The sequence below is a fragment of the Robbsia sp. KACC 23696 genome, assembly GCF_039852015.1.
Taxonomy (GTDB): domain Bacteria; phylum Pseudomonadota; class Gammaproteobacteria; order Burkholderiales; family Burkholderiaceae; genus Robbsia.
The window spans coordinates 631825-747167 of sequence record NZ_CP156627.1 but is presented as its reverse complement, the minus strand read 5'-3'; the positions used below and the strand labels follow the sequence as shown (position 1 = coordinate 747167).

The 115343-nt window shown below is 61.1% G+C and carries 93 protein-coding genes and 1 riboswitch (2 of these 94 only partly in view); of the genes, 36 read left to right on the top strand and 57 right to left on the bottom strand.

All coding sequences use genetic code 11. The features are described 5' to 3' along the window. Positions 1 to 10, top strand: partial view of a zinc-binding dehydrogenase gene (locus ABEG21_RS18080; RefSeq protein WP_347558009.1) — the 3' portion only. The gene continues 320 nt to the left of window position 1, outside the view; the window shows 10 of its 330 coding nt (coding positions 321–330); its start codon lies off the left edge, out of view; it ends in the stop codon at positions 8 to 10. 111 nt (positions 11 to 121) lie between these two features. Here the strand turns inward: ABEG21_RS18080 and ABEG21_RS18075 are convergent, their stop codons facing one another. Continuing rightward, positions 122 to 1018 carry a LysR substrate-binding domain-containing protein gene (locus tag ABEG21_RS18075; RefSeq protein ID WP_347558008.1) on the bottom strand — a complete coding sequence of 299 codons (897 nt, stop codon included), beginning with the start codon at positions 1016 to 1018 and terminating at the stop codon, positions 122 to 124. A gap of 148 nt (positions 1019 to 1166) precedes the next feature. On the opposite strand from ABEG21_RS18075, the gene ABEG21_RS18070 reads away from it, so the two are divergent. Beyond that, the gene (locus ABEG21_RS18070; RefSeq protein ID WP_347558079.1) at positions 1167 to 2621 is read left to right on the top strand and encodes an amidase; all 1455 of its coding nucleotides are present in this window, start codon (positions 1167 to 1169) and stop codon (positions 2619 to 2621) included. A gap of 358 nt (positions 2622 to 2979) precedes the next feature. After that, a complete protein-coding gene (hpnH, locus tag ABEG21_RS18065) occupies positions 2980 to 4587 on the top strand; it encodes an adenosyl-hopene transferase HpnH (RefSeq protein ID WP_347558007.1) in 1608 nt (535 codons plus the stop codon). A gap of 174 nt (positions 4588 to 4761) precedes the next feature. Here hpnH and ABEG21_RS18060 read toward each other — a convergent pair whose 3' ends face one another. Further along, positions 4762 to 5643 carry a LysR substrate-binding domain-containing protein gene (locus tag ABEG21_RS18060; RefSeq protein ID WP_347558006.1) on the bottom strand — a complete coding sequence of 294 codons (882 nt, stop codon included), beginning with the start codon at positions 5641 to 5643 and terminating at the stop codon, positions 4762 to 4764. Between the two features lie 106 nt (positions 5644 to 5749). On the opposite strand from ABEG21_RS18060, the gene ABEG21_RS18055 reads away from it, so the two are divergent. Beyond that, on the top strand, positions 5750 to 6505 hold the full coding sequence (locus tag ABEG21_RS18055; protein WP_347558005.1) for a sulfite exporter TauE/SafE family protein: 756 nt from the start codon (positions 5750 to 5752) through the stop codon (positions 6503 to 6505). Positions 6506 to 6656: 151 nt separating this feature from the next. Continuing rightward, a complete protein-coding gene (locus tag ABEG21_RS18050; protein WP_347558004.1) occupies positions 6657 to 7181 on the top strand; it encodes a hypothetical protein in 525 nt (174 codons plus the stop codon). Between the two features lie 64 nt (positions 7182 to 7245). Here the strand turns inward: ABEG21_RS18050 and ABEG21_RS18045 are convergent, their stop codons facing one another. Continuing rightward, positions 7246 to 8217, bottom strand: coding sequence for a DJ-1/PfpI family protein (locus tag ABEG21_RS18045; RefSeq protein ID WP_347558003.1), 972 nt, complete (start codon positions 8215 to 8217; stop codon positions 7246 to 7248). A 120-nt stretch (positions 8218 to 8337) separates the two neighbouring features. Between ABEG21_RS18045 and ABEG21_RS18040 the strand changes: the two genes are divergently transcribed. From ABEG21_RS18040 to ABEG21_RS18030, 3 genes are all read left to right on the top strand, one after another. Beyond that, a complete protein-coding gene (locus tag ABEG21_RS18040; RefSeq protein ID WP_347558002.1) occupies positions 8338 to 9018 on the top strand; it encodes an alpha/beta hydrolase in 681 nt (226 codons plus the stop codon). 18 nt (positions 9019 to 9036) lie between these two features. Continuing rightward, positions 9037 to 9849 carry an alpha/beta hydrolase gene (locus ABEG21_RS18035; RefSeq protein ID WP_347558001.1) on the top strand — a complete coding sequence of 271 codons (813 nt, stop codon included), beginning with the start codon at positions 9037 to 9039 and terminating at the stop codon, positions 9847 to 9849. Between the two features lie 87 nt (positions 9850 to 9936). Then, a complete protein-coding gene (locus tag ABEG21_RS18030; RefSeq protein ID WP_347558000.1) occupies positions 9937 to 10236 on the top strand; it encodes a putative quinol monooxygenase in 300 nt (99 codons plus the stop codon). A gap of 90 nt (positions 10237 to 10326) precedes the next feature. Here ABEG21_RS18030 and ABEG21_RS18025 read toward each other — a convergent pair whose 3' ends face one another. The 4 genes from ABEG21_RS18025 to ABEG21_RS18010 all read right to left on the bottom strand — a co-directional run bounded on the left by ABEG21_RS18025 (position 10327) and on the right by ABEG21_RS18010 (position 15864). Further along, entirely contained in the window at positions 10327 to 11031 is a 705-nt protein-coding gene (locus ABEG21_RS18025) for a fumarylacetoacetate hydrolase family protein (protein WP_347557999.1), read from the bottom strand. 125 nt (positions 11032 to 11156) lie between these two features. Then, positions 11157 to 13859, bottom strand: a complete 2703-nt coding sequence (locus ABEG21_RS18020; protein ID WP_347557998.1) for an excinuclease ABC subunit UvrA — start codon at positions 13857 to 13859, stop codon at positions 11157 to 11159. Between the two features lie 319 nt (positions 13860 to 14178). Further along, positions 14179 to 14763, bottom strand: a complete 585-nt coding sequence (locus ABEG21_RS18015; RefSeq protein WP_347557997.1) for a hypothetical protein — start codon at positions 14761 to 14763, stop codon at positions 14179 to 14181. 210 nt (positions 14764 to 14973) lie between these two features. Beyond that, on the bottom strand, positions 14974 to 15864 hold the full coding sequence (locus tag ABEG21_RS18010) for a LysR family transcriptional regulator (RefSeq protein WP_347557996.1): 891 nt from the start codon (positions 15862 to 15864) through the stop codon (positions 14974 to 14976). A gap of 151 nt (positions 15865 to 16015) precedes the next feature. On the opposite strand from ABEG21_RS18010, the gene ABEG21_RS18005 reads away from it, so the two are divergent. The 4 genes from ABEG21_RS18005 (at position 16016) to ABEG21_RS17990 (ending at position 20567) form a co-directional block, all read left to right on the top strand. Beyond that, complete coding sequence (locus ABEG21_RS18005) at positions 16016 to 17212, top strand: M20 aminoacylase family protein (RefSeq protein WP_347557995.1); 1197 nt, start codon at positions 16016 to 16018, stop codon at positions 17210 to 17212. 89 nt (positions 17213 to 17301) lie between these two features. Next, positions 17302 to 18486, top strand: a complete 1185-nt coding sequence (locus ABEG21_RS18000) for a porin (protein WP_347557994.1) — start codon at positions 17302 to 17304, stop codon at positions 18484 to 18486. A gap of 15 nt (positions 18487 to 18501) precedes the next feature. Continuing rightward, complete coding sequence (locus tag ABEG21_RS17995; RefSeq protein WP_347557993.1) at positions 18502 to 19881, top strand: MFS transporter; 1380 nt, start codon at positions 18502 to 18504, stop codon at positions 19879 to 19881. 158 nt (positions 19882 to 20039) lie between these two features. After that, positions 20040 to 20567 (top strand): GNAT family N-acetyltransferase, encoded by a 528-nt coding sequence (locus tag ABEG21_RS17990; RefSeq protein ID WP_347557992.1) that lies wholly within the window; start codon positions 20040 to 20042, stop codon positions 20565 to 20567. Positions 20568 to 20592: 25 nt separating this feature from the next. On the opposite strand, the gene ABEG21_RS17985 is transcribed toward ABEG21_RS17990, so the two are convergent. From ABEG21_RS17985 to ABEG21_RS17950, 8 genes are all read right to left on the bottom strand, one after another. Then, entirely contained in the window at positions 20593 to 22128 is a 1536-nt protein-coding gene (locus ABEG21_RS17985) for a methyl-accepting chemotaxis protein (RefSeq protein ID WP_347557991.1), read from the bottom strand. A gap of 137 nt (positions 22129 to 22265) precedes the next feature. Further along, a complete protein-coding gene (locus tag ABEG21_RS17980; protein WP_347557990.1) occupies positions 22266 to 23894 on the bottom strand; it encodes a methyl-accepting chemotaxis protein in 1629 nt (542 codons plus the stop codon). A gap of 503 nt (positions 23895 to 24397) precedes the next feature. After that, entirely contained in the window at positions 24398 to 25834 is a 1437-nt protein-coding gene (locus ABEG21_RS17975) for a heavy metal sensor histidine kinase (RefSeq protein ID WP_347557989.1), read from the bottom strand. A gap of 12 nt (positions 25835 to 25846) precedes the next feature. Continuing rightward, positions 25847 to 26536, bottom strand: a complete 690-nt coding sequence (locus ABEG21_RS17970; RefSeq protein WP_347557988.1) for a heavy metal response regulator transcription factor — start codon at positions 26534 to 26536, stop codon at positions 25847 to 25849. A 60-nt stretch (positions 26537 to 26596) separates the two neighbouring features. Further along, positions 26597 to 28108 carry an efflux transporter outer membrane subunit gene (locus tag ABEG21_RS17965; protein WP_347558078.1) on the bottom strand — a complete coding sequence of 504 codons (1512 nt, stop codon included), beginning with the start codon at positions 28106 to 28108 and terminating at the stop codon, positions 26597 to 26599. Positions 28109 to 28152: 44 nt separating this feature from the next. Then, positions 28153 to 29472, bottom strand: a complete 1320-nt coding sequence (locus tag ABEG21_RS17960) for an efflux RND transporter periplasmic adaptor subunit (protein ID WP_347558077.1) — start codon at positions 29470 to 29472, stop codon at positions 28153 to 28155. 18 nt (positions 29473 to 29490) lie between these two features. Continuing rightward, positions 29491 to 32844: an efflux RND transporter permease subunit gene (locus ABEG21_RS17955; RefSeq protein WP_347557987.1), complete on the bottom strand. Its 3354-nt coding sequence runs from the start codon at positions 32842 to 32844 to the stop codon at positions 29491 to 29493. A gap of 328 nt (positions 32845 to 33172) precedes the next feature. Further along, complete coding sequence (locus ABEG21_RS17950; protein ID WP_347557986.1) at positions 33173 to 34699, bottom strand: nicotinate phosphoribosyltransferase; 1527 nt, start codon at positions 34697 to 34699, stop codon at positions 33173 to 33175. Between the two features lie 241 nt (positions 34700 to 34940). Between ABEG21_RS17950 and ABEG21_RS17945 the strand changes: the two genes are divergently transcribed. Both ABEG21_RS17945 and cynR read left to right on the top strand, forming a co-directional pair. Then, positions 34941 to 35477: a hypothetical protein gene (locus ABEG21_RS17945; protein WP_347557985.1), complete on the top strand. Its 537-nt coding sequence runs from the start codon at positions 34941 to 34943 to the stop codon at positions 35475 to 35477. 5 nt (positions 35478 to 35482) lie between these two features. Next, positions 35483 to 36475: a transcriptional regulator CynR gene (gene cynR, locus ABEG21_RS17940; protein ID WP_347557984.1), complete on the top strand. Its 993-nt coding sequence runs from the start codon at positions 35483 to 35485 to the stop codon at positions 36473 to 36475. On the opposite strand, the gene ABEG21_RS17935 is transcribed toward cynR, so the two are convergent. The 9 genes from ABEG21_RS17935 to ABEG21_RS17895 form a co-directional block, all read right to left on the bottom strand. After that, positions 36456 to 36956: a nuclear transport factor 2 family protein gene (locus ABEG21_RS17935; protein ID WP_347557983.1), complete on the bottom strand. Its 501-nt coding sequence runs from the start codon at positions 36954 to 36956 to the stop codon at positions 36456 to 36458. The genes cynR and ABEG21_RS17935 overlap by 20 nt on opposite strands. Positions 36957 to 37016: 60 nt before the next feature. Beyond that, positions 37017 to 37484 (bottom strand): cyanase, encoded by a 468-nt coding sequence (gene cynS, locus ABEG21_RS17930; protein ID WP_347557982.1) that lies wholly within the window; start codon positions 37482 to 37484, stop codon positions 37017 to 37019. Positions 37485 to 37625: 141 nt separating this feature from the next. Further along, a complete protein-coding gene (locus ABEG21_RS17925) occupies positions 37626 to 38828 on the bottom strand; it encodes a DUF1501 domain-containing protein (protein ID WP_347557981.1) in 1203 nt (400 codons plus the stop codon). Next, a complete protein-coding gene (locus ABEG21_RS17920) occupies positions 38825 to 40441 on the bottom strand; it encodes a DUF1800 domain-containing protein (protein ID WP_347558076.1) in 1617 nt (538 codons plus the stop codon). The genes ABEG21_RS17925 and ABEG21_RS17920 overlap by 4 nt, the downstream gene beginning before the upstream one ends. Before the next feature lie 225 nt (positions 40442 to 40666). Then, positions 40667 to 42217 (bottom strand): methyl-accepting chemotaxis protein, encoded by a 1551-nt coding sequence (locus ABEG21_RS17915; protein WP_347557980.1) that lies wholly within the window; start codon positions 42215 to 42217, stop codon positions 40667 to 40669. A gap of 123 nt (positions 42218 to 42340) precedes the next feature. Next, positions 42341 to 43177 carry a carbohydrate ABC transporter permease gene (locus ABEG21_RS17910; protein ID WP_347558075.1) on the bottom strand — a complete coding sequence of 279 codons (837 nt, stop codon included), beginning with the start codon at positions 43175 to 43177 and terminating at the stop codon, positions 42341 to 42343. 20 nt (positions 43178 to 43197) lie between these two features. Then, positions 43198 to 44118, bottom strand: a complete 921-nt coding sequence (locus ABEG21_RS17905) for a sugar ABC transporter permease (protein ID WP_347557979.1) — start codon at positions 44116 to 44118, stop codon at positions 43198 to 43200. 22 nt (positions 44119 to 44140) lie between these two features. Then, a complete protein-coding gene (locus ABEG21_RS17900; RefSeq protein WP_347557978.1) occupies positions 44141 to 45397 on the bottom strand; it encodes an ABC transporter substrate-binding protein in 1257 nt (418 codons plus the stop codon). Between the two features lie 152 nt (positions 45398 to 45549). After that, complete coding sequence (locus ABEG21_RS17895; RefSeq protein ID WP_347557977.1) at positions 45550 to 46824, bottom strand: ABC transporter ATP-binding protein; 1275 nt, start codon at positions 46822 to 46824, stop codon at positions 45550 to 45552. Positions 46825 to 47877: 1053 nt separating this feature from the next. Between ABEG21_RS17895 and ABEG21_RS17890 the strand changes: the two genes are divergently transcribed. Continuing rightward, complete coding sequence (locus tag ABEG21_RS17890; RefSeq protein WP_347557976.1) at positions 47878 to 48189, top strand: H-NS histone family protein; 312 nt, start codon at positions 47878 to 47880, stop codon at positions 48187 to 48189. A 1776-nt stretch (positions 48190 to 49965) separates the two neighbouring features. On the opposite strand, the gene trfA is transcribed toward ABEG21_RS17890, so the two are convergent. Next, a complete protein-coding gene (trfA, locus tag ABEG21_RS17885; protein ID WP_347557975.1) occupies positions 49966 to 50958 on the bottom strand; it encodes a plasmid replication initiator TrfA in 993 nt (330 codons plus the stop codon). 88 nt (positions 50959 to 51046) lie between these two features. Between trfA and ABEG21_RS17880 the strand changes: the two genes are divergently transcribed. From ABEG21_RS17880 to ABEG21_RS17870, 3 genes are all read left to right on the top strand, one after another. Further along, positions 51047 to 52234: an AAA family ATPase gene (locus tag ABEG21_RS17880; RefSeq protein WP_347557974.1), complete on the top strand. Its 1188-nt coding sequence runs from the start codon at positions 51047 to 51049 to the stop codon at positions 52232 to 52234. Then, complete coding sequence (locus ABEG21_RS17875; RefSeq protein WP_347557973.1) at positions 52231 to 53178, top strand: ParB/RepB/Spo0J family partition protein; 948 nt, start codon at positions 52231 to 52233, stop codon at positions 53176 to 53178. Before ABEG21_RS17880 ends, ABEG21_RS17875 begins: the two co-directional genes overlap by 4 nt. 1579 nt (positions 53179 to 54757) lie before the next feature. Beyond that, complete coding sequence (locus ABEG21_RS17870) at positions 54758 to 56242, top strand: sodium:alanine symporter family protein (RefSeq protein ID WP_347558074.1); 1485 nt, start codon at positions 54758 to 54760, stop codon at positions 56240 to 56242. Between the two features lie 243 nt (positions 56243 to 56485). On the opposite strand, the gene ABEG21_RS17865 is transcribed toward ABEG21_RS17870, so the two are convergent. After that, positions 56486 to 56809 carry a hypothetical protein gene (locus ABEG21_RS17865; RefSeq protein WP_347557972.1) on the bottom strand — a complete coding sequence of 108 codons (324 nt, stop codon included), beginning with the start codon at positions 56807 to 56809 and terminating at the stop codon, positions 56486 to 56488. Positions 56810 to 57005: 196 nt separating this feature from the next. On the opposite strand from ABEG21_RS17865, the gene ABEG21_RS17860 reads away from it, so the two are divergent. Continuing rightward, a complete protein-coding gene (locus tag ABEG21_RS17860; RefSeq protein WP_347557971.1) occupies positions 57006 to 59060 on the top strand; it encodes a phage integrase family protein in 2055 nt (684 codons plus the stop codon). Positions 59061 to 59560: 500 nt separating this feature from the next. On the opposite strand, the gene ABEG21_RS17855 is transcribed toward ABEG21_RS17860, so the two are convergent. Next, positions 59561 to 60388, bottom strand: a complete 828-nt coding sequence (locus tag ABEG21_RS17855; RefSeq protein ID WP_347557970.1) for a Sir2 family NAD-dependent protein deacetylase — start codon at positions 60386 to 60388, stop codon at positions 59561 to 59563. An 18-nt stretch (positions 60389 to 60406) separates the two neighbouring features. Here ABEG21_RS17855 and ABEG21_RS17850 point away from each other — a divergent pair, with 18 nt between their 5' ends. Both ABEG21_RS17850 and ABEG21_RS17845 read left to right on the top strand, forming a co-directional pair. After that, positions 60407 to 60661, top strand: a complete 255-nt coding sequence (locus ABEG21_RS17850) for a hypothetical protein (protein WP_347557969.1) — start codon at positions 60407 to 60409, stop codon at positions 60659 to 60661. Positions 60662 to 60719: 58 nt separating this feature from the next. Then, on the top strand, positions 60720 to 61199 hold the full coding sequence (locus ABEG21_RS17845; protein ID WP_347557968.1) for an Rrf2 family transcriptional regulator: 480 nt from the start codon (positions 60720 to 60722) through the stop codon (positions 61197 to 61199). A gap of 67 nt (positions 61200 to 61266) precedes the next feature. On the opposite strand, the gene ABEG21_RS17840 is transcribed toward ABEG21_RS17845, so the two are convergent. After that, positions 61267 to 62220: a LysR family transcriptional regulator gene (locus ABEG21_RS17840; protein WP_347557967.1), complete on the bottom strand. Its 954-nt coding sequence runs from the start codon at positions 62218 to 62220 to the stop codon at positions 61267 to 61269. A 187-nt stretch (positions 62221 to 62407) separates the two neighbouring features. On the opposite strand from ABEG21_RS17840, the gene ABEG21_RS17835 reads away from it, so the two are divergent. From ABEG21_RS17835 to ABEG21_RS17825, 3 genes are all read left to right on the top strand, one after another. Further along, positions 62408 to 63640, top strand: a complete 1233-nt coding sequence (locus tag ABEG21_RS17835; protein ID WP_347557966.1) for an efflux RND transporter periplasmic adaptor subunit — start codon at positions 62408 to 62410, stop codon at positions 63638 to 63640. 63 nt (positions 63641 to 63703) lie between these two features. Then, a complete protein-coding gene (locus ABEG21_RS17830) occupies positions 63704 to 66925 on the top strand; it encodes a multidrug efflux RND transporter permease subunit (RefSeq protein ID WP_347557965.1) in 3222 nt (1073 codons plus the stop codon). Between the two features lie 82 nt (positions 66926 to 67007). Beyond that, positions 67008 to 68615, top strand: coding sequence for an efflux transporter outer membrane subunit (locus tag ABEG21_RS17825; RefSeq protein WP_347558073.1), 1608 nt, complete (start codon positions 67008 to 67010; stop codon positions 68613 to 68615). Between the two features lie 72 nt (positions 68616 to 68687). Here the strand turns inward: ABEG21_RS17825 and ABEG21_RS17820 are convergent, their stop codons facing one another. Together ABEG21_RS17820 and ABEG21_RS17815 are read right to left on the bottom strand one after the other, a co-directional pair. Further along, positions 68688 to 69893 (bottom strand): sugar transporter, encoded by a 1206-nt coding sequence (locus ABEG21_RS17820; protein WP_347557964.1) that lies wholly within the window; start codon positions 69891 to 69893, stop codon positions 68688 to 68690. 346 nt (positions 69894 to 70239) lie between these two features. Then, positions 70240 to 70872 carry a histidine phosphatase family protein gene (locus ABEG21_RS17815; RefSeq protein ID WP_347557963.1) on the bottom strand — a complete coding sequence of 211 codons (633 nt, stop codon included), beginning with the start codon at positions 70870 to 70872 and terminating at the stop codon, positions 70240 to 70242. A gap of 117 nt (positions 70873 to 70989) precedes the next feature. After that, positions 70990 to 71145: riboswitch (cobalamin riboswitch) on the top strand. A gap of 55 nt (positions 71146 to 71200) precedes the next feature. On the opposite strand from ABEG21_RS17815, the gene ABEG21_RS17810 reads away from it, so the two are divergent. Both ABEG21_RS17810 and ABEG21_RS17805 read left to right on the top strand, forming a co-directional pair. Next, positions 71201 to 71422: a CbtB-domain containing protein gene (locus tag ABEG21_RS17810; RefSeq protein WP_347557962.1), complete on the top strand. Its 222-nt coding sequence runs from the start codon at positions 71201 to 71203 to the stop codon at positions 71420 to 71422. Between the two features lie 12 nt (positions 71423 to 71434). Continuing rightward, positions 71435 to 72172 (top strand): CbtA family protein, encoded by a 738-nt coding sequence (locus tag ABEG21_RS17805; RefSeq protein WP_347557961.1) that lies wholly within the window; start codon positions 71435 to 71437, stop codon positions 72170 to 72172. A 100-nt stretch (positions 72173 to 72272) separates the two neighbouring features. Here the strand turns inward: ABEG21_RS17805 and ABEG21_RS17800 are convergent, their stop codons facing one another. The 3 genes from ABEG21_RS17800 to ABEG21_RS17790 are packed head-to-tail and all read right to left on the bottom strand — an operon-like array spanning position 72273 to position 74331. After that, positions 72273 to 73496 carry an MFS transporter gene (locus ABEG21_RS17800; protein ID WP_347557960.1) on the bottom strand — a complete coding sequence of 408 codons (1224 nt, stop codon included), beginning with the start codon at positions 73494 to 73496 and terminating at the stop codon, positions 72273 to 72275. After that, a complete protein-coding gene (locus ABEG21_RS17795; RefSeq protein WP_347557959.1) occupies positions 73493 to 73861 on the bottom strand; it encodes a hypothetical protein in 369 nt (122 codons plus the stop codon). The genes ABEG21_RS17800 and ABEG21_RS17795 overlap by 4 nt, the downstream gene beginning before the upstream one ends. A gap of 17 nt (positions 73862 to 73878) precedes the next feature. Continuing rightward, positions 73879 to 74331 (bottom strand): MarR family transcriptional regulator, encoded by a 453-nt coding sequence (locus ABEG21_RS17790; RefSeq protein WP_347557958.1) that lies wholly within the window; start codon positions 74329 to 74331, stop codon positions 73879 to 73881. Positions 74332 to 74569: 238 nt separating this feature from the next. On the opposite strand from ABEG21_RS17790, the gene ABEG21_RS17785 reads away from it, so the two are divergent. Both ABEG21_RS17785 and ABEG21_RS17780 read left to right on the top strand, forming a co-directional pair. After that, on the top strand, positions 74570 to 75085 hold the full coding sequence (locus ABEG21_RS17785; RefSeq protein ID WP_347557957.1) for a hypothetical protein: 516 nt from the start codon (positions 74570 to 74572) through the stop codon (positions 75083 to 75085). Between the two features lie 29 nt (positions 75086 to 75114). Continuing rightward, on the top strand, positions 75115 to 75795 hold the full coding sequence (locus tag ABEG21_RS17780; RefSeq protein ID WP_347557956.1) for a DUF1028 domain-containing protein: 681 nt from the start codon (positions 75115 to 75117) through the stop codon (positions 75793 to 75795). 17 nt (positions 75796 to 75812) lie between these two features. On the opposite strand, the gene ABEG21_RS17775 is transcribed toward ABEG21_RS17780, so the two are convergent. The 20 genes from ABEG21_RS17775 to tssB all read right to left on the bottom strand — a co-directional run bounded on the left by ABEG21_RS17775 (position 75813) and on the right by tssB (position 102083). After that, the gene (locus ABEG21_RS17775; RefSeq protein WP_347557955.1) at positions 75813 to 77078 is read right to left on the bottom strand and encodes a hypothetical protein; all 1266 of its coding nucleotides are present in this window, start codon (positions 77076 to 77078) and stop codon (positions 75813 to 75815) included. A 34-nt stretch (positions 77079 to 77112) separates the two neighbouring features. Beyond that, on the bottom strand, positions 77113 to 78438 hold the full coding sequence (locus ABEG21_RS17770; RefSeq protein WP_347557954.1) for a type VI secretion system ImpA family N-terminal domain-containing protein: 1326 nt from the start codon (positions 78436 to 78438) through the stop codon (positions 77113 to 77115). Between the two features lie 92 nt (positions 78439 to 78530). Continuing rightward, entirely contained in the window at positions 78531 to 82826 is a 4296-nt protein-coding gene (locus ABEG21_RS17765) for a type VI secretion system protein (RefSeq protein WP_347557953.1), read from the bottom strand. A gap of 34 nt (positions 82827 to 82860) precedes the next feature. Then, the gene (locus tag ABEG21_RS17760; RefSeq protein ID WP_347557952.1) at positions 82861 to 83745 is read right to left on the bottom strand and encodes a DotU family type IV/VI secretion system protein; all 885 of its coding nucleotides are present in this window, start codon (positions 83743 to 83745) and stop codon (positions 82861 to 82863) included. A gap of 4 nt (positions 83746 to 83749) precedes the next feature. Continuing rightward, on the bottom strand, positions 83750 to 85081 hold the full coding sequence (tssK, locus tag ABEG21_RS17755) for a type VI secretion system baseplate subunit TssK (RefSeq protein ID WP_347557951.1): 1332 nt from the start codon (positions 85079 to 85081) through the stop codon (positions 83750 to 83752). Further along, positions 85078 to 85578 (bottom strand): hypothetical protein, encoded by a 501-nt coding sequence (locus tag ABEG21_RS17750; RefSeq protein ID WP_347557950.1) that lies wholly within the window; start codon positions 85576 to 85578, stop codon positions 85078 to 85080. The genes tssK and ABEG21_RS17750 overlap by 4 nt, the downstream gene beginning before the upstream one ends. Positions 85579 to 85607: 29 nt before the next feature. Next, on the bottom strand, positions 85608 to 87164 hold the full coding sequence (locus ABEG21_RS17745; protein ID WP_347557949.1) for a cation:dicarboxylase symporter family transporter: 1557 nt from the start codon (positions 87162 to 87164) through the stop codon (positions 85608 to 85610). 13 nt (positions 87165 to 87177) lie between these two features. After that, positions 87178 to 88452 carry a cation:dicarboxylase symporter family transporter gene (locus ABEG21_RS17740; protein ID WP_347557948.1) on the bottom strand — a complete coding sequence of 425 codons (1275 nt, stop codon included), beginning with the start codon at positions 88450 to 88452 and terminating at the stop codon, positions 87178 to 87180. A gap of 22 nt (positions 88453 to 88474) precedes the next feature. Next, on the bottom strand, positions 88475 to 89584 hold the full coding sequence (locus tag ABEG21_RS17735; RefSeq protein WP_347557947.1) for an ABC transporter substrate-binding protein: 1110 nt from the start codon (positions 89582 to 89584) through the stop codon (positions 88475 to 88477). After that, positions 89584 to 89820 (bottom strand): hypothetical protein, encoded by a 237-nt coding sequence (locus ABEG21_RS17730; RefSeq protein ID WP_347557946.1) that lies wholly within the window; start codon positions 89818 to 89820, stop codon positions 89584 to 89586. Before ABEG21_RS17730 ends, ABEG21_RS17735 begins: the two co-directional genes overlap by 1 nt. 142 nt (positions 89821 to 89962) lie before the next feature. Continuing rightward, positions 89963 to 90349 (bottom strand): DUF4280 domain-containing protein, encoded by a 387-nt coding sequence (locus ABEG21_RS17725; RefSeq protein ID WP_347557945.1) that lies wholly within the window; start codon positions 90347 to 90349, stop codon positions 89963 to 89965. 3 nt (positions 90350 to 90352) lie between these two features. Then, positions 90353 to 91045 (bottom strand): toxin-antitoxin system YwqK family antitoxin, encoded by a 693-nt coding sequence (locus ABEG21_RS17720; RefSeq protein ID WP_347557944.1) that lies wholly within the window; start codon positions 91043 to 91045, stop codon positions 90353 to 90355. Then, entirely contained in the window at positions 91045 to 93012 is a 1968-nt protein-coding gene (gene tssI, locus ABEG21_RS17715; RefSeq protein ID WP_347557943.1) for a type VI secretion system tip protein TssI/VgrG, read from the bottom strand. The genes ABEG21_RS17720 and tssI overlap by 1 nt, the downstream gene beginning before the upstream one ends. Continuing rightward, a complete protein-coding gene (gene tssH, locus ABEG21_RS17710) occupies positions 93009 to 95861 on the bottom strand; it encodes a type VI secretion system ATPase TssH (RefSeq protein WP_347557942.1) in 2853 nt (950 codons plus the stop codon). Before tssH ends, tssI begins: the two co-directional genes overlap by 4 nt. 11 nt (positions 95862 to 95872) lie before the next feature. After that, positions 95873 to 97045 (bottom strand): type VI secretion system baseplate subunit TssG, encoded by a 1173-nt coding sequence (gene tssG, locus ABEG21_RS17705; RefSeq protein WP_347557941.1) that lies wholly within the window; start codon positions 97043 to 97045, stop codon positions 95873 to 95875. A 14-nt stretch (positions 97046 to 97059) separates the two neighbouring features. Then, complete coding sequence (tssF, locus tag ABEG21_RS17700; RefSeq protein ID WP_347557940.1) at positions 97060 to 98859, bottom strand: type VI secretion system baseplate subunit TssF; 1800 nt, start codon at positions 98857 to 98859, stop codon at positions 97060 to 97062. Next, entirely contained in the window at positions 98852 to 99358 is a 507-nt protein-coding gene (tssE, locus tag ABEG21_RS17695) for a type VI secretion system baseplate subunit TssE (RefSeq protein WP_347557939.1), read from the bottom strand. The genes tssF and tssE overlap by 8 nt, the downstream gene beginning before the upstream one ends. A 55-nt stretch (positions 99359 to 99413) precedes the next feature. After that, positions 99414 to 99896 (bottom strand): type VI secretion system tube protein Hcp, encoded by a 483-nt coding sequence (locus ABEG21_RS17690; RefSeq protein WP_347557938.1) that lies wholly within the window; start codon positions 99894 to 99896, stop codon positions 99414 to 99416. Positions 99897 to 100023: 127 nt separating this feature from the next. After that, a complete protein-coding gene (gene tssC, locus ABEG21_RS17685; RefSeq protein ID WP_347557937.1) occupies positions 100024 to 101517 on the bottom strand; it encodes a type VI secretion system contractile sheath large subunit in 1494 nt (497 codons plus the stop codon). 32 nt (positions 101518 to 101549) lie between these two features. Further along, complete coding sequence (tssB, locus tag ABEG21_RS17680; RefSeq protein ID WP_347557936.1) at positions 101550 to 102083, bottom strand: type VI secretion system contractile sheath small subunit; 534 nt, start codon at positions 102081 to 102083, stop codon at positions 101550 to 101552. 943 nt (positions 102084 to 103026) lie between these two features. Between tssB and ABEG21_RS17675 the strand changes: the two genes are divergently transcribed. The 7 genes from ABEG21_RS17675 (at position 103027) to ABEG21_RS17645 (ending at position 110881) form a co-directional block, all read left to right on the top strand. Next, positions 103027 to 104817, top strand: a complete 1791-nt coding sequence (locus ABEG21_RS17675; protein ID WP_347557935.1) for a hypothetical protein — start codon at positions 103027 to 103029, stop codon at positions 104815 to 104817. A gap of 396 nt (positions 104818 to 105213) precedes the next feature. Next, complete coding sequence (locus ABEG21_RS17670) at positions 105214 to 107256, top strand: M3 family metallopeptidase (protein WP_347557934.1); 2043 nt, start codon at positions 105214 to 105216, stop codon at positions 107254 to 107256. A gap of 314 nt (positions 107257 to 107570) precedes the next feature. Next, entirely contained in the window at positions 107571 to 107846 is a 276-nt protein-coding gene (locus ABEG21_RS17665) for a DUF4148 domain-containing protein (protein WP_347557933.1), read from the top strand. A 2-nt stretch (positions 107847 to 107848) separates the two neighbouring features. After that, complete coding sequence (locus tag ABEG21_RS17660; RefSeq protein WP_347557932.1) at positions 107849 to 108160, top strand: DUF4148 domain-containing protein; 312 nt, start codon at positions 107849 to 107851, stop codon at positions 108158 to 108160. A 168-nt stretch (positions 108161 to 108328) separates the two neighbouring features. After that, entirely contained in the window at positions 108329 to 109492 is a 1164-nt protein-coding gene (locus ABEG21_RS17655) for an alkene reductase (protein WP_347557931.1), read from the top strand. 151 nt (positions 109493 to 109643) lie between these two features. Continuing rightward, positions 109644 to 109880, top strand: coding sequence for a DNA-binding protein (locus ABEG21_RS17650; protein ID WP_347557930.1), 237 nt, complete (start codon positions 109644 to 109646; stop codon positions 109878 to 109880). A 455-nt stretch (positions 109881 to 110335) separates the two neighbouring features. Then, positions 110336 to 110881 carry a hypothetical protein gene (locus tag ABEG21_RS17645; protein WP_347557929.1) on the top strand — a complete coding sequence of 182 codons (546 nt, stop codon included), beginning with the start codon at positions 110336 to 110338 and terminating at the stop codon, positions 110879 to 110881. Between the two features lie 41 nt (positions 110882 to 110922). Here the strand turns inward: ABEG21_RS17645 and ABEG21_RS17640 are convergent, their stop codons facing one another. Further along, entirely contained in the window at positions 110923 to 111369 is a 447-nt protein-coding gene (locus ABEG21_RS17640; protein WP_347557928.1) for an ester cyclase, read from the bottom strand. 95 nt (positions 111370 to 111464) lie between these two features. Between ABEG21_RS17640 and ABEG21_RS17635 the strand changes: the two genes are divergently transcribed. Further along, complete coding sequence (locus ABEG21_RS17635) at positions 111465 to 112376, top strand: LysR family transcriptional regulator (RefSeq protein ID WP_347557927.1); 912 nt, start codon at positions 111465 to 111467, stop codon at positions 112374 to 112376. A gap of 174 nt (positions 112377 to 112550) precedes the next feature. On the opposite strand, the gene ABEG21_RS17630 is transcribed toward ABEG21_RS17635, so the two are convergent. The 3 genes from ABEG21_RS17630 to ABEG21_RS17620 all read right to left on the bottom strand — a co-directional run. Further along, positions 112551 to 113498, bottom strand: a complete 948-nt coding sequence (locus ABEG21_RS17630; RefSeq protein ID WP_347557926.1) for a dihydrodipicolinate synthase family protein — start codon at positions 113496 to 113498, stop codon at positions 112551 to 112553. A 136-nt stretch (positions 113499 to 113634) separates the two neighbouring features. Next, the gene (locus ABEG21_RS17625; protein WP_347558072.1) at positions 113635 to 114585 is read right to left on the bottom strand and encodes a 4-hydroxyproline epimerase; all 951 of its coding nucleotides are present in this window, start codon (positions 114583 to 114585) and stop codon (positions 113635 to 113637) included. Positions 114586 to 114636: 51 nt separating this feature from the next. Further along, positions 114637 to 115343 carry the 3' portion of an FAD-binding oxidoreductase gene (locus ABEG21_RS17620; protein WP_347557925.1) on the bottom strand. Its footprint extends 583 nt past the window's final position, so 707 of the gene's 1290 nt are visible here — the last part of the coding sequence; the start codon falls outside the window, past its right edge; it ends in the stop codon at positions 114637 to 114639.

Here is a 115343-nt window from a genome sequence, read left to right as displayed (position 1 = left end):
GGAACCCTGAGCCGCGGATGTCAGCGTCTTTCGATACGCCTGGATCCGTCGGCCTAGCCTCGGGTGGCACGATAGCCTCGCTATAAATCGTGCCCGTCAATCAAGCCATTCAGCCCGGGGCCTAAAACGTCAGCCGCTCCTTCAGATAGTCGATAAACGCACGAACCTTTGGCGACGGTAATCGCTCCCCTGGGAATACGGCATTCAGCTCTTGCGGCGGTCCTACCCGTGCAGGCAGAACCCGGCACAAACGTCCGGCGTCGATATCATGGGCCATGCCCTCGTCCATCCCCAAGATCAGTCCCTGGCCCGCGCGCGCCGCGTCGAGCAGAAAGGCAGGATCGCTTGCCACGATAAAAGGATCGATCGCGTAGTGCTTGGCCTTGCGCCCACGCTGTTGCATCGGCCAGCTATAACCCGATTCGCTTCGCGCCTGATGCAGCGCCAGTGCGGCATAGTCCTTCAATGCCATCGGCGTCTCCGGCTTTCCGTGCAATGTGAGATACCGAGGACTGGCATACACGCCCGTCGCGAAGCTGCCGAGGCGCCTCGCGATCATCGTCGAATCGGGCAACACGCCAAGCCGCAATGCAACGTCCATGTCTTCCGCATACATATCGATCGGAACATGGGATGCGAGAAGCTCCAGCCTGACGTCCGGATAGCGCGTCCGAAAACCCGCGATCAACGGCGCAATCCACGCGACGCCGAATGAATACGGAAGGGTCACGCGAAGCCAGCCCCGCGGCTTGCCGTGAATCCGATGCACCGCGGTCTCGCCTGCCGCGAGCTGTCGCACAATCGGCGCGCATTGTTCGAAGTACGCAGACCCGGCCTCCGTCAGCCGGAGCTTCCTAGTCGTTCTGTGGAGAAGTTGCGCACCAAGGTGACGCTCCAACGCCTGAACGCGTCGGCTGATCGTCGTCTTCGGGATTTGCAGCGCCGACGCTGCGGCGGTAAAGCTACCCGCTTCAACGACACGGACGAAGGCCAGCGTGTCGTTCAAATCTCTCGTCATTGGCGCTGGTCTCGATGGTAGCGGATCCACGACCCATGGAATGTCACTCGATCATTATCCCGCTGATGGGACAGTGCTTGCCAATTTTGCCGACTAATTATCCCATCCCCATTCCACTATCGTTTGCTTTTACACACGGAAGCACATGATGAAACTCAGCGAATACACCGCTTACGACGCAGTCGGCCTGGCAGAACTCGTGCAAAAAGGCGATGTCACGGCGGCCGAATTGAGCGAGGTCGCGCGAAAGGCCGCCTCGCGCGTCAATCCACGCATCAATGCGGTGATCGAGGATTGGTCGATCGAAGAAAGCGGACACGTCGACCGGACGGCGAACGGGCCTTTGGCAGGGGTACCTTTTCTCATAAAAGACTTGGCCGTATCGATGGCAGGCAAGCGCTGCGAATTAGGGAGTCGGCTTGCCGAAGGGGTAATCGCCGCCAATGACTCCTGGCTCATGGCGCGTTTTCGAGATGCCGGCCTCGTCACGCTCGGTCGCACGACCACACCGGAAATGGCTTTCAGTACCACCACGGAATCACTATTGCACGGCGCAACGTGTAACCCTTGGGATCCGACGCTGAGCGCCGGTGGGTCGAGCGGCGGGTCGGCGGCCGCGGTTGCTTCGGGTATCGTACCGCTGGCGCATGCGACGGATGCAGCGGGGTCCATTCGGATACCCGCCGCTTACAACGGACTCTTTGGCCTTAAGCCCACGCGCGGGAGAAGCTCCAACGGCCCCGCCTTGGATGAGGTTTTTGCCGGTTTCGGCGTTCAGCTTGGACTCAGTCGCTCGGTTCGGGACAGCGCCGCCTTGCTGGATGCAATACAAGGACATGCAACCGGCGATCCTTACATTACGCCGGCGCCCGCTCGCAGTTTTCTGTCGGAGGTCGAGCGGGACCCGCGAAAATTGAAGATAGGCGTTATGGTCGATCCCTGGAACGGCGAACGCACCGATGCCGACATCGCCGCCTCGACCCTCGCGACAGCGAAGCATCTGGAAGCGCTAGGCCACGATGTGTTCGAGGTCACGCCGGCACTCGGCGTTTCGTGGGAATCCCTGGTCAGCGGAAACGCCGTGATTTGGTGCGGGACACTCGTGGGTTGGATCGAAGGGCTTGCAACATTCACCGGGCGTCCAATGGACGATACGACCCTCGAACCCGCCACCCTAGCCTGCCTTCGCTATGGGAAGCAGACGAGCGCTGCGGCGTTTGCCGACGCCCTCGCAATGCGGAACGTCTTGACGCGCTCCGTGGGCGCCTGGTTCGAAGAATTCGACGTCCTGCTGACGCCAACGCTACCGAGCAGGCCGGATCGCATCGGGCGCTATGCGGCAGGCGCGGAATCAATGGACGGGCGGGAATGGACAGATCGTGTGTTTCGCCATTCCCCGTTCACACCCATTTTCAATGTGGCGGGGGTTCCCGCCATGTCGGTGCCGCTTGGACAAGAACCGCTGACCGGCTTACCTGTCGGCATGCAATTCGCGAGCGGCTTTGCCCGCGAGGATGTCCTGTTCCAGCTCGCGGGACAGCTCGAGCGATCTCACCCGTGGCGGCAGCGACGCCCGCTCGCGTGGGCCGGCGACCGCGAATAAAAGCGCGTCGAAGCGGCGCACTGATCAGTCATTAAAATCCACCTATTTTTCAATAACTTATATTTTCTTTCCCGCACCCCGGAAGCGGTCTTGAGCAAGAAACCGCAATCCCGGGGACAATGCTCCTCGAATAAGCTTCGCACCCACTGTCGTTTAAGTGCCCGAAGTCGCGTTTGCTGCCCGGTCAACGATCCAGCTTATAGCGTGCAAGCGCTATAATCCGGTACATGCGAAGGTCCAATGCGTTCCGCACGCATATCAATGCACTAATCGATACCGTAGTTTTCTTGATAGGAAAGGGTTTCGTAAGACACGAACCCGGCACCGCACGTACTCGCCCCAAGGCGTACGAGCGGGAATGTCCTTTCAGGTTATAGGTTATTCAAGGAGAATCAGCAGCATGGGAGTGCCCATTTCACAAGCTTGGACGGTCGCCACGTACGTTCTAAAGCAAAAGCTCATGCGTCGAGCGCGTTATCCGCTCGTCCTGATGCTTGAGCCACTCATGCGCTGTAATCTCGCGTGTGCAGGCTGCGGCAAGATTCAATATCCCGCGCATATCCTGAAGTCGCAACTGACGCCCGAAGAATGCTTCAAGGCCGTCGAGGAATGCGGCACGCCGATGGTCGCGATCCCGGGCGGTGAGCCTTTGCTCCACCCGCAAATGCCGGAAATCGTCGCAGGCCTCGTCGCGCGCAAGAAGTACGTCTATATGTGCACGAACGCGTTGCTGCTGTCCAAGCAATTGCACCTGTTCAAGCCCAGCAAATATCTGTCTTTCTCGGTCCACGTGGACGGTCAGCGCGAACATCACGACTTCTCGGTATGCCGTGAAGGCGGGTATGACATTGCGATGGAAGGCGTACGTGCGGCCGTGGCCGCTGGCTTCCGCGTCACGACGAACACGACCTTGTTCGACGGCGCGGATCCGAACAGCGTCCGCCTGCACTTCGACGAAATGATGACGGCGGGCGTCGAAAGCATGATGGTGTCGCCCGGCTATACGTACGACAAGGCGCCCGACCAGGCCCACTTCCTCGGCCGCGCGCGCTCGAAGAAGCTGTTCCGCGCGATCCTGTCGAACCGTAAGAAAAGCTGGCGCTTCAACGCCTCGCCGATGTTCATGGAATTTCTCATGGGCAAAAAAGAGCTGACGTGCACGCCGTGGGGCATGCCGACGTACAGCATCTTCGGATGGCAGAAGCCGTGCTACCTGCTGCAAGACGGCTATGCCGACAGCTTCGACGAGCTGATAGAAAGCGTGAAGTGGTCCGAATACGGCACGGAAAGCGGCAATCCGAAGTGCGCGAACTGCATGGTCCACTCGGGCTATGAAGCCAGCGGCGTGAACTACACGTTCGGTTCATTCAAGGGCTTGTTCCAGACCGTCAAGGCGATGCTGTTCGACAAGTACGACGACAAGGGCGCAACGGACCTGCTCGCGAATTGGAAAACCAAGACGCATGAAGCGCCGATGGTGTTCGTGCCGGCGGCTGAACGCAAGGCGGCCAAGGACAAGCAAGGCATCCTGGCAATCGATACCGCCGCACAGCCGGTGGCGAACGTCAGCCCGGACGATCAGGAAAACGCGGCGGGTACGGTTCACGAACGCCTCGAAGGTTGGACGCCCGAATTGACGACGGAAGCCGAAGTCCGCGATGCGATCGAGAAGGCGTTCGACTATCGCGGCGACGTGACGATCACGCGCAAGAACGGGACAGCGATCGCAGGCTATCTGTACGACCGCCAATCGAAGGCCGCGTTCAAGGACTGTTTCGTCCGCATCATCCCGCTCGGCAAGCAGGAAAAGGAAATCATTTCCTACGCCGATCTGAGCACCATTGCCTTCACCGGCAAGGATACGGCAGCGGGCAAGACCTTCGAGAACTGGGTCAAGCGCTACTGGGAAAAGAAGGCAGCGGGCGAGAAGAACATCCAGATCGAGCCGGAATTTCTGGGTGACTGACCCTCGCCGCAATGGCGAGGTGCGGCGCGGGGATCACCCCGTTGCCACGCTCTAAAACGCGTCGTACGCGTAATTCCACGAGTCATACCTGGACGGCCGAAGCCCGGTCGTCCCCTTCCCGCGTCCCAATCGGGCGCGATTCGGTCGCCATCGTCTACAGCAGCGATTACCGCGTTAATTCGACCGTATCAGCAACTGTGCAAGCAGCGCCGCATGCGCGGTCAGCGCGTCGAAATCACGTGCGCAGAGATGCAGACGTCGCGTCGCCCAACCATCCGCAAGGGGCGACACGGCCAATCCCGAACGATTCAATCGCTGTATCGATGCCATCGAGACGACAGCCACACCCACGCCGGCTTCGACCATATCCGCCAGGTCCTCGACGCTCCGCAGTCTGATGCGATAGTCCAACGTGCGCCCCCTTCGTGAAGCACGTTCTGCCAGATGCTTCTCCAAGGCCGCGTCGGATAGACCGATAAACGCCTCCTTGAGAATGTCGGCGAAAGCCAGCGGGGCACCATTGACTATCGGATGCGATCGGTGCGCAATCACCGCAAGTTGATCCTGCATGAGCAGACGCGTTTGAACGGCGGTCAGATCGGCAAAATCGGCGACGATGCCCAGATCCGCTCGCCCTTCGGCAAGCGTTTTGACGATATCCGGACTGGGTCGCTCGTCGAGATCGATCGACAAATCGGGATAAGCCAGAAGGAAACGCGTGAAGTGCTGCGGCAAGTGCCCGGCCAAGGCGGCGCTATTGGCCAGGAAGGTGATACGTCCCTTCAAGCCGGTCGCATAGGCGCGCAGCTCTCCGCGCATGTGCTCGATCTGCCCGAGAATCGCCCGCGCGTGTCGGACCAGCGCCTCGCCAGCGGCCGTCGGGCTGACTCCGCGCCGGTTGCGGCTTAGCAGCGGCGTCCCCAGCGCGGCCTCCATGCCGGCGATTCTTTCGCTTACGGCGGCGAGCGAAAGATGCTGTTCCTGCGCACCGCGTGTCAGGCTCCCTGTATCGACTACCGAGAGGAACAGTCGCAGGTCGGTCAAATCGAATCGCATGCTGTCCACTGCCTCCTGCCGACGTGTTCTGCCTTCGGTTTTTCCGAAGTCTAGCATGGGGATTGCCAGATTGTGACGCCCTGCCGCGGCGGCTAGCATCCTGCTTATGAACCCATTTCTTCTTGTCTCCGGTGCGGGCTTTCTGGCAGGTGCAATGAATGCGCTCGCCGGGGGTGGCTCCTTCGTCAGTCTGCCAGCCTTGATTGCCGCGGGCGTGCCGCCTGTTCAGGCGAATGCATCGAGCACCGTTGCCCTGTTTCCCGGCGGGGTGGCAAGCGCCTGGGCGTATCGCACCAACACCGGACCGATTGGCGACGCGAGTCTGCGCGCGCTGCTTATCGCCACCTTGTGCGGGGGCAGCGTCGGGGGCGTATTGCTACTGTATTCGTCGGCCAAAGCGTTCTCTTTTGTCTTGCCCTGGCTTTTACTGCTGGCGAGCGTCGCGCTTGCGTTCGGGCGTCGGGTAGGCGAAGCGCTACGCGCGCAACGCCATCCCCCCCGAAGCGTGATCGTCGTCGTCCAGTTTTGCCTCGGGGTCTATGGCGGCTATTTTGGCGGCGCCGTCGGCATCATGATGATCGCCATCTGGGGTCTATTCGACGGACGCGATCTGAAGGAATTGAACGCGCCCCGCACGCTGCTGGTCAGCGCCGCAAACATCAGCGCGGTCCTGATCTTTATCGTCGCCCACGCCGTGCAGTGGCAGGAAACGGTGACGATGATGATCGCGGCCATCGTCGGCGGTTATAGCGGTGCGCATATCGGACGACGCGCGCCGCAGCGGCTCGTGCGAATCGGCACCTTGGCGTTGACGTTTTGCGTGACCGCGGCGTTCTTCGCACGGACCTATGGTGCAGCGTAAGGGCATGGACGATCACGCGATTTTGCGCGACAAGGGTCTGTGTTTCAGCGGAGCGACATGGCCGTCGGCTAAATGAAAACCGGCGCGTGTACCATTTCGGCGAGTATCGAGGGGCGAGGTCTCCCGCTCATATCTGCATCGAAAGGATTCCGTGCGTTTCGCTCCTACTTCATACAAGCAACTGGCACTCGGCGGTCTGGAGCTGTTCGCCTTATTCGGCATCAGCGGCTTGATATCGCTGTATTTTCCACACTGGGTGCCGAAAGCCACTGTTGATCTCAGGCAACGCGAGTGGGCCAGTGTCTTCTCGGCGGGGTCGTTGTTCACCTGCGCGATCTCGTTGCGCGCGCTCAATATGCTGACCAAAGCCGTCTCGAAAGAGTCCGCGCTGTGGCAAGAGGTGAATGGCCCGCTGCTGAAGTGGGGATCAATGATCGTCGATGCCGCCGCGTTTCTCTGGAGCACCCGGGCGTGCACGGATCGCGACTCGATGATCGTGACGGTCCTGATGGGCATCGCCTATCTCGGCCTCCCCGCCTTGTTCAAGCGCAAAGCGGCCGCGCCAATGTCGCCGCACGATAGGCGCCACGTTCAGCCGTATGCGTCCACCGTCGGCATCGCCGCGTTGATCGCACTGATCTGCCTGTTTCTGTCCAGCGCGATTACCGAGATATGACGGGACAGCACGAAGCCGTGCTTGGCGAAGCGCGGTCGTCACGTGCTCGTGAGCGCGGCCACCGTCATACCGTCTCGACCGATCGGGCACGACGACGCAAGGCTTGCGGTGACTGTCCATAAATGCGGATGCACACGCGACGCATCCGTTCGAGATCGCCAAAGCCAACCTGCTCCGCAATCTGTTCGAGCGGCGCACTGCTGCCCTCGATACGGGGAATAGCTGCCTCGCAACGCAAGCGCTCTACCGCGCGCGCCGGCGTCTCGCCCGTTTCGGCAACGAACTGACGCGCAAACTGCCGCGGACTGATGCGCGCCACCTCGGCCAGTTGTTCGACAGAGAGGCGCTCACGCAAGTGGGTACGCGCATAGGCCAGGCAATCGCGAATGCGTCCCGGCGCCGGCTCCAGCGCAAGCATCGTCGAGAACTGCGATTGGCCGCCACTACGGCGGTGATCGACAACCAGATCACGCGCCACCGCCTTGGATATCTCTATCCCACAATCCTCCTCGATCATCGCCAATGCGAGGTCGATACCGGCGGTGATGCCCGCGGAGGTCCAAAGAGCGTCGTCCCGAATAAAAATGCGATCGGCGTCAACCTTGATCAGCGGATAGCGCCGTTGCAATTCAGCGGTATAGCGCCAGTGGGTGGTGGCGCGATGCCCGTTCAATAAGCCCGCTTTTGCCAGAAGGAAGGCACCGGTGCACACGCTGGCCTTCCGTCGCGCACGTATCGCGACGGTCCGGATGAAGGCCGCGGTCTGCGTTTGATCATCGAGGATCTCGGCCGTCGGCGCCCCCACCACCATCAGCGTGTCCAGATGGTTCGTCGACGGTGACCGTACCGTCTTGATTTCGACGCCCGATGAACCGCGGATCATGCCACCCGTGGCGGACACGATATGCACGTCGTAGGCCGCGCCATAGAAATCGACGGCCAGATTGAAGGCACATAGCGCACCGCCGAGATCCAGCAGTTCAAAACCGGGGAAAACGACAAACCAGATGCTTCTGGATAAATCGGCTTGCGGCATGGGCTTATCTCGGAATGGCAGGATTTGCGCTAAATATGTCATTTCTGCCGTCATCGATTCTCCCTAGAATGCAGTCATCGATTCACGACACGGCAAACGCCGACATACACGGAGCGAAAAATGAACGGTATCTCAAATGTGATTCTGGTGCACGGTGCATGGGCCGACGGTTCGAGCTGGGCCAAGGTTATTCCGCTGCTGAACGCCGAAGGCTTGCAGGTCACGGCCGTGCAATTGCCGCTCGTCAGCTTCGAAGCCGATGTCGCCGCCGTCCGACGCGCCATTGCGCTGACGGAGGGCAACGTCGTTCTGGTAGGTCACAGCTATGCCGGCGCTGTCATTGGCGAAGCGGGCAACGATCCGAAGGTTGCGCGGCTTGTCTATATCGACGCGTTCGCGCCGGATGGCGGAGAGTCCGCCGGAACCCTGTTCGCCCAGTTCGACAGCGCGCCCTTGAGCGCCGAGATCCGGCCCGATGCAGAAGGCTTTCTGAAGCTGACCCGCGCCGGCATTTACGACTTGTTCGCGCAGGATCTCGACGAAGACGAGAAAGCGATCGCCTATGCCACGCAAGGGCCGATCAATGGCGCGGCGTTGGGTGGCGTGCTCAGCCAGGCGGCCTGGAGGACCCGGCCGACGTTTTACCTGATCGGCGATCAGGACCACGCGATTCCGCCGCGGGAACAAGCACGGATGGCGGCTCGGATGAACGCAACGGTCATGCATGTCGACGCCAGTCATGTCCCGATGCTCTCTCAGCCGCAAGCCGTTGTGCGTTTCATTTTGCAAGCGGCAGCCTAAACGGAAAGGAGCGCCATCATGCACATCGCGTCGAATGGCATTGCACTGCACGTCGAACAACGCGGCGCTGGCGTACCGGCGCTCGTCTTTCTGCATTATTGGGGCGGGTCATCGCGTACTTGGCACCACGTCATCGAAGCGCTGGAGCCGCAATTCCGCACGATCGCCATCGATCAACGCGGTTGGGGGAAGTCCGATGCCCCGGAAAGCGGCTATACCGTGGCGGATATGGCCGACGATGCACAAGGCATCATCGACGCGCTCGACCTCGAACGCTTCATCCTGGTAGGGCATTCGATGGGCGGCAAGGTCGCGCAACTGATCGCGTCGCGCCAGCCCGTCGGTTTGATCGGCCTGGCCTTGATCGCGCCGGCACCGCCGGGCGCGCTCGGCCTGGACCTCGCCACCCGCCAAGGAATGACGCATGCGTATGACACGCGTGCGAGCATCATCGCCACGGTGGAACAGGTGCTCGCACCGGATGGACTCGACGCCGACGATCTGGAAACGGTAATTCAAGACAGCCTGGCCGGCTCACCGGCCGCCAAGGCGGCCTGGCCGCTGGCGACGAGTCAAGAAGACATCGCGCGCGCCGTGACGGAAATCGATGTGCCGGTGATCGTGATATCCGGGGAGAACGATCGTGTCGATCCGCCCGCGGTTATACGGCGTGAAGTGCTCGCGCGCATACCGCAGGCGCGCTTGACCGTGCTTCCCAAGATCGGCCATCTTTCGCCCCTCGAAGCACCGGAGCAGATTGCGGCATTGCTCAGCACCTTCGTGCGTACGTTGATTCAAAAAGATTGCGCCGCGCCGCCGACGTTACGGTAGCGGTTCGCGCCGGCACATTCGTTACGGTCAAGTGGGTACGGAAATTGCGCTTGTGCAACAAGATGCCACTTTGAAAGGTTCAACAGAATGTCCGATCTTTATATCATCGCAACAATGATCGCGAAGCCCGATCGTATCGAGTCGCTTCGCGAACAGTTGCTTCCTGCAGTGAAGGCATTTCGGCAAGAGCCCGGTTGTCTCGCCTATACCCTGCTCGAAGACAAGAAACGACCGGGCCGATTCGTCACGTACGAGCGCTGGACCGATGAGGCGGCACTGAAGGCGCATATGTCGGCGCCTACGTTGCAGGCATTGAAGCCCTTGCTTCCCGATTTGCTGGCAGAAGAAATGACGCAGGACTTTTTAGAGACGCTGGTCGTGCTGTAGTAGCGGCGCCCGCGCCGGCAAGGGGATAGACCGCAGGCTGTGCCTGTCGAGATGTGGTCTATCCCTGCTTGCCGTCACCGTTTCATGCCATCAGGAAACGGTGATCACCAGCGTGCTAAGCCCATCTATCGACGCCACCATCTTGTCGCCGCTTTTCACTTTCCCCACGCCTGCAGGTGTGCCGGTGTAGATCAAATCACCCGGACCGATCGCAAACGCAGTGGAAAGGTGGGCAATCACCTCCGCCTGATTCCAGATCATATTTTTAAGATCGCCATCGGTCGCGGTAGCGTCGTTGACGGTCAAGCGGATGCGTCCCTCTTTCAAGACACCTGTCTTGGCGATCGGCGTGATGGCGGAGCACGGCGCCGACTGCTCGAAGGACTTCCCGGCCTCCCATGGCCCCCGAATCTCCTGCGCATGGTTTTGCAGATCGCGCCGCGTCATATCGAGGCCAACGGCATAGCCATAGACATGTTGCATGGCATCCTCCGGCTTAATATTCATACCGCCCGACTTCATCGCGAGTACCAATTCGATTTCGTGTTCGTAATCTTGCGTCAACGAGGGATAGACGACCGACCCGCCACTTTGCACAAGCATATCGCGCTGCTTCTGGAAAAACAGCGGCGGCTGACTGCGGTCGTGCTTCAGTTCCTCGACGTGCGCAAGGTAATTGCGGCCGATGCAATAGATGCGGCGAATCGGAAAACGGTGATCGGTGCCGAGGACAGGCAACGACGGGTTCTCCGGCACGGGTAACACATACCCATCCCGGCCAGTTCCTTGCGCCATGGCTCCTTGGGTCGTCACGCTAAGCGTGCTTGCGGCCGCGGCCATTCCCGCAGTGATGAAAAAATGTCGGCGTTGCATGATGTCTTCCTCCTGGTGTGTGTTCTGACCGATTCGCCCGCGCGCGCCTACCGCGGACGTCCCGTCAGCGCTTCTTGTAAATATGGTGCCGTTCTACTTTCCACGCACTTGGCGACGGCCTCTGGCGGACCGTTCGCGACGATCCTACCACCTTGGTCTCCCGCACCGGGACCGATATCGATAATCCAATCGCTCTGCGCCGCCACGCGCATATCGTGTTCCACGACGATCACCGTATTGCCGGCATCCACCAAGCCTTGCAGATGGCCTAGCAGTCGATCGATGTCGAGGGGATGCAGCCCGGTAGTGGGTTCATCCAGGATATAGAGCGTGTCGCCGCGTTGCGCGCGCTGCAATTCCGTTGCCAACTTGATGCGTTGCGCTTCGCCGCCCGATAGCTCGGTTGCCGGCTGCCCCAGACGCAAATAGCCCAAGCCAATACTGCGCAGCAGATCGAGCACACGCGCAAGGGTCGGCTCTTCCGCGAAGAACGTTGCCGCCTCGTCAACCGTCATCGCCAGCACATCGGCGATGCTGGCGTCCTGCCACAAAACCTCGAGCGTCTCGTCGTTGTAGCGTTTCCCGCCGCACCGCGAGCAGGGCGCATACACGCTCGGCATGAAGAGCAATTCGACGCTCAGCCACCCTTCCCCTTCGCAGGCCGGACAACGTCCTTTCGCCACATTGAAGGAGAACCGGCCCGCGTCGTAATGGCGTTTGCGTGCCAACGGTGTTGCCGCGAACAGCTTGCGGACATGATCGAATAAGCCCGTATAGGTAGCCAGATTCGAGCGTGGCGTACGACCGATCGGCTTTTGATCGACGCGCACGAGGCGTCGGATGCCTTCCAAGCCCGAGGCGATTTCACCGCCGGATTCGGTGGGTGCATCGGGAAGCAGCGCGTCGGCATCGTCCTGGGCATCTGTGTCTGGCGCGACACCCAGTGCAGCGGCAAGCAGCTCCGGCAAGGCCTGACTGACGATACTGGACTTGCCTGATCCGGATACGCCCGTCACCGCCGTGAAGCACCCCAGCGGAAAGGCGAGATCGAGATCGCGCACGTTATTACGAGTGACATGCGCGAGGCGAAGCCAACGCGTTTGCGCTCGCGCGGCGCGTTGGATTGGCGTCTGTTCGCCGAATAGATATGCTCGTGTTTGCGAGGCTTCGACCTCCGCCAGACCCGCAGGGGGACCGCTGTAGACAATTTCACCGCCGTGCGTCCCGGCACCTGGCCCTACGTCCACCAACCAATCGGCACCCCGCATCGTTCTCAGATCGTGCTCGACGACAAAGAGCGAATTACCGTCCGCTTTCAGTCGCTGCAAGGCGCCAAACAGGGCATCCCCATCGGACGGATGCAAACCCGCCGACGGCTCGTCGAGAACATAGACCACACCGAATAATTGAGATGAAAGCTGCGTTGCCAGGCGCAAACGCTGCAGCTCGCCCGATGACAAGGTGGTGGTACTTCGGTCCAGCGCCAGATAACCGAGTCCGAGATCGGTCAAAGCCGTGATGCGCTCCAATAGCTCGACGGCGATACGTTGCGCGGCGATGCGCTTCTCATCGGACTGGTGCGGTGAGCGCCGTACGTCAGGCGAGGCAGCATGCGACGCACCGCCTGCAGCAAGTCGCGCCGCAGCTGCGGCGCGGCGCTCCGCGAGGCTTAACGTGTCGTTCTCCGCCGCCTCGACGCGCGTCGCCTTTGCTGCGCCTTGCTTCCGCCCCTGCGCGTCGCGCAGCCCTTGCGCGACCGGTTCGAGGACAGACGCCAATTGCCTCAGAGACAGGTTCGCCATTTCCGCGATGTCCAAGCCGGCAAAGGTCACCGAAAGCGACTCGGGTTTCAATCGCTTCCCATGACAGCTGGGACAGGCCCCGCTGACCATATATTGCGAGACACGCTTTTTCATCGACGCACTCTGCGTGGTCGCAAACGTGTGCAGCACGTACCGCCGGGCGCTGGTGAACGTCCCTTGATAACTGGGCTCCGCCTTGCGCTTCAGTGCGGCTCGGGTCTCCGCGGGAGAAAGCCCGGCGTAAACGGGGACGGTCGGTGTCTCGTCGGTGAACAGAATCCAGTCACGCAGCTTTTTGGGAAGATCGCGCCACGGCTTGTCCACGTCATGACCCAGGGTCACCAGGATGTCTCGTTGATTTTGCCCCTGCCATGCAGGCGGCCATGCCGCCACCGCGCGTTGTCGAATCGTCAACGTGTCATCCGGGACCATCGATTTTTCCGTCGCCTCGTAGACACGTCCTAATCCGTGACAGGTAGGACAAGCGCCTTGAATCGTGTTCGGGGAAAAATCTTCAGCGAAGAGCATCGCCTGCTTGGGTGGATACAGTCCGGTTCGCGAATACAGCATGCGCACCAGGCTCGACAAGTTGGTGACCGTCCCCAACGAGGAGCGCGCGCTGGGCGTACCGCGCTGCTGCTGTAGTGCCACTGCAGGTGGCAAGCCCTCAATCGCATCGACTTCGGGCACGCCCACCTGATCGATCAAGCGCCTGGCGTAAGGCGCGACCGATTCGAAGTAGCGTCGCTGCGCTTCTGCATACAAGGTACCGAATGCCAGGGACGATTTCCCCGAACCCGAGACGCCGGTGAAAACGACCATCGCATCCCGCGGTATGTCGACGTCGATATTCTTGAGGTTATGTTCGCGTGCGCCCCTGACACGGATAAAACCGACGCGGGGGGGCGTCTTTTTAGGACGAGGATGAGATAGTTTTTTTGCAGGCATGCACTCGTAACTCGGTATGGGCGGGCGGGGTGAGACGTAACCCCGGTGCGTCGTCGCATTGGCGGTAGGGGGAAGAGAAGCAAGAATTGTTCTATGTTCGAGGTTGAGCATCCTGGCAGCGCTGCGGACAGAAACAACGCTCGTTGAATAGTCCCGAAAACGACGCGTTCTAGGATTTCACCTAATGATGCGTGCAAAGGACGCTGCAATTCCAATTGGCGCGATAAACGTCAAGTCGAATGAGGACTGATCTCCGACCGGATGCACTGACCTGCCCGGTTTCCTAAGACCATTCGGTTCTAGCAGTTCAGATCAAAACCTAGATCTTCTTCCAATTTTGTTCGTCGCAACGTTGGTCGCTTGGGCCATAGGAGTAGTGGTTGTCTGCCCGAGCCGTTAAAACCCAGCCCGATTCTCGCTCATAAAGCAGCCATTGCTCATCCGAAGGATCGTCTTCATATGGCGACGTTGTAAGCGTGCCGCCTTGATCGAAGGTGAAACACCACGAGCCGAGCAGCGGGCCGTCCGAGACGGAAGTAATCCGCTGTCCGTCAAGTCGCTCGACTGCGGACTGGATAGTGCTATCAGGCGACTCGCTATGTGCGGCTTCTTGTCCCTTAAACAAGATTGACCAATTACAGCAATAGATCCACAAATGCCACTCGCCGACTACATGGGTCCGCCTGCGCGTCAGAGCGTCACGCACGCTCTCCGAAGTATGGGGCGAAACTTTTATCGGCTCGCGTATTTGCAGAGAGGGCGTTCCAAACTCGAGGGTCAAAAAACTTCCATGGCCCTTTTTAACAGACCATGCGGGATTGCCGTAGACGCGGGCCCAAACTCGTTCGATCTCCGTTGCTCCCAATTCCCCCTCCCGCTTTTTGGCCATTTCGTTGCCGGTCATTGTCACAGTCTGTTCTCGAATTGCCGGCTCTACAAGCAAGCTAGTCGGCCTTTCGTGGCTGTTTGTGCTCGCCCCGCTTCTCGAAGGTGTCGCGTAATAAACCGCATCGTCGTTGACTTGCCCGACCCCATGATGCCTTCGACGATCACGAGTCGGTGAACACCGGACGGTTTTACGAGACAAGATGTCGACTGATTTGCCATGGATCGCTCACGGTCTCGTCGTCTGCGTGATGCAGTGGACGAAGTACTCCGCCGGTCGCGTCAACTGCGCAGCGGGCGGGGAAAGCAAATACAGATGCAGAGGCGGCGGCTCGACAGGCAGATTCAACGCAATAAGCGTTCGCCCCTGCGCCGTACTCTCCAGCGAGTGACGCGTCCAGTTGCACACGGCATCGGTGTTAAACGTCAGCGCATAAAAAAGCGCGAACGAGGTACATCGCGTAATCCGCTGCGGCGGCGCCAGATCGGCCCCGCGATACATCGCTTCCACATAGGCCAGATAAGCGTCCGTTACGTCCGTGTGAATCCACTCGGCGCTCTGTAGCGCTTCCAACGTTCGCGCATCCGCATACGCACTCCCGGCTCGCGTGACAAAAGTCGTCTCGAAGGCGACCAGCTCGCTCACCGAGCCGGCATCGATCGTCGGCGGTTTGGAAAAAGCACCGAAAGCGAGATCGAGCGTGCGGTTGCGCAACTGCTCATTGAGTTGGTTGAAACCCAGTTCCCGAAATTCCACGTTCACGAGCGGCCAGTGGCGTCGGAACGCGATAAACGCCTCTGTCATGCCGGCAGTGCCGGCAATCGGCGTGATGCCGATGACCAATGTCCCCTCGCGCGCACCCTTGATCTGCGCCATCTCTTCCTGCGCGCGTTCAAGTTCACGGACCACCGTCTGCGCACGACGCAACAGCACCTCGCCTTCGGCGGTCGGCACCACACCGCGTGGGTTGCGCTCCAGCAATCGTACGCCGAAATCGGCCTCGAGCTCTTGCATCGCTTTCGTCACGGCCGGTTGGGTGACGTGCAACACCTTCGCCGCAGCATTGATGCTGCCCGACGACGCGATCGCGACCAGTGCCCGTAACTGTTGAATTTTCATAATGCGGAATATATCACCAACGGTTATACGTATCAAAATTCGTGCTTTTTTGTTCCGATCCGCCCGCTTTACGCTCCTTCTCGTCGGTGACGCCCCTGCAGGAATCGCGTTACCGCACCACGTGGACCAGGCGGTTTCGGAGCAAACAGACATGACGCAGCAAGCAACAGCAATGACGGAATTGGTCGCGGAAATGCGCGAAGCAGAAGGCGCGTTCATCGCCATCCGGCACGACATTCACGCACACCCTGAGGTGGGCTTCGAGGAAACGCGCACTGCCGCGCTGGTCGCCGGCAAGTTGCGCGAATGGGGCTATGACGTGACCACCGGCATCGGCGGCACCGGCGTGGTGGGCCAACTTAAACGCGGCTTGTCGACACGCACGCTCGGCCTGCGCGCCGATATGGATGCCTTGCCCATCGAAGAGGCCGGCAGCCTGCCGTACAAAAGCACCGTCTCAAAAACGATGCACGCCTGCGGACACGACGGGCATACCGCCATCTTGCTGGCTGCCGCACATCGTCTTGCAACGCGCGAGACATTCGATGGCACGTTGAATCTTATTTTCCAACCGGCAGAGGAAGGCTTGGGCGGCGCATCGCGGATGATCGACGATGGCCTTTTCACGCGCTTCCCTTGCGATCAGGTGTTCGCCTTGCATAACGCGCCGGGCCTGCCGGTCGGTACGTTCGCCCTGCGCCATGGCTGCGCGATGGCGTCGTCGGATTCTGTCACGATCACCGTGACCGGTAAGGGCGCGCATGGCGCGATGCCGCACCAGGGTTGCGATCCTGTTCTCGCCGCCTCGGGCATCGTCACCGCGCTGCAAAGCATCGTATCTCGCAATGTCGAGCCCACCCGCGCCGCCGTGATCACCGTCGGCGCATTCCATGCCGGCGATGCACACAATGTCATTCCCGATACGGCGACGTTGAAGCTGTCGGTGCGCGCGCTCGACGCCGATACCCGCCAGCTGTTGCAGACCCGCATTCAGGACATGGCCGCGGCCCAAGCGCACAGTTATGGCGCGCACGCCGTCATCGACTATCGCGCGATCTCGCGCCCGCTGATCAACGATCGCGCGGCAACCGATATCGCCATCGACACGATTACGTCCTTGGTCGGCGCCGCTCGCCTGATCCACATGCCCGATGCTGTAATGGGCAGCGAAGACTTTTCCTGGATGACCGAGGTCGTGCCCGGCTGCTACGTGCTGCTGGGCAATGGCACGGACTCGCACGGCGGCTGCGCCGTACACAACCCCGCCTACGACTTCAACGATGCGGCGCTCACCTGGGGCGCGGCCTACTTCGTTGCACTGACACGTCGCTGCCTGCATACCGCCTGACGCGAGACGCTGCCAACGTGCTTGCCAGCGGGCGTGACGATTCATGCCTGCCGGCACGATCCTTTCGCTTGATATGACCGGAAGAAATAATGAGAAAAACCTATGTATGCGGCCTGGCCGCTTTCACGCTGGGCGCATTCGGGATCGATATCGGTAACGCGAACGCCATGTCGTATCAGGCGTCGATGCTCGCGTCGGTTCCGGAATTCAGCACCGGCACCGCATCGACCGTGTCCTTGTATGGCTCGGTGGACACGGGCATCAATTATCAAACCGTCGGCGGCAAATCGCTCTGGCAAATGCAAAGTGGTGGAGAGTGGACGTCCAAATTCGGGATATTCGGCCGGGAGGATTTGGGCGGCGGTTTGCGGGCGGAATTCAATCTCGAAAGCGGCTCTCTGACAAATAGCGGCGCGGTGCAGGACACGACCTCGTTTTTCAACCGAGAGTCATGGGTCGGGCTCGCGTCGAACCAGTACGGCCAGCTCCGCTTCGGCAAACAAATTGGGACAGGCCTGCCCTTGTTCGTCGATGTATTCGGCACGGTGGCAACGAATTCGGTGGCGACTTGGCTCGGCGCGGCGGCCGTGCAGACGGCAAAGGGCGTCGGCTACAACAGCGACCTCGGCGCCGGCGCGACGCAATTGGCCGCGCGGGTCAACAACGCGGTGACCTATCTCTCCCCCACCTTCTCGGGTTTCAGTACGGAGGTGATGTACGCGCCAAGCAACGTCGCCGGCCAGACGCCAGCGGCCGCCGCGCAAGGCGTCCTCTGGCAATGGTTCAACGGCACCACCTATATCTCCGCGAACTATAACCAAGTCTGGGGTAGCAGCACCACCGGCACCGTGCGCAACGACCTCTACGGCATTGGCGGGGTCTACGATACCGGCAAGCTCGTCCTGTCTGGTTCCTTTAGCCAATTTGCGCCGAAGCTCGCCGCCGACGGCATTGCGCGTGTCTACACGCTCGGCCTCATCTTGCCGACCGGGCGCAATGCGTGGCGTGCCTCGATCGTATATCGCGACACATCGGGCGTACGAGACAGTGCCGGCAAGCTCGCCAGCGATTCGGCGCTGGGTGTGATGCTCGGGTACGACTACACGCTCTCGAAGCGCACCGGACTGTACGCGCGTGCCGGCTTTATCCGCAATTACGGTATCTCGACCGTGGTGCTCAACAGCAATCCGCTGCCGACGGAAACCGGAACCGCCGTCCCAAAAACCGGCATGACACCCGTGACCGTCTCGCTCGGCATGTACCACAACTTCTAAACGGAGCGCGCCTTCATGAATGCATCGGATCGTCCTGCCCCGACGGCCGTCGTCTCGACGCAAGGACGTCGTGACTCGCCTCGCGTGCACGTCAACGCCGTCGGGCAAGCACGTCGTACGCAGCTCGCAGCAGCGTTCGGCAACGGGCTGGAATTCTTCGACTTCACCGTCTTCAGCTTCTTCTCCGCCATTATCGGGAAGTTATTCTTCCCGATCGGATCCGAGCTGGGCGGTTGGATGCTGTCGCTTGCCACGTTCGGGGTCGGCTTTGTGATACGCCCGCTGGGCAGTGTCGTGATTGGCGCCTATGCGGACCGCGTGGGACGCAAGCCGGCTTTGCTGCTGACGGTCACGATGATGGCGATCGGAACCGGCATGATCGGCTTGGCCCCGCCCTATGCCGCGATCGGTTGGGCCGCGCCCTTGCTCATCGTGTGCGGCCGCTTGCTACAAGGGTTCGCCGCCGGCGGCGAGGTGGGCGCCGCGACATCGTTTCTGATGGAGTCGGCAAGCGCGGGAAAACGCGGCGCCGCGGTCAGTTGGCAGATGACCAGTCAGGGCGGCGCGGCGCTCGCAGGTGCCGTGATCGCCGGCATCGTGACGCGGGTATTGCCAGCCGATGCCCTGCTGGCATGGGGCTGGCGCCTGCCCTTCCTCATCGGCCTCGCCTGCGGTCCGGTCGGCTTCTATCTGCGACGCCACTTGCACGACACCTTGGCGGCATCGACAGTGCATGCCCCGCACGCAGACGAGCAACCACGAACGAAACCGCAAGATCCGACGCCGCGGCACCGACTATCCGTGCGTCTGATCGCGGCCGGGACAATGCTGGTCATCGGCGGCACGTCGACGATGTACACGATGGTCTTCTTTCTGCCGTCATTTCTGGTGGTGTCGCTGCATATGGCGCCAGCGCTCTCGTTGATGGCCGGCTGCGCGGCAGGCTTGGTGCTGCTTCTCGGTTCTCCCTTCGCGGGCAGACTTGCCGACAGGACCCCGCGTCGCAAATCCCTGTTCTACCGTCTGTCGATCGTTTCGCTCTTAGTGGCCTGGCCTGCGTTCTATCTGCTGTGTCATGCGCCGAGCCTCGGCATCGTGGTGGCCGTCGTCATCGTTCTTGTCGGCCTGATGACCCTGTCGAGTCCGGCAGGTTTCGTGCTGATCCTCGAATCGCTGCCGATCGAGCGTCGCGCGACATCGCTCGGCATCATCTACGCATTTGGCGTCACCTTGTTTGGCGGCTTCGCGCAGTTGATCGTCGGTGCGCTCTACCGTTGGTCGCAGAGCTTCTACGCCCCTGTCTGGTACATGCTCGGCTGCGGCGTGGTCAGCGTGATCGGGCTGGCCCTTTACCCGGAGTCGCCGCGACGTGCGCCGAGCGTGCCGTCGCATTGATGAATCCACCGTCGAGGCGGCCTATCGTACGTTGGCATAGCGCGATTGCCTTGCGATGACGTTGTACAATCCCGTCAGCTTTTTTGCTTCAACCAACAAGCTGGGCCGCTATCGAGCGACGCAGATGACATTGGCAGAAAAAGATCACGGGGAAAGTCATGAGCGACGAGATTCGGGTGCTTCGCGTCGGTGCCGATAAGGCCGCCGCCTGCATTGAAGGACTGGCAGATGTCTTGATGGACTGTGTCGAGGGTGGGGCCTCAGTCAGCTTCATGCTGCCGCTCGCACGGGAAACTGCGGTCGCATTCTGGGACGGCGTGGCCAAGAGCGTTGCGCGGAACGAAAGGATTTTGCTCATCGCCGAGGATGCCGACGGGACAATCGTCGGTACCGTGCAGTTAGTCACCGCGCAACCCGACAACCAACCGCATCGCGCCGATGTCTCAAAAATGCTGGTGCACCGTCGCGCCCGACGACGCGGCGTTGCGCAGCGCCTGATGGCGAAAGTGGAAGAAGCCGCATTGGAGGCGGGAAAGCATGTGCTCGTGCTGGACACGGTCACGGGCGGCGATGCGGAGCGCCTGTATGCACGCGCCGGCTGGCAACGCGTCGGCGATGTGCCGAACTATGCGCTGATGCCTACCGGCGAGTTCTGCGGAACCACGTTCTATTGCAAGCAACTCTGAACGCGGAAGGTGCGTCGCGACGCGTTTAAAGTCGAAACGCCGCCACCAGCTCCCGCAGATCGACCGCCTGTTGCGACAAGGATTGTGCCGCCGCGGACGCCTCTTCGACCAAGGCCGCGTTCTGCTGCGTCACTTCGTCCATTTGTGAGACGGCCTGATTGACCTGCTCGATGCCCGTTTGCTGTTCCACCGATGCCGCCGAGATCTCGCCCATCAAGTCCGTCACGCGTTTGACGGAGCCCACGACTTCGCTCATCGTCGTGCCGGCTTGCGATACCAACGCCGTACCCGCGGTCACGCGCTGACTGGATTCGTCGATCAGCGTCTTGATTTCCTTTGCCGCTGCGGCGCTGCGTTGCGCCAAGGTGCGAACTTCGCCCGCGACGACGGCGAAACCGCGCCCCTGCTCGCCCGCGCGTGCCGCTTCCACTGCCGCGTTCAATGCCAGGATATTGGTCTGGAAAGCGATGCCTTCGATGACGCTGATGATTTCACCGACCTTCGCGGAACTCTCGGCAATCCCGGTCATCGTGCCGATCACCTGGCCGACGACTTCCCCACCGCGGAGCGCAATTTCCGATGCGCTGCTGGCAAGCACATTGCCCTGGCGTGCGTTTTCCGCGTTGAGGCGCACCGTGGCCGTCAGTTCTTCCATGCTTGCGGCGGTCTGCTCCAACGACGCCGCCTGCTCTTCCGTGCGCTGACTCAGATCGGTATTGCCTTGTGCGATCTGGCCGCTTGCCGTGGCGACCCCTTCGGCATTGCCCCGCACCGCGCCCACCGTCGTGGTCAAACTGTCCTGCATCCGCTTGAGGGCGAGCAGCAACTGGCCCGTTTCATCGGTGGATGCCACGACGATCCGGCTCGTCAGATCGCCTGCTGCCACCCGGTCCGCCACCGCCACCGCATCGCGCAATGGTGCAGTCACCGAACGCGTGATATACACCGCCAGCAGCACACCCATGACCAACGATACCAAGGCGACCACGATCGTCACGATGCGCGAGTTGGAAAACACCGCATCGGAATCCGCCGCGCCCTGATCCATTCGTTGTTTTTGGAACGCCAGCATATCGGCAACGCTATTCTGATATTCACGTTGCGCCGTGTTGATGTCGACAAACATCACCTTTCTGGCTTGGTCGCGCTGACCACTCGCCGCCAGGCTCATCACCTGATCCAACATGGAAACGAAGAGCTGACCTTTCTGGTCGACGTCGGCATACATCCGGCGTCCGGTATCGGAATTGATCGCCGTATCGACGATCCGCATGTCCGCCGCCAGTTCTGCCTTGTCGGCCTGATACGCTTTCGTGTTGATATCGATCGTCTTTTGGTCATAGCCATCCACCACGCTTCGTACCGTACGACCCATATCGGCAACCAGATAGCGGATATCCGCGAGCGCTGCGGCTTTCGGATAGAGATTCTGCGTGACCGAGCGAGTCGCCGCGTTCTCCGCGGTCAGCCCTAGGAGACTGTTGGCGGCGCTGGCACACAGCAGCAAAATCACCAAACCAAAGCCAATCCCGAGGCGGGCGCCGATTTTGAGGTTTTTCATTCGTCGAGTTCTACGCGAGTTGAGTAAGCGCCGCTAAAACGGCGGTGCTTTACGGTCAACGGCGGAACCTTACAAAACTGTAGGGTTTGTTGCGCCGCGACCTGCCCCCTTTCCTCGTCGACCTCGGACGACGCGCGTCATACCGCACCGGCAAACGATGGTGCGATACGCCTGTCTGCTGTCGCCGTCGCGTGGATACCGGTGCGACCGCGGGTTTGACCGGACAGGGTAAAACCCGAAACAGCGGTGCTCAGCATTTCCGCCTGCGCTTCCAATGCGTGCGCGGCAGCGGACGCCTGTTCGACGAGTGCGGCATTTTGCTGCGTCACCTCGTCCATCTGCGTGACCGCCTGATTTACCTGGACGATGCCCTGGTGTTGTTCATCGGACGCGGCAGCAATTTCACCGACGATGCTCGCGACGTTCTGAATCGCATCGCGTACGGCGCCGATCGTTTCACTGACCCGCGTGGCTTCCGACGCGCTGTTGTCGATGACGGTGACCGACGTACCGACCATTGCGGTGATCTCTTTCGCCGCCGCGGCCGAACGCTGCGCCAACGCGCGGACTTCGGAGGCGACCACGGCAAATCCGCGCCCCTGTTCTCCCGCGCGCGCCGCTTCCACTGCCGCGTTCAATGCCAGGATATTGGTCTGGAAAGCAATCCCTTCGATGACGCCACTGATATCCGCTACCTTGCCGGCCTGATCGCTGACCTGACGAATCGTCGCCATCATTGCCTTGACGGCCTCGTCGCCACGCAGCGCCAGGCTCCGGGCGTCGTCCGCCAGCGTACTGGCCTGGCGTGCGTGCTCGGCGTTACGTTCGACCACCTCGGTCATCTCGGTCATGCTCGCGGCCGTCTGCTCGAGCGACGCCGCCTGTTCTTCCGTGCGGGACGACAAATCGAGATTGCCGCTCGCGATTTCGCGCGATGCCTGCGTCACCGCCGTTGTCGATTGCTGAATATTGCGCACGGCACCGGCGAGTTGCGCGTCCATGCGCCGCAGCGCGTCCAGCAGCACGCCGAACTCGTCACGCGATGTCACTTCGATAGGCATTTCCAACGTGCCACCCGCGATCGTGTTCGCCACCGTGATCGCTTGCTGCAAAGGACGAGTGATCACCCGAAGCAGGTATGCGGTCGCCACGATACCCAGGAGCACCCCCAGGCTCATCAAGGTCCATGCCAAGGTGCGCGCATGGGAAGCCTGAACATCGCTGTCGAGGCCGAATTGCAGCGCCTGCGCATCTTTCATCGCGATCAATTTGTCGACCACCGACAACATCGCATCCGAATCCGTTGCATACCGGGCAACCCGCTCGACGGCGCCATCGTAATCGCCGGCGGTGAACTGCGCATTCAAGCCGTCGAGCTGCTCGTGCAACGCGGGAAGAATGCCAACGATTTGATCCGCGAGCCCCCGTTCGCCAGGGCTTTCGTCGGCGCTCAGTGCGTAGTACGCCGTCCAAGCCCGCCGCGTCGCCGCGACATCGGTCTGCATTGCCGCGATCGCCTGCCGCGTGGCGTCAGCCGTACGGAGCACCTGGATGCGACGTACTTGCAATTTGATATCGGTGGCCGCCGTTCGGAATTCACCTAATGTACGGATGGGTAATGTCGTTTGCCTGTATTCGTCGTGAACCGTCTTATTCAAATAGCCGATTACCACGGCGCCGAAGATCCCGATCGAAGCGATCAACAGGACGCATAAGGTCATTGCGGTCGAGATTTTAAAGCGTACCGATCCAAGAAAATTTTTCACGTTCGATGTTTCCGTTGCCGACGGCATGAGGTTTTTCAATGTATCGCCGCCTGATTGCAGGAGGCGCTCACTGTGCATTTTTCTTATTCAACGCTTAGCGACGGTCTCTACGTCGGGATACAAGAAGCGCACGTCCGTGCGATTCTTTACTCAGGTGTACACAACATTTGTGACGAACCGGTTCCGTCGCCGCATTATGCCGTCATTCAATTGGCATGAAAAGGAGGATAACGACCCGTCTTTCAATTCATGATAATCATAGGCAAGGGGTATGGTGACACCACAAGACGACCGAGGTATGTCCAAAAAAACCGGTAATTTAAGGAAACAATCAACGGTAAAATAAGAACTAAAGTTTCTAGAAAATCCGCCGCCATGAAGGCGGCCATACGGATCCGTTTCCGGCCCGGTTCAGCGTAAGGTTAGGGAATTTCTGAGACGCGACGGACACGCCACGACGACGAGCGCGCGATCAAACGCCCTCACGGCGGAAGACCGCTTCCTCAGCCGACGACGTTGCTTTCTTGCATCGCCACCGAGAAGGCGAAGGTGTTGACGCCCGCGCGGCTGGCTGCCCACGCCTGGCCGCCATGCATCTCGGCAACGGCCTTGACGATGGCAAGCCCGAGCCCGTGATTTTCGCGGCTGTTGGTGCGCGACGCTTCCGCGCGATAGAAGCGATCGAATAGATGCACGATCGTCGTCGAGGGGATCGGCGCGCCCCGGTTCGCAACGGCGACAACGACGTGCGCGGCCGCCGCGTCGTCGACATCGGCGGCCGTGACGGACACCGATATCGTCTCGCCCGCCGTCGAGTGCTGGATCGCATTCATCAATAGATTGACAAGCGCCCGGCCGAACATCGCGGTGTCCACGGAAGCGATGGCATCGCCGTCCAGGGCCACCGTCATCTGCGCGTCTTCCAGCGTCATTTCGAGAAACGACAAGGTGCGCCGACATTCCGCCGCCAGCGAGACCGACGTCAACGACGTCGCCCGATCTCCCTGATCGGCACGCGCGAGAAATAACATCGTGTTGACGATATCGCGAATCCGGCTCAGTTCTTCCAGGTTCGACTCCAAGGTTGCCGCCAGGTGATCGGCACTACGACTGCGCGTTAAGGCCACCTCGGTCTGTCCGATCAGGATCGTGATCGGTGTACGCAGCTCGTGCGCGACGTCGGCGTTGAACGCCTCCAAGCGGCCATGCGAGACATCCAGACGCTCCAACGCACCGTTGAACGACGTCGCCAGCTCGCTTAATTCAGCCGGCAATGGCGCCGTCTGCAGGCGCTGCGAACGGGTATGCGGGCTGATCGTCGAGGCTTCGCGCGTCAGCCGTGCGAGCGGTGCAAGCCCGATACGCGCCACGGTATAGCCCAGCACCAGCACGATCAAGGTGCCGAGACCATACAGCACGCGCAAGGACGCGCCGAACGCATCCATGATGCGCGCCTTCTGCGCATAGCTGACGGCCACTTGCAATTGCAGCGCCGGGCGCTGACCGCGTGCCGGCACTTCCACCGTCTGAACCAGCTTGTTCGGTCCGCCCGGTACGGCCATCCGCTGATAGCCGGCGGGCCAGGTGCGAAGCACGTGGCCGGTGATCGGGGTATTGAATCGATACTGCGGATCCGCGCTGGTGACGGCGAAATGCGTGCTCTCGTGATTGCCGGTCGGATCGTCGGGCGACATCGCGGCCAGCCGATCACGGGCGACCAGCCAGCGCTCCCGGGTGGACGTGTGATACAGCGTGAGCGTCGCCACCTCGAGTTGGTTCGCCAATGCCTGGCGCGTCGATATCTCGAGCTGGCTCCCCAGGCTCATCATCAAGCCGCCACCCACTAACGTGAAAATCGCCAATGCCATCAGCGCGAACATCACGGCGAGACGGCGCGAGATCGACGGGCGGCCCAGCACCTTCGACAGGGCGGAGAACATGGCGCGCTTCATTCAGTGCCGCAGGTCGTCGGCGTCGCGCATTTCGAGTACATAGCCCATGCCGCGCACCGTATGCAGAAGCTTCGTCTCGAATGGGCCATCCAATTTCGCGCGTAAGCGCTTGATGGCGGTCTCGACCACGTTCGTATGGCTGTCGAAATTGACGTCCCAGACCGACTCGGCGATCGCGGTCTTCGACAAGATGTCGCCTTGCCGCCGCGCCAGCAGGCTCAACAACTGGAACTCCTTCGACGTCAAATCGAGACGGCTGCCCTCACGTGTCGCGCGCCGCCCGATCAGATCGACATGCAGGCCGGCGATCGAAATCAGCGTCGGTTCCTGCGTGCGGGTACGGCGCGCCAGCGCGTGCAGACGTTCGACCAGTTCGAGGAAGGAAAAGGGTTTGGTCAGGTAGTCGTCGGCGCCGCCGCGCAGGCCGCGTACGCGGTCGTCGATTTGATCGCGCGCGGTCAGCATGATCACCGGCGTTGCCTTGCGGCTTCGAATCGCGCGCAATACCGCGAAACCGTCCCTGCCCGGCAGCATTACATCGAGCACGATCACGTCGTAGTCGAACTCCAGCGCGAGATGCGTGCCTTCGTCACCATCCAATGCGACATCCACAATCCAGCCCTGCTCCGTCAGGCCGGTCCGGAGATAATCGACGACCTTGTGCTCGTCCTCGACGATCAACAGCTTCATACACCCTTCCTCCCCTGACGCCGAACGACGCCATTTTGGGATGTTACCCCGGCAGCGCGTTCAACGCGACGATGCGGCAAGTTGCTGCGGCGGTGTTGCCGCCGGTGCTACCGCGAGCAGCTCCTGCGCGCTCCATCCGCCGCCCAGGGCCTTGACCAGGCCAACGGTGGTGGTCCAACGCTGTGCACGAATCTGCGTCGCAGTCCGCTCATTGGTCAGCAAAGACTGCTGCGCGGCGATGACGTCGAGATAGGCAACCAGCCCCCCCTCGTAACGGTCTTGCGCCAGCGACAACAGGCGACGCGCATCGTCGACAGACTTTCCGGCGCGTTGCTGCGCTTCGTCCAAGGTTGCGAGCCCGGTGACGCCGTCCTGCACTTGCTGGAACGCGGTCAACACGGTCTGCCGATAATTCGCTTGCGCCGCCCGATAACCGGCATTCGCAAAATCGATCGTCGCCGTGCGACGCCCGCCATCGAACAGCACCTGCTTGATCGATGCACCGAGCGTCCACATCAAGTCCGGCGCACTGAACAGCCCGGCAAAACGCGTCGCTTCCCAACCGATGCCGGGGCTCAGCGTCAACGTCGGGAAGAAAGCCGCGCGGGCCACGCCGATCTTGGCATTCGCGGCAGCCATCGCCCGTTCCGCCGATGCGATGTCGGGACGCCGTTGCAGCAACTCGCTCGGCAACGCCAGCGGGATGACGAAGCGCGCGTCGGCAACCGCTGCCGGCGCGATCGTGAAATCGGGTGCCGGCACGCCGACCAACGCGGCGATCGCATTCTGGTACTGGGCACGCTGATTCTGCAACAAGGTCTGCTGCACGGCCGTCGTATCCAATTGCGATTGCTGTTGCATCAGATTGAGTCCCGACACCGCGCCCAGCTCGTGCTGGGACGCGACGAAACGCAAGGCCTGCTGCTGTAACGCCAGCGACCGCGCGATCACGTCCAATTCGGCATCCAACTCGCGCAGCATGAAGTAATGGTTCGCCAGATCCGTCGTCAGTACGAGTCGCGCATTGGCGAGATCGGCCTGGGACTGCTGCGCCGTTGCCGTCGCGCTTTCCACATCGCGACGAATCTTGCCGAACAGATCGACTTCATAGTTGAGCGTCGGACCCAGCTTGATATCGTTCTGAACCGTATGATGGGTGGCGGTCGCGTAATTTGTCCGGGGCCGATCTTCAGCGGTGCGGGCGCGCGACACGCCGCCGCCCATGTCGACTTCGGGCAGTCCTTCCGCGGTGACGCTACGCAGCGTGGCCTGCGCCTGATCGTAATGGGCGAGCGCCGCCGCCAGCGTCGCGTTACCGCTGAGCGCGCGCCCTTCCAGATCCGACAGCGTGCTGTCGCCGAATGCCCCCCACCAGTCCATTTGCAGCGGTGCATGCGATGGCACGGCCATCGCCCAATTTCGCCCTGCCGCGTCCACTTCCGGAGACGTCGGATCGACCGCGGAGACAGCATCGGATGCGCCGGCGGCCGGCGTGCGCCACGCCGCCGGCGTCGCCACATCCGGCCGATGATAGTCGGGGCCGAGCGTGCAGCCGATCAGCGCGGCCGTCATGCCGCAGGTGGCAACCCACTGTCCCGTTATTCGAAGCGCGGTTTTCACGAGTGCGCCTCGTCCGCCGCCGTCGATGTCGCCACGCCGGAGTCGGCGTCCGGGGCCACGGCGGGCGCGGTGTGCGGTGCCGCGCCGGAACCCGGCTTGGCGGACGCCTTCGCCTGCGCGATCTCGATCTTGTCACCTTCGGCGATCGAATCGCTCGGGTTCAGGATCAACTGGTCATGCGGTCCGATGCCACTTTCGATCTCCATCGACTGACCGAAGTCCTGCGCGATGACGATCGTCTGCAGATGCACGGTGCCATCGGCGCGGGCGATCGCCACCTGCGGGCCTTGGGCGCGGAACAGCAAGGTGTTGCCGGGAATCACGTATTCGGACCGGGCCGGGGCCGGCAAGGCTACTTGCACGTAGGCACCGGGCCGCAGCGTGTTGTCCGGATTTGCAAGCCGGATCTCGATTTGCAGAGACCGCGTTGCGACGTCGATCGCGCCGGCGATATGGGCGATCTTCCCTTCGAACTTCCTGCCCGGCAGCTCGGCCTGCGTCACCGCCACCGACTGACCTTCCTGAACGCCCTGTGCGTAGGCCTGAGGCACCTGCACGTAGACCCGCAAGCTATCGGTCTGCGCAAGCGCGAACAGTGCGCGAGACGCATTGCCACTCGCGCCGCCCGCATCCACCAGATCGCCGACATCGACGTTGCGTTGCGTCACCACTCCGGAGAACGGGGCGACGATCCGCTTGAACGATTCCAACTGTTTTAGACGCTGGACGTTGGCATCGGCCGCCGCGAGATTCGCCACACCCTGCGTGTAAGTGCTTTGTCGTTCGTCGAGTTCCTGTTGGGACACGGCATCGCGCTCGTGCAGCTTCTGCCATCGATCCAGCGAGCTTTTTGCAAGTCCCAGACTCGCGGACGTCTGCGCGCGCTGCGCCAGGGCCTGGACCAATTGTTGATCGATTTCCGGCGTGTCGAGTTCGGCGAGCAGCTGACCTTGCGTCACCCGCGCGCCGATGTCGACGTAGCGCTTCATCAGATACCCGGTGGCACGAGCATAGATCGGCGACTCGACCGCACCACGCAAAGTGCCCGGCAGCCGGATATTGCCGTCGGCGTTCGCACGCTTCGGACTGACGACGTGCACATACTGCCTGGCGTTTTCGACCGTCGTATCGGCGACCTGCCGACGTTGCTGGAAATCCGCGATGGCGATGCGCACCGCGCCGGCGGCCATCAGCAAGAGGACCACGGCGACGCTGATCTTCGCGCGACGCCACGCCGGGCCACGTGCCGGCATGACACGCGTCTCGCCGGGCTCCGGCGCCGGAATCGCCAACTCGGCATGGTGTTTTTCATTCATCATCGTCGACCTGCTGAATCAAAGAGCGTGCGTGCCGCCAGATTGGGTTGCCGCGACATATCCCGGCTGCGTCGGTCCATAGCCATCTCGGAAACCCTGGCCTGCGCCCGAGCCCGAGCCATGCGGGCCACCGGATCCATCGCCGCCGCTCGGCCCACCAGGCCCGCTCGGTCCGCTACCGCCCGCGTGGCGATGGGTGCCGCGTCGGGCCAGGCGATCGTGGATGCCGGCATAAAGCAATGGCACGAAGAACAGGGTCGACACCGTGGCGAACAGCAGGCCGCCGATCACGGCGCGGCCCAGCGGCGCGTTCTGTTCCGCGCCCTCGCCCAGGCCCAGCGCCATCGGCACCATGCCGATGATCATGGCGCTGGCCGTCATCAGGACCGGCCGGATCCGGCTGGCCCCGGCTTCCAGTGCGGCCGTCAAGGCAGGCGCCCCGGCAGCGGTGCGTTGCTGGGCGAACGAGACCATCAAGATACTGTTGGCGGTGGCCACCCCCATCGTCATGATGGCACCCGTCAAAGCAGGCACGCTGAGATGCGTGCCGGTCAGGAACAGCATCCAGACGATGCCGGCCAAGGCGGCCGGCAGCGCGCTGATGATGATCAGCGGATCGATCCAGGACTGGAAATTCACGACAATCAGCAGATAGACCAGCACGATCGCCATCACGACGCCCGCACCAAGACCGATATAAGAGGCACGCATCGTCGCCACCTGGCCGCGTACCGTGATCTGGCTGCCGCGCGGCAGCGTGGCCCGCGCGTGCGCAACGAGCTTATCGATGCGCGATGCCACGCTGCCCAGATCGCGCCCGTCGACACCGACGAAGATATCCATCACCGGGCGGATGTTGTAGTGACTGACCACGGCGAAACCCCGCTCCGGCGTCACGTGCACCAGATTGCCGAGCAGCTGCGAACTCGGCGCGGCCCCGCCGGTGCTGCCGGCACCCGGCGTCACCGGCGTGCGCAGCAAGTCGTCGACCGATGCAATCCGATACTGCGGCGTTACCACGGCGAGGTTATATTCGACGCCGTTCCGCGCGTTGTACCAGAAACCGGGCGACGTCTGCGCGCTGCCCGAGAGCGCCACCAGCAGATTCTGCGCGACGTCGGAAGCGCTCAGTCCGAGCTGTTGCAAGCGGGTACGGTCCATTTCGAGATGCAGCGTGGGCGCGTCCAGACGCTGCTGGATATGCGTATCGACGGTACCCGGCACGTCGCGGATCTGCTTCATCAGCTTGGCCGCCGCATCGAAATTGCCGTGCAGGTCATTGCCGGAAATCTGCACATCGATAGCGGCGGGCAAACCGAAGTTCAGAATCTGCGTGATGATGTCGGCGGGCTGAAAGAAGAATTCGACGCCGGGGAACTGTTTCGGCAGGTCGATTCGCAGTTGCCGCATGTACTCGGCGGTGGGGCGGTGGTCGTGCTTCAGCGCAATTTGAATCTCGGCATCCAACGTGCCGATGGTCCCGGCATTGCTGTACGAGAGATTGATGCCGCTATAGGGCATGCCCAGGTTATCGACGATCGTATTCAATTCGTCGGCCGGGACGATCTCGCGCACGCGCTTCTCGACTTCGTCGGTGATCCGCGCGGTTTCCTCGATCCGCGTACCGGTAGGCGCGCGCATATGCAAGCGGATATTGCCGGCATCGACCGTCGGGAAGAAGTCCTGCCCCAAGGTGAAAACGAGTCCCAGGGAAGCCAGGCAGCCCGCCAGAAAAACCGAGGCGAACAAACGACGCCGCACCAGCAAGGTACTCAAGACGACGATATAGCCGGCCCGCATTCTTTCGAAACCCCGATCGAAGCGGTGATGAATCCGGGCAAACGCATTCCTGCGGCGTGCACCCGCCTCGTCTCCCGCGTGGCCGGTCGCGACGTGATCGCGCATCATCAGCATCGCCAACGTCGGCACCAGGGTGCGCGATAGAATGTAGGACGCGATCATCGCGAACACGACGGCTTCGGCCAGCGGCACGAACAGATATTGCGCAACGCCCGCGAGGAAGAACATCGGCACGAACACGATGCAGATACACATCGTCGAGACCAATGCGGGCACGGCGATTTCGCCGGCGCCGTCGAGGATGGCCTGGCGCAACGGCGTGCCCATATGCAGATGGCGCTCGATATTCTCCAACGTCACCGTGGCATCGTCGACCAGGATACCCACCGCCAGCGCGAGTCCGCCCAGCGTCATGATATTGATCGTCTGGCCGAGGGCGTGCAGCACCAGCAACGACGATAGAATCGATAGCGGAATCGACACGGCGATGATGCAGGTGCTACGCCAATTGCCGAGGAACAGCAAGATCATGGCCGCGGTCAACGCGGCAGCGGTCAGCGTCTCGTGAATCACGCCCTGGACGGCGGCCTTGACGAAGATCGATTGGTCGAACAGGGCGGTGATATTGAGATCCGCCGGCAGCGTGGCGCTGACTTGCGGCAGCAGCTTGTAGAGCGCTTCGACCACGGACAGTGTCGAGGCACTGCCGTTCTTCATGATCGGAATCAGGACGCCGCGCTGACCGTTCTGCCGCACGACGTTCGTCTGCGGGTTCGAGCCGTCGCGGACGTGGGCGACTTCTCGCAGATAGGTCGTCGCACCGCTCACGGTGCGGACCGGGATGTCGTTCAATTGCGAGATGGTCGGCGGCGAGCCGTTCATATCGATATTGAATTCCTTCTCACCGATCTTGGCGGTGCCGGTGGGCAGGATCAGGTTCTGCGCATTCACCGCGCGGACGACATCGAGCGGCGTCAGCCCCTTTGCCAGCAAGGCTTGCGGGTTCAAGTCGACGGCGATCACGCGGGTGCGGCCGCCCATCGGGAAGGGAATCGAGGCGCCCGGGATCGTCACCAACTGCGGCCGAAGCGTGTTCAGCGCCGTGTCGTTCAGGTCTTTTTCCGACAGCGTGGAGCTGGACAGGCCCAACTGCACTGCTGGGATACTGGAAGCCGAATAACTGACGACGGCCGGCGGCGTCGCACCCGGTGGCATCTGCTTCAGGATCGATTGTTCGATGGCGGCGATCTGCGCGATGGCCGATTCGAGATTCGCGCTCGGCTGCAGGAACACCTTCAGTACCGCGATGCCTGGCAGCGATTGCGACTCGATATGCTCGATATCGTTGACGGTGGTCGTGATCGCACGCTCATTGGCGGACGTGATCCGCGCCGCCATATTTTCCGCGCTCAGCCCGTTATACGTCCAGATGATGCTGACGACCGGGATATTGATATTCGGGAGAATATCGACCGGCGTCCGCAGCAAGGCCAACGGTGAAGCCAACAGAATGATGATGGCCATCACGATGAACGTGTATGGCCGGCGCAGCGCTACATTGACAATCCACATCGGCGGACACGCGCAAGGTAAGACAGACTGATAGCCCGAGAGTCCTGAACGTCTGACAGCGCCTTCCAGCGCTTCAATCGACTTTCCGGAATACGAAATAATTGCTTAAGCGGAAGCTGAGACGGCAGCGATCTCCCTGGGCCTCCGGCTAACCCGTGCGCGGGGGGCACACACCGATTGTCCGCCAAGGCGACGACTTCACGCCGTCTCATATTCCAATGGCAATCTTATCGAAATCGACCAACCGCAAGATGGCGCCAAAATGGCAATTTTGTCAGGAAGCAGGTGTGTCGCGCCGGCGCGACAGTGAACGAGGGCCTCGGCGGCCTTATCGCGGGGGAGTCGCCGCACGCGCTCGGATGGCATCGAAGGTGTCGTCGATCAGCAGGCGCCCCGTCTCGAAAACGGACAGCAGTGCGTCTTCCCACGTCCCGGCATCCACCGCCTGTTGGTGCTCCGACGCCAGCGGTAGCGTGACGGTCCGATACTCCCCGGTCTGCCGATGGCGCAACAGCGTCAGTCGGCCCGCTTTCGATCGCTTGCCGACGTCGGTGGCTGGGTCCTTGCTGACGCCCTGCCATTGAGGCGGTTCGCCATCGCGGGCAATCCGCACCGCCGAGCATTTCATCGCAAAGCGCTGCGTGTCGCGGTTGACCTGCTGCAGCAGCGCACCGCCCATACCGAAAACCAGATTATCGACCGCATAGCCGGCCGCATCGAGATCTGCCAGGATCGCTTCGATCGACTGCGCATTGATGCCGTCGCCTTGCAACAGTCGCACGTGATTCAACACCCGTCGACCCTTGCTATTGACCGTGGCGCCGAACGACGCGTCAAGCGCGCGCAGGCAGGCGAGCACGATCGTTCGCGGATCGCCGGAATCCGGACGCACCACCAGCGTCGCGCCGGAATCGATCACCGCCTGTTTCAATTCGCCGCCCCAGAGATCCAACGCGGCGAACAGATCGTACGAATCCGACACGACCGAAACGATCGCGCCCGGACGGCCGAAACGCGCCAGCATCGCGCGATAGGCGTCGACCTCACGGTCGCGCCCCCACGCGGTGATCGTGCTGTGTTCGGCGGCCGGGACCGAGTAGGCGGCCATCTCGGCGTGATAGAAATGGTTCGCCGCCAACACGCCGAGGACGGTGTCCGAGCCCATGAAGCTGACCAGATGCGCCGCGCCGCCGATCGCGGCGGACTCGGCACTGCTGACGCCTCGTGCGCCGAAATCATGCAGCTTGAACGGCAGTTGCGCCGTATCGTCGCTGGTCTTCTCGATATAGTCGGCGATCAGTCGACGCAAGTGCCAGCTCTGCGTCGCAACGGTAATCGGATACCAGATGCGCAGCAGCATCGTCTCCAGATAGGACGTGAGCCAGAATACCTCCGGGTCGTCGCACTCGATCGTCATCAAGACGTTATGCGCCGGGACGACACTACCCTCGGGCACCGCGCGGATCCGGACCGGTAAATAGCCCGCATGGCGCTGCAGGATATAACGCCAGCCGTCCGCATTGAACGGCTCCCCATGCGCAAGAAAGAACGCCTCTGCCTGCGCGATCATCTCCGCGGTGATGGGTCGGCACAGATACTCCTTCAGCAGCATCTGCAAGCCGAAAAAGACGGTGCGCTCGAAACGGCCGCCGCGTGATTCGATATACGAGAACATCGCGTCGACGCCGGGCGGGTACTGGAGAAAATGAGAGGCTTTGTACGAGTCCGTGTTCAGAATCGGATTCGACAGCGTATCGGCAAAGCGCGCGCCTGCCGTCCGCCAATGGGGCGGCGTATCGCCTGCCGCATCGGTTGCGCCTGGATGGGAAAATGCGTCTGCTTGCGTCGTGGTCATCGCGGGAATGCCCGTGGGGTCATGTCATGCGGGGTGTCTGTCAGGGACAATGAGAAAAACTGCCCTTCCTGATCCCATGGTATGCGAAGTTGGCAACGGAGCGCGACTCGGCCATTCAGCCGACGGGCTGCAGCATCGATGTCCCAATGTCCCGATGCGACGGCGTAGGCTGATTGGCCGAGGCTGCACGTCGCCGGCCTGCGTGGCAGAATGACGGCTTGTTTCCCGCTGGGAGTCTTCGATGTCGCCGTCACGCGCCAAAGCAGCACCTGTCGCCACGCGCCACCGGCTCGACCGCGCGATCCTGGCGCATATTGTCCTCTCAGCCGCCTTATCGATCGGAATGTCGTCCGGTCGGGCGGCGACGTGGTCCAGTACCGACGCCACGACGACCGAGGCGATCACGAACGCGCCTCCCCAGCGCGACAAGCCCGTCGAGGCCCCGCCGCATCGTCGGCGCGCGACGGGTACCAAACACCAAAAAGGCCCCGGAACGACGAAACCCCGGGACAGTGAATCGAGCACGGACGCGGTCACGGGAACAGAGCACTTCGCGACGACCACGTTGCCCGGCCCCGGTCGCAGCGCCAATACCGTCACGATCGGGGCGCCCCAGATTATGTTGCACGCGAGCGGGGCTGCCGGCACCGGCCCGGGTGCGGTGCCCTGCGTGCCGGTCCGCTTCGCGATGGGATCGCCGCCGCAGGGACAATCGGCACAGGTCGACAGCTGGTACTGCCCGGAAGGTCAGCCCGGCCATCCGCTGACGCCGCGCTGACGATCATGCTGCTTAGACACATCCGCTACTTTCTGGCCGTCATCGAGCATGGTAGTTTCACGCGCGCCGCCGAGGCCTTGCACGTGTCGCAACCGGCATTGAGCCAGCAGATTCGACAGCTCGAAGACGAATTGGGCGTCACGCTGCTGGATCGCAGCGGCAAGCAGATCGTCCCAACCGATGCCGGGGCAGCCTATGCACATTCGGCCCGTGGCGCGCTCGATCAATTGGAATCGGGACGACGCGCGATCCAGGACGTCGCGGATTTGAGTCGTGGCGAACTGCGGCTCGCTTTCACGCCGACCTTCTTGGGTTATCTCGCCGGGCCGCTCCTGGCGGCCTTCCATTCCGCTTATCCGAATGTCCGTCTGGATGTCCGTGATATGCCGATGCAGACCATTGAGACGGTGCTGCTGAACGGTGAGGTCGATGTCGCCATCGCCTTTGCGCCGCCTGAGTCACCGGAACTCGACTGCACGCCTTTGCTGGACGAAACGCTCGATGTGGTGGTCGGACCATTTCACCCCGCCTTGCGCGATGTGGGCGGCGCCGAAGGACGTCCCTCCCCTATCGGCGCGCCCTTTCTCGATGTAAGCGCGCTGGCCAGCATACCCTTGGCGTTACTCAAAACGGGTTTCGCCACGCGCGGGCAGATCGACCATTTTCTCGCGTCGCTGGGCGTGACGCCGCGGGTGGCGATGGAGTCGGATTCGGTATCGGCCATCATCGAAGCGGTGCGCTTCGGGCAACTGGCGACCATCCTGCCGCACCCCTTCCACCATCGGCACGGCCTGCAAACGCTGACGATGCGTCCGCCCATGCCGGCACGCACCGCCGCGCTGATCTATCCGCGGCACCGCCAGCATCGCGCGGCGATGCGTGCCTTCATCAAGGTAGCGCAGCGCGTGGCGTCCGACCTCGCGCTCGGAGAGGGGAAGTCCGCGGCAGACGCGCGGCCGCAGCTTGTGCCGACACCGCTTAGAGGCCCAGATCGCTGAGTCCGGGATGGTCGTCCGGCCGACGACCTTGCGGCCAATGAAACTTGCGATCCGCCTCGGCGATCGGCAGATCATTGATGCTCGCAAAGCGCCGTTGCATCAATCCCTGATCGTCGAACTCCCAGTTCTCGTTGCCATAGGAGCGGAACCAATTGCCGGAGTCGTCGCGCCATTCATAGGCATAGCGCACCGCGATCCGATTGCCGTCGAATGCCCATAGTTCCTTGATCAAGCGGTATTCCAGTTCCTTGCGCCACTTGCGCTCCAGAAAGGCCTGGGCCTGTGTGCGGTCCGTAACGAATTCGGATCGGTTACGCCATTGCGTATCGGGCGTGTAAGCCAGCGCCACTTTCGCGGCATCGCGGGTGTTCCAACCGTCCTCCGCCAGACGGACCTTTTGAATGGCCGTTTCGCGAGTAAAGGGCGGCAGCGGTGGGCGGGATGCCGGCGCGGCGGATGGCGTTGTAGCGGTGTCGTTCATGGTGCGATCGAGGGAGAGCGAAATCGAAAAGTCAGAATAGGCCGTTGCAGATTAGAACGGTCAATACGGTTTGGTCGGCAAGTACTTGCCGTCCATCGTGATCACGGCACGAGAGCCGCCCTCTGGGTCGGGCACCTTTTTAATATCCAGCTTGAAGTTGATCGCGCTGATGATCCCGTCGCCAAACTGCTCGTGAATCAACGCTTTCAGCGTGGTGCCGTAGACCTGGACGATTTCGTAGAAGCGATAGATCGTCGGATCGGTGGGCAACTGCGGCGACAGGCTGCCGCGCATCGGGATGAATTGCAGGCTTCGAATATCGTCGTCGGACAGGCCCAAATGCGTACCCACCTTGCGCGCCGCTTCCTCGGGAAGCGGGTGCTGGCCCAGCAGCGCGGCCGTCACGAATGCCGGCGACAGCCCGGCGAGATCCGCCAGGCCTTCCCACGTGGCACCGATGGCGGCTTTGGCATCGACGACACGTTGCGTGAGCGCATGGCGTTTGTCCGGCGAGATTTCACAATGCATGATCGGCGCTCCTGGGCTGAGATCGAAGAGAGGTCGTTGAAAATCAACGACTGTCTGCATCTTCACGCTGCAAAATCGCCACGTCCAAGACCGATTTCCGATCGACGCGATAAGTACGACTTATCCGCCGACCGACGCGGCTTACGTCCGCAAAATCGTCGTGCGCATGGCCCCACCGGGCGATCGTGGGAACAACGCCGCATTCACCCGCTGCGGGTCGAGGCGGAAGGTTTCAGCGGCGGCAGACGCGATCAGGCTGTCGAGCGCGAGGGTCGCATGCAGGTCGCGCCCCTCGTTCAACGCCTGCGGCGACAGACCGGGCCAATCCGCCAGAATGCGGCCGCCCTTGACCGAACCGCCCAGGATCATCGCCGCCGAGCCCGTGCCGTGATCGGTGCCATTGGTGCCGTTGACCGCCGCGGTGCGGCCGAACTCGGTGGCCACTACCACGGTGGTATTCGCCCACTGTGGCCCCATGCCCACTTTCAACGCCGCGAGCATCGTGTCGAGCGATTTCAACGTATTGGCCAAACGCGGATTTTGTGCGGTATGCGTGTCCCATCCCGCCGTCTCGATCATGGCGATGCGCGGTCCGTCCGGTCGTGCCAAAAAGCCGGCCGCCATCTTGCCGATCGCCGCCGGATCCTGCTTGCCGCCCATCGATCCCGCCAAGCTGCGTGTCTGCATCGCGGACTCCCACAACGGATGCAATTGCGCATCGTCGGCATAGAGCCGCGACACGCGCAACAGCAGATCGTCCTGCGCCTGCGCCATCGACGACGGCGCATACGATGTCACGTCGGCCGGCCCGCGCAAGGCCAGGGGCACCGTCGGCGCAAACGCGATCGCCTCGTCGCGACGCGCGCTACCCCGTGCCGTACCGCCGCCCGGCAGCAGTGTCAGCAGGCGGTTCAGCCAACCATCCTTCACTTGATACGGCTGCAGTCCACCTGTCTCCAAGACGTTCTGACCGTCGAAATGCGAGCGATCGCGATACGGTGACGCCACGGCCTGGATCATCAGCGCTTCCCCCTGCCCATACATCGCCGCGGTCTGAACCAGCGACGGATGCAGACCGAAGGTGCCGTCGAGCTTGTGCAGCGTGCCGGGATCCAGCGCCAGTTCGGCACGCAGGCGCGCATAGGCCGGATCCGCATAGGGCACGACGGTGTTCAATCCATCGGCGGCACCGCGCTGGATCACGAAGACGAAGCGCTGCGCGGTATCGGTATCGGCGGCAGCGAAGGCGACACGGGTGCGACCGAGCAACGTCGCTGGAACGACGGACCACGCGGCCAATGCGCCGGTGCCGCGGACGAAATCTCGACGTTTCATCGGCGTCATCTCCTCAAGAAGTCTGGCGATACCATCAGCAGCGCCAAGGCGGCGCTGGCACTTTCCGCCCGGCCTATTTCCGTGGCGGTTTCGGGAGACAAACTGCCTGCCAGCCACTGCGGACCGACCGTGCGGGCATCGACCCGGTCACCGACGCGCGCGGCAAGCCGCTGCGCGAACTCCACGCGCCGCACGAGGGCATCGGGCGCGGCCCAGCTCGCCGCGATATCGTCATAGCCGGCCGGTGAGCCAGGTTGCCAGATCGGTTGACCGAGCTGGCGCAACATCGGCGCGGTCTTGTTCGCCTCGGCGCTTTGCCAGCCCAGGCCGCGCGTCGCCGAAACCGTCCATTCCCACGGCGTCTTGAATTTGGCGTTGACCGGCTGCCACGCTTCCGGCGAATCGATGAGCGCGCGATACACGGTGGGCAGATGCCCTTCGCTTTTCTGGAACGCATCCGCCAGACGCGCCACCAAGGCCGGCGGCGGGTTATCGGAAACGAAATGAACGGCCAATTTTCGCGCGATATGCTGCGCGGTGGCCGGCGATGTCGCGAAGTCGTGCAGGATCGTCAGCCCCTGTTGGACGCCTCGCGGCCCCGGCAAATCGGCGTAGGTCCGACCCATGATCGTGCGTTCGCCCGGTTCATGGGCCTGCGGCCGAAAAACGAAAACGCCCGGCGGCAGCGGCGTCGGCGATTGCGCCGCTGGCAATCCGGTGACGCTCCAGCCGGTCAGCGCCTTGGCAAATTCGGTGACGTCCTGTTGCGTATAGCCGGTGCGCACGCCCAGCGTGTGCAATTCCATCGTTTCACGGGCCAGGTTCTCGTTGAGCCCGACCCGACGCGCCGCGTTGCGCGCCTCCGCCCGGACGGCGGCCTCGCTGTCGGGACCGATCGAGCCGTTCTGATCGAGGAAATACTGCATGGCCGGATGCTGCTCTACCGCCACCAGCATGTCTTCGAAACGACCCAGCACATGCGGCCTAATGGCGTCCGTTTCGAAGGCGCCCGCCAGCAAGGTCACCGGCTGCTTCTCGATCGATAAGGCGAAATGGTTCGACCAAAAATACACCAGACGCTCGACGAAAGGCGTCGGTGTGGTCAGCGCCCCCGTCAGTCGCGCATCGACGGCCGCACGATAGGTATCGCGGATTTCGAGATTGTAGGCTTGCCGGAGGGTCGCGAGCGGGTTGTCTTTGCCATCGGCCGAAGCGGGCTGCGCGCCCCGTACGCGTGATGCTGCCAGCGCGGGCTGTCCCACGTCGCTCGCGGCGTCCGCATGCGGCACGGTCTGCTTGCGAGGCGTCAGCGTGCCCACTTGCGCATGGCTTTTGGCCAGGTCCTCCTGCTCGCGCGCCAAGCGCCGCAGTTCCGCCTGCCCTTCGCCCATGCGCATGGCCAATTCCTGCGTGCCGGGTTGCTGCGACCAGACTGGCGGCAGCGTCTGCGCGAGGGGCACGTCCAATTGCGCGTGCAGCCATGCCGACGGATTCGTCGGCGGCGATTCGCCGAGGCGCGCGCCAAGACCGAAACGGTTCAGCGCGATGGCGGCAGGCGTGACGCGGACGATCGACGTCCGTCCATGGACGGACGGGTCCGAATGCTTTTTGGGGCCTGCCATATCGCTCATATCGCTCACCTCGCTGCGGGCGCCGACGAAACCGACAAAACAGACGATATCGGCGCTGCCGCAGTGCTGCCCGTCACGCGAAGCGAACGGGCCTGATTAAACGTCGGCGCGACGGCAACGGATCGCCGTCGGCGGCCCTATTTTGGCACAGGGAGAGAGGGAGGCGAAGTGCGGTGCTCCCCGAGGGAGGCCGCGGGGCGCTACGGCCGTGCGGATTTACAGGCGGAAGCGGTTGGCGTTTTGCTGCAACACGCGGGATTGATCGGCCAACGACAAAGCCGCGGCGGCCGTCTGTTCGACCAGCGCCGCGTTCTGCTGAGTGGATTCGTCCATCTGCGTCACGGCCTGATTGACCTGCTGGATGCCATCGGTCTGCTCGCGGGACGCCAGACTGACGCTATCGATGATGTGATGCACGCGCGAGATAGACTCGACAATCTCGGCCATCGTCTTGCCGGCGGTCTGCACCAGGCCCGCGCCGGCTTCCACGCGGCCGGCCGCCGCGTCGATCAAGGACTTGATTTCCTTGGCTGCCCCCGCTGAGCGCTGCGCAAGCGTTCGCACCTCGCTCGCCACCACGGCAAACCCGCGACCTTGCTCGCCGGCACGCGCCGCTTCCACGGCGGCATTCAGCGCGAGGATATTCGTCTGGAAGGCGATCGATTCGATGACGCTGGTGATCGACGCCATCTGCTGCGACTGCGCGTTGATCGCCGTCATCGTCTCGACCACCTGATCCATGACGCCGCCGCCATTTTGCGCGATCGAGCGCGCCTGCTCCGCGACGTCGCTCGCTTCCGTCGCATTCGCGTGATTCTGCTTTACCGTGGCCGTCAGCTCTTCCATGCTGGCGGCGGTCTCCTCCAGCGCCGCGGCTTGGGCTTCGGTGCGACGCGACAGGTCGGCATTGCCCGACGCGATCTGCTGCGTTGCCGTCGCCATCGCCTCGCTGCTTGCGAGCATCGCTTGCAATGTCTCGCGCAAGCCGTCGCGCATTTCCGCCAGCCCCCGCATCATTTCACCCATTTCGTCGCCGCGACGGGTATCGATCGGCGTACTGAGATCGCCGCCAGCAATGCGACGACAAGCCTGCAGCGCCTGCGCCAAGGGCACACCGATCGCACGTTGCACGCCCAAGCCGCACGCGATCGCGACGATCACCGCCACGGCAAGTAAAGCGATCGAACCGAGGCTCACCCAATGCAACAAGTCTTGAAACGCGTTGTAGTCACGCTCCCCCTGCTGCATCAGGAAATCGTTGAGCTTCGTCGACGACTTCGTCAGGGCGAGCGCCAGATTCGGCGTCGTGTTCATCGTGATGGTTTGCGCCGCTGCCGGATCGCCCGCCGCAATACTGTTCAGCGTCGGATCGATGCCATCGGACAGCAGATGCTGGAAGTCCGCGTTGACGGCATCGGCCAGACCTTGCTCCTCAGCGGAACGCGGCAAGGCCTGATATCGCGCATAGGCCGACTTCGACGTCGCGAGATAGTCACGCGCCTTGGTCACCAAGGCGCGGTTTTCGTCGGAGCCTGCCGGCGCGGGATGCAGCATCCCGCGGTCGATCGTGACACGCGCGATGGCGAGGTTGTATTTGAAGTCGCCCAGCGCGATTGCAGCAGCCATCTGCACCGAGTACGTTTGCTTCAACGCGGCGCTGCCCGAGCGCGTGGCAAACTGGCCCGTACCGGCGACGGCAAAAAGCAGGACCAGCAAGCAGCCGAAGGCTGCAAACACGCGGGATTTGATCGAGAGCTGTTGCAACATACGGGTTTACCTCAGGACAAACAGACGCGCACAATGCACGTTCTGTAGGCGAGTAAACGGCCGTATTGATCAGGAATTCAATAAATTTTCACACGCGCTGATATGTCAGGCGTCGCATCGCATTTATTTGATCCCGGCGCGCAGGAAAGCCTGGATGAACTGCCGCTGAAAGATCAAAAATCCCACCGTCAACGGTGCGATCGTCAACAGCGTGCCGGCGCTGATCACTGAAATATCCACGCCGTTTTCAGGTGCGCCAAACAGCGACAAGCCGACGGTGATCGGCCGGGTGGCGGCGGAATTCGTCACGACCAAGGGCCATAGAAAGCTGTTCCAATGCGCCGATACGGAAACCAATGCGTAGGCAAGATACGTGGGTTTGACGGCCGGCACATAGACGCGCCACATCACCCCGAACCACGAGCACCCTTCGATACGTGCGGCTTCGTCGAGTTCGCGGGGCACTTGGCGAAAGGCCTGACGCAGCAGAAAGATGCCAAAGGCGCTCGCCATATAGGGCAAGCTGGTGCCGAGATAGCTATCGAACAAGCCGAGACGCGTCACCATCCGATAGTTTTCGAGAATCAGCACTTCAGGCAAGACGAAAAGCTGCACGAGGACGAGTCCGAACAGCACGTCCTTGAAGGGCATCTCCAGCCGCGCAAAGGCGAAGCCGGCAAAGGTGCAGATCACTAACTGCCCGCAGAGAATCATCGTCGTCAACACGACGGTATTGAAGAAGTATCGCAACCAGGGCGCCGCATGCCAGGCCGTCGCGAAACTACGCGTGGTCAATGGGGCATGCCAGTCGAAGGTCAGCGTTGCCTGCGCGGTATGACAGGCGGCCCAGACGGCAAACAACAAGGGGGCGATCCAGACGACGGCGAGCGTCCACGCACCGGCCGTATCGAGTAGCGCGACAAACGGGAAGCGCCGCGCGCGTGGCACGACGGACGACATGGCGAGGCTGTCGGTGGGCGTCATTGATAGTGCGTCCGGCGTTCCGCGATGATGAATTGCACGACACCGACTACCGCCAGCGCGAGGAGCACCAGCGTCGTTATCGCGGCCGCTGTCGACTCGTCGAAGTAGGCGAAGGCGTTTTCCCAAATCCAATACAGCAGGAGTTTCGACGTGTTGTCGGGGCCGCCTTTCGTCAACACGAACAGATGATCGATCAGCGTGATCGAATTGATCGTCGCATTGATCACGACGAAAAGCGTGGTGGGCATCAGCAGAGGCCAGGCGATGCGCCGCATGTAATACCAACGCCCGGCACCTTCGATGGCGGCGGCTTCTTTCAGATCCGGTGCGATGCTTTGCAATGCAGCTAGGTAAAACAGCATGAAAAACCCGGATTCCTTCCAGACGGTGACCGCGATCACGGACCATAACGCCGTGCCCGGCTCGCCCAGCCAGTTGATGGAAGGCAGGCCGAACCATGCACCGATACGGTCGAACAAACCGAGATCCGGCGTGTAGAAATACAGCCAGAGATTGGCTGCGGCGATCATCGGCAGCAACGTCGGCGTGAAATAAGCGAGCCGCAGAAACGCGCGGCCCGGCAGCGCGGCATTGGCCCATAAGGCGAGGCCGAGCGCGATGAACGTCGATAGCGGCACGGTGACGGCCGCATAGAGCAGATTGTTACGGAGCACCTGCAGAAACGTCGGATCGTCGAACAGTGACCGATAGTTCGCCAAGCCGACGAAGTGCGCCGGTTTTGCCGGCATCCCGACGCGAAAGACGCTATCCCATAGCGTTGAAAAAGTCGGATAGAACGCAAACAGCGTCAGGAGGACCAAAGCCGGCGAGACATAGAGCAGACTGAGCCATCGAGACGTTCGCAATGCGCCGCGGCCCGAGGATGCGGCAGCGGTCGGCGGAGAGGAGGAGGACATGTCGGACGGTAAAGGGTGCGTTTCAGCGATAACGCGCCAGGATGCGGTCGGCGCTCGCCTGGGCTTTATCCAGGGCCTGCTGCGGCGTGGCCGTGCCGGTGATGGCCGATTGCAAGGCATTGTTCAGCGCTTCACGCACGCGCGCCGAGTCGTGGGTCGATAACTCCGGAACGGCGACTTTCAATTGATCCCGCGCGACCATCGCCTGCGGAAAAGACTGGCCATAATCGCGTAGTGCTTGCGTCTGGTAGGCCGCCTCGCCGGTGCCCACATAGCCGGTCGCGATCGACCATTGCGCGGCTTGTTCCGGTGCCGTCATCCATCGGATAAAGGTCAGCGCGCCCTTCTGCTGTTCCGCGTTCGCGCCCTTGAACAGATAGAAATTGCCGCCGCCGGTCGGCGATCCGGCGCGTTTGTTCGCCGGTAACATCGCGACGCCGAAGTCGAAGCTCGCATCGTGTTTCACCGCCGTCAGATTGCCGGTGGTGTGCCACATCATGGCGGTCTTGCCCTGCACGAAGGCCTGGCGCAACGTACTCCAATCGATTACGCCCTGCGGGCTGACTTTGGCGTCTTTCGCCAGCGAGACCCAATACGTCAGCGCTTGGACGGCTGCCGCGCTGTTGAAAGCGACATGCGTGCCGTCGTCACTCATCAGCGTCACGCCGTTTTCGATGGCAAGGGCCTGGAACATCCAGTAGGGAAATCCGCCGGACGGGATCATCACGCCGTAATGATCGGCATTCGTCAGCTTTCGGGCATCTGCCAGCATGGCGTCCCAGGTCTTTGGCGGCTGCTCGGGATCGAGCCCTGCCGCCTTGAACATCGCCTTGTTGTAGTACAGGACGATCGTCGAGCGCTGGAAAGGCACGCCCCAGACATGGTTCGCGACATTGCTGTTTGCGAGCAATGCCGGATAGAAGGCCTTCAGCCATGCGCCGTCATTTCCTGCCGCCTGGTCGAACGGCACGATCAGATCGTGGTCGATCAGGTCCCAGGTGTCGAGCGCGCCCAATACCGCGATCTGGCCCGACGCGCCGTCGCGGCTGTGCGATGCGGATACTGCCCGCACGCGGGTCTGGTCGTAGTCGCCCGCATAGATCGCCTGTACGACGATGTCCGGATGCTGTTTCTCGAAGGCCGCGATCAAGCCGTCCATCACCTTGGTCAGGGGCCCGCCGACCGAAATCGGGTAATACATCGTCAGCTTCGTCTCTGCCTGAACCGCGCCGGACAGCGCCATCACCGATAAGCCGACGCTCAGCGTCAAGGCGGCCATTCCAGGACGCGCGCGCTTTTTCCGCGACGCGTCCGACGATGCCTCACTGTTTATCGATCTACTGCGCGTCGATGGTGCCAGGCAAGCGGAAGCAGCGATCGCGAAGCGGTGAAGGCGCGGGAGGACAGCCAGCATGCGTGGGATCATATTTTTTAGACGATGGTGTGCGTATGGGAATCGGCTTGACGGAAATCGACGCGCCCCTCGTCCTGCTGGATCGTAGGGGAGGTCGGAACGATAAACGGCGTACGGGATCCGTCCGGCAACGCGTCGGTATCGGTCGCGACCGGCAGCGTGTGGCGCGGCACGGTCAAACCGACGCGCGGCTGATCGAAAGCCTCGAGTCGCTTGCCGCTGGCCGCATCGAAGACGTGGCAGGCGTTTTGGCGCCAATCCAGTCCGACGAGGTCGCCGACCATCGGCATCGCCTGCATCACGCGAGGTGCGGCGCGGACGACAATCGGCTGACCATCCGGCGTTTTGAGATAGATGTAAGACTCTGCGCCCTGAAATTCGATCGCGCTGACCGTCGCGGCCAGTACCCGCTCGCTCGCCCGCGTGATCTCGATGTGCTCGGGTCGGATACCGACGCGGACCTTCATGCCCTGCTCCGTGCGCGGATCGACGCGCGCATCGAGCCAGGGGCGCTGGGCGCAAGGAAGCGTCGCCTCGGGCAGCAGGACCATTGGCGGACTGCCGATGAAGCCGGCCACGAACGCGCTTGCCGGCCGATGATAAAGCGCCGTCGCAGGGCCATCCTGCTCGATGCGGCCAGCCTGCATCAGCACGATCCGATCGGCCATGCCCATCGCTTCGCTTTGATCATGCGTGACATAGAGCACCGTCATCCCGAGTCGCTGCTGCAGCTCGCGAATTTCCAGCCGTACGGCATGGCGCAGCTTTGCGTCCAGGTTGGACAACGGCTCGTCCATCAGACACAGTGGATGGTCGGCGACAATCGCTCGCGCCAAGGCAACCCGCTGGCGCTGTCCGCCGGACAATGCCGCGGGTTTGCGCTTTTCGAAGCCGAGCAGGCCGGTGGCCGTCAGCGCTGCCGCAACGCGCTCCCGCCGTTCGCCGCGAGGTACGCGGCGTACGCGAAGGCCAAACGCCACGTTTTCCTCGACACTAAGATGCGGAAACAGCGCGTATGACTGAAACACCATCGACAGTTGTCTTTCCGACGGGCCGAGGCCGTTTGCATTCCGGCCATCGATCAAGATGTGCCCGGCATCGGGATGATCCAGCCCAGCGATCAAACGCAGTAACGTCGATTTACCGCAGCCGGAAGGGCCTAGCAGCGCAACGAACTGCCCCCTGACGACGTCGAGGTCGATACCGCGTAATACCGGGTGGGGATCGCCACCTTCTTTCGACGGCCAAGCCTTGGAAACTCCGCGCAGGGATAGCGCATAACTGACTTGCACAAAGAACTCCAAGGAGAGGTGCGAACGCCCCGACACGGTCGCCGACGCGCGTGGCGCGGCGCATTACGAGATCGCTTGAGCGGCCATCGGAAAGGAACTCGCCTTTCGGCTCGTCGATGAAGCAGAACCTTCTCCGCGCCATCCGAGCGCGAATCGCACGTATAAGCCTGCGCCACGATAGCGGCTTAAGGTGACATTCGAATGACGGAGATGTGATGTTCGAATGAAGGCATTAGCACGCCTGAATCAGGCGCTAGCGGCGTTTCTTTAAATGCTTAATTGATGCAGCATTTGCGGGTTATGTTTTTCGGTGGGCGGCGCAATCTGTCTTGTGCTGCTATCGGCACTTTCACGGAATTAAATCTATTCTCTCTCCGTCGGTTGACGGTAAATTCTACCTCGCACGTTGCTCAGGTATATCGTCGTTGCCGGGGTTAAAATCTCGGGTTTACACCGTGCCAACGATCTCTGCGAGATCCGTAGAATCCGCTATCGACGCTATTGCGGTCAAAGTGAATCGCCTAGGCATTTCCACTGATTACTATTAACTGCCTTCGATTCTTAAATGGACCGGGGAAGGCTTCACGAGCAGCCATTCTCCGTCGTAGGTAAGGAGAGGTCGGTGAATGCCGCGGGTGTTGGCGCGTGTTGGCTGCAAGAAAGCCTATCTGGCGCGCGGCGCACCGCCGCTCGTGCTTCCGAGCTCACGACCGGGTCCTCGGCCAGATCCATTCCATATAGCGGTACAGAACAATTGGTTCGAAACGTTGATTCTTGTTTTCGAAATGTATCCAGAAAGGCGGAATTAATGCGTCGGCTTCGAATGGTTGAAAGTGTTGGATTTGGCGATATATCAGACGGATTGCCAATGCCCTTCCTATGAGCTGCGTACGTCTCGCCCAGGATGAAATTCCCGTTTCACATCGTCGACAGTTGAAAAATTCGCGGTGATTGCGAAATCTTTAAAGCCTGCTTTGACTACATACCGTTACACATTCATTCGTTTATTAGGGTATCCTCCCACAAAGTAAACGATTACTCCTTTTTAATTTTATGAACAGCAAAGAACTTGCAAAGCTGTTGGAGCAGCGTAATGAGCTCGATCAGCAAATTGAAGAAGCGCGTAGCAACGCTAAATCGGCCGCAATTGTCGAAGTAAAGAAATTGGTCGCGTTGTTCGAATTGACGCCTCAAGATATTGGCCTGGGAAAGCGTGACGGCGTGCTCGCCCCTTCTGGGCGCGGTGGACCGCGCGGCCCGGTTGCCCCCCGTTTCCGCGATCCGGAAAGCGGCGCGACATGGTCAGGGCGCGGAAAGGCACCGCGCTGGATTGCTGGGAAAGATCGGGCCGAATTTGTTATTTAAGGCGTCACTGACCGTGCGGTCGCACTGTCGGGCCTTTGCCTGTGGGTCGATACCCTTGTCGCGATGTTCCGATCTTGTCGACTATCCCTGTAAGTAGGCTTGGCGGTTGTCTCGCGTTGCGATGTTATCGCCGAGCCCATGCCTCCCTGTTTGGTATCTGCCTGTTCGTTATCTGCCGACACGCTGGCTCGTCGAAGGGCTTCCGCGCCGGGGTGCTTCGGTAACTGTGGCTGTGCTGCTCCCTCCATTTCCTATCAGCGAATGACGAGCGCATGCGATGAACGCCTAACGGCGGACGACGCGGCACAGTACAGCCTGACAGCGGTTTCATTTATGCAACTAACAAATACTATTTCCACTTCACAGTAACTGCTGACGTCCGTTTCAAGTTCGGTGCTCGCCGCCAGAGGTTAAAAGCTTCGCGTGCGGTATGCCGCTTTTGCTTTGGAATGACGCCGGAACGAGTGTTTTCCACAGCCTCTCCAAGCCCGCTGGGTGGGCAAATGGTTGCAGGGTATTTGCCGGAACGTTTCAGCAGCGTCCGATTGCTTTTTTCACATGCGCCCGCTTTTCCCTGTTGCGAGGGTTCGGTTTCTTTGTTCCGTATACCCAAGAAGGTAAACTAAAAATTACTAAAAACCTTCTTAAAACCTTCTAGCGTTCGTCGAAAACAGTCGAAATCCTATACAGATCAAGTAGATATATTTTATATTGGTGACTAATTGACGATACTCGGGGAGTATTTGACTGGTGCTGGAGAGTATTTGACGGCACTTGGTGGCCATTTGACGAGGTAGAGGGAGTAATTGACTCAGGCTTGTGGATAACTACCCCTTCGGAGCCCTTCCCTTCTGTTCGTTTACACAAGACGGCTATTTTTCATCCCATTCGAGCTTGATTTAAAGCTTTCCCACCTCTGTAACGGCATTGGTGAGTATTTGACTCAGGCTGGCGATCACAAATTGCGATTGCCAACGTAGTTCGGACGAGGTGATCAGTCAAATAGTCACCCGCGTGGTGTTTGGCTGGTGACCATTTGACTTGGCTTTTTGTGGGCGTATCAGGTTCCGGTGAGTATTTGACTTGCACCGGACTGGCTACAGCACGATGTTGGTGACTATTTGACTTGACGGCAATCCGCAGGGTTCCGCGCGTGGTGAGTATTTGACTTGATATAAGGACGCACCGCTTGCCGCTTGGTGACTATTTGACTGGAATTTTCATGGGTTGGTGTCGTGTCAGCGGCGTGCTGCAAGGGTTTTTTGGTGTTATTGCAAATGGACAATCGTCGGGAGGGGAGTGGTTCGCCCTATTCCGCGGATTTAGCGTCTCGTTCTTTGACGCTGCGTGAGATCGGACGAGCCCGGTCGACTTTGGGTTTTTCCTCGTTATTGCTTCATTCATGCGGTATTTCTTGTTTGAAGCATTCGTGACCACTGTCATCGAGCCGGGAAGTGTGGTTCGACGCAGCGCGTCGCCATTTATCGGCGTGCGCGCGTAAATCACGTGCGTCGCACGATTGCCGGTCCTTTCACGTTGTTCAAATGATGTCGTGACGCGCGCGATTTGGACGGCATTACGCTATTTCGCGACGCGTTGCGCCGACGCACGCTGGCGAGGTACTGCGTCGAGGGGAGTATTTGACTGAACTGACGCGCGAAGAACGCCCATTTAGCGCCGAGGTAGAGCGGCAAGGGGCGTTGCGGGGAGTATTTGACTCAGGCAGCGCTTACTTTTTAGCGATCTCCGCCAAAAGATAGTCGGCGCGGCCGTGTTTTATCCGATAGATGGGGCTGCGGCGACACTCATAACCGGTTGTGCGCCGTCGCCGGTGACCATTTGACTACGTACTACTTTGATTTTGTCCGTCTCGTCGAGATGCCATTCGGTCAAAAACCCGACGTCCACCAAGCTTGCCAGTGCCGCTTTTAAAGCTTTCCGAAACGACTTTAGCTCCGCCATACGAGATCCGCAGAGCTTATAGATCGTTTCGACCTTCATCGGATAGGGCGCCTGATTGGTTGCATAGAAGGCATGCAGCCACTTTTCCAAAGGTGAGAGTTTGGCGCGCATGGTCCAATCGATGCGAGTGTAATCGCCAGGACGAAGTTGGGCAGCAACGTCCGAATTGATTTGGACTTTCCACAGCGTGACGTCTTCGACATTCGATTCTTTCACGCCCGCATATTTCAGCAGCAGCGCCCCGCCATAGACGACCTCGACGCTATTACGTGATGGCGCGCGCGTGACTTCTAGCGCACAGGCCACGAGACGACGGATTGTTGCTCGAAGTTCGGTCAAGCTGCGGGAATTCTGCGTCCAACCCAGCGCTTTGATCATTTGACGGCCATCGAACTCAACCCACTCCTGACGGTTGTCGACGGTCGATCCACGAGCTAGGTGCAGGATCTGGAGATAAACGTCGTAGTCTCGCTGACGGAGTTCTTCTCCGGTATAAGTGATCCGAAGATGTTCCAGGGCATAAACAGGTTGGCCCTTGAGATTGCGTCGCGCCTCTTTCTGGCCGCACGTAAAGAGCGCGGAACGGACCAGGTCATGCAAGACGGGACGGTGTTCTTCGGACCACAGCGGAATCTGGACGCGTCGCGCAAGCGATCCACTCTGCGCGGGCGCCTGCTTGCGCGCGGCGGCCGTACGCTGCAGTCGTTCGACGACTTCAAGCATGGATTCCTTCCGCTCCGTGCTGTCGGCAGACGGTTGCGAGAAAAATTCCGGCGAGATCAGGTTCGCGAGATTACGAGTAGCCATTTCCACTTCATTCGGTGGGCATAATCGGGTATTCTAGTTCCGATCACTTTTTTATGCCAGAAGTGAAATTTCTGATCGGAATCGAAAAATGATAGAGCCCCTGCGGTCCGAATATACGATTGATGACATCGAAGATCAAGCCAACCGTGTGGCTGATGTCGTCGAGCGCGTGCGGAACAGCATTTTTTCCCCCGACTATATCAAGAAGGCCCCGATCTTCTCGATCAAGCAAGTGGCCGCCCTCTGTCGCTTAGACCGGAGCGCGTTTGCGCGTCGATTAGCGAAGGGTGACTTGCCGCCGGGTACGGAAGTCAATAAGTCCAAACGGGATTTTACCCTAGCCGAGGCGCGTATTTGGGCGCGCGCGTACGGCCGTTCGTACAAGCGGAAGGCTGGCGATAAGGCCGTCGTCATCACGACAGGAAATAGCAAGGGTGGCGTCAGCAAAACGACGACAACGATGTGCATGGCGCAGGGACTTTCACTGCTCGGCTATCGGGTCCTATGCGTGGATCTGGACCCGCAAGGCTCGCTGACTAGCCTTTGTGGCTATCTTCCCGATACGCAGGTTCAAGAGGAAGATACGGTTTTGTCGCTTTGCGCAGGTGAGCAGACGACCTTGGATTACGCGGTCAGACAGACGTATTGGGATGGGATCGACGTTATTGCCTGTGCGCCGGTCGCGTTTGCCGCGGAGTTTCATATTCCGAGTCGCCAGTCCCGCCGCGAGCCGGGCTTTCAGTTCTACGATGTCATCAATAGCGGCCTTGAGTCGCTGCGCGCGGTATATGACGTTATCTTGATAGACACGTCGCCCACGCTGTCCTACCTGTCGCTGAATGCGTTTTACGCGGCAGATGGTCTAGTGATGCCGATGCCGCCGCGCGGGATGGACTTTGCCAGTTCGAGCCAGTTCTGGACATTGTTCTCGGGTCTTGCGACGACGATCGCGGAGCAGGCAGGAAGCCAGAAGACGTGGAAGTTCATCGACGTGTTGCTTTGTATGACGGAAGGGAAAGGCAACGTCAACGAGAGCGTGGTACGCGAGTGGATTAAAGTCGCTTACGGCGACAAGTTGATGACGTGCGAGATTCCGAAGACCGTGGTTACGAGTTCTTCAGGCACCAAATTTTCGACTGTCTACGATATCGAGAAATATGTCGGCAGCGCAAAAACGTATGAGAACGCGCGGGTCGCTTACGACGCAGCGGTGGAGCAGTTAGAGAGTCAGATTCGCCGTATTTGGGCCAACCAGCCAGTCGGAGTTGAGGCATGAGCAAGCAACGGGAAGAGGCCGCTCGATTGGCCGCAGCGGCATTGGGTACTGACGTTTTGCCGACGTTTTCGCGTCGTGCGCCGCGCGTCGCGATGAATACGGTCTCAGATTTCACCGGTGAATTAGAGCGAGCGGAACGGGATTTGTCGGCGGCAAAGACACGGCTTGCGGAGTATGAGGGCGCGTTGCCAACGCGCAAGATCGACGCCAAGCTGGTGCGGTTATCGCGCTTTGCTAATCGGATCGAGGACTCCTTTCGAGACGCGGACTTTGCAGCATTGAAGGCGGAGATCGCTAACGCCGGCGGGAATATCCAGCCAATCAAAGTGCGTCGCAGTGGAGACGTCTATGAGTTGGTGTGGGGGCATCGGCGTCACCGGGCTTGCCTCGAGCTCGATATTCCGGTCCTCGCAACCATTTCCGAGTCGATGAGCGACCGCGAATTGTTCGAGGAAATGAGCCGGGAAAATGAACAGCGGAAGAATCTTTCGGCGTACGAGATGGCGATGCACTACCGCCGTGCGGTGGATCTGAAGCTGTACAAGAACTGGTCGGAAGTAGCCGCAGTGCTCGGCAAGACACGCGGACTTTTGAGTCGTTATAGCGCGCTGGCAGATTTGCCGAAGGTGGTCGTAGAGGCGTTTCCTTCGCCGAACGATATCCAACCGAAATGGGCCGCGACATTGCGCAAGGTTTTCGACGTGGATGCGGAGGCGGTCTCGCAGGCAGCGCAACGTGTAAAAGGGCGCTCGCTAACGGCCCGTTCGGTCTTCGAGACGCTTGTTAATCTTCCGGTGAAACAGTTTACCCGGGTAAACATTGGCGCTTGCCATTGGACGGAAGGTGATGATTCTGTCCGGGTCGATATCGATCGCCGCGCTTTTGGGGACGACAAGCTCCAGGCGCTGCGGGCGTTTCTTGAAGAGCTCGAAAACGCGGAATGATGTGAGAAAGGTTGAATGTAGAAGGCGCCGATTCGGCGCCTTTTTTTTGTTTACGGTGTTGGTGGCTAGAGTATCCGCGGATGCGCGGTATGGGTAAGGCGAGCAGTTTGTTGCCCGTGCGATTGTTTACCCGGGTAAACAGTGGCGCATGCGTCGCACTTTGCGGTGGACGATTTTCGGCATCGCGGTCTTTCGGCCTTCGTTCCCGGATGCGAGCGTATTCGGTTTGCTGATAGCGGTAAGACTGGGCTTTGAGCGGGGAAGTTGTTTACTCAGGTACACAAATCCGTCACCTTCGAACTTGGCCGTCTATGCGCAAGGGGTCAAAGGCGGCTGTTCGCCGGACTGTGTTGTCGCGCGTTAATTGGCTCGCGTCCCGGCTCGGGTCGTATGCCCTCGCGATATAGGAGTCGATCGGCCGCATGCGAGTGTGTCGCGGGGACCTTTTCGCGGTCGACATGGCGCGATCTTCAAACTAGACACGAACGGATGACTTTATCGCGAGCGTCGTTGCTAATTCCAAACCGCCCCTTTTTGCCGTCGCGTCCGTTACCGAATGGTCGCCAATTTCGGCTCGTGTTTGGTGGTTTGTCGGACGCTTTGCTCTGTGATTCATTTTGAGGCGCAATTTTTTTCACCATCCGGTTTGCGGATTCGTCCTGTTAGCCGGCAGGTTTTTGGCATCCTGGCCCCGCCGATTTCCTTCGCGGACCGCGGCTGGATTGTTTACCCGGGTAAACAATCGGTACCGAGCGCCCCTGATTTTTTCGATACCCGATCATCCATTAATGCGCAGGCTGCGGTCCAAATTGCGGGGAATAGCGCACTCCCACGGTTTATCTTTGCCGCGGCGTATGTCGCCCCGGGGCACAACGCTCGTGCCAATGTCGCGTATTGCCAAACTGGGGCTATCCAATGCGAAACAGCCAGTCCCAGCAGTACCTGATAGGGACATTTTCTTTTTCGGATCCAGTGAGCAGATCGCGCGTACGCGGCGTCTACTCCGCGAGTCGTAGTCATCGGGTCGATCGGCTCCGTAGACATCCTGGCACGCTGTTTACCCGGGTAAACAGCGCGACGGGGTGTGGCTCCCTTTTCCCGTGATTCGACAAATTATCTAACTTACGACTGCAGATCGCGGTACACGTTGAGCACCGCTGCCCCATAGCCTCGAACACACGGAGCCGACGATTTACGTTCGTCTTTTGTTTACCAGGGTAAACAGTTTTGTACCAGCTTGCTCATAAAACCCTCAACGTCTAACTACTTCGATGCGCCTTCAAACGATCGCTGATGGCCGGCGATACACGTCCCCATCCACCGCAAAACGTTGTTCTGACTCCCAGGACAAGCATCATTTGTTTACCCGGGTAAACACATCCATCGCTCAACAAACGTTGGAATCGGAAGTCGCTCCTCGCCGCCTCGGCGGCCACATCGGATAGCGATACCAATGCGACGTGAGAAAAGTCCTAAATACGTTCTACGCCCTATCGGTAAGCCCTTGAGGCGCGCAGTCTCCAGACTGTCGGACGATTGAATCCGACATTCTGTGAGGAGACGTTGCGTGGAATCATTGATGGTGAAGTGGATTGCCGTATTGAGCGATACCCTGTCGGGACCAGCGCTCGTGGTAGCGCTGCTTGGCGCGGGGGCATTTTTTACGTACCGATTTCGCGCGGTGCAGGTTACCGCCTTTGTCGAGAGCGTCCGAGTGATGGCCGTGAGCGGGACGGCGACGACGCACGGTATCACGCCTTTCCAGGCATTCGCCACGGGGCTGGCGAGTCGTGTCGGGACCGGCAATATCGCTGGCGTCGCAGTAGCGTTGTCGGCCGGCGGTCCTGGCGCCATCTTCTGGATGTGGGTTACCGCCTTGGTAGGTATGGCGTCGGCGTTCGGAGAGTCCACCTTAGCGCAGCTGTTCAAGGTGCCACACGGCCCCCATTCCTATCGCGGTGGGCCGGCGTATTACATTCGCGACGGGCTGAAGCAGAAATGGCTCGGCCAGCTGTTTGCCGTGTCGCTTATTTTTGCCTTTGGTTTCGCGCTGAATACGGTGCAGGCAAACTCCATCGCCGACGCCTTCAATACGTCGTTCGGTTGGTCGAAAACTGCCGTCGGGATTGGGCTGGTTTTTATCACGATTCCGATCATCTCCGGCGGTATTCGGCGAATCGCCTTGACTGCCCAGTTCGTTGTTCCGTTGATGGCGTTGATCTATATCGGCCTGTCGGCCTATGTCGTCATAGTTAATTTCTCCGCAGTGCCTGACGTTCTTGCAACGATATTTCGGCATGCGTTTGGCCTTGAACAGGCTGCCGGCGGCGTGGCCGGATACGCGGTGAGCCAGGCCGTCATGATGGGCGTGCGTCGCGGACTCTTTTCGAACGAAGCCGGAATGGGAAGCGCTCCGAACGCTGCCGCGGTCGCAAGCGCGCGTCATCCGGTACAACAGGGATTGTTGCAAATGCTTGGCGTTTGTTTGGACACGCTAGTGATATGCACGGGCACTGCGGCGTTGATCATGCTCTCGGGCGTTTATGAAGCAGGCAACGGGCTCCTGGGCGCGTCGCTGACGCAACGTGCGATGGCGGTTCATGTTGGCGAATGGGGAAACAGCTATATGGCCATCACGCTGTTCTTTCTGGCCTATTCGAGCGTCCTCGGAAATTGCGCTTATGCTGAAGTGAACGTCGATTTCCTGACTAAACACCCGGCGGCCATCTATGTCTTCCGCTTGGTTGTCGTCGCTGCCGTCATGTCGGGAGCCGTGTCTAGCTTGCCGCTGGTCTGGAGCTTGGCCGACATCAGTACCGCGCTGATGGCGTTTATCAACGTTGCAGCGGTAGTCCTGCTGTCGCGGTTTGTTTTCAGGGCTTGGCGAGACTACAAGCAACAGCGCGAAGACGGCGTGCGAACGCCGGTATTCCACCGGGAAACGCTTGGCGACCTCGGCCGTCATTTGCACCCGGATGTATGGGGGCGCACCGAAAAGGAAAGGGAGCCAAACACTGCGCGAACTTACTCTGGGCCCTTGCGGAACGAGCGGGCTTACGACTGACGGACTGAACACGCACCGGCTTCCAAAACCGTCCGTCCGCCAATGACGTTATCTGACCGGCGCGAGTCACGCGGCAGGTTACGATCCGAGCACCGCTTCTGGAAGTCGGGCGCGTGACACGAAACCGCCCGAAACCATGCTTCTGATCGGTTAGCCGACGAGGGCGCCGATCACAGCATGCGCCTCCCAAGAGGCGATTTTCGTGCCCCACAGTCGGCCAGTTTCGTTAGCATGGTATCTTAGTCAAATACTCACCACCGCCCGGGAAGCCCCCGTCGAATCGAGAAAGGGCAGGGTGATGCCCGGTTCGAACGGAGCCTGAGCGCCGAAACTGTTTACCCGGGTAAACAAATCGAAGAACGCCAGCCCGAGAACGCAGCTCACCTCGTCCCGCGATTCCTCATCGTCGCCTTGAATGAGAGACGCCGGCTCCACCCCCTGATCAACACCACTAACAGCGACTGAACTGCGGACCAAGTATCCGCGATAGACAGGGGCAAACACACAAATTTCTGCATTCAATGTAATATAATCATGTACGCAGTATTTATGATGAACTTCAAGCAACTTCTCATCATCCAGCCGGAATCCCCCGTGGGATAAGGGGTTTCGGCGGTTTCGCGTGCTGCGTCGACAAAATCGTGCATTTTTCGATGTTCCGGCTTAGGTGTGATCGCAAACGACGCGCCAGCTTCGAAAAAACGATCGCCACGCGTGCCAATTCGGAAATGGTCTCGCGTCACCCTGCCACGGAAGCTCGTTCATGCCGTTAAATCTTCGACGCCTCGAGAGTTCGCACTTCGCGTTCTATCGTGCTTATCTTGAAGGGTCCGAAGCATTGGATCTGCCAGCGCTCGCGGATCGATATTTGAATTGCGGCCGCGACCCGCGTCGTGTGCGGGCGCTTTTACGTTGGCTACAGGATGAATTGGCGGCCGCAGCGCGGCGCAACGCCGATTGGGAAGCGCTGCGCTTACTGCGACTCCCGAAGTCGCTTGGACAGAAAGGCGATGGATATGAAGCGCCCCCCACGCCCTCCCTGTCGGACTTTGCGGCGCAAAACGATCCGGACAACGTATTCGGCGAAGCCGAACTCATTGCGCTGTATCGGGAGCGTTATCCGGACGTCGGCGATCGTCGCGGCCGCGCGACCAAAGCGGCGCGCTTGCGCGAAAGGCGTCTTACCGCGTTGCGTCGATTGCAGCATATCGCCGTCGACGCGCCAGTTCCGTCGCATGCGGTGGATGGATGGTTTGACGAGAACGTCGTGATGCGAATGCATCGTGCGGGTATCACGTCGCTCGCGCAGTTGTGCGAAACAATCAATGGTCACGGCGTGCGATGGTATCGCCACATACCCCAGCTCGGTCCGATTGGGGCGACGCGTATCGTCCGCTGGGTGCAGGCCAACGCCGAGAGCCTGGGCGGCGTCGTCTCGCGGCTGCTGCCCGATCCAACAGACGCCGAGATCACGACGGATCGTCCTATCCGAGGCCACGGACAGCGGCTGGCTATTCTGCCAATCGAGGACCTCGCCGATCGGGGCATCCCCGCAGAGGTGTCGGGTGCGAACGGCAGCAATCGTGGCGTGGTCGGGCGACAGTCGATCGACGCGCAAACCGATGTTGCCGCAGTACTTGCCTGGCTCGACGCGCAAGCCGGATCTGCGCATACGCGGCGGGCCTATCGGACACAGGCAGAGCGAATCCTGTTGTGGGCCGTGGTCGAATGCAATAAGCCGCTATCTTCGTTGGATCACGATGACATTAATGCCTACCGACGCTTCCTCGCCTCCCCACCGGCATCGTGGTGTGCGCCACGGCACACGCCGCGGTGGTCGGTCCGTTGGCGCCCATTTGCGGGCCCCCTGACCGAGAGTAGCCGTGCGACGGCCGCCAATGTGTTGAAGGCGCTGTTCCGATGGCTCGTAAGCGCGGGCTATCTCCAGACCGATCCGTGGCGCGCCGCGCGAGAAAACGCAAGGGCGGCAGACGAACAAACGACTGGCGCGGCATCGATCTCTGAGGACGGAGGCGTCGCGCGGGCAGAGTCGTTCGACTCGCGCATGCGATTGCGTGTCGAACGCGTGGTCGAAGCAGAGCAATGGCAGGCACTCGCGCACTTCGCAAATGAATCCCCGCACGAGAGCGATCAGCGTGCGTTTTGCATGCTGATACTCAGCCGCTTTGCGGGACTGCGATTGCAGGAACTCCGCACCTTACGCGTGGGTGATGTTGCCTTGCCAACCGACGCGTCTGGGCGCGGCGCGGTCACGGTCTTGACGCAGCCCGCCGTCGGCACGCCGTCGCGTCTCGCTACATCGCGGACTGTCGTGATTCCGCCCGAGGTCTTTCCGCTATTGCGGCGCTACATCGCCCTACGCGACGCGCGGCAGCCAGCAGGTGGCGCGCCTGCCATGTCGCCGTTTTTCGCGCGGCTCCAGAACGAACAACAACGGCGCAGCGATGCGCGCACTCGCGATGACGCGGGGAGCCCACTATCGTCGTTCACCGGCAATGAGCACGGCCGCGCCCGTACGCTGTCCGACGGTCCGATGCATGCCACCGCCCTTGCGCGGACGATTAGTGATTTTCTGGATCGTGCGACCGAATGGATATCGGCAAGCGATACGACAATGCCGATGTCGATGCGTCGCATCCGTACTGGCGACTGCCGCCATGGCTACATTCGGACCGGGCTTCTCGCATCAGTTCCGACCGAGCATTTGCAGCAGAGCCTCGGCTTGCGTTCCACCGGGACGATCAATGCGCACCGTCGCGCGCTTGCGTCCGTGCGGGTCGGCGTCGGGGCCGCCTAAGCGACGCGCGTCTTCGCGCGTGACGGCGAGCCTTATATCGCACCGTCGAGACGTGGGGCGCGTTCAGGCGCAACGCCGCGCCGCATCGCGAGGAAGGCTACTCCGATAAGTGTCGGGTTCACGTCACTCGCGATAGGTGAACGAATCCATGCGGTTTCGCTATTTCGCGGTGTCTAGCGACGTACCGGGATGGGACAGCCACTTCGATGCCGAAACGTTCATCATCCGCTCTTCGAAATATGACGCGCATCAAAACAATGAGGTCAGAGAAACACTTCAAGTGAACTGTGAAGTGCGAGCGCGAGGGCGGTCGGCTAAGGTGCATGTCACAAACGATGTTGTGACCGGTGCAGCGCGTTTTTTCAACCATGCGCATGCACCTCGCCGAAAAAGGGGGATGCGCCGGGAGGGTGGGGGAAAGGCGCGCGGCACATCGTCAAAGCGTCACGTCACATCGCATCGCGGCGTGTCGACGCAGACTGCCTCCACACCGTGAAACGCTATTCGATCAACTTGCGTTGTGCATCAAGCAATTGCAATCCACCGAGCGCCGACTGCTGGATGCCGACGCCCATCGATTCCGGAATCGAAAAATCGCGAGGATTGATACGGATGATCCGTTGCCCCATCCGTTCGCTAAAAAGGCGTACGGTGGGAACCACGGTGCCGGCCCCTAGTTCGACGACGACCGGTCTCTTGACCTGTCCCAGCCATTGCGTCAATGCGGCTTGCTGTTTTTCAGTGGCCGCGCTGACCCAGTGCCAATCACCGAACATCAGGATATTCGGGCGGGCGACGCCGCCGCAATAGGGGCAGCGGGGCAGGGCATTGCGCAGTTCACAGCGGCTGACGTCGACATCGGGGATGAAGTCGTCGGCGGCCCAGGATCGAAAGCAGCACGGTTCGAGACATTGCATGGCATGAATGGAGCCGTGGCATTCGACCACGCGCGCGGGATCGAATCCCGCTTTCTGAAACTGCCCATCCACATTGCTCGTGAAAACGAAGGCGCCATGCGTCATGCCGGCAGCCCATTGCAGCAGGCGAGCATAGCCGTCGTGTGGCGTGGTGTTCCGATATAGCGCGAGACGATGGCCGTAAAAGCCCCAGCTTAATTCAGGGTGCCGAGCAAAACCTGCCGGATTCGCTATCTGCTGGAAGGTGAGGCCGGCGTCCCGTAGCGGAGGATAGGCTTGCCAGAAGCCAGCATCACCGCGGAAATCCGGCAGCCCGGAATCGACACCGTTTCCCGCCCCTGCAGTGATCAGCAGTCCATCGGCGTCACGTATCCACGAGACGGCCAATGCAAAGCGGGCTTCCTTGTCCATCCGTCATGAGCTCCAGCCATGCAGCAAGCGCTGCTTGCCAAATTGGCACAGAATAGTGTGATTGAGATTGTTGGAAATATGACAGATTGGAAGGTAAAACGGGAGCTTCGAACACCAGATTCGGCAACGGTTTGTCAAAAAAAAGACGGTGCGACAGTAAAAACCACGCGAATCTCGTTCGTCCCGTTCATGCTGCGCATGGCGGCGAGAAACGCACAGGTGTCTCATTCTTTGACTGCAAGGTCAAGCGCACGACAGTGCAACATCCTGTAATAGCCTAGTGCGTGATCGCGCCTTGACAGCAGGAAAACGCGATCATTATCATCAGCTTATGTCCACGAAAAATGTCCAGTTCTCGATTGCCGTGCATCTCCTTGCTGCGCTGGGATATCACGAGGGAGTCGAGGTGCGCTCTGCCGACCTGGCCGACAGCATCAATGCGGAACCGACTTTCGTGCGCCGGACGCTGTCGCGTCTGACAAAGGCCGGACTCGTATCGGCGACGCGCGGACGCAACGGCGCCTGCCGTTTGGGACGCGCGCCGGAGACAATTACGCTGCTCGATATTTATCGCGCCAGCGCCGCGCCGCCGACGTCCTGCGTGCATGCCTATCCGGTGGAGTCAGGCTGCTTGATCAGCGTGAATATCAAGGATTGCATGCAGCAAGTGCTGGAAGACGCGCAACGCGGTTTCGAAGCGCGGCTTGCAGGGCAAACGCTGGGCGATATGCTGAAAGCGCTGCAGACCTGCCCCGACGGTGGGGAGAGCGCACGCATCCTCGAGACCGCCGAACTGGCGACCGCAATCTGATCTTCCCGGCGTGACGGCCGGGTAATACGCAGGTATAGAACCGGCCGTCAGGCAGGAACAGGCGAAATCAGGCGTAAAGCGCCTGTTGTTCGATAGCCGCCTCGGTCGCACGCTCGCAATCTTGCGCCGTGCAATTTGCAAACACTTCGGCAATCCAATCGACGAACACCCGTACTTTCGGCGCGAGGTGGCGATTTTGCGGATACACGACCGAAATCGGCATCGAGGGCGGTGGGAGATGCGGTAACACCTCCGTCAAGCCGCCGCAGCGGAAGTAGGGCGCAAGAAGAAAGCGCGGCGCCTGAATCAGCCCCGCTCCTTCGATCGCAGCGAGTATGCACGCTTCGATATCGTTGAACGACAGCATGCTCGCGATCTTCACTTCGTGGCTCTGCTGGCCGTCGTTGAAGGCGAGATCGATCAAACGCCCGGTCCGATGCGAGAAATAGCGCACTGCGCGATGCTGCTGCAAGGCGTCGAGCGATTGGGGCCGGCCGTGCTGCGCCAGGTAATCCGGGCTGGCCGCGGTAGCCAGCTCGAGCGACGACAGCTTACGCGCGATCAAGGTCGAGTCGGCCAAATCGCCGACGCGAATCGCGCAATCCACGCCTTCCTGAATCAAATCCACCGGACGGTCGCTAAAGCCGATCATCAGCTCGATATCGGGATAGCGCTCCCGAAACGCCGGCAGGCGCGGCATGATCATACGGCGGCCAATCGCCCCTGGCATGTCGATCCGCAGAATGCCCTTCGGCCCTTGCGTGCTTTGCGACACCGAATGCTCGCTATCCTCGATTTCCGCAAGAATACGGACGCAATGCGCGTAGTACTCCGCGCCCTCGGGCGTGAGGTTCAGTTTTCGCGTGGTGCGTTGTAATAGGCGCACATTCAGATGTGCTTCCAACTTTTTGATCAAGGTCGTCGCCGACGCGTGCGGAATGTTCAGCGCATCCGCGGCACGCGAAAAGCTGCTCATTTCCACCACGCGCGTAAATACCTGCATCGCCTGAAACCGGTCCATGTCGCGCCCTCGCGTCGGCTGATTGTTCGCGGATTATAAATTGTGTTCGTAATCAGCGCAATTTATCCCGACGCCGAATTTACAGACAATGCGCTCGTCCCTACACCGCAGTGCAACATCGGCTCGGTGTGCATCGCTATTTCAAGACGGAAGTCTTGTCGCGAAACGCCATTTTCTGGAAGCGACCATGTCCCTGACAAAGCATCAACACCGTACGATCGTGGGCGCGGGCGCGCTCGCCGTCGTCGTCCTCGCCCTCGGCCTGGCGCACCGTCTGGACGCGCCAATCGAATTGACGGCACTCGCCCACGCCGCGCCCGCCGCGCCGCCGCCGCCCGAAGTCGATGTGGCGCCGGTGATCGCCCGCACGATTACCGACTTTCAACGGTATTCCGGGCGCCTGCAGGCCGTCGATCACGTCGATGTCCGGCCCTTGGTAAGCGGCACGATCGTCGCCGTGCATTTCAAGGACGGCGCCATGGTGAAGCGGGGGGACGCGCTGTTTACCATCGATCCGCGACCCTATACGGCGGCGCTCGATCGGGCGATCGCCCAGCTCGCGGCCGCGCGCGCACGTCAGGCTTACGCGGTCAGCGACGCCGCGCGCGCGCAGCGCCTGATCGCCGACAACGCGATCGCGAAGCGCGATTTCGAGCAAAAGCATAACGCGGCGCTGGAAGCGGATGCCGACGTCAAGGCTGCCGATGCCGCGGTCGAGACGGCAAAGATCGACTTGTCGTATACGCAAATCAAGGCGCCGATCAGCGGCCGCGTGTCGCGCGCGGAGCTGACGTTGGGCAATATCGTATCGACCGGTGCCAATGCGCCGTTGCTGACGACGGTCGTATCGGTGTCGCCGATCTATGCGTCGTTCGATGTCGATGAGCAGACCTATCTTCAATACTTGAGCCAGGATGCCCGTAGTACTGCTACGGAAAATGCCGTGCCGGTGCGCCTGGGCCTGGCGAATGAAGAGGGCTATTCCCGCACCGGCATCATCGATTCGATCGACAACCGCCTGGATACGCGTTCCGGCACGATTCGGGTTCGTGCGCGCTTCGACAATGCCGATGGGACCTTGCTCCCGGGCTTGTACGCGCGCGTGGCCGTCGGCGGCGGCAAGCCGCATCCGGCCGTCATGGTCAGCGATGCCGCCATCGGTACCGATCAGGACAAGCAGTACGTGCTCGTCGTCGACAAGGACGATAAGGCGCAATACCGCGAAGTGCATACCGGTAGCGAGCAGGATGGCCTTCGCGTCATCAAGTCGGGATTGCAGGCCGGCGAGCGCATCGTCGTCGAGGGCTTGCAGCGCGTGCGGCCGAATACGCCGGTGACGGTGCACACCGTGGCGATGCTGCCGTCGGGCGAGCAACCGGACGGCGCAAAGACGCACACCGTCGCACAGGCACAACCTTGAAGCGGAACGCACGCGCATGCATTGCTGCCCGATAGCCTCACATAAGGACGCCGGAGCGCCCAGATGAATATCTCAAAATTTTTTATCGATCGACCGATTTTCGCGGGCGTCTTGTCCGCGATTCTCCTCCTTGGCGGTTTGATCTCCCTGTTCCAGCTGCCCATTTCCGAGTACCCGGAAGTGGTGCCGCCTTCGGTGCTCGTTCACGCGCAATACCCGGGCGCCAACCCGAAGGTGATTGCGGAAACCGTTGCGGCGCCGCTGGAAGAGCAGATCAACGGCGTGGAAAACATGCTGTATATGCAGTCGCAAGCGAATAGCGACGGCAATATGACGACGACGGTGACCTTCAAGCTCGGCACGGACCCGGACAAGGCGCAACAGTTGGTGCAGAACCGGGTGTCGCAGGCATTGCCGCGTTTGCCGGAGGACGTACAGCGCCTGGGCGTCACGACGATCAAAGCGTCGCCGACGATCACGCTGCTCGTTCACCTGATTTCCCCGAGCGGTCGCTATGACTCGACCTATCTGCGCAACTATGCGCTGATCAATGTGAAGGATCGCCTCGAACGTATTCAGGGCGTGGGCCAGGTGCAGATCTTCGGTGCCGGCGATTATGCGATGCGCGTCTGGCTCGATCCGCAGAAGGTGGCGGAGAAAGGGATGACCGCGAGCGACGTCGTCGATGCGATTCGCGAGCAGAACGTACAGGTGGCCGCCGGCGTGATCGGCGAATCGCCGTCGATGCAAAACACGCCGTTGCAATTGAACGTGAACGCGCAAGGCCGCTTGCGCAACGAGGATGAGTTTCGCAACATCATCTTGAAAACCGCGCCTGATGGCGCGGTCACCTATCTGAAAGATGTGGCGCGTGTGGAATTGGGCGCATCGGAATATGGTTTGCGCGCGTTCCTGAACAATAAGTCTGCCGTGGCACTGGTGATCAACCAGCAGCCGGGCGCGAATTCGCTGCAGATCGCCGATCAGGTCCGCGCGGAGATGCAGGATATGAAGGGCGATTTCCCCCCGGGATTGTCCTACGACATCGTCTACGACCCGACGCGTTTCGTCAGCGCCAGTATTCACGCGGTAGTGCATACGCTGGCCGAAGCGATCGCCTTGGTCGTGCTGGTCGTGATCATCTTCCTGCAAACCTGGCGTGCATCGATCATTCCGTTGCTCGCCGTGCCGGTGTCGATCGTCGGGACCTTCTCGTTATTGCTGGCCTTCGGCTATTCGATCAACGCGCTGTCTTTATTCGGCTTGGTGTTGGCGATCGGGATCGTCGTCGACGATGCGATCGTGGTGGTGGAAAACGTCGAGCGCAATATCGCCGCGGGCTTGTCCGCGAAAGCGGCGACCTATCGTGCGATGCAGGAAGTCAGCGGCCCGATCGTCGCGATCGCGCTGACCTTGGTGGCCGTGTTCGTGCCGCTGGCTTTCATGTCGGGCCTGACCGGCCAGTTCTACAAGCAATTCGCGATGACGATCGCCATCTCGACGGTGATCTCGGCGTTCAATTCGCTGACGCTGTCGCCGGCGTTGGCGGCGCTGCTGTTGAAAGGTCATGACGAGCCGAAGGACTGGCTTACCCGCGTCATGGACCGCTTGTTCGGCGGCTTCTTCCGTGTATTCAACAAGGTGTTCCATCGCGGCTCGGAACAATACGGACGCGGCGTCACGCGCATCATCGGCCGTAAAACGGTGATGTTGGGCCTGTATGCGATCTTGCTTGGCGGGACGTTTTTCATGAGCAAGACCGTGCCGGGTGGTTTCGTGCCGGCGCAGGACAAGCTCTATCTGGTCGCCATCGCGCAGTTGCCGAACGGTGCGTCGCTGGATCGCACTCAGGAAGTCGTGCAGGAGATGGGCCGTATCGCGCTGACGGTGCCGGGAACGTCGGCTGCCGTGCAGTTTCCAGGCCTGTCGGTCAATGGCTTCACGAACTCGTCGAGCGCCGGCATCACGTTTATCCCGCTCGACCCCATCGACAAACGGCCAGGACATGTGCCGATGGACAAGATCCTGGCCGAGCTGAATGCCAAGATGTCGTCGATCAAGGGCGCCTTCGTCGCGGTGTTCCCGCCGCCGCCGGTGCTGGGTCTTGGCACGTTGGGGGGATTCAAGCTGCAGATCGAAGACCGCGGATCGCAAGGCTATACCGCGCTCTACGACGCTACGCAGGCCTTCATGAAACGGGCCGCGCAGGCGCCGGAGCTGGGGCCGAGCTTCTCGAGCTATCAGATCAACGTGCCGCAATTGAACGTCGAACTGGACCGCGTGAAGGCGAAGCAACTGGGCGTGTCCGTGACCGATGTCTTCAATACGATGCAGGTCTACCTGGGCTCTTTCTACGTCAACGACTTCAACAAGTTCGGCCGCGTCTATCAGGTACGGGTTCAGGCCGATGCGCGTTTCCGTTCGAACAGTGGCGATATCGGCCTGCTGCGCACGCGCAATGCCAATGGCGAGATGGTGCCGCTGTCGTCGCTGGTGAAAGTCACGCCGACCTATGGCCCGGATATGGTCGTGCGTTACAACGGCTATACCGCTGCCGACGTCAATGGCGGACCGGCGCCGGGTTATTCGACCGATCAGGCGCAGGCAGCCGTTCGTCGGATTGCCGCGGAAACGCTGCCGCGCGGCTTCAAGTTCGAATGGACCGATCTGACGTATCAACAGGAATTGGCGGGGCATGCGGCATTCGTCGTCTTCCCTGTCAGCGTGCTGTTGGTGTATCTGGTGCTCGCTGCACTGTATGAAAGTCTGTTGCTGCCGCTCGCGGTGATCTTGATCGTGCCGATGAGCATCCTGTCGGCCTTGACCGGGGTCTGGCTGACGCACGGCGACAACAACATCTTCACGCAGATCGGTTTGATGGTGTTGGTAGGGCTGTCGGCGAAGAACGCGATTTTGATCGTCGAGTTCGCGCGGGAATTGGAGATGCAGGGACGCACGATCGTCCAGGCCGCGATCGAAGCCAGCCGGCTGCGACTCCGCCCTATCTTGATGACGTCGATCGCTTTCATCATGGGCGTGGTGCCGCTGGTGCTGGCCAGCGGGCCGGGTTCCGAGATGCGGCATGCGATGGGTATCGCGGTCTTTTTCGGGATGCTCGGCGTGACGCTGTTCGGTTTGATGCTGACGCCGGTGTTTTATGTCGTGCTGCGTAAGCTCACGCGCAAGGAGCATCTGGAAGACACGCATCATCGTCATCCGTCGATTCAGGGCGTGGAAGCGTCGTGGGGCGGAGAGACGGAACCGGCAACGCACAAATCGTCGTGATCCCCGGAGACGGGGTGAAGAGGGAAACAAAATGACAATGCACTATCTCAAGCGAACCATCGCGCCGCGGTTTGTTCGCCGCATGCCACCGATGGCGTTGTCGCTGATGACCGCGTGGGTCTTGAGCGCCTGCTCGATGGCGCCGCATTATGACAAGCCTGGCGTCGGCACGCCCACCGCCTTCAAGGAAAACGCCGTTCAATCGACCGATACGGCCTTGACCGATGGCACGCTGAGCGAGGCCGATAAGGCGCGGGCCGCACAGTGGAAGGTTGCGGCGCCGTCGGACCAGTTGCCGCGTGGCGAATGGTGGCGCATCTTCGGTGACGCCACGCTCGATGGCCTCGAGTCGCGTGCGTCGGCGGCGAGTCCGACCTTGCAGGCCGCCTTCGCGCGTGTCAACGAATCTCGCGCGACGCGGGACAGCGCACGGGCGGACCTGTATCCGTCGCTGGGCGCGGGCTTCGGCCCGACGCGGGAAAAGGTATCCGGGGCGTCGCAACTGCAACCGGACAATGTGACGATCCCGTCGCAGACGCTCTGGCGTGCGCAAGCGAGCGCTTCCTACGAAGTCGATCTATTCGGTCGTGTTTCCGACAACGTACGCGCGGCGCGCGCCGATGCCGAACAGAGCGACGCCTTGTATCGTTCGGTGTTGCTGACGTTGCAGGCGGATGTGGCGCAGCAGTATTTCGCCTTGCGTTCTCTCGACGCGGACCATGGCGTGCTTCGGCGAACCATCGCGCTGCGCAAGCAGGCTCTCGATCTCGTGCAGCGACGCTTCGACGATGGCGACATCAGCGAGCTGGATGTCGTTCGCGCGCGCAGCGAGTTGGCCAGCGCGCAGTCCGACGCGATGACGGTCGAACGCCAGCGCGCGACCGCCGAGCATCGGCTTGCCGTGCTGGTGGGCAGCACACCCGAGACCTTCACGATGCCCGACAGCCCGTTGCAGCAGGTGCAAGTGGCGGTGCCGGCCGGGTTGCCGTCGTCCTTGCTCGAACGGCGCCCCGATATCGCGGCGGCGGAACGGGCGATGGCTGCGGCGAACGCGCGGATTGGCGTGGCGAAAGCCGCCTATTTCCCGTCGCTGTCCTTGACCGGGACGGCGGGATTCGAAGCGGCGACGCTTGGCGATTTGTTCAAATGGTCCAGCCGTGCGTTCCTGCTCGGCCCACTTGCCGGCACGGCCCTGACGTTGCCGATCTTCGACGGCGGTCGGCGACACGCGCAGTTGGCGCAAGCCCGCGCGCGCTTCGACGAACAGGCGGCAAACTATCGCTCGCAGGTGTTGGATGCGTTCCAGGAAGTGGAAGACAGCCTGTCCGATCTCAGAATTCTGCGCACGCAGCGCGAGACGGAGGCGGTTGCCGTGCAGGCCTCGACGCGGGCAGCCAGTCTGTCGCGACGGCAATATGACGAGGGCGAGGTCGATTATCTGACGGTGATCGACGCCGAGCGGACGGCGCTGCAATCGGAGCGCACCGCCACGCAACTGGCCGGCGTGCAAGCGGCATCGACGGTCGCTTTGATTCGAGCGCTGGGAGGGGGGTGGGGAAGCGATACCGGAGAAGGCGCGAGTGGCGCCGGGGTGAAGCAGGGGAAAAGCGACGCCAGTGGCCAACCGATCGCCTCCGACAAGGTCCGCGCCGATCGGCCCGCGATTGCTCGGCTGGCAGCCGTCGAGTGATCGCGGCGATCGGCGCATGACGGAGGGCCGGCAGGACGCTGGCCGCTCCGCTGCGTTGCGGTACGCTGGCGATCAGCTCGTAGGCGCGCCGATCTGACGCGCGAAACGACGCGCCATGTAATAGACCAACGCGACGCCGAACAGGGCGACCACGCCGCCGCCAAAGCCGATATAGCGCATGCCGATATGCGCGGCCACGACGCTTCCTAACAAGGCGCCGCCGCCGATACCGACGTTGTAGATGCCGGAGAACATGGCCATCGCCACGTCGGTTGCATCGCGTGCCAATGCCAGTACCTTCGCTTGCAAAGACAGGCCGAAGCACATGATGGCGATGCCCCAGAACACGCTGAGCCCTTCCAGCAGATAGCTATTGCCGGAGAAGGGCAGCAACAGCAGCAGGCTGATCGTGATCACGAGGATCGCCGCGATCAATAAGGCAAACGGGAACTTTCCGCTCAGGCGATTGAACAGGAAAGAGCCGATCACGCCCGAACCGCCAAACAACAGCAGCAGCGCGGTGATCATCGGTCCGCTCAGGTGGGCGACGTCGCGCGCGAACGGCTCGATATAGCTGTAGCCGGTAAAGTGCGCGGTGACGACGAGGGCCGTCAAGGCATAGACGCACAACAGCGCCGGACGCTTGAACAAAATCGGCAAACTGCTCAAGGAGCCGGCGTTCTCGCTGGGCAGCAACGGTAGGGCGCGCGCCAACTGATAGGCGGCGACCGCCGCTACTGCCGCGATCGCGAGGAAGGTATACCGCCACCCCACCAGTTCGCCGAGCATCCGGCCAAGCGGGATGCCCAGGACCATGGCGAGACAGGTGCCGGTCGATAGCAGACTCAGCGCTTGCACATGTTTGCCCGGCGGTGCCACGCGGACGGCCAGGGAAGCGGTAATCGACCAGAACACCGCGTGCGCGAAGGCAATGCCGACGCGACTCAATTCCAGAACACGGAAGTTCCACGCGAAGCCGGACAGGATATGGCTGGCGATAAATACGACAAACAGGCCGATCAACAATTTGCGACGTTCGATCGACCGCGTCAGCAACATCATCGGCAACGACAACAAGGCGACCACCCACGCATACACGGTCAGGATCAGCCCGACCGCGGAAGGCGGCATGTCGAACGAGGTGCCGATGTCGCTCAGCAAGGCGACCGGAACGAATTCGGTGGTGTTGAAAATGAACGCGGCCAGCGCTAGAGCAATGACACCGCGCCAGTTATCGGTCGGGTCTTTGGGCGCCGCGTCGGTGGCGGAAAAGTCCATCAGTCAATCTCGGGCAGGAAAGTGTTGGCAACTGCCCATTGCGCAGCCGCGCGGAACTCGGCTTATCGGAACGCGGCGAACGGGGTCGCGACATGCTGCGCTGCAATGCGGGCAGCAGCCGAGTGTACGCCCGCTGCGCGCGCCCCGACAACCCGTCAATGGCGATGTAACCGCATACAGATACGACCGTTACAAATCGTCGCATACTCTCGTGTGACAAGCCGGTCTCGCGTCGGCAAAAACACGACAATGCCGTTAGTCGTGTCATGAGTCTTTTACGGGAGGGGATTATCCGAGTGTGACGCGTCGCGTGCTTAACGCGTCGCGCGATGCGTCATGTCGTGCGTCAGAGGACGAACATCGCGCCAGGCGCGACATCGAGTTGATGGAAGCTCTCGAGGCGCGCGCGGCGTGCCAACAAGACGGCGGCGCGCACCACCGTCGCGCTGGCGATCGCCAGAATCGGCAGCGCGTCGTCGCCGTTTTCGACGGTGTCCGCATCATCTTTCATCGTGCTGGCCAACCAGACCGTCATGCGGCGACGCACCGAGTCGAAAGAATCGCCACCGGGCGGTGCGAAGTAGGGATCGCGGGTCCAGGCCTGCAGGGCGGCGGGATCGTCCCGGCCGATTTGCAGCGCGCTTTTTCCGGCCCACGCGCCGAAATGCGGTGTCGAGAGCGTGCCGTCGATCGTAATCTGTTCCGAGGAAAAGCCCAAGGCGGTGGCGCTGGCGACGGCAATCGCCGACGGCGCGCAGTAGACGCGGACAAAGGCGCTGGTGAGCGCGACGAATGCCTCGCTCTCGCGCGCGGCGCGGAGCTCTTCCACGGCGCGGGCATCTAGTCCCTCCGATTCCGTGTCAAAGGCAGCGGCGTGACGCTGCCCGCGCAGCGCGGCCGTTTCATCCCGTTCGGGGAATAGGCCTTTGCGCATTGCCGGCGTCGATGCATGCGCCATCATGACAATTGCCCGTGCCATCCAAGTTGCTCCGGGCGTTCCATAGCGGAGCGCCGATCTCGTAGTGATAAGGGCCGACCCGTCGATCAGCCCGACCGACTTCGCCCGTCGGGCTGATCGACGCGCACGCGCGGCAACGCGTCGACGCGTTGCCGCGGCCTCATGCCGTAGAATACGCGAATTGAAAGGCGGAAGCCGGTGAGAACCCGGCGCGGTCGCGCCACTGTGTCCGGATCCGATACGCCAAGCGTGTGGATCCCGGAAGTCAGACCTGCCTTTCAAAAGATCGCGTCGTCGTCACGACGACGCGCTTTCCTTCAAACAGGGCGCACGACCCCAGGAAGATACGATGACTGAACATACCTTGTCGCAAACGATCGACACCGCCGCAGCGCCTGCTGCCATCCCGCTGCGCGATCTGCTTCCGTGGATCGTCTTCGGCGGCCTGCTGATGTTGATCGCGATCTATTTCGTCGGTGCGGAAGAGGGCGCTACCGCGCTGATTCCGGGCATGTACGTACACGAATTCGTTCACGATGCCCGGCATTTGCTCGGCTTCCCGTGCCACTAAGGGGACCGCGCCATGGTAGGTCGTCTTCTGGTACGCGGCATGATCGCGGGCATTGCCGCGGGTCTGTTCGCCTTCGGCGTAGGCAAGATCGTGGGGGAGCCGCAGGTGAATCGCGCGATTGCTTTCGAGAGCGCCGAGCATGCGCATGGCGGTGAGCACGAGGAAGAGTTGATCAGTCGCCAAGTGCAATCGGGTTTGGGCCTGGCAACCGGCGTGCTCGTTTTTGGGACAGCGGTGGGCGGCTTATTCTCGCTGACCTTCGCGTTTTGCTACGGTCGGGTGAAGGGTCTCTCGCCGAGATCATTATCGGCGTTGCTGGCGCTTGCCGCGTTTATCGCGCTGGTGATCGTGCCGACGTTGAAATATCCGGCGAATCCGCCTTCGGTTGGAGACCCCGACACGATCGGCTATCGCACCGGTCTGTTCTTCCTGATGCTGGCGATCTCGGTAACGGTCATGGTGTTCGCCCTGAGCGTGCGCCGCGCGGCGGTGGCGCGCTGGGGCGCCTGGAACGGATCGCTCGTGGGCGGTGCGGTCTATATCGCGATCGTCGCCGCCGTGCAGATGGGCTTACCCGCTATCAATGAAGTGCCGGCGACGTTCCCGGCCAGCACCTTGTGGCAGTTCCGTCTCGCCTCGATCGGTATGCAGGCCGTGGTCTGGACGGTATTGGGTTTGGTGTTCGGCGTGCTCGCTGAGCGGGTATTGCAGAAGCCCGCATTGCCGCTGACCGGGCGGCTGCGCACCTGATCGTCTTGCCGCGTCGCGATGCTTTTCGCGGCGCGGCGAATGGATCTTTACCTCTCGGTTCCGGCGGAACGCGCGTTCCGCGAGCCGAAAGCCCGTGCCGTCAGCGCGGGCCGATTTTTCCCTTCTTCCAGGCCCATGCGCCATACGCTGCTGCCGCGAAACCGCCGGCGGCGCCTACGGCCAGACCCCATCGCGCACCGAAATGGTCGGCGACCCAGCCCACCGTGGGCGCGCCCAGCGGTGTTCCGCCTAGCGCCACCGCGAGGCGGATTGCCATGACGCGGCCGCGCATCGCGGGCTCCGTCGACAATTGCATCAGGCTGGAGCTGCTGTTCGTCACCGTCAGCGCGGCAACGCCAACGACGACGAGCGCTGCTGCAAAGGCCCATTCATTGGGCGCGAGCGCGGCGGCGGTACAACCGATCCCGAATACCAGCGAGCCGATCATTACGATGCGAAAGCGCGGCAGCGCTCGCTTCGCGCCCAGGAAGGCGCCACTGATCGTGCCGACCGCCATTGCCGAAGACAGCAAACCGTAGTGGCCCGCGTCCAGATGGAAGACATTCACCGCCATCGTCGAAATGAATAGCGCGAAATTCAGTCCGAACGTGCCGATAAAAAACAGCATGATCAGTACTGTCGCCAGGTCACCGCGTGAGCGCACATAGCGAAAGCCCGCGACCAGACTGCCTTTTGCGCGGACAGCCCGTTCCTGCAGATGGAGCGATGCCGGGTCGAGACGCGACAGCGAGTACAGCACGGCGATGAAGGACAGCCCGTTCAGCAAGAACGCCCAGCCGGTGCCGACTGCTGCAATCATCACGCCTGCCGCTGCCGGGCCGATCATCCGCGCGGCATTGAACGACGTGGAATTCAAGGCGACGGCATTGGGCAGATCTCGGTCCCCGACCAGCGCCGACACGAAAACCTGGCGCACCGGCGCGTCGAAAGCCGTGGTGCAGCCGAATAGCAGCGCGAAGATATCGACTTCCCAGAGTTGCACCACGCCGGTGACCGTCAGCAGGCCAAGCAGTACGGCGAGCACGCCCATCGTCGATTGGGTGATCATCAGCAGTTTGCGCTGATCCATGTGGTCCGCCGCATAGCCGGTCAGCGGCAACAGAAGCATCTGCGGGCCAAACTGCAGTGCCATCACGACGCCGACGGCGGTGGCGTTGTGATGCGTCAATTGCGTAAGAACCAGCCAATCTTGCGCGGTGCGCTGAATCCAGGTGCCGATATTCGAGACGAGCGCACCTCCGGCCCAGACGCGGTAGTTACGGTTATACAGGGAGCGAAAGGCACTGTTGGACGGCGTGGTCATGCGTGGGGTTTCGCCTCCGCGTTGAGGGTGCCGCCATGAAAGCGACCAAAGTGACGCGCGGAGAATAGCGCAATGGCGAGCACGCCCAAAGCGAATGGCAGCGCGTCGGCCAGGTTGCGGATATCGAAGTCACCGACGTGCGCCAACAGCAGCCAGGCGAAGATCAGGTTGGCAAATCCCCACAGGACATTGATCGTCGATGAGGAGAGGCCTTCGCCAGGCGGGCTGGCAAACGGCGTCTGGAACGGACGGCCCATGACGCCCGAAACGAAATGGGGTATCGCATTGGTCGCGAACAAGCCGCCGAAAAACCAGGCGAGCGCATGCGCGGGAAAAAAAGAAAGGGCGTGGTGCAGCGAGGTCATGGCACAGCTCCTGGAGGTCAACGTTCGACGAGACGACGCACCAACGTCAGTGCATTCGCCAACTGCTGTTGTTCGCTGCCGGAAAGCGATCCGAGGATTTGTCGGTAGAGCCAGTCTTGCCGGGTGGCACGGCCTTCCTGGATGCGATGACGGCAGGTTTCGGTCAGCGACAACAGCGTTTGCCGGCCATCGTTTGGATCCGGCGCGCGCTGCACTTGCCCGGCGCCTTCGAGGGCGACGATGATTTCGCCCAGCGATTGAGAGCGCATGCCGATGCTGCGGGCGAGTTGCGACAAGGTGATGGGCTCATCCTTTTCCAGCCGGAGTAGCACGGTTTTTTGGGACGCCGTGAAATCGCCGGGATCGGCCTGTTCGCGCAGGCGCCGCTTCAAGCGGCCGCTGATCGTGCGCAGATCTTCGGCGAGCTGGAAGGCGAAAGCGTCGTGCGCAGGGTCGGGGGAGGTGTTCATGCTACGGAGTGTAGCATGTGTGAAGGTAACCTGTGAAGGTAACCTGTGAAGGTTGCCTTTGTATGTGGGTGGGGGAGGGAATAACTGCGAGACCGGATTTCTCTTTCTGAGCGGGATGAATTCCGAGGTACGGTCACTAGCCTTCCTTAGGAAAAACCAAAAGTCCGTTTGCCATTTCCTGATTGTAGCGAGCGTTTTGTAACGACACACTGCGTGCATTCGTTACGGAAAATCGCATATGAACACCGCCATGAAAGCCTCGGACAAGGACGGCGAGATGCCTGCACGCTCGGTATCGAGCACCGAGGTAATCGTTGCTACGACGATAGGCAATGCCCTCGAATTTTTCGATTTCACTGCCTATAACTTCTTTGCGGTGCTGCTCGGAAAGCTCTATTTCCCGACGCTGAGTCCGCTCTTTCAATTGGTCATGTCGACCGGGACGTTTGCGATCGGGTATTTTTTCCGTCCCCTCGGCGGGGTGCTGATTGGCGTGTACGCGGACAAGATAGGTCGGAAGGCCGCGCTGACATTGACCGTCGGCATGATGGCGCTCAGCTCGGCGATGATCGGCCTCGCGCCGACCGATGCCACGATCGGCATCTGTTTGGTCGGCTTCGTGATAAGTCCGATCGGCGGCTTTGTTTCAGACCTGATCGGCCGGAAGCCGGTGATCGTCCACTCGCGCCTCCTGGTCATCGTTACCGTTTTACCGTTGTTCTACTGGCTGAAGGCCGAGCCGACGGTCACATGACTGCTCGTCGTCGAAGGCGTGCTCGCGGCGTGCGCCGCGTTCGGCGCTACGGATTGGGTATCGCCACGTATTCAGTCGCGGTCGGGCAATGGTGCGATGGGCTCGATCGCCATGCGGGCGCCACGATGAGCCAGGCGTTCGTGCGGACGACCAATAACGCCCTTGCGCTGAACCTGCTCAAGCTCGGACATTCGGCAAAATACGTGACCGACGCATTGGTGCGCGACGACGACTTTGCATCCTATCGACAGATAGGGGTGATCTCCGCGGACGGTAGCGTCAGGTGTCATTCGGGTCCTGACGCGCGCGGCTGGGCAGGCTATCGTGTAGGGCAAGGCTATGTGGCGATGGGGAATGTGCTGAGCGGCGTGTCGGTGGTCGAGGCGATGGCCGAGGCATTCGAGCGCAGTGAAGCGCAACCATTCGACGAGCGCATGTTGCAAGCGCTCGAAGCGGGTCGCGATGCGGGAGGGCAAGGCAATGGCACGCGCCACCTCTTTGAGCGTTCGGGCGCGTTGATCGTCACGGCATCGGACCATCTGGATGCAATCAATCTGCGCGTCGATTTGCATCCGCACGCCGTGGATGAACTGCGTCGCGTACACACGATATGCAGCCAGTACGCGGACTACTATCGTAGCAGGGGGATATTCCCGCCCGACGCCCCCGGCCAGGAGATCTTCGAACAGGAAAACGGCATCGCGGCGTGATCGCGTGCCGGTGGCACTTAGCCGATGGGCGGATTGATTCCGGTATTGAATGTGCGGGACAGCTGGATACCGGTGTTGATCGCGATAACCGGCATCGACGACGCCGGGATGACGACCATATTGACGTTTTTGATGCCGCCCGCTTTATCGGCGAGATCGAGCATTTCCTTCCAATACGATCTCAGATCCTGATTGCAACGGTAACACTCGAATCGCGTTCGGAAGCCATGGCCGGCATTGGGCACCGGTGCCTTGCCCTCGGTCCAGTGTGCCTTCAGCGTTTCCAGTGCAATCTTTCTGTGATCCGTTCCCGGCGTCATCATTGCCTTGAATTCGAAACGCGACTTCGCCGATGGCCCGCGCGCGGCTTTGGCGACTTGCGCACGCCGCTCGTCCGCTGCATACAATTCCCTCAGGAATTGATCGGCCGGTCTCTCGGTGCGCGTAAAGGAAGTCACGAGAAGATGTTTGAGGTTGACGCCTTCGAGTTCGAGCGCTTCCACCGCGCTTGCCAGATTGGCGTCGTCAGGCTGATAGTGCCCGCTGCTGTTATTGATATGGGTGACGATCCCGTCGTTAATGCGGATTTCGCCGCCGCACAAGACCGTGTTTCCCGATAAATAGGAAGAATGGAATTGGCCGGTATGTTTCTCACGCATCCCAATGGCGTGCGGGCCGCTATAGAAATCCCCCGACATGCTGACAACATAGCCATTGAACATGGCTGCAATGACGCCGGCACCGTTGTGACTTTGGCTTGCCGTGTTCGCGCGCGTCAACTTTGCACTGTCGTCCCACCATTGCTGGCGGTAGGCAATCCCGCCCTTGAACACCAGTTTGTATTTATCGCGTGTCTCTTTATCATAGTAATCCGCCGAGCCCGTCCCCATATCGACGTCGACGCCATGATCGCCCATGTCTTTCCCAAAGGTTTGCTCGAGCCACTTCGGGAGATGGTTGATGGTCAAACCGGTGTCTTCCGCCAGACGGTCGACCAGGACTTTATAAAACGCGTACACCGCCGGTCGCCGTCGGCTATTCACCGTCGGGGCTTTCTGGTCGCACGCTTTCAGCCATCGATCCGTCGCGAAGAAGAGTTTCCCAAGCACGCAAATTTGCCCCGCTGCTTTGATATCCGCATTGTTTTCCGCGTTCAGCGCGTGAAAACAATCCAGCTGCACGTCGATAATTTTGAGAATGTGATCTTCGGAGCGCTTGCCGGATACGACGTATTTCAGGTCCGTGGCTTGCGCGAATTGGCTTTTCGTCGGAATCGAAGTCATGATCTTTTTTAAGAAATACGCTGAAAAGAAAAAACTAGCTTCTGACGCCAATGGCGCTGAAATACCGCTGCAGATCGCCTTCATCCTGCGAGATGTCGTGCATCAATTCGAGCAACGACATCGATCCCCACGACACGCCGCGCATCAATAGATAGGCGGTAGGGCTATGCGGCTCTGTTTCCGACAGGTAGCGCGCCAAGGCCTCCATGATGGCGTAGGCGTGCTGGCGGTCATGGATAGCCAGCGGTCCGTGCGGCGTCTCCACGACGCGTGTAGTCGGGCCGAGCGCAATGGTCAATTGATGTGCCGGGTCCGGCAACGCGCCCACCGCTTCGTTCATCGGCAATACCGGCGACGGCGGGGCGTCCGCATCGATCGAGGTCATGGGCGTCACGCTCGTCACGGAATCGTGAACGACCGTCAGCGGTGACGTGTCGTCGATTGGCGTTGAGGAGGACATATCGATTCCGTCCGAAACAAGGGGGAAAGGCGCGAAGGCGGATGAAGGGGCGAGCGGCGCGACTTCGTCGTCCGGCGCTCGCTCGTCGATCAGACTGTTGGCCGCGCGTCGCAACGCGTCCAGTTGCAAGGCCATTCGCTCAAAGCTCGGCGCGTCGTCGGTGATCACTGCATCGATTTTCGCGACCAGACCGGGCAGCCGATGCAAGGCGGCGGCGCAGGCCCGCCGATGCATCACCAACGTCGCGAGCATCGTGTCGTCGACGCTGGCGATCAACGCGTCCCGGTCGAGCGTGACATCTTCGTCATCCTGGTCCGACGTCACGCGCAAGGCCTGCCCGGATTGCACCAGGCGCAACCAATCTTCAAGCGACACCTGGCGTTCGCGCAGTGGCAATAACGCGATCCGATGCGTCAAACATCGTACGAGCGTGTCACGCCACCATACGATCACACCGGTGCGCGGATCGAGGTCGCCGTCGGCGATCGACGGGAAACCGTGCTCCCAGTCTTCATCCAGCATATGCTCGACGAGCGCAATGCTGGCGCAGATCCCCAGTGTTCCGTACTGCCGTGTCCAGGCTTCGCTTAGCCACGCTGCCGCTTGGAAATCTTTGCTGTGCAACTGCAACGTTTCCACGCAGAGTCGGGCGACGGCAGGCCAGTCTGCGCGCTTCAACGGCCGATCCCAGTCCCCGCGTGGCAATGTGGGATCGTCTTCCTCGCGCGCGGCGCGGATGGTGTGATACGTCGGCGCATAACGTAGCGACGCGCCGCCCGGGCCGCTCGCCGCTTGCACCGCAGGCGGTAACGGCATGCAGGCGGCGGTCCACTGCTGCACGAGCAGGTCGGGCAGCGTCAGCGCCGGTTGCCAGATCAGGCTGGATGCCAAGTTGTCCATCGACGTCTTTCCTTTCAGGTGCGCTTACCGCGCAAGCGCCACTTTACAAAACGCAGGGCCGCTGTCGACGACGCTGCATGCCGTCGACACGCCTACATACCATTCCAGGCCGGTGCACGCGTGGGCATGCTGCTCGGCCAGGCCAATGCATTCTTCTTGCCTGCCGGCATGATCTGCAGTTGCACGAAAACGCGTGCCTGACGCTGCGCCTGCGCGGCACTGGCCATATCCGCGGCGGGGCTTCCGCTTCCAGCGCGGCCGCTGCGGCCGTTGCCGTTGTCGACGGCTGCATTCGGTACCGCGGCACGCATTGCAAATGCAAGCTGCAGCGTGGGATTAGGTTCTTCGCTCGGCACGCCCAGACCGCTGGGTGCCGCGACCCGGAGCGTCTGGATCATCGTGAACAGCGACCACGGATCGTTGAAGCGATAACGCACCGTGCGGCCATCGGTGTCCATCGCCGGTTGCGCCAAATCGGGCTGCGCGACGAACGGCGAATTCTTCGCGATACGCAGTGTCAATGTCAGCGGCGTACCCAATGACCACCGTACCGTGCGGGTGCCGTTGTCAGGATCGCTCGCGCGAATCGTCTGCGTGCCTGCCGTCAAGGACCAATCGATGATCTGATTGCCTTCGCTTTCCGCTTGACGGTGCGTGCGGAATACGACGGCCAGGTCATAGCCGGCGCCAGCGGGGCCGGTTGCGGCATCGCCGGCGGCAGCGCTGGCGCCAGTGCCGAACAGCGGACCGAGCAGTGCGTCGACCTGCGCCATTTGTGCGGCAAAGCGCTGAACGGCTGCGCCGCCGCTTCCCGCGTCATAGCCGCGCGTGGCCGCTTTATGCATCGGCAGGACGTGCGCAACGGCTTGGTACAAGGCATCGACTTGCGCGACCTGACCCGGATCGGCGGGACGTGCCGGATTCAGGCCGAAAGGTGCGTTGCCGGCGAGATCCCGATTGAAAGCCGTCGCGAACGAGGTCCAACGCGTGCGGCCGGCTTGTGCTTGCTCGCGCGTGCACCGATTCGATAACTGCAGCCACAGGCGCTGATACACCTGCGAGAAGTAGTCGCCACCTTCGCCGGTGGGCGCGCTATTCCCTATCCGATCCGCGCACGCCGCAGTGCCGTCTTTCGCGGCGATGGCCCCGAGGAACTGCTCGATGCCGAGCAGCGCGCTGTTCGGATTTTTCAGCTTATAGCGTTCGAGATCACGCTCGATCGCTTGCCAGCGGATGGCCAGCGGCTGCATGGCGTCGCTGGGCGTCAAGGCGGCCAGGTACACCGCCGCTTGCTGTCCGAGCACTTGCGCACGCCCCGATTGCTGCGCGAGATAAGCAGCCAACCCTGCCGCATCGCGCACGCCAAACATGCCGAACAAGACGTTCTGCCCGCTGCTTGTCGTGCTGTCCCCGCCAGACGCGCCGCTACCGCCCGTCGCGACGGCGTACAGTTCGGAATTGATCAGCGCCGCTTCGACCGTTCCCAAATGTTCCATCGCATCGACGGACATGATGGCGCGCACCGCATTGGCCTGGGTATGGGCACCCAGCTCATCGAGGAAGGCGGCAATTTTGAGAAGGCGTGGAATGGCCGCCTGGAAGCCGGCCACGTCCGCGTCGCTGCCCGCGACCACCGGCGTCACGGTGACCGCGCCGGCAAGCTGATCCGTCGTGACGGCGACGAATTGCGCGTCCACCGCGGACTGCAAGGCCGCAACGCTGTTCGGCGCGACGTGCGCCAGACCATCGGTCAGATAGCGTTTGCGCACATCGGCCAAGGCCGTGATCTGATCGAGCTGCATCGTATCCCACACGAATACGCTGCCTGGCACGGCGGCGGGCAGCGTGCGTCCGCGCGGCGCGCTCATGAAGGGCTGATTCATCAGATTCGTCAGCGCGTCGCGTAGCGCGATCCGATCCGGGCTCAAGACGAAATGACTTTCCTTGGCATCCCATCGCACGCCGCTGTCAGGTGCGTCGAAGCGACGACCCGACGTTGCGCGAAAAGCGCTTAGCGCGGCATTCGTGTCGGTGCGTAAGCGATCCGCGGCTTCCGGTCCGAGCAACGCCACACGGCCTACCTGGGCAACCAATCGATCGAACGCCGTGCCCAGGGAGGGCCCATCCGGACGCATCCATGCGCCGCCGCTTGAGGCGACGAGATCGCTTTCCGATTGAATGCCATTCACGATCTGCTGGTAACGGTCCAACGATGCTGCCGTGCCACCGGTCCCGCCATCGATGGAGATCCCCGCCAAGCCATTGATCACATTGCGGTCGGCGAGGATCAGCGGATTGTTGGCGAATAAATGGTCGCCCAGCCGGCTCGTGCCTTTGTCGAGTGCGCATCGTGCGGCCGTACGCATGACCGGCAAGTCGTTATCGAAGAGCGGCCCGAGTCGGCCGCCATCGGCATAGAAATACGGCAATGCACGGCGCAGGTCGCCCTGAGGCTGCGTGCCGAGCGTATAGGCGATGACCAGACGCAGATCGTCGACGTTCGCCGTCGCCGCGCGACGTAGACGTTGTAGCGCGTCCAGCGTGTTCTGCAGCTGCGTCAGCGACGCGACGTAGCCCTGCAACGCGGCCATTTCCGGCTGATCTTCCACGCGCAGGCCCACGGGCCGCTGCGTGGCGGCGTTGGGAATAACCGGCGCGCGGCAGTCGGCACCGACGATCAACTGCCCCGTGCCAGGGTCGCGCTCGCTACCCGTCAAGGTCGCAACGCGTGCTGCAATCTCGCGCTGCACCGTCGTCACCGCCGACTCGCCGAAGGCGCGTTGCAGGCGTACGCCTACCGCACGTTGCAGATCGTCGAAGATGGGCCATGCGCCCGGCATGAAAACGTATGCCGAGGTCACGGGGTCGAACCGTTGGCTCAAGGACAGCAGCAACAGCGTGTTTTGTCGATCGGCGTCCGATGAGGGCGTGGCGCCGTCTTGCAGCACGGTGTCATGCAATTGTTGCTGGCGGTGCAATTGCCATAACGCATCCACCCATTGCCGGGCGCTTTGATGCAGCGCGGTGCTGGCGAACACCAGACCGACGCCCCAGATGCACAACAGGCCGATGGTCGTGTAGCGCAGACTTCGCCGCAATAGCGGACGGCTCAGATGTTGCGTACGCGACGGCCGCGTTAGCCCGCGCTCGGCGAAGACTTTGCGTTCGAACAGGTCGCGGAGGAACGCCGGTTGCAGCGATAACTGGCCAAGCAAGTCGTGTCGGCTTCTCGCGCCAAATCCCCCTGGCACTGCCGGGCCGATGCCGGTATCGCCGCCTTCGACCGGTGCAGCCGCGCTGCCAAAAACCGGCTCGCGCCAGTCCGCCTGCGCCATGCCGATCACCGTGCTCGCGTCGCTATCGAGCGCGGCCACGCGTTCGATGGACTCGCTGCTGTCGCCGGTGAGATAGATGCCGCGTAACAGGAACGGCTCGTGATAAGCGCTGGGGCGCATCAACTCGTCGGTATAGAGCCGCAGTTGTTCTCGCATCGCGTCGATACGGGAAGGCAACATACAGATGGCCGACGCGCGTTCCGGCGTCCCGTCCAGCGCCAACACCTCGGCGCCGACGTCCGATACAGAGTGCAGAATGCTGGTAAATGCCGCGTCGAGCCGGTCGGTCTGGTATTGCGTCGACAGATCGTACGGCGATGACCATCCCAGCATGCTAGCCCGCATCGTTTCCGGTAAGGCGCGTGCAAACGTCGAGAAGCCTTCGACGTGTTCACATTCGCTGATCACCAGATAGATGGCAAAGCGCATGGCAAAGCGATTCTGCGCCAGCCAGAGGCGACGATGGGCAAGCTTGGCGCGGCTTGTCAGTTCGCGACGGGCATCCACCGAATCACTGAGCAGTAAGGATGCCGGGACCGTGAGAACCAGCGAATCGAACGGACGTTGCGGCCGATAGGTGCGGCACAGGCCGAGGAACTCATCCCACGGCTTTTCCGCGGTGTCGCTGTCATCGTCGGGCGCGCCCAGGTATTCACCCTGAAGGTCGATGACGATGCCGTGATCGAAAAACTCCCAGCCGATGCCTTGCGTCGACGCCGCCGACGCCGATTCCGCGCTCAACATGCTCGCGACACCGGACTGTGCAATCGGCAATCGTCCCGCGTCGGCACCTTCGTTCAGCACCAGGACCCAGGGGATGTTGTAGCGCTCGTTGCGCGTGGCGATATTCGCTTCGATCAGCTCGACGGCATGGCGGAACGAGGCGCGCAGGGTGTCGCTGCGCAATCGCACGGTGCGCGGATTCCCGCGCGCCGATTTATCGGTGGCGCTGGCGGAGCGTCTGGCGGCAAAAAAGAACACGCCGCCCAGGACCGCGAGGATCACGAGCGCAAGCACCACCAACGAGATCAGGAACAGGCCGTTGCTTAGCATCCAGCGCTCCGATGGCTCACCCACAATACTGTTGTCATCGGTTGGCTCCGTCTGCCGTGAATTGGCCGTTCAATGCGCTGCGCACGTCCCAGGTGGTTGAAAGCCAGAGAATTTCGGATATTGCGAGCAGGGCGACAATCGCGATCAACACGCCGCTCAACCAACGGCTCAGCGCGGGCAACTTGCGCGGCGCGAGATGCGCCAGTGTGTAGGCATAGGCGGATTCGTCCAGCACGCGGTCCCGGCCGCCAAGGTCCGGTCGCCGTTGGAACACGAACTGGAACAGCTCCCGGCGGTAAGCGTCGAGCCGCGGGTCGTGTACCGTCGCGGGGCCGTCGGCGGGAGCGTCCGATTGGCCGTTTTTGCTGCCCATCGCGCTGCCGGCGCCCGGGAACGACAACTGGCCGCTGCTGCGGTACCGTCCCTGAAACCCCATCGCTATCGCCAGCAGATAGAGCCGTGCCACCTTGCGGCGTGACGGTTCGCGCTCGGCTAACAGCGCGTCGATACGTTGAAACACAAGATCGCCGGCGATATTGCTTTGGTACAGTGCGGATTCCAGCAGATGGCCCGTCCAGTGATCGCGACCAAGCCATGGCAGCGAGAGTAACAGTTCATCGGCGAGGGCGACTTTCAGGTAGCGCGCATCGCCGACGTTGTCCAATTCGAGACGGCTGACGTCGCGTTCGATTTGCGCGGTCTGCAATTCGAGCAGGCGCAGCAGGTAGCGATTCATCGATTGCGCCGCCAAGGCGGGATCGGTTTCGCGCATTTCAGCGACACGCGCGGGGGCGCGGAGCACTTCGTCGATGAAGCTGCGGAATTGCTCGCTCAGCAGGTCGCTGTCGGATTTCAAGCGGTCGCGGCTGGGCAGGTCATTGCCGTCCGTGTTCGACGAAGACAGAGAAAAGGGTGACATCGGTCTAGCCTCGCGAGAACAGAACGACTTCCTGCGGCCGCAAAGCCGCCGCATTTTCGTTGACGTGGCTGATCATCAAGGACTCGCCGGGCAAGATATCGCCACGGGAAGCGTCCAATGCATAAAGCAGGTAACCGGAACCGGCTCGGACGCCCAGTTCCGGAGCCTCGTCCACGCGATAGCGCGCCGCGCCCAAGACGCGGCGCTCACGCAACGACGGATACAACGGCGCCGCGCCGACGATGGCACCACTCATCCAGCCCGTCAGATCTTTTTCCGATTGCCCGCGCAGGCCGATATACAGCCGTTGCGGCAATGCCTCCGCCGAAAGCCGCAACTGGAAGGTTCCGGCATTCATCTCGAATTTCAGTTCGCGGTACTGTTGGCTGACCTCGGCGATGGCCGCATCGAGCCAGCCCAGCAGCGGCTCGAATATCGCGCCTGGATCGGCGTGATCGTAATCGAGCGGAACCGGCGGTACCGCGCCCGGCTTGAGCAGCGAGAGTGAGCCCAGCATCTTGGTCAGCGCGAGATACAGCGGTAGAGGGTGCAGATGCGGGGTGCGCAAGACCGCTTCCACTAGCGGCAGGTCCGACAGCAAGCTGCGCAAACGGTCGCGGAGTTCGAGTTGCGCGAGTCGCTCGTCAATGCGTGAGGACGGATTCGCCGTCTGCTTGGCGATAAAGGCGGCCTTCGCGCGAAGCTGCGCGAGTAAAGCCGCCACCCGCTGCCAAAGCGACATGTCGGGCTGCACTTCGAGCAGCGGCGGAAGCGTACGGTTCAGGCGATAGACCTCGTTCTCGCGCACCAATGCGCCCAGGCGTAGCGATGTGTAATGCACGGAGGGCACCTCGCCAATGTGCAGGGTCAGATTGGCGATCTGCAGCGACAGGTCCATCGGCGGCGCGTCGGATACGTCGTCATCCACCAGCGGCCCGGGTACGGACCGATAGCGCCGCACCCCGCCCTTGTGCCGCATCGTGCGGGTGACAGGCAAGGTCAGATAGAGGTCGAGCGCCTGACTATCGAGCTTGTCGGCGAAGGGATGCAGCGCGATTTCCAACGGCGCGTGCAAGGGATCCGCGCTGTCGTACGAGATGGCAGTTCCGTCGGGCATCAGTGCGTCGAGCGAGAGCACGCGCAGCCAGCCGCCGGGCAGCAGGTTCGCATCGATCGACAGGTTACGCACGCCCCAGGCGAACGGCGCGGCGGCGAGCGTATGCCAGGCCGCCAGGCTGTCCATGCGCGCATTCATTTGCTGAAAGTGCTGCGGGGACAGGATCATCCCCTCGTGCCACTCGACGCGTTCGACCAGCGGATTGCGAGGGTTGCTCATGGCAAGGTCTCCAGCGTATAGCCGTCGGTCTTCATCGTGATGACCAGACGTCCTTTGAATGTGTCGATGCGTTGCCGGTGTGCGCCCGGCGCGGCGTAGTTCGCGAAAACCAGCACGCCGGCAACGCGCGGGCCGGCAAAGGTACGACGGTCGATATTCAGCGTCTCGCCCGGCACCACTTCCCAGCTGCGGTAGCGCAGCGTGGTGGGATACGTGGCAGCCAGATCGTCGCGCTGCGCAAACCACTGCGATGCCTGCAAGGCGATCAGCTTGTCCAGCGTGGCTTGATCGCTGATCATCACGACGTCCACGGCCAGCGGGCTGTTGTGATTGACGTCGGCCGTGGCGATCAGCGTGGTTTCGCGCCAATTCACGCGCTCGCCTTTCATGCCCAGCAAAGCGCATCCATTCAGCGTGCAAAGCGCGGTAAGCAAGGCCGGTAGCACCAGGCGCCGCCATCCGGCGCGTCTGGGCGAGGGGTTGCCATTCGTCAACATAGTCCTTTCCGTTCGCATAACGTCGTGCGTCATCGCGCCCCCACGCCAATGCCGATGAGCACGACAAACGCAGCGATCAATCCACTACATGCCACTGCCACCGCAAGTTGTGTTCGCGTGAACGCGAAGGTGATGGTGCCGGCCGGCGTCATCCCGCCGCGTCTGTCGCCGAGTTCGCCGCGTCGTGTGCCGCGTACGATTTCAGCCCGCTCCGACGGCAAGCCGGTGGACGCGAGGGCAGTCAACGCGCAAACGAACAGCACCGACAGCAGGTTGCGCGCACCGCTGCATAGCGGATCCACGCTCAATAGTAAAAAGACCACCGCATCGGCGGGCAACTGGAGAAACGAGAGTACGAACGTAACATAGCCAATACTGGCTGCCGCCCCATATCCCGCCGACAACATGGAGGCCAGCGCCGCGCCGAGCCAAATCAGCAACAGGGACGTGGCACCTAACGGATAGTGATACAAGGTCGCGACGAAAATGGCGACGCAGGCGTAATACACGGCGTTCCCCACGCGTACGAACACGGTACCGAAGGGAACCAATAATTCGGCGACGGCGCGACTGTAGCCCAGCTGTGCGCTCATCGTATCGATGGTGCTGGGAATCGATGCGATGACGCTGCCCGAGGTCAGGCTGATCAGCATCGGCGCGTGCAATGCGTCAAGGACGGCACGCAAGGGATGGCCGCCGCAGCGACTGACCGTATAGACGGCAATCGATCCAAGGACTGCGACGGCAAATAGAAAGGTCAGGACCAGGCCGCTCATCGCGGCCAATGTCTGCAGGCTGATCTGATCGACCAGATGCGCCGTCATCCCGAAAGCGAGCACCGGAATGCAAAGATTGGCCCGATCGATAATGATTTCGAGAGTGCGATACGCCCCTTCGAGGATATGACTCAGCGACTGACTCTGCGTCTTCGACAGACGGGCGAACGCCAGGCCGAAGAACAGCGTACCGGTCAGAATGCCGAGGAGACGCCCGCTGGCCAGGATATGGTAGAAATTATCCGGTACGACATCGCGCAAAGACGGATCGTTGGGCATCAATTCGGCGACGCTCATGGGGCTTGCGGTCGCGCCGATCGCGCTCATTGCATCGGCGTTGCTCGGCCCGTCCAGTGGGCTGGCGGCCGCGTTGGCATTGCCCGCGTGGCGTGTCGATTCGGCGTCGCCGTCCGCGGCGGCGTCAGGCGCGAGCGTCATCGTGTCGGCTTGCGCCCCTTCGACGATGCTGCCCAGGTAGGCGCGTTGGCCGCCGTCCAGTTGCGCGCCGGGACGGGCGGCGATGCTGATCAGCGTGGCGGCAAGCGTCGTCGCGAGCACCAAGGCCAGCGCCAGCGCGGCCATCATCGCCAACCGTAGTACCGGACGCGGCAGCGCCGCAATCTGGCGCAGGCCGAAGAAGCCGGCGACCACCTGCAATGGCAGCGCGGCCATGGCGACGATGGCGAGATAGACGGTACCGAGCGTAAAGCCAATGTCGCCCAGCACGGGCAGATAGGCGCCGGCCACTGCCCCCAGCACGATGCAGAGCAAGATGATCCACGGATTGGCCAAGCGCTTTTGCAATGTCATGCAGTCACCGCCATCAAACCTTCAAGGGACGCGGACAGATCAGCGCCACGGCGGCAGTATTGCCAATGACCAGCACCAGTGTCCGCAGAATATCGCAGACAGGATCCACCGCCAGGAACAGCACGAACGCCGCTTCGAACGGCAGACGGAGATAGGCGCAGGTCATGCTGATCAGCGAGACCGTCACGAGGCCGGTCATGCCGGCGGACGCAAATCCGGCCAGGATCGAGGCAAAGATCACCGTCGTGATCTCGATCAAGCCGAGTGTGTGACCATAGAGTTGTGCGATGAACAGCGTCGCGCAGACGTAATAGACCACCGGTCCGATGCGCAATAAGGAGATGGCCAAGGGCACGAGCAATTCGACGCGGGCGCGGGCGAAGCCCATATCTTCGACCAGGCTTTCGATCATGATCGGCATGCAGGCCGCACTGTTGCGCGTTGCCAGGGCGAGCGCAAAAGGGCCGCGCAATGCATTGAGCGTTACCGAGGCGCTTTGCGCGGAGCGCTTCCAGATCAAGGCGACCGCCAATAACAACAGCAGCACCGAAGCCAGTGCGAAGGCGCCGACAAATTGCACCATCGCGTGTAAAGGGCCGGGCCCCGTCTTGGCGATCTGCGATGCGCTCATGCAGAACAGGATGAGCGGTAACGGGTAGCTCAACCAGTGCATCAGTTTCTGGCAGGCGTGATAGACCGTCTCGAGCGCTTGCGTCAGACCATCGGAAATGCGCGATGGCACGTAGCCGACCGCCAGGCCGAAAAGCAAGGCGAAAACCAGTGCCTTCAATGCTTCACCGCCCGCCAGCGCCGCGAAAATATTCGTCGGAATCAAGCTCAGCAGAATGTCCGAGAAGCCCGGCGACCGCACGACGGTATCCACGCCATAGAGATCCATGACGGTGTCCGTGGACCCTAGATTGCCGCCGACGATCTGACCGAAGGTTTGCATCGTCGCATGTGACAGTCCCTGACCAGGACGTACCACTATCAGTACCACGGCGCCGACGATGGCGACCACGAGCGACGCGCCCAGGAACACCGCCGCCACCCGGGCGAGTAATTTGCCGGTGCCGCCCACGCGTAACAGACGCTGCAGGCTGAAGATGACCGCCGAAATCATGAAGGGCAGCGTGGTCATCTTCAGCAGATCGACGTAGACATCGCCCAACGTCGACAGGCGCAGCGCTGCCTCGGGGGCGAGCATCCCGAACGCACCGCCCAGTGCCAGGCTGCTCAGGACGACCCACGGATTAAGAACGATCGTGTACAGTTTTTTCGCATTCATCTTAAACATACCTCGTGACTGCTCATTGGTCTAATGCGCCAAGCAACTGGGAGACATCGAGTCGTCCGTTGTGCTCGGTGAGGAATTCATTGACGAATGCCAGTAGAGTGGGTTCGTCCACACGTACACCGATCGCGAGCGTATCGGTCAGGTCTTTGAACGTCACGGTGCGCAGCGTCAGCGCACTGGTCGGATCGGACTTCAATAAGCGCTTGATTTCGAACTCGTCGCGGTAGGCGGCGACGACGTCGCCGTTCTTGACGGCTTGCACGACGGCATCCCACGTCGGGTAGCGCGCCAGAGTCGCGTGCGGGAAGTTCCGCTTCGCATATTCTTCGTACGACGACCCGGCAATGACACCGAGCGTGCCGTCGAAGCTGCGGATGACTTCGGTAAGCGGGCGCTTGCGTGCAATGGCGGCAAAGCGCAACCGATTGAGCAGCAAGGCACGGTTCAGCGTGACGTAAGGCTGGCTGTAGGCAATCTCGCGCGTGCGCGCGAGCGTTTGCGACAGCTTGCTGACCGCCACGTCCGCATGACCGCTGGCAAGCAGTTGCACCACGGCGTCAAATGTCATGGCGGAGCGATCGAAACGCACGCTGACGCCGAGCGAGTGCGCCAACTCCTTCGCCAAGTCGACTTCGACCCCGACCAGTTGCCCCTTCTTTTGATAGAAGAACGGCGGGCTATCGACGCCGAGCATCGCCACGACCAATTCGCCGCGCTGGACGATGGGTGCGATATCGGATGCGACCAGACGGCCGTCCGGTAATTGAACGACGTGCACCGGGCCGCCGGCGCTCACCAGAACGGTGAGCGGCGCGGACGGCGTGGCGCTGGCCGCGGGGAGCGCGGTAACCGTTGTAGGCGTGCTTGCCGTTGCCGTGGTCGCCGGCTTTCCCAGCGTAATGGCACTTTGTGCGTCGGTACTTGGCTGGGCGTACGCCGTCATCGATACCATCGGCGTCAGCAGTGTCAGCGGCACGGACAGGGCGCAAAGGGCGCTTTGCAGCGAGCGGCGCGACACCGTGCGTTCGCCGTGTGCCGATGGCGTGGACGTCGATGACGACCTGGCCGGTCGGAGACGGCGCAGCCCGAGCGCGATGTGGTTGGGAAGAGAAAACAAACGCATCACTGCTCGCTCGTGTCTTGAGGGGAGGAAGAGGACAGCGCGCCAGCGGCGCCGGTGCCTGAGACGTCCGGTGCACGCACCGATGCCGTGGTGGCAGCGCCACCGATACCCGCCGCCGGCCCGGCGTAACGCATGCCGATCTGAACACCCAGCAGAAAGAGGACAACGCAAAGGAGCACGGCGCACGCAGCGGCAATCGTGATCATTCGCGACGTCATGGTGAAGACGATCGTCATGGCCGAAACCGCCTTCGCATACGCGGTTCGGCGGGAATGATACGGTAGAAAATCATTTTTTTGTCACTCTGCTCATGATGGCCGATCCGAGCGTCTGATCCGCGCCATCGCCGTCTTAAAAATTCGGTGATCGCGTCTGTCATCACGCCACCATCGTGGTGAATTGCGACGGCGCCATCACCTGGATGACGCCCCCATAGCTGCACATCGCCTTCGAAGCCGTCTGGAGCGCCGGAAACTTGGCCAACATCACGGTCGCGGAGCCGGGCGCCCACGGCGCCGCGGTTGCCGGAATGCACGGCATGGGCGTGAGCACCCCGAGCGCCGCTGCCGTGGCCGCGGCTACCATCGGGTTCGCCGGACACATGCAGGTGCCGAAACTGGGAATGTTCAGCATCGGTACGACATCCATGATGTTGGCCGCCGGCGCGCCACACAGGATCGCGTTGGCCGGCAACACCGTCATGGCGCCGGGCGCCGCGCCGAACGAACATTGCAACATCGCACCGGAGGTGACGAGGATGGGCATCGATCAGCTCCCGGTGCGTCTATCGAAAGACGCCGCGGGCAGCGGCGCGACCAACTTGCCCTTGCGATACATCCGCGTTTCCCGCACTTTGCCGTCGGGGCCAAAGCGCATCACGGCGCCATCGAGGACCCCTGCGACGTACGTTGCCGTTTGCGTCGTGCGGCCTGCCGAATCAAGCTCACGATAGGCCCCGTGTGGCACGCCTGCCCGGTAGGACATTTCGCGAATCAGCACGCCTTCGTCGTAATAGCACGCCCGACCATCGAGTTTTCCCGCGCGATAATCGAGCCGCGCGTTGATCTGTCCGTCGGGCGCGTAACACAGCGTTTCGCCCTCCTGCTTGCCGGCGACAAAACGTTGTCGACTGATAGGCTGGCCATGGGCGTAAAGCATGGTGACGCCGTGCTGCAGGTCGTCGCGATACTCGGCGCGACGCACCAAGTCGCCTTCGTCGTCGAAGCTCTGCATCTCGCCGTGGCGCTGGCCGTTGCGATACTGCAGCGTCATCAGCGGCGCGCCGTTTGCCGCATAACGCGCCACTTCGCCATGCGGCACACCGTTCACCATCGGCGTGCGACCAATCAATGTGCCATCGGCACCGTGTTCCTCGATGAGCTGCAACGCCGTTGCGCCCGCGCTATCCGGATGCGATGGCGTAGGCACGATGGCGGGCGACGCGATGGGTGTCATAGGCATCAGTTGATCGACACGAGGCCGCCTTTCAACGTCAACATGCCGCCACCATCGACGGTTTGACTTGCCGATGCCTTGTTTTGGACCTCCAATCCGCTATTCGTTAATGTCGTACCGGCTTTGTTGTCCACCGTCGTGCCGCCTTGATTCGTCAAAGCGGTGCTGGCCTTATTCGTCAGCGAGGCGCCTGCCTCGGCAATGAAGTCGGTTCCAGATTTCAGCGACAGCGTGGTGCCGGACTTGATCGAAATACTGCCTTGTACATCGATGACCAGATCGCCACTGATCTTCCACGTCGCGTTGCCGCTGATGGTGTGCGTGAAATCGGCCTGATTGGTGTGGGTTTCGGCGTCGGTGATCGTCAAATCGCGTTTGCCCTTGACGCCGTGGGTTTCATTGCCGGTCTGCACCGCGATGGTCCGATTGCCCTTCGTGATCGTGTGCGTCTCGTTACCGGTATTCAACGTGGTGGCGAGATCATTCTCGATGACCACCGACATGTCTTTTTGTGCGTGGACATAGAGCTGTTCGGCATCGAGCTTGTCCTCCATGCGGATTTCATTGCCGGCCGTGCCGTTCTTCGACGATCGCGTCCGGATCACGCTGTGTGTCGGGTCGCTCTTCAGTGCGATGGGGGTGGTCTGTACGTCGTTGTAGACGCTGCCGGTGATCAAGGGCAGATCGGGATTACCGTCGAGGTAGGAGACCAGCACTTCCTGACCGATGCGCGGCAAAAAGAGATGTCCCCAGCCTTGGCCGGCGACGGTTTGCGCCACGCGCACCCAGCAAGAGCTGCTGTCGTCGTGCTTGCCGAGCCGGTCCCAATGCATCTGCACCTTGATGCGGCCGAGCGCGTCCGTCCAGATTTCTTCGCCCGACGGTCCCACGACCACCGCCGTATGCATGCCGGACACCCGAGGGCGCGGCGTGCGGGGCGGCGCACGAAATGTCACCTCCGAATCAAACCCGGTGAAGGCATTCGAGTACTCGGTCCGCGTGGCGTGGTGCGTGACACTGCGCAGGACATGCTTTGCATTCAGCGCCGTGCGCGGATGATGGTTGAGGGTAAACATGCCGCCCGCCGTCATCATGTAGCAGAGACTGCTCCCCTGCAGCGTGGCCTTGTCGACTTGCGCGGCGTCCGAATAGACTTGCGCCAGACGCTGGCCATCCGCCGCGCCCGCATAGCCGCCGGGGAAGACGTAGTGCGATCCGCGCCCCGATGCGCCCTCGACGCTGGAGAGCAACGATGTCGCGGACGTTTCGTACGCGTAGTCGTTATAGCTCACCTTTTGCAGCACCAGCGAATTGGCCAGATCACACTGAGTGACGCTGAATACCGAGCTGACAGGCTGACTTTCCGGTGCGTAACTGAGCGTGGCCGCGCCTTCGAGGGACGCATACGCCGATGTCGCATCGGCGAGCACCAAGGTGTGCGCTTCGCTCGTGAAAGTGAAGAAATAGAAGATACCGTCCTGCTCCATCAGGCGGGAGATGAAGTCGAAGGCCGTTTCGTCGAAACGCACGCAATAGTCGCGTGCCGTGTAGGTGCCGGAGAGCTTGTCCTGGAAAGCGATGCCGTTATCGGACAGAATCTGCTTCACGATCTCCGCCGATGACAGATTCTGATAGATCACACGGTCGGTGCCCAGTGTCAGAAGCCACAGTTTCGGGACGACACGCGCAAGATAGACCGCATCGCCCCGTTTGCCCCCGGCATATTGGCATTGCGTCACCATGCCGTTGAAATAGCGCGTGGGGGAGGTGGTGGGCGAGAGCGTGACCGTGACGGCTGCGCCTACCAGCGACGACATGTCGACATCCGCGCTGGCGCTGCGCATCGTCAATTGGAAATCGAATAGCGTCGAGAGGCCTTCGGAACCCGAAAACTGTTCGAGCAGCAACGCATCGGCGCCAAGTGGCGTCGAGACCGATAGCAGCGCGCCCGACTGGGTATATCCGTCGCTCATTGTTGCGTCGGCTCCTCGTGCTGGGCGCCGTCATGCGCGATGTCGGCGGCGAATCCCGGCGTCGCACGGGTGGACGACATCGGCGCATGCTTATTGCGCAGCGCGAGTTGGAACGCGAACGATCCGTCAGGCGCAAGGGTCATGCGCACCGTATCGAAGGGGTCGTCCATCGACATCCGTTCGAGCACCAGGCGTGACAAGGCGGGAAGCACCATTTGCGTCAAGATAAAATCGATGTTCCGCGCGCCGCTGTCGACTTCGGTGCAACGCTGGGCGATCGCGTCGGCCACTTCCAGGCTCCAGCTGAATTCCGCGCGATGATGACGCGCGAATCGATCGACTAGCTTGGCCAGCTTCAATTCGACGATCGCGCGAATCTGTTCGTCGCCTAGCGGGTAGTACGGCACCAATACCAGCCGGCCCATGAAGGCAGGGCTGAATCGCTGCTGCAAGGCTGGGCGGAGTTGCTCGGCCAATGCGCTGACATCGGGGCGCTGGCCGTTGCTGCAGGCATCGGTGATGACGTCTTGCGCCGCGTTGGACGTCAAGAGGATCACCGTGTTGCGGAAATTAATCGGTACGCCTTCGCCGTCATCCATGGTCCCTTTGTCGAATACCTGGAAGAACATTTCCAGCACATCGGGATGGGCCTTCTCCATTTCGTCGAGCAGCACGACGCTGTAAGGCCGGCGACGTACGGCTTCCGTCAATACGCCGCCACGACCATAGCCGACATAGCCGGGAGGCGCGCCTTTGAGGCCGGATACGCTGTGCGCCTCCTGAAATTCCGACATATTGACGGTGATCAGATTGCGTTCGCCGCCGTACAGTATGTCCGCCAACGCTGCCGCCGTTTCCGTCTTACCCACGCCGCTCGGACCCACCAGCATGAAAACGCCGATCGGCTTGCCGGGATCATCGAGGTTTGCGCGAGATGTCTGAACCCGTCTTGCGATGGCATCCAGGGCCTGTGATTGACCTTTGACGCGTGCAGCGAGCTTCGATTTCAAGTGCAGGATCGTATGCACTTCGTCGGCCATCATGCGGCCGACGGGAATGCCGGTCCATCCTGAAATCACGTCAGCCACGGTCGCGCCGTCGACGCACACCGGTACCATTGGGTCGTCGTTCTGAATGGACTCCAGGCCTTTTTCAAGGCGGCGGAGATGCACTGATAAATCCGCTTCCGAGAATTCATCGATGGACGCGTCGTCGGTCGTACTATGCGTGTCGCTGCTGTCGTCGCTGACGGGGGCAGCATGGGTATCGCCATGCGCGTTGGCAGCGGATAACGGATCGCGCTTCGTCGTCTCGGCGATGCGTTTGCGCATTGCCAGGATTTCGCCCACCACCTTCTTTTCGGCATCCAGCTTTTCCGCCAGGCGGCGCTGGTGTTGACGGACCTCGCTGAGTTCCGTGTCGACGGCTGCCAACGCTTCGGCGCGATCCAGACCCGTCGCGGCCTCGTGGCGCAAGACGCGGCGTTGGCTTTCCAAGCTGACGGTGGTACGATTCAGCGCCTCCAGCTTGGCTGGAATACCTGCTTGCCCGATGGCCACGCGTGCGCAGGCCGTATCCAGCACGCTGACCGCCTTATCCGGTAATTGGCGTCCCGAAATATAGCGTTGTGACAGGCGCACGGCATCGCATACCGCCTCATCGAGAATCTCTACACCATGGTGCGCTTCGAGCTTGGCCACCACGGCGCGCAGCATCTCGATGGCGACGGCTTCCTCCGGTTCATCGACTTTCACCACCTGGAAGCGGCGCGCCAAGGCCGGGTCGCGTTCGACGTACTTCTTGTATTCGGCCCAGGTCGTGGCGGCAATCGTCCGCAATTCGCCGCGCGCCAACGCCGGTTTCAGCAAGTTTGCCGCATCGCCTTGGCCTTCGGCCCCGCCGGCACCAATCAATTGGTGTGCTTCATCGATGAACAGCACGATGGGTAGCGGTGACGCTTTCACTTCGGCGATGACCGATTTCAGACGGTTTTCAAACTCGCCTTTGACGCCGGCGCCTGCTTGCAGCAAGGCGAGATCCAGTGAATGCACGCGCACCTTCTGCAAAGCGGGCGGTACGTCGCCATCGGCGATGCGTTGTGCGAAGCCCTCGACCACGGCCGTTTTACCCACGCCCGCCTCGCCGGTCAGGATGGGATTGTTTTGACGACGGCGCAGCAAGACGTCGATGAGCTGCCGGATTTCGATATCGCGACCGGTGATCGGATCGATACGCCCGTCCGCCGCCTGCTGCGTCATGTCGATGGTGTATTGATCGAGCGAAGGCGTGGCGCTACGCGCGCGCGCGCCGACGGATCCACCGCTCGTCGGCATGCCGCCCGCGGCCTGCGACGGGTTCGCCGAATCCAGTCCGCCTCGCCCATGCGGGCTCAGCACCGATGGCAGCATTTCCCGCAGGCGCGCCCGGGGAATCTTCAACATGCCGGGACAGCTCTCGATCAACGTGCCGCGCAGGCTATCGACTTCCAATGACGCCAGGATCAATGCGCCGACGCGGACCTGTTGCTCGCCGAGCAGCATCGATGAGAGTAACCACGCCTCCTGGAACAATGGTCCGAAATTCGGCGACAAGGCCGGCGTCCGACCGTTTCCGCGCTTGAACGCATCGACGGCGGCTTGCAACTGGCGTTCGATGCCGTCGCCAGCCACGTCGAAAACGCGCAGGATCTCGATAAAATCGGCCGCGTCGGCGCGCAGCAATTCGAGCAGCAGGTGCTCGATTTCGACGTTGAAATGCGTGTGCTGGACGCAGCTTTCGGCGGCTTTCTCCATGCCCCGCTTGCATTCCGGATCGAGGCGTCCCAGCAGGTCGCGAATGTCGATTTGCATCTGGATGTCTCTCAGGCGTGGCGCACGGACTGACCAGCGTATCCGGCCGGTGGCAGTGTGAGTCGAATGTCGGGAAGTGGCTGGCGGGCAACGCCATCGGCCGGCACACCGTCTTGTCGCTTTGCAAGCCAACTGGTCCATCCGAGGCGCAACGGCGGCACCGATCGATCGCCAGCGGCGCCTTCGGGCAACGGGGTATGCAGGCGGGGCGGCGCGTGGACATCGCCTTGCAGTTGCAGGCGCAGATGGACTTCGAGCGGAGACTGCAGAAAGCGTCGGACCAGCCAGGTCAGTAAGGCATAGGCTTCGCCGCCCGGCAGAAATCGTTCGAGCGTCTCGCGCGTGTCCACCACGCAGGTCAATTCGATGCCCGCGCCCTGATCCCAGATACGTGCACCTAGCGCCCGACCGCCACCCAGCCGTGCGCGTTCGCCATGAAAGCCGAACCGATCTTCCGGCCCCAACGGCAGCCAGCCGCCCACGAATTGTCGTGCGTGCACCGGCACCCGCAAGCGGTCGCGTAATAAGGTGATCAGCGCATTGACCGAACGGGGTCCTGGGCCAAGCAGACCCGCATGCTGCAACCACGATTGCTGCGCCACGCCGTCTTGCGCATCGCCGTGGCGCAGGTTCGCGAGGTCGTCGATGCCACGCAGTAGCGGCGGCGTTTGATCTGGCGCGGCACCCGGCGATGGCAACCGCGACAGTGCCGGAATATGCTTTTTCCGTCCGCGATACAGAAAGGACAGAAAGCGGTGATTGAAGATATCGAGAAACGCCGCCATGGCGGGATCGCGCGCAACGTTATGCTGAATCACTTTCTCGGTGAATACCGATGGCAGCGGTCCTTGCGCCCCAGCGAGCGTCAGCGCGGCGGTGGATAGCACGTAGCGCGGCGCATAGGTATCAAAGCCGACGCCGCGGATGTCGGCCGGTGAAAAACTGAGCGACACATGGGCGGTAAAGCGCACCCCCTCGTTACGACCGTTTCCTGTGCCGATCGGTGCGCTATCGGGCGCGGCGCGCTCCAACAGGCTGATGGCCTGAAAAAGATCGTAGCGATACGGGGCAGCGTGAAGCGCGGCAACGCGTGGCAAGGCGAACGGCCCACCGTCGGCATCACCGTTCGCGGGCACACTCGATCCGATTGGTATCGCGCCCGTCTCGTCGCGCTTCGCGTGCATGGGATCGCGCTCCGTCATAGCAACGGTTGCAAGCCGGCCATTGCAGGCCAGGAACGCCAGCGCTCCTCGCGACCACGTGCATTGACCCGGACGAAGGCATTCACCGACGTATGCATGGCGAAAAAGCGACTCAGCACCGCGCCGAGCAATAGCGGTGAGCTGCCGGCAAACGCGTCTTCATCGAACTGCAGCGTGATATCGGTGCCGCGACAGAAGCCACGCCAGCCGTCCGTGCCGACATGCGCCGTCCCGGGACGCGCCGAAAGCGCCTGAATGCCGCGAATTTGCTTGTAGTCGCGCGCCGTTTGCGGCGAGAACAGTGTCAACAACTCTTGCAGCCATGCCGCGCCGTTGTCGGAATGCAGCAGCGAGTGGTAATTGCGCGTCAGCAACGACACCAGGCGCCACAACGTGGCGGCGCCGAGGGGCGGATCGTGTTGTGGCGTGGGTGCGTAAAGGCAGCGCACGCGGACATGCGCGGACAGGCCATCGATCCCCATTGCCGTGCCATGTCGCATCTGTTCCGCCAGACGGCGGTTGGTGCACAACACGTGCGCGTAGATCGTTTGTTCGGGCGGACAGGCGGGCGAATCGTCGCTATCGACGAAACTGATGGTCATGTCCGTGCCGGGCTGGCCCGGTCGCAACGACGACTCGCGCCGGGCGGACCAGCGGATCGCCCCCATTTTTGCGACGCCGCGCGCGGCGTCGTGCGTAATGCCGGCCGTGACGGCCGGAATGACCACTGTGCGATCGGTCATCGGATCGACGGCGACGACCTTTTCGATCGAGTGTATTTCGGTACTGGCGTCGCGTCGGTGGTCCGCTTGCAACGGATACTCGTAGCGTCGCCGATCCAGCACCACCGGCTCGCTGGTACGGCTGAACAGATTGACGGCTGGTACGCAGCCCATCATCAGATTCGAGGCGCGAAGCGCCGGCAGACGACGCATCGGCGAGCGCAAGCGCAGCAGAATCGTCGCACGATGACCGCGACCGAGGGCACCCGGCGGCAGTGCCAGATCGAAAAAATGAAATTTGCGCGGGAAGGCAAAATATTCCTGCAGCATCGTATAGGGCAGATAGCCGAATACGGGGGCATTCAACACCGTCTCGTCCTCTTCGAAACCCAACTCGCGCCAGGCATCGGACGGAAGCGTCACCGTCGTACCGGTCGCGCTAGTAGCAGACGGCGCGGCAGATACGACGTCGACGTGCTGCACGCCGCCCGCAAGCACGTCGTACAGCGGCATCGTCTCGGTCCAATCGCCGTGCAGATGGAAGCGCAAGCGGTCGATGTCGAGTTCCGAGAAATCCGCACCGCCCAGCGTTTCCAACGTCAGTTGGATGGCGAGATCGCCTACCGTCTCTGCCTGTGTGACATGAACGGGCCACAGCGTGGTGTCCCAGGCCGTGCGAAAACGGCACGTCTCGTCCTGCGCGGTGCGCGCGACCAGACCCGTGTGTCGAGGAATGCGATACCCGGCGGTGACTTTTCCCTTGTCCGCGTCGAAGTCGAGCTGCACGACGGTCATCGACGGTACCGGTTGACCCAGCGAGGGGCACACTGTGGCAAGCAACGCCGCTGGAATCTGAGGAAAGGATTGGTCCAGATCCCGATGCACCCGCGCCGCCAGGAACGCAGTGGATTCGATCAGGCGCTCGACATGGGGATCCAGGGCATCGCCACCGTGCAAGCCGAGATTGTTTGCGACCTTCGGATAGCGCTGTGCGAACGCGGCGCCTTGCTCGCGCAGATAGCCGAGTTCGCTTTTGAAGTAATCGAGGAGATCGTCGGAATTGGCTTCAGACATGGTCCGTCTCCCTGACGACGGAAGAGGGAACATCCGTGACGTCGATGACCTTCGACGCTTCGGGATTGCCGGACGCCGCCAATTCGAATTGGACGCGATGCTGGCGATGCGCGAGACGCAACGTGCCATTCACGCTGATACACGCGTCGGCGCCGCGAATCGCACTAGCCCGTACGCTCACCGTCACCGTGCGCAATCGCGGCTCGAACGTCGCGATCGCCCGTGCGATCGCCTTTTCCAGGTGCTGGCGGTCGAGCACCGAATCCATCGATAAAGCGGTGGTGTCGGGCAGCCCGTAATCGAGCACCGTCAGCATGCCGGTAAGGTAAGCATCCATCGCCAGACCCGAGCGCGAGGAGAACAAATTCTCCAGCTCGTGCTTGACGGACCGCCGCAGCCGCTGCCACTCGCTTTCGTGTCCTTCGTGCGTTGTCGTATCCGGCGCCGCGCGCAGGCGGTCGAATAACGGTATGGACGAGAAGGGCATCGAGTCTGACATGGCGGTATAAAGCGAGGCAGTGCTCGCGCGAGCGCTCGCGATGGAAGGCAGCCGCTTAGGATGCTGCGACGTTCGTCGTCAGGTCCCAACCGAACTGCGCCGTGCCCTTCTTCGTCGAATCGGTGCTTTGTTGCGTGAATTCGGTGGTGATCTTCGTATAGTTGATCGACAAGCTGTCCATGGAGCCGTTGCTGCCGCCCGACGTCGAGATGTTCGAGATCATCGCGTTCGTCATCACATATTTCGAGTATTCCATGGCCACGCCGCCTTCATTACGCATGACCGTCAACGTGATGTTGCCGAGCTTCGTGCCGGCGGTACAGGCAGCATACAACGGCGGCGTGGAGATGTCCGTCATCTTCGTCACGCTGATCTCGGAGAAGCTCGGGCGGCCCATCGTCCGTTCCGTATTCGCCACATCCATGTTCATCGGCAACGACACGCTCAGCGAGAACTGCTCGATGATGATCTTGCCGGCGTAGCCCGTAAGCGTTGCGTTACCGGCAATGCTGTCAATCGAAAGAACCAAAGTATCCATGACGGTGTGACCTAAATGTTGATATGTCGTGTAGGAGCCGCGCGCAGCCATCCGACCGGGGAGTCCCGGTCCTGGGCCTGCAGGTCAGGCGTCGTCAAACATCGAACGCGTCGTGATCAACCGGCAATCACGCTGCAGCGGGCGCCGGCAACTCGGCCACCAGACGCAGCGATGCCGTCAGCGTTTCCATTTGGAAATGCGGCTTCAAGAAGCAGGTTGCGTTGTAAGCACCCGGCTTACCCGGCACTTCCGTGACATCGACGCGGGCTTCGCTCAACGGGAAGCGCGCTTTGGCAGCTTGCGGTGCCGAGGCGTTCAACAACACGTATCCCGAAATCCAGTTGTTGAGGAAGTTTTCCACTTCGTCGCGCGTCTGGAAGCTACCCACCTTGTCGCGCATGATGACCTTCAGGTAATGCGCAAAGCGGGATGCAGCCAACACGTAGGGCAGGCGTGCCGACAACTGGGCATTGGCGTTGGCCGCGTCCTTGTTGTAGACCTTCGGCTTGTTGACCGTCTGCGCACCGAAGAACGTCGCGGAATTCGATCCCTTGGAATTGACTATGGAGATGAACCCGAGATCGTTCAATTCCTTTTCGCGACGGTCCGTGATCGACACTTCGGTCGGGCACTTCAGCGCGATATCGCCTTCGTCGGTCTTGAACGTGTGTGCCGCCAGACCGTCGATCTTGCCGCCGCCTTCCACGCCGCGAATCGCGGTTGCCCAGCTGTACTTGGCGAAGGCGTCCGTGATACGCAGACCGAGTTGGTAGGCCGAGTTCGCCCACAGATACTTGCTGTGGTCGCTGCCGTTGACGTCTTCTTCGAACTTGAAGCTTTCCACCGGTACCGTCGCGGCGCCATACGGCAGACGCGCCGCGTACGATGGCAGCGTCAGCGCGACATAACGGGAATCCTCTGATTCACGGAAGCCGCGCCATGCGGTCAGCTCGGCGCTTTCGAAGACCTTCGACAGGTCGCGTGGGACGCCCAGGTCTTGATAAGACTTCATATCGAAGAGTGCGGGCGCGGCAGCGCTGATAAACGGTGCGTGCGCGGCAGCCGCGACTTTCGAGATGCGCTCGAGCAGAGCGATATCCTGCGGATGACGACCAAATTGATAGTCGCCGATCAGCAAAGAGTAGGGATGGCCGCCGAACGTACCGTACTCTTCTTCGTACAGTTTCTTGAACAGGGCGCTCATATCGTGATCGACCGCGGACTCGAGGTCCTTCAGCAGTTCGCTCTTCGACACGTTCAGCAGGCGCAGCTTCAGGCGCGCGCTCGTTTCGGTACCATGGACCATGTCCGACAATCCGCGCCACGACGATTCCAATGCCTGGAATTCCGCGTCGTGCATGATGGCGTTGAGCTGGTCCGACAGCAGACGGTCGATTTCCGCGACGCGTTCATTGATCATTGCCACCACGCCCTTGTCCGGGCTGGTGCGCATGCCTTCGTCAAGAATTTGGGACGCGAGCTGACCGATCAACTGCTTCGCATACGTATTTTGCGACGGCTCGACGGCCATATTGCCTTCGTGCACGATCTTGTCTAGCAGACTGAGTTCAACCGTACTGCCGGCTTCCGCGGTGCTGGCGGCTTGCGCTTTCGTTGCCATAATAGAAATCCTCGAGATGTCCGGTCGTAGGGTTAGGCTGCAGGTGACGGTTCAGCGGTAGCGGTCGTCGGCGCGCCAGCGTTGGCCTCATCCTTGACTTTCTTCAGCTCATCCACGTTGCCCACGATCTTTTCGAGCAAGGAATCCAATTCGTCGTTACCGTCGAGCTTTGCCAGCAGGTCGCGCAATTGTTGCCGTGCTTCCAAAAGCTTCGCCAGGCGCGGTACTTGTTGCACCAGCGCGTCCGGATGGAAATCCGACATATTGCTGAACGACAAGGCAACCGGCACGGTGCCATCGCCGGCGATCGTGTTCGGTACCGTCAGTTCGAGACGCGGATTGATCTTTTCCATGACCTCGTTGAAGTTGTCGCGGTCGATCTCGACCATGCGCCTTTCCTTCAACTTGGGCAGCGGCTGCGACGGCTTGCCGGACAAGTCGGACAAAATGCCGACAACCATCGGCAGTTCACGCTTCTCGACGGCGTCGCCAAGCTCAACGTCATAGGTGATTTGTACGCGCGGCGGGCGATTTCGACCAACCCAGTGTTGCAAGCTGTTAGGCATCCTTCTTCTCCAATCGCGAACTTGATATGAAAAAACGACGTTTCAATTGCTGAGGTCTTGAGGATAACGAATGACTGGACATCGAAACGCTGCGTCATATCGTTATCAAAATAACTACGATTCGCCGAAACGAAGGATCGGGTGATCTTATCCGCTCGCGCGTTGCTGTTTGTAGGGCAACAATGTGTAAAGCGTATGACAGAGCAAACGGGCAAGGGCTTTGCACCATTCTGTCGCTCACACGGCACTGGGAATGGCGAAAATTCGTTACGCGGGTCCCGTATCGTCGCTAAAGCATCTCGGATTTAGGTCCAACGTTTGTTTCAATGCGCGATTACAGTGTTGACGCACTACTTAATGACGCTCAACGACCGGATAATAGCGAAATTTAATTCGCGCGCGTGAAATTTTTGAGACTTTCCACTTGGTTTCGGCGCGGTGCGAAGTTTGTATGTAAAGATTCGTATTCGGAAAAAGAACAAAGCTGCAAAAAAAATACGTTCGGTAAAAGATACCTCTCACGTTGAGACGCATTGTCAAGCGGATCCCCATCCCTTTGCTACGCTCTCCGCTTTGCCAACGGGTGGTTCGCAGTGGTATCGCGATTGTATTATTTTTGCAACACCTTGTAAAATTGACGGATGCGACAGACCTTAGCGCGCAAAATATCGCGGCAGTCGTAGGTCAGAACGACCGATGACACTGCGGCGATTTGTTTATTAATTGCCGAAACAAGTTTATTCAAATTGGCCAGGAAAACGGTTGGCGCATGAGTGCGATCCTATCTTCGGCTCAACTCTGAAATTTGTCGTATTGAAGTCGCTAGGGTAAGCCCTCGTAGAATTCGCTGGAATAAACATATTTCATTTGGTAACAATAGCGCGGCGTTCTCGCGGATGGAGCGAGGAACGATAAGATCGCAGTCGCGTTTAAAAGAGATGCCATGCCTTTTTCCTCCGAAGTCGCCGAGCGCTCTGCCCGTGCCATCATGCTGGATGCTTTCGAGATGGTGAAGAAAGCGCACACCGGTAGCATTAAGAATTTTTTGTATAACAAGGGTACGGTCGCGATCGAGACGATGACGCGCACCGGGGCCGCAAGCATCGCGGTCACGGTATTGGTGTCGGTGGGCGTTGGCGCCGCCGCGGCGGTGACGGGCGGCTTGGCGATTCCGATACTGTTGGCGATCGGCGCGGCCTCCTATGGTCTGAAGACGGCAATCGAAAAAATCGGTCAGGACTATGGCCGAGACAATCGTCGCTGGTTGCAAAATTACACTGCGGCGGAAGCCGCTAAAGGCCGGGAGCTTGGTGCGTACCTCACCGTCGAGGCCAGCGATTCGCTACGCCGTGCGATCGACCACTACCGGATGATGGACGGCATCAGCAAGGACCTCCAACGTACGGCGGTCGAGTCGTTTCAGAACTGTGAAGAAGCGATCAATTACGCCAAGGCCATGGCGCGCTATGTGCACCACGCAGATAAAGTGCGCAACTACACGTTGCCGGTGCTGGACCTGTTGATCTTCTATCTCGATCAGTATTCGAAACTCGCCACCAATTGGGCGGCCGCCGAAGCGCCGATGGCTGCAGCGTTGCGGCAATGGTTCAAGAGTCATCCGGAGAGCATCTGTTGTCCGGCGCGCAAGGACGACGATGTCTGTTATGCACCGTTCACGGGATTAACGCTGAAGTCGACCGCCACGAACTTGATGAAACGGTATCGCACGGTGACTACACCGCTGTCCGCCGTTCTCGAACCGGTGATCCATGCGCCCGGCTTGCCGAATGCCGTCAAGATCGACGAGCTACTCGAGGCAATGCAATCGGCGCGTCAAGACTTGGTTGGCGAGATGGCACCGTCCAGCGACAGTACGTGGAACTATAGTGCGGACTTGGGGCAGACACGTCAGCGCGCGAATGCGGCAGCGTCAGTGGATGCATCGGTGCAGCAACGGTTGACGGCGATGTTGAACGCCGTGTGGAAACAGGTGGATCGTCCCGGCTATTTCAATCGCGCACGCCGACGGATGGCGCATTGGAACACGCGGAACACCAGCGCCCAGAAGGCCACGGCAGTAGCAGCCGAATTGGTGTCGATGGGTTCTATTTTCAGCGCGTATATCGGCGATATTAGCGCGGTGTCGAAGCTGGGCCAGAGCGCGTTGAAAGGCACGGCGTCCGCGGCCGGCGTGGGCAGCACGATTGGTTTGAATGTTTTGAGAGGGGCGGATGGCGTCGCCATTCAGTCAAGCCTGTTGAGCCACAAACTTGTGGAAGCCCATGCGGCGGAACAGATCCGCGAAGCGGGCGCGTCCGCAGTGGACCTATTGCCTAAACTAATGCTGCATTTCACCAAGGCGGCCGAGGCGATCAAGGCCTTGGGGGACACCACGGCGATTGCGTCGTGTACTGAAGCGTTGGCGATGTCGGTGAAGATCGCCGAGATCGTCAGGCAGATGGAGAAAGTCAGCATTTACGCCGGACCGTGCCTGGGTATCGTGGACGTGTTGGCACACCGTTGCGCGCATTGGAGTATGCAGCAGCCGGGACTGTGGGCCGATATGGAGGCCAGTGTCGGGGCATGGTTGAACTTGGCCGAAGGGCACGAGACATGCCGCGAGCAGGGCTGCCACTGTTACGGCGCACAGCATGGCAAGGTGGGCGCGAACCTGATTGGTCGCGGTGGCGCGTGGCGCCGCGTCAGCGATCGGCCGCACAATCCGATCACGTGACAGACGGCGGATCCTCCGCGAAGCGCGATAATTGGCAGTCGTACGCGCTTGTGTGAAATTGTTTTATGGTGCGACGTCAATGTCCCTCTAGAAAAATCAGCATGCCGATACATATACTCGGGGAAGACCTTGTAAAAACGGTCTAGTACAGTTTTCGCGCAAAAAAAGAGGGACACTCGGAAGCGTTTTTCAAAACGCGCCAAGTCTTATCAGAAGAGAAGACGTGGTGGGCATCTGACGCCACACGCCATTCGATTGACGGTCTTTCAGGCCTGGCTTTTTCTGCGGCCGCACCGGCCGCGGCGCGACACGTACCACGCGGATCGCAATCGGACGTAAGTCTGGATGGCAGGTGTATCCTTGCCGGATATATCCATTTCTACAGCAAGGCGTACCGTGTCCGAGACCTCGAACCCTCTCCTCGCCGATTGGACGGCACCCTATGCGTTGCCCCCCTTTCAGACGGTCAAGGCCGCTCATTTCCCGCAGGCGTTCGATGTCGCCATGCGGGCGCATCTGAAAGAACTGGACGAGATTGCCTCGAATCCTGCACCGCCGAACTTTGAGAACACGGCGGTCGCATTCGATGGCTGCGGCCGATTGCTGAATCGTATTTCGCTGATGTTCGATAACCTGACTGCCAGCGAAACGTCGCCCGAATTGCAAGAGATCGAACGCGATCTGGCCCCGTTGCAGGCGGCGCATCGCAATGCCATCTTTCTGAACGCAGCGCTCTTTTCGCGTTTTCAAGATCTCCATGCGCAATTGGATAGCTTGGCGCTGAGTGGGGAAGGGCGCCGTCTTGTCGAGCGCATCCACCGCGACTTCGTACGCGCTGGCGCGAATCTATCGGGCCCAGCCAGAGCGCTCTATGCGACGCATGCCGAGACCCTCGCCAGCCTGTGCACGCAATTTGGCCAGAACGTGCTGTTCGATGAATCCGCTTTCGTCCTGCCGCTGGACGGCCCCGACGATCTCCTGGGACTTCCCGCCTCAATGATCGATGTGGCGGTGGAGGCGGCTCGGGCGCGCGGCCTCCCTGCGGGTAGTCGGGTCGTCACGCTATCGCCGTCGATAGCAGAGCCTTTCCTGACCTTCTCCGCACGTCGCGATCTTCGTGAGCGGCTGTGGCGCGCGCGGGTCAGCCGTGGCGCGCATGACGGCGCGCACGACAATCGGCCGGTCGCCGCGCGAATCATCGCGCTGCGACAGCAGATGGCCACGCTATTGGGTTATGCGACGTACGCGGATTTTCAAGTGAGCGACCGTATGGCCGGCACGCCGGATGCCGCGAGAGCGTTGCTCGAACGGACATGGGCGCCTGCCTTGCACAAAGCAGAAGAAGACCGTCGCGCGCTGACGGAGATGGCGAAGCAGTTAGGCGAGCCGACGCCGATCGCCGCCTGGGATTGGATGTACCTGGCGGAAAAGGTCCGCCAAGCCAACTTCGATCTCGACGACGCCGAAGTAAAGGCCTACTTCTCGCTGGAGAAGATGATCGACGCCGCGTTCGACTGCGCCTCGCGCCTCTTCGGTATCCAGTTTACCGAACGCACCGATGTCCCGCTTTACCATTCGGACGCGCGACTGTGGGAGGTGGCAGATCGAGAAGGCAAGCTGATCGGCATCTTTATCGGCGACTACTTCGCGCGCCAGACCAAGCGCAGCGGCGCCTGGATGAGCGTGTTCCGGTCGCAGTCGGGATTGAACGGCGGCACGTTGCCCATCGTGATCAACAACAATAACTTTGCCAAGAGCAGCCCCTCGTTACTGAGCTTCGACGACGTCACTACCTTGTTCCATGAGTTTGGACATGGACTTCACGGCTTGTTGTCCAACGCCCGATACGAGCGACTGGCCGGAACCAATGTGCCTGGCGATTTCGTCGAATTTCCCTCTCAGATTTTTGAGAATTGGGCGCAAGACGAGCAAGTGCTGTTGCGTCACGCGACCCATTGGCAAACAGGCGCGCCCATCCCCGCTGCCTTGTTGACACGACTCACCGCTGCCCGTCGCTTCGACCAGGCCTTCGGTACGATCCAATACGTCGCGCCGGCGCTGATCGACATGGCCTTGCATGCGTTACCCGAGGGTGAGTCGATCGATATCGCCGCCTTCGAGCGCGCGCAATGTCGACGGTTGGGCGTGCCCGACGATATCGGCCTGCGTCACCACCTCTCGCACTTTCAGCATCTCTTTGCCGGCGATGGCTATGCGGCGGGCTACTACGTCTATATGTGGGCGGACGTATTGGCGGCCGATGGTTTCGCTGCGTTCACCGAAGCGAAAGACCCCTTCGATCGCGCCGTCGCGGCGCGCCTGCATCGCGACGTCTACAGCAGCGGCGGCACGATTGATCCCGCTGCGGCGTATCGCGCCTATCGCGGGCGGGATCCCGATGTCGCGCCAATGCTGCGTCAGCGAGGCTTGCTGGTATAGAGGGCCCGGCCGGGGCGCGGTCGCCCATTCCCGCCCAGTGGCCGCTGGGCGGCCCTCGAAGAGTGCCCCGTTCGGAGACATCACGCCGCCCAATGAAAAAATTGTAGACGACCGGTCTAATTTGCGTTACATTACGTTCACTGCAGCACGGTTTGAAACATGCCTTGCAAGGCAGGCAACGAGGACTAAGACGTTCATGTTTAATACGGAAGAGCGTCGGTAGTGCTCGTTTTTTTACACCGTTACTAGACGACTGGTCTACTCTAAAGAGTCACGAGAGCCCTGTTTCGTCAATTTAAAAAGGACGTGAAATCATGAACCGCAATGTTATCCGCGCGACCTTGGTCGCCGCTTTCTTGGCCGCCCCCGCGCTGTCATTCGCACAAGCTTCATCGCCGGTGACGCACGCCGGCCTCATCCATGAGTTGGCGCTGTTGGAAAAGGCCGGTTATAACCCGGCGAATCCCGATCCGAATTACCCGGCAAACCTGCAGGCAGCCGAAGCCAAAGTGGCGCTCACGCCCGGAGTGTCGGCTGTGGTGCTGGGCAGCGCGTCGAACGGGCAAATCGGCGCCGCATCGACGAGGTAAAAATGAGCACCGCGATTGAAGTCTGGAATGCACTCGGTTTTGTTATCCCCCTTCTACAAGCACGTATCAATATTGGAGTATCGATCATGAAAAAAGTATTCGTCAGCAGCATCCTCGCAGCCAGCTTCGCTGTCCCGGCATTGGCTTTCGCACAGTCGACGGCGCCCGTCACGCGTGCCAGCTTGCGGGCAGAAATCGTTCAGCTGCAGAAGGCTGGCTACAATCCGTCCCAAAAAGATATCAACTATCCGGCCGGGATCGAAGCAGCGGAAGCGAGAATAGCAAAAGGGCAAGGCAATCAAGGCGTCCAATGAGGACTTGCGATGCATCGATCCTTGCATTGGTCGCAAACGGTGCTTGCTTTCGGTTTATGAAAAATCGAACCGATAGCCGCACCAGTGTTTTCAGCACGGTTGCATGAGTAATCGTGTTTGGAATCGCCGGTGTATTTTTAAAAACATAGTACATAGGATAACGAAGTGATGCGCCAACATTCTCTATTCCAGCCCCTGAAGCTTGGTCGATACGATTTGAAGAATCGCTTGGTGCTTCCGCCGCTGACGCGCCAGCGAAGTGGTCCCGGCGACGTTGCAACTGCGCTGATGGCGCGCTATTACGGGCAGCGTGCTACGGCGGGATTCATGATCAGCGAAGGATCGCAAATCGAACCGCGTGGACAGGGTTATGCGTGGACGCCGGGCATCTACAGCCCTGCGCAGATAGAGGGGTGGCGCCATGTAACGGCTGCGGTGCACGAAAAGGGCGGCATCATCTTTGCTCAGCTCTGGCATGTTGGACGCGTATCGCATACGGCTTTGCAGCCCCAGGGTGGCGCTCCCGTCGCTCCTTCCGCGATACCCGCGAAAAAGGTGAAGGCGTTTATCGAAACGGCGCCGGGCGCCGGCACGCTGGTCGAGCCGTCCACCCCGCGTGCGTTGACCGTTGCCGAGATCAAGGAATTGGTCGCGCTATACGCACAGGCCGCGCGGAACGCGATCAGTGCCGGGTTCGATGGCGTCGAGATCCACGCAGCCAATGGCTATCTGGTGAACCAATTCATTTCCGCACACGCCAACCATCGTGAAGACGAATACGGTGGGTCGTTGCAGAATCGCTTACGTTTCCTGCGTGAAATCGTTCAGGCCGTGAGCGACGCCGTCGGGGCGGACCGACTCGGCGTGCGCTTCACGCCGTTGTTCACCAGCACCGATCAGGATCGCGTCTACATCGGACTGGTGGAAGACGATCCGCACGAAACGTATATCGAGGCGATCAACGTGCTCGAAGAAGCAGGCGTCGCGTATGTGTCGATTGCCGAGGCGGATTGGGACAACGCGCCGGATCTGCCCGAAGCCTTTCGTCAGGAAGTGCGTCGCACCTTCAGCGGCCGAATCATCTATGCCGGACGGTACACGGCGGAACGCGGTGCGCGCTTGGTCGAGGCGGGTCTCGCCGACCTCATCGCGATCGGCCGCCCCTTCATCGCCAATCCGGATTTGCCTGAGCGGCTGCAGAACGGCTGGGCACTGAACGCCGTCAATCCGGCAACGCTTTACGGCGGCGCCGAAGCGGGATTTACCGATTATCCGACGTACGCGGAATCGGGATTGGCCGTGCGCCCTGAGATCCATGGGATCACTTCTTGATGTGCTCCAGCAGCACGGCCAGCTTAGCGTGCTTGAAATAGGTCGTGCCACCTCTACTCGATGCGGCGGCAAAACCAATTGATATGAAAATGATTGCACGTCGATCATATCAATGCTATGCACATGATATGGTTTTGTGATGGAGGCGATAGTGAAATCACTTGTCGTGAGAAATCTGGATGACTCACTCGTTGACGCGCTACGGGTTCGGGCAATAGCGAACGGGCGCAGTGCGGAGGCCGAACATCGTGAAATCCTTGCTGAAGTACTGGGGCACCCGCAACGCCGGAGTTTCGCGGATGTGCTGGCGTCGATGCCAAATGTCGGGCGTGACGAAGACTTCGAGCGCCTAAGCACGGATCAAGCGGCGCCCAATGTATTTAGTTGATACTAATGTCATCAGCGAGGCGCGTCGAGGCTAGAACGCAGACTCAGGTGTCCAGAGGCTTTTCACGAAGCGGACCTCGCTTACTCAGCGCTCTATTTGTCAGCCATTATGATCGATAGCTGACGACAGATTGGGATTACCGTTTCTCCCGCCGCTACGTGGTCGTGGAATTCGCATAACCCTGCCGCTTTTCGCAACGACCGTGTACCTCTCTGAGACCGAACCGCAAGGCGCGAGCTATCGATTCATATAAGCGGATGATTATTACGTTTCGTAAGAATGCGCGTGCCCGCTATAGGATCCCAAAACGTTTTTCCCGAGCATGGTAAACCCCGTTTCCGTGGCGTTAGGAGTGCTTTACTATCTCCTCATCCCAATTTTGGGATACCAAATCCGTATTTTCCCCTCCCGGCGGCAGCGCGGATGGAAACGGATCGCCTACTCAGGAGAACGCGATGGCCAGCCCTTCAAGTATGGAGTCGACAGCGCGGATTAACGCGTCAGGAAGCAAATCGTGGTCAAGCCATCGGACGATGCTGGTCGCCGGCATTACTGGAGGGCTCGTCGGGGCGGTGATGATTTGGATTTACGAGGCAATTGTCTGGGTGAGCGTGCAACATCTCATGCCGATGGGGGGAATTCCGCGTAACGCCACGGGGCTGGTTTTTGGGAAACAAGTTCAAGACGCGTTGGGTATCTGGGCGTACATCCTTGGGACCGCCATTCACTTTACGTTTGCCTCTGCGTGGGGCGTGCTTTTCGCGGCGATCTGGCCTTATTTTCAGCGGCGCGGCTACGAGGCGACGTTTATCGCCTTGTTCTATGGCGTTATAGCGTGGATCGCGATGCATGTTGCCATCAGCATCAGCTCAAACAATCACCCGGACTACTTCGATCCCAATGTCATCATTGGCGGATTCATGTCCCATTTCGTATTCACCATTGCCCTTGCATTGGTCATCAAGCGTAAATTCGCCATCGACCTTGCCCGATCGGTGTAACTCACACCGATCGCTGAGGGGCGTCGGCGTTAGCCCAATGCCTACGCCTGTCTCGGAAATTCGCCGAGTTGCTGGAAGAGGCCAAACCAATCTTCCATATGCCAGGTTGTAGTGACACGCCCGCCGTCCAAGGTGTGAAACTCATGAAGACGGAAGCCCACGCGTTTTCCCGTGGGCGCGATGCCGAACAATTCGCCTTGATGGGTCCCCGTGATCTCGGCGCGCACCGCGATCCGCCCGGGCACCTGAATCATGTCGTGAATGACGATCCGCACATCGGGAAAGGCCGCACCGAGGCTGCGGATGATCGTCTTGATGCCTTCCGGCCCGGGCTCTTGCCCCGGTGCTAACGGAATATCGTCCCATGCCGGATCCAACACCCCGTCAACCAGATCGGGGTTCTGTTCGCTGAAAGCGCGATACAGCGTCTCCACTGCCGCGCGTTCGATGCGCAGCCGTTCCACTTCATTCACACCGTTGCCGTTCATCGCTATCTCCCTGTATTTCGTGATCTCTGACGCCAGTGTGCGATTCCCCGTAAAATCTGTCCAACAAATAGACCGTATACAACATTATTTGATTTATGGATTATCACGGCATCGATTTGAACCTGCTGGCCGCGTTCGATGCGTTGATGACCGAGCGCAACGTCACGCGAGCAGCAGTACACGTTGGCGTCAGTCAGCCCGCGATGAGCGCGGCATTGTCGCGGCTGCGCACACTACTGGACGACCCGCTATTTCTGCGAAGTGCCGACGGCTTGCTACCGACGCCGCGTGCGCGCGAGCTGGCGGAACCGATCGCGCAGGCCTTGCGCCAGATAGGCGCGACGTTGTTGAAAGGAGAGGGATTTACGCCGTCCGATGCGACGCTCGCGCTCAACGTCGGCATGTCAGACTACTCGGCGTTCGTCGTGTTGCCGATGCTTCTCGAAAAGATGGCGGAGCAGGCGCCTGGCATGACGATCAATGTGCATGCCTTCAACAATCGAGACGATGCTGTCGATCTGCTCGACGCCGGAGTGATCGACGCCGCGGTGGGTGTGCCCCCGACGTATTCGGAGGCGCGGATTTTGACGCGCCCGATTTTCAGCGACGCGTTCGTGACGATCGTCTCCAGCACGCATCCGGTTGCGCGCCGTGCGATGGACATGGAGACCTATCTCTCTTTATCGCACGTATTGGCGTCGCCGGAAGGGCAGCGACATGGTTTGGTCGATGAAGCGCTGGCGCAGCAGGGCAAGCAACGTCACCTCGCGCTGACGCTGCCGCATATGTTTGCCGTACCTGCGGTGGTCGCTCGAACACATCTGACGGCCACCGTCATGAAACGGGTGGCGCTTCAGTCGTCGGCCGCGCGGAAGCTCGCGCTGCTACCGCCTCCGCTCGTACTTCCTGAAATTGTATTTCATGTAATGTGGCATCGGCGTAACGATGCCAATCCTGCACAGCAGTGGTTACGCGAGCTGATCGGGTCGGTCGCATCGGTCATCTAAGGACTGTCGCGACTCGCGACATCCTGCGCCGCGGGTTCACGACGGTGCGCGATGCCGGCGGCGCGGGACTGCCGCTCAAGCAGGCGGTCGCGCGCGGCCTGGTGCAGGGGCCCCGGCTGTTCGTGGCCGGACGCGCGCTTAGCCAGACCGGTGGCCATGGCGACGGTCGCGGGCTTACGCTTTGGCGAGCGACTCCGACCAATCGGCGTACCACTGACGGAACAGCGTGTATTGATTTTCCGCGTAGCGTCGTTGCGCATCGCTCAACGCATCGGTCTCGTTGAAATGCAGCGTATATTCCTTGTCGCCGTTCAGGACCATCAGATATTTGTAGTACAGGACCAGATCCGTCCCTTCATCGAAGGAAGACAAGACGGCCAGTGCACCCTCCAATTCCAGTGCCAGGCGACGCGCGTTCGCATCGCCCTTCGCCGCTTGCTGACTGAGGGACACGAGGTGGAGCACTTCGCGCGGCAAGGCGTTGCCAATGCCGGTGATCGCACCCGTCGCATTGCAGTTGACGAATCCGTGCACTACTTGCGTGTCGACGCCGACCATCAGGCTGACGGCGTCGTCGCCGGAGGTGATATGCTCCGCCGCGTAGCGCAGGTCGGCGCTGCCACCGAATTCCTTGAAGCCGACCAGATTGGGATGCTCCTCGCGCAAGGCGAAGAACAGGTCGGCGCGCGTGGCGAAGCCGTAATACGGGCTGTTGTAGATGACGGCGGGCAATGCCGGGGCCGCTTTCAATATCGCGGAAAAGTGCGCTTTCTGCGCACTCGCGGCGCTACCGCGGGACAGCAAACGCGGAATGACCATCAAGCCCTGGGCCCCCACGTGCGCGGCATGCGCCGCGTGCGACACCGCCTCCTTGGAGTTGACGGCGCCGGTACCGACGATGGTCGGCACGCCTGCCGCGACCAGGCGCGCCACGCCCTCCTGCCTCTGCTGTTCCGATAAAAGCGGCCAGTCGCCCATCGAGCCGCAATAGACGACGGCGCGCATGCCCGCCGCGACCAGGGCGCGCCCTTTGCTCACCAGCGCATCGAAGTCGGGCGTCCGATCCGACGTACAAGGCGTCATCAATGCCGGAATACAGCCAGTAAAAATAGAATGGCCCATCGTCGTTCACCGCCTCCTTATGCGAGGTTTGTCAGACGTGACGCGCACGCGCGTTCACGAGGTTTCAAAAATCAAGCTTGTCCGCGCGACGCGTCGGCGTATTTCGAGACGACGCGTGACACGGGATATGAAAGCGTTATTGCGGGATGCCCCACACAAAGGGATCGTCATCCGAAAAGACGAGTTCCGACCGGGCGGTGACGTGCGCCGTTCCCCGAATACTGGGACGCACCTGATGCGGCGGCAGATCCGTCGCAAGGTCGTAGTGCACATCGAAGGCACTGCCGATGATGCTTTCCTGACGCCATACCGCGCCGGGGGCGAGTGCACCATCGGCAGCGAGGCAGGCCACTTTCGCACAGGTACCGGTGCCGCAAGGCGAGCGATCGTATGCTTTGCCGGGGCACAGCACGAAGTTACGGCTATCGATTCCCGGGACGTCGACGTCGGCGAAAAACTCGATGTGATCGATCAGCGCACCGTCTTCGCCGGTGATGCCGCTTTGTTCCAACGCTTGTCTGACGGTCCACGCGACCGCCGTCAGTACTTCGACATTCTGTGCGTTCAGCGCTTGGCCGTGATCGGCAACGAGAAAGAACCAGTTGCCGCCCCATGCGATGTCCCCGTGCATGCGCCCATGGCCGGGCACCTCGACTTCGACGTTTTGCCGGTAACGATAAGCCGGTACATTGCGTACCGTCACGCTCCGGTCTTCGTGCAATATCGCATCGACGATACCGACCGGCGTTTCGATGCGATGCGTCCCCGCTTGAATCTTGCCGAGCCATGCAAGCGAGACGATCAGGCCGATCGTGCCGTGCCCGCACATGCCGAGAAAACCGACGTTATTGAAAAAGATCACGGCTGCCGTGGAGGCCGCATCATGCGGTTCGAGCAGGAGCGCGCCCACCATGACATCGGAACCACGCGGCTCGTTCACCACACCGGCGCGGATATGATCGAACGTGTCGCGAAAGCGTGCGAGGCGCTCCGCTATCGGTCCCGAGCCGAGGTCCGGACCGCCGTCGATGACGAGACGGGTCGGTTCACCGCCCGTGTGAGAATCCACTACTATCACGTTCCGTATCTCCAATGTCTTCAGGGATCGTCTTTGCCGGGTTCGCGTCGACGCTTGCCGCTAACGCGCAAACCGCGCTATCGAATAAGGGGCCATCGGCACGTCCGGCGTTCTGCCGGCGATGAGGTCGGCCACCAAGGCGCCGGTGGTGGCCGACTGCGTCAGTCCGAGATGTCCATGACCGAAGGCATAGACGATGGACGCGGCTTTAGGCGAGCAACCGATCACCGGAAGCGAGTCCGGCGTCGAGGGGCGGTGCCCCATCCATTTAGCGGCGCCGGCGTCACGCAGGCCCGGTAAAAACGTCTTGGCCAATGCCAACAACGCGTCGCTGCGGCGATAGTTCGGTGGCGCGCGCAAGCCGGCGAATTCGGCCGCGCCGCCGATACGCAAGCCGATATCCAGCGGCGTCGCGACGAATTTACGCTCGGCGAAAACGACTTCGCGCGACAGGTGGATTCCCGCATCGGGCAAGGTGGTGTTGTAGCCGCGTTCGCTTTCCAACAAGACCGCGTCGCCGACGCCGGCCGCCAGGCCCGCCGACCATGCGCCGGTTGCCACCACGACGTGACGACCCGATACGCGCGTGCCGTCCTCCAGCGCGGCCGACGCGCCGTACTCCGACGGCATCACCGCCCGCACATGACCCGGAACGAAACGCGCGCCGAGCGCACGAACGCGCGCGCGCAGCAAGGTCACGATCTCGCGCGGGTCGCCGACGTGGGCACACTCTTCCTGGAATACGCCGTGTTGGAATACCGGCGCCA

Excerpts from the sequence above, each read along its gene's own strand:
- trfA (WP_347557975.1), bottom strand. The coding sequence starts at position 50,958 with ATGGCTACTCGTAATCTCGCGAACCTGATCTCGCCGGAATTTTTCTCG.
- ABEG21_RS17775 (WP_347557955.1), bottom strand. The coding sequence starts at position 77,078 with ATGACTTCGATTCCGACGAAAAGCCAATTCGCGCAAGCCACGGACCTG.
- ABEG21_RS17890 (WP_347557976.1), top strand. The coding sequence starts at position 47,878 with ATGAACAGCAAAGAACTTGCAAAGCTGTTGGAGCAGCGTAATGAGCTC.
- ABEG21_RS17655 (WP_347557931.1), top strand. The coding sequence starts at position 108,329 with ATGCGCCAACATTCTCTATTCCAGCCCCTGAAGCTTGGTCGATACGAT.
- hpnH (WP_347558007.1), top strand. The coding sequence starts at position 2,980 with ATGTCCTTTCAGGTTATAGGTTATTCAAGGAGAATCAGCAGCATGGGA.
- ABEG21_RS17820 (WP_347557964.1), bottom strand. The coding sequence starts at position 69,893 with ATGGACTTTTCCGCCACCGACGCGGCGCCCAAAGACCCGACCGATAAC.
- ABEG21_RS17800 (WP_347557960.1), bottom strand. The coding sequence starts at position 73,496 with ATGACCACGCCGTCCAACAGTGCCTTTCGCTCCCTGTATAACCGTAAC.
- ABEG21_RS17905 (WP_347557979.1), bottom strand. The coding sequence starts at position 44,118 with ATGTCCTCCTCCTCTCCGCCGACCGCTGCCGCATCCTCGGGCCGCGGC.
- ABEG21_RS17850 (WP_347557969.1), top strand. The coding sequence starts at position 60,407 with ATGCAGCAAGCGCTGCTTGCCAAATTGGCACAGAATAGTGTGATTGAG.
- ABEG21_RS18060 (WP_347558006.1), bottom strand. The coding sequence starts at position 5,643 with ATGCGATTCGATTTGACCGACCTGCGACTGTTCCTCTCGGTAGTCGAT.
- ABEG21_RS17925 (WP_347557981.1), bottom strand. The coding sequence starts at position 38,828 with ATGACGCCGATGAAACGTCGAGATTTCGTCCGCGGCACCGGCGCATTG.
- ABEG21_RS17790 (WP_347557958.1), bottom strand. The coding sequence starts at position 74,331 with ATGAACACCTCCCCCGACCCTGCGCACGACGCTTTCGCCTTCCAGCTC.
- ABEG21_RS17910 (WP_347558075.1), bottom strand. The coding sequence starts at position 43,177 with ATGTCGTCCGTCGTGCCACGCGCGCGGCGCTTCCCGTTTGTCGCGCTA.
- ABEG21_RS17760 (WP_347557952.1), bottom strand. The coding sequence starts at position 83,745 with ATGTCACCCTTTTCTCTGTCTTCGTCGAACACGGACGGCAATGACCTG.
- ABEG21_RS18005 (WP_347557995.1), top strand. The coding sequence starts at position 16,016 with ATGACGCAGCAAGCAACAGCAATGACGGAATTGGTCGCGGAAATGCGC.
- ABEG21_RS17840 (WP_347557967.1), bottom strand. The coding sequence starts at position 62,220 with ATGGACCGGTTTCAGGCGATGCAGGTATTTACGCGCGTGGTGGAAATG.
- ABEG21_RS17880 (WP_347557974.1), top strand. The coding sequence starts at position 51,047 with ATGATAGAGCCCCTGCGGTCCGAATATACGATTGATGACATCGAAGAT.
- ABEG21_RS17845 (WP_347557968.1), top strand. The coding sequence starts at position 60,720 with ATGTCCACGAAAAATGTCCAGTTCTCGATTGCCGTGCATCTCCTTGCT.
- ABEG21_RS17830 (WP_347557965.1), top strand. The coding sequence starts at position 63,704 with ATGAATATCTCAAAATTTTTTATCGATCGACCGATTTTCGCGGGCGTC.
- ABEG21_RS17870 (WP_347558074.1), top strand. The coding sequence starts at position 54,758 with ATGGTGAAGTGGATTGCCGTATTGAGCGATACCCTGTCGGGACCAGCG.
- ABEG21_RS17935 (WP_347557983.1), bottom strand. The coding sequence starts at position 36,956 with ATGAACGACACCGCTACAACGCCATCCGCCGCGCCGGCATCCCGCCCA.
- ABEG21_RS18075 (WP_347558008.1), bottom strand. The coding sequence starts at position 1,018 with ATGACGAGAGATTTGAACGACACGCTGGCCTTCGTCCGTGTCGTTGAA.
- ABEG21_RS17815 (WP_347557963.1), bottom strand. The coding sequence starts at position 70,872 with ATGGCACGGGCAATTGTCATGATGGCGCATGCATCGACGCCGGCAATG.
- ABEG21_RS17795 (WP_347557959.1), bottom strand. The coding sequence starts at position 73,861 with ATGACCTCGCTGCACCACGCCCTTTCTTTTTTTCCCGCGCATGCGCTC.
- ABEG21_RS17640 (WP_347557928.1), bottom strand. The coding sequence starts at position 111,369 with ATGAACGGCAACGGTGTGAATGAAGTGGAACGGCTGCGCATCGAACGC.
- tssC (WP_347557937.1), bottom strand. The coding sequence starts at position 101,517 with ATGGCAACGAAAGCGCAAGCCGCCAGCACCGCGGAAGCCGGCAGTACG.
- ABEG21_RS17690 (WP_347557938.1), bottom strand. The coding sequence starts at position 99,896 with ATGGATACTTTGGTTCTTTCGATTGACAGCATTGCCGGTAACGCAACG.
- ABEG21_RS17730 (WP_347557946.1), bottom strand. The coding sequence starts at position 89,820 with ATGACGATCGTCTTCACCATGACGTCGCGAATGATCACGATTGCCGCT.
- ABEG21_RS17965 (WP_347558078.1), bottom strand. The coding sequence starts at position 28,108 with ATGACGGCCGCGCTGATCGGCTGCACGCTCGGCCCCGACTATCATCGG.
- ABEG21_RS17920 (WP_347558076.1), bottom strand. The coding sequence starts at position 40,441 with ATGGCAGGCCCCAAAAAGCATTCGGACCCGTCCGTCCATGGACGGACG.
- ABEG21_RS18000 (WP_347557994.1), top strand. The coding sequence starts at position 17,302 with ATGAGAAAAACCTATGTATGCGGCCTGGCCGCTTTCACGCTGGGCGCA.
- ABEG21_RS17970 (WP_347557988.1), bottom strand. The coding sequence starts at position 26,536 with ATGAAGCTGTTGATCGTCGAGGACGAGCACAAGGTCGTCGATTATCTC.
- tssK (WP_347557951.1), bottom strand. The coding sequence starts at position 85,081 with ATGAGCAACCCTCGCAATCCGCTGGTCGAACGCGTCGAGTGGCACGAG.
- ABEG21_RS17665 (WP_347557933.1), top strand. The coding sequence starts at position 107,571 with ATGAACCGCAATGTTATCCGCGCGACCTTGGTCGCCGCTTTCTTGGCC.
- tssB (WP_347557936.1), bottom strand. The coding sequence starts at position 102,083 with ATGCCTAACAGCTTGCAACACTGGGTTGGTCGAAATCGCCCGCCGCGC.
- ABEG21_RS17735 (WP_347557947.1), bottom strand. The coding sequence starts at position 89,584 with ATGCGTTTGTTTTCTCTTCCCAACCACATCGCGCTCGGGCTGCGCCGT.
- ABEG21_RS17660 (WP_347557932.1), top strand. The coding sequence starts at position 107,849 with ATGAGCACCGCGATTGAAGTCTGGAATGCACTCGGTTTTGTTATCCCC.
- ABEG21_RS17745 (WP_347557949.1), bottom strand. The coding sequence starts at position 87,164 with ATGACATTGCAAAAGCGCTTGGCCAATCCGTGGATCATCTTGCTCTGC.
- ABEG21_RS18010 (WP_347557996.1), bottom strand. The coding sequence starts at position 15,864 with ATGAAAATTCAACAGTTACGGGCACTGGTCGCGATCGCGTCGTCGGGC.
- ABEG21_RS18040 (WP_347558002.1), top strand. The coding sequence starts at position 8,338 with ATGAACGGTATCTCAAATGTGATTCTGGTGCACGGTGCATGGGCCGAC.
- ABEG21_RS18025 (WP_347557999.1), bottom strand. The coding sequence starts at position 11,031 with ATGGCGCAAGGAACTGGCCGGGATGGGTATGTGTTACCCGTGCCGGAG.
- cynS (WP_347557982.1), bottom strand. The coding sequence starts at position 37,484 with ATGCATTGTGAAATCTCGCCGGACAAACGCCATGCGCTCACGCAACGT.
- tssH (WP_347557942.1), bottom strand. The coding sequence starts at position 95,861 with ATGCAAATCGACATTCGCGACCTGCTGGGACGCCTCGATCCGGAATGC.
- ABEG21_RS17900 (WP_347557978.1), bottom strand. The coding sequence starts at position 45,397 with ATGGCCGCCTTGACGCTGAGCGTCGGCTTATCGGTGATGGCGCTGTCC.
- ABEG21_RS17805 (WP_347557961.1), top strand. The coding sequence starts at position 71,435 with ATGGTAGGTCGTCTTCTGGTACGCGGCATGATCGCGGGCATTGCCGCG.
- ABEG21_RS17875 (WP_347557973.1), top strand. The coding sequence starts at position 52,231 with ATGAGCAAGCAACGGGAAGAGGCCGCTCGATTGGCCGCAGCGGCATTG.
- ABEG21_RS17975 (WP_347557989.1), bottom strand. The coding sequence starts at position 25,834 with ATGTTCTCCGCCCTGTCGAAGGTGCTGGGCCGCCCGTCGATCTCGCGC.
- ABEG21_RS18055 (WP_347558005.1), top strand. The coding sequence starts at position 5,750 with ATGAACCCATTTCTTCTTGTCTCCGGTGCGGGCTTTCTGGCAGGTGCA.
- ABEG21_RS18020 (WP_347557998.1), bottom strand. The coding sequence starts at position 13,859 with ATGCCTGCAAAAAAACTATCTCATCCTCGTCCTAAAAAGACGCCCCCC.
- ABEG21_RS17960 (WP_347558077.1), bottom strand. The coding sequence starts at position 29,472 with ATGAATGAAAAACACCATGCCGAGTTGGCGATTCCGGCGCCGGAGCCC.
- ABEG21_RS17635 (WP_347557927.1), top strand. The coding sequence starts at position 111,465 with ATGGATTATCACGGCATCGATTTGAACCTGCTGGCCGCGTTCGATGCG.
- ABEG21_RS17955 (WP_347557987.1), bottom strand. The coding sequence starts at position 32,844 with ATGTGGATTGTCAATGTAGCGCTGCGCCGGCCATACACGTTCATCGTG.
- ABEG21_RS17675 (WP_347557935.1), top strand. The coding sequence starts at position 103,027 with ATGCCTTTTTCCTCCGAAGTCGCCGAGCGCTCTGCCCGTGCCATCATG.
- tssG (WP_347557941.1), bottom strand. The coding sequence starts at position 97,045 with ATGCACGCGAAGCGCGACGAGACGGGCGCGATACCAATCGGATCGAGT.
- ABEG21_RS17740 (WP_347557948.1), bottom strand. The coding sequence starts at position 88,452 with ATGAATGCGAAAAAACTGTACACGATCGTTCTTAATCCGTGGGTCGTC.
- ABEG21_RS17765 (WP_347557953.1), bottom strand. The coding sequence starts at position 82,826 with ATGCTAAGCAACGGCCTGTTCCTGATCTCGTTGGTGGTGCTTGCGCTC.
- ABEG21_RS17985 (WP_347557991.1), bottom strand. The coding sequence starts at position 22,128 with ATGAAAAACCTCAAAATCGGCGCCCGCCTCGGGATTGGCTTTGGTTTG.
- ABEG21_RS17855 (WP_347557970.1), bottom strand. The coding sequence starts at position 60,388 with ATGGACAAGGAAGCCCGCTTTGCATTGGCCGTCTCGTGGATACGTGAC.
- ABEG21_RS17720 (WP_347557944.1), bottom strand. The coding sequence starts at position 91,045 with ATGCCTATGACACCCATCGCGTCGCCCGCCATCGTGCCTACGCCATCG.
- ABEG21_RS17950 (WP_347557986.1), bottom strand. The coding sequence starts at position 34,699 with ATGACCACGACGCAAGCAGACGCATTTTCCCATCCAGGCGCAACCGAT.
- ABEG21_RS17995 (WP_347557993.1), top strand. The coding sequence starts at position 18,502 with ATGAATGCATCGGATCGTCCTGCCCCGACGGCCGTCGTCTCGACGCAA.
- tssE (WP_347557939.1), bottom strand. The coding sequence starts at position 99,358 with ATGTCAGACTCGATGCCCTTCTCGTCCATACCGTTATTCGACCGCCTG.
- ABEG21_RS17785 (WP_347557957.1), top strand. The coding sequence starts at position 74,570 with ATGAACACCGCCATGAAAGCCTCGGACAAGGACGGCGAGATGCCTGCA.
- tssF (WP_347557940.1), bottom strand. The coding sequence starts at position 98,859 with ATGTCTGAAGCCAATTCCGACGATCTCCTCGATTACTTCAAAAGCGAA.
- ABEG21_RS18015 (WP_347557997.1), bottom strand. The coding sequence starts at position 14,763 with ATGACCGGCAACGAAATGGCCAAAAAGCGGGAGGGGGAATTGGGAGCA.
- cynR (WP_347557984.1), top strand. The coding sequence starts at position 35,483 with ATGCTGCTTAGACACATCCGCTACTTTCTGGCCGTCATCGAGCATGGT.
- ABEG21_RS17750 (WP_347557950.1), bottom strand. The coding sequence starts at position 85,578 with ATGTTGACGAATGGCAACCCCTCGCCCAGACGCGCCGGATGGCGGCGC.
- ABEG21_RS18070 (WP_347558079.1), top strand. The coding sequence starts at position 1,167 with ATGAAACTCAGCGAATACACCGCTTACGACGCAGTCGGCCTGGCAGAA.
- ABEG21_RS17645 (WP_347557929.1), top strand. The coding sequence starts at position 110,336 with ATGGCCAGCCCTTCAAGTATGGAGTCGACAGCGCGGATTAACGCGTCA.
- ABEG21_RS18045 (WP_347558003.1), bottom strand. The coding sequence starts at position 8,217 with ATGCCGCAAGCCGATTTATCCAGAAGCATCTGGTTTGTCGTTTTCCCC.
- ABEG21_RS17860 (WP_347557971.1), top strand. The coding sequence starts at position 57,006 with ATGCCGTTAAATCTTCGACGCCTCGAGAGTTCGCACTTCGCGTTCTAT.
- ABEG21_RS17810 (WP_347557962.1), top strand. The coding sequence starts at position 71,201 with ATGACTGAACATACCTTGTCGCAAACGATCGACACCGCCGCAGCGCCT.
- ABEG21_RS17835 (WP_347557966.1), top strand. The coding sequence starts at position 62,408 with ATGTCCCTGACAAAGCATCAACACCGTACGATCGTGGGCGCGGGCGCG.
- tssI (WP_347557943.1), bottom strand. The coding sequence starts at position 93,012 with ATGAGCGACGGATATACCCAGTCGGGCGCGCTGCTATCGGTCTCGACG.
- ABEG21_RS18035 (WP_347558001.1), top strand. The coding sequence starts at position 9,037 with ATGCACATCGCGTCGAATGGCATTGCACTGCACGTCGAACAACGCGGC.
- ABEG21_RS17915 (WP_347557980.1), bottom strand. The coding sequence starts at position 42,217 with ATGTTGCAACAGCTCTCGATCAAATCCCGCGTGTTTGCAGCCTTCGGC.
- ABEG21_RS17725 (WP_347557945.1), bottom strand. The coding sequence starts at position 90,349 with ATGCCCATCCTCGTCACCTCCGGTGCGATGTTGCAATGTTCGTTCGGC.
- ABEG21_RS17990 (WP_347557992.1), top strand. The coding sequence starts at position 20,040 with ATGAGCGACGAGATTCGGGTGCTTCGCGTCGGTGCCGATAAGGCCGCC.
- ABEG21_RS17630 (WP_347557926.1), bottom strand. The coding sequence starts at position 113,498 with ATGGGCCATTCTATTTTTACTGGCTGTATTCCGGCATTGATGACGCCT.
- ABEG21_RS17770 (WP_347557954.1), bottom strand. The coding sequence starts at position 78,438 with ATGGACAACTTGGCATCCAGCCTGATCTGGCAACCGGCGCTGACGCTG.
- ABEG21_RS17825 (WP_347558073.1), top strand. The coding sequence starts at position 67,008 with ATGCCACCGATGGCGTTGTCGCTGATGACCGCGTGGGTCTTGAGCGCC.
- ABEG21_RS17945 (WP_347557985.1), top strand. The coding sequence starts at position 34,941 with ATGTCGCCGTCACGCGCCAAAGCAGCACCTGTCGCCACGCGCCACCGG.
- ABEG21_RS18030 (WP_347558000.1), top strand. The coding sequence starts at position 9,937 with ATGTCCGATCTTTATATCATCGCAACAATGATCGCGAAGCCCGATCGT.